This is a genomic window from Tangfeifania sp. (assembly GCF_055108615.1).
Map to the genome: position 1 here is coordinate 1 of NZ_JBSQIC010000001.1, position 115,343 is coordinate 115,343.

105 protein-coding genes and 1 tRNA gene (1 of these 106 running past the window's edge) are annotated in these 115,343 nt (G+C 42.8%); 51 read left to right on the forward strand and 55 right to left on the reverse strand.

The window, feature by feature from the left end; genetic code table 11:
- The 3 genes from rsmG to ACTCNA_RS00015 form a co-directional block, all read right to left on the reverse strand.
- The coding region (rsmG, locus tag ACTCNA_RS00005; RefSeq protein ID WP_462945831.1) for a 16S rRNA (guanine(527)-N(7))-methyltransferase RsmG at positions 1-470 on the reverse strand (470 nt) is incomplete at its 3' end.
- An 8-nt stretch (positions 471-478) separates the two neighbouring features.
- Positions 479-1,087, reverse strand: a complete 609-nt coding sequence (locus ACTCNA_RS00010) for an RNA polymerase sigma factor (protein ID WP_462945832.1) — start codon at positions 1,085-1,087, stop codon at positions 479-481.
- Complete coding sequence (locus tag ACTCNA_RS00015) at positions 1,069-2,220, reverse strand: glycosyltransferase family 2 protein (protein WP_462945833.1); 1,152 nt, start codon at positions 2,218-2,220, stop codon at positions 1,069-1,071. Before ACTCNA_RS00015 ends, ACTCNA_RS00010 begins: the two co-directional genes overlap by 19 nt.
- A 192-nt stretch (positions 2,221-2,412) precedes the next feature.
- Here ACTCNA_RS00015 and tgt point away from each other — a divergent pair, with 192 nt between their 5' ends.
- From tgt to ACTCNA_RS00050, 7 genes are all read left to right on the forward strand, one after another.
- Positions 2,413-3,540, forward strand: a complete 1,128-nt coding sequence (gene tgt, locus ACTCNA_RS00020) for a tRNA guanosine(34) transglycosylase Tgt (RefSeq protein ID WP_462945834.1) — start codon at positions 2,413-2,415, stop codon at positions 3,538-3,540.
- A 6-nt stretch (positions 3,541-3,546) separates the two neighbouring features.
- On the forward strand, positions 3,547-4,632 hold the full coding sequence (locus ACTCNA_RS00025) for an LptF/LptG family permease (protein ID WP_462945835.1): 1,086 nt from the start codon (positions 3,547-3,549) through the stop codon (positions 4,630-4,632).
- A gap of 253 nt (positions 4,633-4,885) precedes the next feature.
- A complete protein-coding gene (locus ACTCNA_RS00030) occupies positions 4,886-5,359 on the forward strand; it encodes a hypothetical protein (protein WP_462945836.1) in 474 nt (157 codons plus the stop codon).
- A 395-nt stretch (positions 5,360-5,754) separates the two neighbouring features.
- Entirely contained in the window at positions 5,755-7,233 is a 1,479-nt protein-coding gene (locus ACTCNA_RS00035; protein ID WP_462945837.1) for a S8 family serine peptidase, read from the forward strand.
- A gap of 21 nt (positions 7,234-7,254) precedes the next feature.
- Positions 7,255-8,511, forward strand: a complete 1,257-nt coding sequence (locus ACTCNA_RS00040) for a hypothetical protein (protein WP_462945838.1) — start codon at positions 7,255-7,257, stop codon at positions 8,509-8,511.
- 315 nt (positions 8,512-8,826) lie between these two features.
- A complete protein-coding gene (locus ACTCNA_RS00045) occupies positions 8,827-10,371 on the forward strand; it encodes an acyl-CoA carboxylase subunit beta (protein ID WP_462945839.1) in 1,545 nt (514 codons plus the stop codon).
- Between the two features lie 17 nt (positions 10,372-10,388).
- Positions 10,389-10,724, forward strand: coding sequence for a biotin/lipoyl-containing protein (locus tag ACTCNA_RS00050; RefSeq protein WP_462945840.1), 336 nt, complete (start codon positions 10,389-10,391; stop codon positions 10,722-10,724).
- Positions 10,725-10,937: 213 nt separating this feature from the next.
- Here the strand turns inward: ACTCNA_RS00050 and ACTCNA_RS00055 are convergent, their stop codons facing one another.
- The 5 genes from ACTCNA_RS00055 to ACTCNA_RS00075 all read right to left on the reverse strand — a co-directional run bounded on the left by ACTCNA_RS00055 (position 10,938) and on the right by ACTCNA_RS00075 (position 16,556).
- Entirely contained in the window at positions 10,938-11,279 is a 342-nt protein-coding gene (locus ACTCNA_RS00055; RefSeq protein ID WP_462945841.1) for a hypothetical protein, read from the reverse strand.
- Positions 11,280-11,429: 150 nt separating this feature from the next.
- Positions 11,430-12,233: a 4-(cytidine 5'-diphospho)-2-C-methyl-D-erythritol kinase gene (gene ispE / locus ACTCNA_RS00060; protein ID WP_462945842.1), complete on the reverse strand. Its 804-nt coding sequence runs from the start codon at positions 12,231-12,233 to the stop codon at positions 11,430-11,432.
- 23 nt (positions 12,234-12,256) lie between these two features.
- The gene (gene gcvP, locus ACTCNA_RS00065) at positions 12,257-15,136 is read right to left on the reverse strand and encodes an aminomethyl-transferring glycine dehydrogenase (protein ID WP_462945843.1); all 2,880 of its coding nucleotides are present in this window, start codon (positions 15,134-15,136) and stop codon (positions 12,257-12,259) included.
- Positions 15,137-15,260: 124 nt separating this feature from the next.
- Positions 15,261-15,899 carry an MBL fold metallo-hydrolase gene (locus tag ACTCNA_RS00070; RefSeq protein WP_462945844.1) on the reverse strand — a complete coding sequence of 213 codons (639 nt, stop codon included), beginning with the start codon at positions 15,897-15,899 and terminating at the stop codon, positions 15,261-15,263.
- A 6-nt stretch (positions 15,900-15,905) separates the two neighbouring features.
- Positions 15,906-16,556 (reverse strand): protein-L-isoaspartate(D-aspartate) O-methyltransferase, encoded by a 651-nt coding sequence (locus ACTCNA_RS00075; protein ID WP_462945845.1) that lies wholly within the window; start codon positions 16,554-16,556, stop codon positions 15,906-15,908.
- A 140-nt stretch (positions 16,557-16,696) separates the two neighbouring features.
- Between ACTCNA_RS00075 and ACTCNA_RS00080 the strand changes: the two genes are divergently transcribed.
- Positions 16,697-17,572 (forward strand): hypothetical protein, encoded by an 876-nt coding sequence (locus tag ACTCNA_RS00080; RefSeq protein WP_462945846.1) that lies wholly within the window; start codon positions 16,697-16,699, stop codon positions 17,570-17,572.
- A gap of 95 nt (positions 17,573-17,667) precedes the next feature.
- Positions 17,668-19,083, forward strand: a complete 1,416-nt coding sequence (locus tag ACTCNA_RS00085) for a sugar transferase (protein ID WP_462945847.1) — start codon at positions 17,668-17,670, stop codon at positions 19,081-19,083.
- A gap of 231 nt (positions 19,084-19,314) precedes the next feature.
- Here the strand turns inward: ACTCNA_RS00085 and thpR are convergent, their stop codons facing one another.
- Positions 19,315-19,890 (reverse strand): RNA 2',3'-cyclic phosphodiesterase, encoded by a 576-nt coding sequence (thpR, locus tag ACTCNA_RS00090; protein ID WP_462945848.1) that lies wholly within the window; start codon positions 19,888-19,890, stop codon positions 19,315-19,317.
- Positions 19,891-19,897: 7 nt separating this feature from the next.
- Positions 19,898-20,497, reverse strand: a complete 600-nt coding sequence (locus ACTCNA_RS00095; protein WP_462945849.1) for a DUF4294 domain-containing protein — start codon at positions 20,495-20,497, stop codon at positions 19,898-19,900.
- Between the two features lie 89 nt (positions 20,498-20,586).
- Here ACTCNA_RS00095 and ACTCNA_RS00100 point away from each other — a divergent pair, with 89 nt between their 5' ends.
- The 3 genes from ACTCNA_RS00100 to ACTCNA_RS00110 are packed head-to-tail and all read left to right on the forward strand — an operon-like array spanning position 20,587 to position 23,740.
- Positions 20,587-21,846, forward strand: a complete 1,260-nt coding sequence (locus ACTCNA_RS00100) for an arginine deiminase (RefSeq protein ID WP_462945850.1) — start codon at positions 20,587-20,589, stop codon at positions 21,844-21,846.
- 41 nt (positions 21,847-21,887) lie between these two features.
- Positions 21,888-22,439 (forward strand): RNA methyltransferase, encoded by a 552-nt coding sequence (locus ACTCNA_RS00105; RefSeq protein WP_462945851.1) that lies wholly within the window; start codon positions 21,888-21,890, stop codon positions 22,437-22,439.
- Between the two features lie 5 nt (positions 22,440-22,444).
- The gene (locus tag ACTCNA_RS00110; protein ID WP_462945852.1) at positions 22,445-23,740 is read left to right on the forward strand and encodes a DUF2851 family protein; all 1,296 of its coding nucleotides are present in this window, start codon (positions 22,445-22,447) and stop codon (positions 23,738-23,740) included.
- 5 nt (positions 23,741-23,745) lie between these two features.
- On the opposite strand, the gene ACTCNA_RS00115 is transcribed toward ACTCNA_RS00110, so the two are convergent.
- From ACTCNA_RS00115 to ACTCNA_RS00130, 4 genes are all read right to left on the reverse strand, one after another.
- A complete protein-coding gene (locus tag ACTCNA_RS00115) occupies positions 23,746-24,600 on the reverse strand; it encodes an NAD-binding protein (RefSeq protein WP_462945853.1) in 855 nt (284 codons plus the stop codon).
- Positions 24,564-24,983: a cation:proton antiporter domain-containing protein gene (locus ACTCNA_RS00120; protein ID WP_462945854.1), complete on the reverse strand. Its 420-nt coding sequence runs from the start codon at positions 24,981-24,983 to the stop codon at positions 24,564-24,566. Before ACTCNA_RS00120 ends, ACTCNA_RS00115 begins: the two co-directional genes overlap by 37 nt.
- A complete protein-coding gene (locus ACTCNA_RS00125) occupies positions 24,943-25,245 on the reverse strand; it encodes a cation:proton antiporter domain-containing protein (protein WP_462945855.1) in 303 nt (100 codons plus the stop codon). The genes ACTCNA_RS00120 and ACTCNA_RS00125 overlap by 41 nt, the downstream gene beginning before the upstream one ends.
- 142 nt (positions 25,246-25,387) lie before the next feature.
- Complete coding sequence (locus tag ACTCNA_RS00130; protein WP_462945856.1) at positions 25,388-26,119, reverse strand: NigD1/NigD2 family lipoprotein; 732 nt, start codon at positions 26,117-26,119, stop codon at positions 25,388-25,390.
- Positions 26,120-26,316: 197 nt separating this feature from the next.
- On the opposite strand from ACTCNA_RS00130, the gene ACTCNA_RS00135 reads away from it, so the two are divergent.
- The 3 genes from ACTCNA_RS00135 to ACTCNA_RS00145 are packed head-to-tail and all read left to right on the forward strand — an operon-like array spanning position 26,317 to position 27,763.
- Entirely contained in the window at positions 26,317-26,907 is a 591-nt protein-coding gene (locus ACTCNA_RS00135) for a thioredoxin family protein (RefSeq protein WP_462945857.1), read from the forward strand.
- 13 nt (positions 26,908-26,920) lie between these two features.
- Positions 26,921-27,445 (forward strand): thioredoxin family protein, encoded by a 525-nt coding sequence (locus ACTCNA_RS00140; protein WP_462945858.1) that lies wholly within the window; start codon positions 26,921-26,923, stop codon positions 27,443-27,445.
- Between the two features lie 30 nt (positions 27,446-27,475).
- Positions 27,476-27,763 carry a GroES family chaperonin gene (locus ACTCNA_RS00145; RefSeq protein WP_462945859.1) on the forward strand — a complete coding sequence of 96 codons (288 nt, stop codon included), beginning with the start codon at positions 27,476-27,478 and terminating at the stop codon, positions 27,761-27,763.
- A 139-nt stretch (positions 27,764-27,902) separates the two neighbouring features.
- Here the strand turns inward: ACTCNA_RS00145 and hutH are convergent, their stop codons facing one another.
- Positions 27,903-29,417, reverse strand: coding sequence for a histidine ammonia-lyase (gene hutH / locus ACTCNA_RS00150; protein WP_462945860.1), 1,515 nt, complete (start codon positions 29,415-29,417; stop codon positions 27,903-27,905).
- A gap of 39 nt (positions 29,418-29,456) precedes the next feature.
- Complete coding sequence (gene hisS, locus ACTCNA_RS00155) at positions 29,457-30,818, reverse strand: histidine--tRNA ligase (protein WP_462945861.1); 1,362 nt, start codon at positions 30,816-30,818, stop codon at positions 29,457-29,459.
- A gap of 129 nt (positions 30,819-30,947) precedes the next feature.
- Between hisS and ACTCNA_RS00160 the strand changes: the two genes are divergently transcribed.
- Entirely contained in the window at positions 30,948-31,157 is a 210-nt protein-coding gene (locus ACTCNA_RS00160) for a type II toxin-antitoxin system HicB family antitoxin (protein WP_462945862.1), read from the forward strand.
- Here ACTCNA_RS00160 and ACTCNA_RS00165 read toward each other — a convergent pair.
- The gene (locus tag ACTCNA_RS00165) at positions 31,138-31,506 is read right to left on the reverse strand and encodes a DUF4870 domain-containing protein (protein ID WP_462945864.1); all 369 of its coding nucleotides are present in this window, start codon (positions 31,504-31,506) and stop codon (positions 31,138-31,140) included. The two genes, ACTCNA_RS00160 and ACTCNA_RS00165, sit on opposite strands and share 20 nt — an antisense overlap.
- A 74-nt stretch (positions 31,507-31,580) precedes the next feature.
- On the opposite strand from ACTCNA_RS00165, the gene ACTCNA_RS00170 reads away from it, so the two are divergent.
- The 3 genes from ACTCNA_RS00170 to ACTCNA_RS00180 all read left to right on the forward strand — a co-directional run bounded on the left by ACTCNA_RS00170 (position 31,581) and on the right by ACTCNA_RS00180 (position 34,147).
- A complete protein-coding gene (locus ACTCNA_RS00170) occupies positions 31,581-32,042 on the forward strand; it encodes a GAF domain-containing protein (RefSeq protein WP_462945865.1) in 462 nt (153 codons plus the stop codon).
- Positions 32,043-32,080: 38 nt separating this feature from the next.
- Complete coding sequence (locus ACTCNA_RS00175; RefSeq protein ID WP_462945867.1) at positions 32,081-32,467, forward strand: DUF6122 family protein; 387 nt, start codon at positions 32,081-32,083, stop codon at positions 32,465-32,467.
- A gap of 219 nt (positions 32,468-32,686) precedes the next feature.
- Positions 32,687-34,147 carry a tryptophanase gene (locus ACTCNA_RS00180; RefSeq protein WP_462945868.1) on the forward strand — a complete coding sequence of 487 codons (1,461 nt, stop codon included), beginning with the start codon at positions 32,687-32,689 and terminating at the stop codon, positions 34,145-34,147.
- 159 nt (positions 34,148-34,306) lie between these two features.
- Here ACTCNA_RS00180 and ACTCNA_RS00185 read toward each other — a convergent pair whose 3' ends face one another.
- The gene (locus ACTCNA_RS00185) at positions 34,307-34,519 is read right to left on the reverse strand and encodes a type II toxin-antitoxin system HicA family toxin (RefSeq protein WP_462945869.1); all 213 of its coding nucleotides are present in this window, start codon (positions 34,517-34,519) and stop codon (positions 34,307-34,309) included.
- Positions 34,516-34,749 carry a type II toxin-antitoxin system HicB family antitoxin gene (locus ACTCNA_RS00190; RefSeq protein WP_462945870.1) on the reverse strand — a complete coding sequence of 78 codons (234 nt, stop codon included), beginning with the start codon at positions 34,747-34,749 and terminating at the stop codon, positions 34,516-34,518. Before ACTCNA_RS00190 ends, ACTCNA_RS00185 begins: the two co-directional genes overlap by 4 nt.
- A gap of 150 nt (positions 34,750-34,899) precedes the next feature.
- Here ACTCNA_RS00190 and ACTCNA_RS00195 point away from each other — a divergent pair, with 150 nt between their 5' ends.
- From ACTCNA_RS00195 to ACTCNA_RS00205, 3 genes are all read left to right on the forward strand, one after another.
- Positions 34,900-35,544 carry a ferredoxin--NADP reductase gene (locus tag ACTCNA_RS00195; RefSeq protein WP_462945871.1) on the forward strand — a complete coding sequence of 215 codons (645 nt, stop codon included), beginning with the start codon at positions 34,900-34,902 and terminating at the stop codon, positions 35,542-35,544.
- 5 nt (positions 35,545-35,549) lie between these two features.
- Positions 35,550-36,890 (forward strand): tRNA (N6-isopentenyl adenosine(37)-C2)-methylthiotransferase MiaB, encoded by a 1,341-nt coding sequence (gene miaB, locus ACTCNA_RS00200; protein ID WP_462945872.1) that lies wholly within the window; start codon positions 35,550-35,552, stop codon positions 36,888-36,890.
- Between the two features lie 179 nt (positions 36,891-37,069).
- On the forward strand, positions 37,070-37,492 hold the full coding sequence (locus ACTCNA_RS00205; RefSeq protein ID WP_462945873.1) for a sll1863 family stress response protein: 423 nt from the start codon (positions 37,070-37,072) through the stop codon (positions 37,490-37,492).
- Here the strand turns inward: ACTCNA_RS00205 and ACTCNA_RS00210 are convergent.
- The 3 genes from ACTCNA_RS00210 to ACTCNA_RS00220 form a co-directional block, all read right to left on the reverse strand.
- Positions 37,400-38,161: a class I SAM-dependent DNA methyltransferase gene (locus ACTCNA_RS00210; protein ID WP_462945874.1), complete on the reverse strand. Its 762-nt coding sequence runs from the start codon at positions 38,159-38,161 to the stop codon at positions 37,400-37,402. The two genes, ACTCNA_RS00205 and ACTCNA_RS00210, sit on opposite strands and share 93 nt — an antisense overlap.
- Positions 38,162-38,645: 484 nt before the next feature.
- Positions 38,646-39,056 carry a hypothetical protein gene (locus ACTCNA_RS00215; protein WP_462945875.1) on the reverse strand — a complete coding sequence of 137 codons (411 nt, stop codon included), beginning with the start codon at positions 39,054-39,056 and terminating at the stop codon, positions 38,646-38,648.
- A gap of 194 nt (positions 39,057-39,250) precedes the next feature.
- Positions 39,251-39,323 (reverse strand) — tRNA-Thr (locus ACTCNA_RS00220).
- 108 nt (positions 39,324-39,431) lie between these two features.
- On the opposite strand from ACTCNA_RS00220, the gene ACTCNA_RS00225 reads away from it, so the two are divergent.
- From ACTCNA_RS00225 to ACTCNA_RS00235, 3 genes are all read left to right on the forward strand, one after another.
- Entirely contained in the window at positions 39,432-39,869 is a 438-nt protein-coding gene (locus ACTCNA_RS00225) for a peptidylprolyl isomerase (RefSeq protein ID WP_462945876.1), read from the forward strand.
- A gap of 236 nt (positions 39,870-40,105) precedes the next feature.
- The gene (locus ACTCNA_RS00230) at positions 40,106-40,372 is read left to right on the forward strand and encodes a hypothetical protein (protein WP_462945877.1); all 267 of its coding nucleotides are present in this window, start codon (positions 40,106-40,108) and stop codon (positions 40,370-40,372) included.
- A gap of 160 nt (positions 40,373-40,532) precedes the next feature.
- Positions 40,533-40,877 (forward strand): hypothetical protein, encoded by a 345-nt coding sequence (locus ACTCNA_RS00235; protein ID WP_462945878.1) that lies wholly within the window; start codon positions 40,533-40,535, stop codon positions 40,875-40,877.
- 367 nt (positions 40,878-41,244) lie between these two features.
- Here the strand turns inward: ACTCNA_RS00235 and ACTCNA_RS00240 are convergent, their stop codons facing one another.
- From ACTCNA_RS00240 to ACTCNA_RS00310, 15 genes are read right to left on the reverse strand one after another with little or no spacing between them, the layout of a single operon-like run.
- Positions 41,245-41,694, reverse strand: coding sequence for a GatB/YqeY domain-containing protein (locus ACTCNA_RS00240; protein ID WP_462945879.1), 450 nt, complete (start codon positions 41,692-41,694; stop codon positions 41,245-41,247).
- Between the two features lie 19 nt (positions 41,695-41,713).
- Positions 41,714-43,117, reverse strand: coding sequence for a cell division protein FtsZ (ftsZ, locus tag ACTCNA_RS00245; protein ID WP_462945880.1), 1,404 nt, complete (start codon positions 43,115-43,117; stop codon positions 41,714-41,716).
- Positions 43,118-43,146: 29 nt separating this feature from the next.
- A complete protein-coding gene (gene ftsZ / locus ACTCNA_RS00250; protein WP_462945881.1) occupies positions 43,147-44,481 on the reverse strand; it encodes a cell division protein FtsZ in 1,335 nt (444 codons plus the stop codon).
- An 11-nt stretch (positions 44,482-44,492) separates the two neighbouring features.
- Positions 44,493-45,776, reverse strand: a complete 1,284-nt coding sequence (ftsA, locus tag ACTCNA_RS00255) for a cell division protein FtsA (protein ID WP_462945882.1) — start codon at positions 45,774-45,776, stop codon at positions 44,493-44,495.
- Between the two features lies 1 nt (position 45,777).
- Entirely contained in the window at positions 45,778-46,527 is a 750-nt protein-coding gene (locus tag ACTCNA_RS00260; RefSeq protein WP_462945883.1) for a cell division protein FtsQ/DivIB, read from the reverse strand.
- A complete protein-coding gene (gene murC, locus ACTCNA_RS00265; RefSeq protein ID WP_462945884.1) occupies positions 46,517-47,911 on the reverse strand; it encodes a UDP-N-acetylmuramate--L-alanine ligase in 1,395 nt (464 codons plus the stop codon). The genes ACTCNA_RS00260 and murC overlap by 11 nt, the downstream gene beginning before the upstream one ends.
- Positions 47,908-49,011 (reverse strand): undecaprenyldiphospho-muramoylpentapeptide beta-N-acetylglucosaminyltransferase, encoded by a 1,104-nt coding sequence (murG, locus tag ACTCNA_RS00270; protein WP_462945885.1) that lies wholly within the window; start codon positions 49,009-49,011, stop codon positions 47,908-47,910. The genes murC and murG overlap by 4 nt, the downstream gene beginning before the upstream one ends.
- Positions 49,001-50,221, reverse strand: a complete 1,221-nt coding sequence (locus tag ACTCNA_RS00275; RefSeq protein ID WP_462945886.1) for an FtsW/RodA/SpoVE family cell cycle protein — start codon at positions 50,219-50,221, stop codon at positions 49,001-49,003. Before ACTCNA_RS00275 ends, murG begins: the two co-directional genes overlap by 11 nt.
- A 6-nt stretch (positions 50,222-50,227) precedes the next feature.
- Complete coding sequence (gene murD / locus ACTCNA_RS00280; protein WP_462945887.1) at positions 50,228-51,565, reverse strand: UDP-N-acetylmuramoyl-L-alanine--D-glutamate ligase; 1,338 nt, start codon at positions 51,563-51,565, stop codon at positions 50,228-50,230.
- 1 nt (position 51,566) lies between these two features.
- Positions 51,567-52,817, reverse strand: coding sequence for a phospho-N-acetylmuramoyl-pentapeptide-transferase (gene mraY / locus ACTCNA_RS00285; protein ID WP_462945888.1), 1,251 nt, complete (start codon positions 52,815-52,817; stop codon positions 51,567-51,569).
- Positions 52,818-52,829: 12 nt separating this feature from the next.
- Entirely contained in the window at positions 52,830-54,287 is a 1,458-nt protein-coding gene (locus tag ACTCNA_RS00290; RefSeq protein ID WP_462945889.1) for a UDP-N-acetylmuramoyl-L-alanyl-D-glutamate--2,6-diaminopimelate ligase, read from the reverse strand.
- A 2-nt stretch (positions 54,288-54,289) separates the two neighbouring features.
- Positions 54,290-56,413, reverse strand: coding sequence for a penicillin-binding protein (locus ACTCNA_RS00295; RefSeq protein WP_462945890.1), 2,124 nt, complete (start codon positions 56,411-56,413; stop codon positions 54,290-54,292).
- A gap of 3 nt (positions 56,414-56,416) precedes the next feature.
- Positions 56,417-56,764 carry an FtsL-like putative cell division protein gene (locus tag ACTCNA_RS00300; RefSeq protein WP_462945891.1) on the reverse strand — a complete coding sequence of 116 codons (348 nt, stop codon included), beginning with the start codon at positions 56,762-56,764 and terminating at the stop codon, positions 56,417-56,419.
- Between the two features lies 1 nt (position 56,765).
- Complete coding sequence (rsmH, locus tag ACTCNA_RS00305) at positions 56,766-57,668, reverse strand: 16S rRNA (cytosine(1402)-N(4))-methyltransferase RsmH (RefSeq protein ID WP_462945892.1); 903 nt, start codon at positions 57,666-57,668, stop codon at positions 56,766-56,768.
- Positions 57,665-58,126 carry a division/cell wall cluster transcriptional repressor MraZ gene (locus tag ACTCNA_RS00310; RefSeq protein ID WP_462945893.1) on the reverse strand — a complete coding sequence of 154 codons (462 nt, stop codon included), beginning with the start codon at positions 58,124-58,126 and terminating at the stop codon, positions 57,665-57,667. The genes rsmH and ACTCNA_RS00310 overlap by 4 nt, the downstream gene beginning before the upstream one ends.
- A gap of 359 nt (positions 58,127-58,485) precedes the next feature.
- On the opposite strand from ACTCNA_RS00310, the gene ACTCNA_RS00315 reads away from it, so the two are divergent.
- The gene (locus ACTCNA_RS00315) at positions 58,486-59,337 is read left to right on the forward strand and encodes a 1-acyl-sn-glycerol-3-phosphate acyltransferase (RefSeq protein ID WP_462945894.1); all 852 of its coding nucleotides are present in this window, start codon (positions 58,486-58,488) and stop codon (positions 59,335-59,337) included.
- Positions 59,338-59,407: 70 nt separating this feature from the next.
- Positions 59,408-60,367, forward strand: a complete 960-nt coding sequence (locus tag ACTCNA_RS00320; RefSeq protein ID WP_462945895.1) for a GNAT family N-acetyltransferase — start codon at positions 59,408-59,410, stop codon at positions 60,365-60,367.
- Between the two features lie 14 nt (positions 60,368-60,381).
- Here ACTCNA_RS00320 and ACTCNA_RS00325 read toward each other — a convergent pair whose 3' ends face one another.
- From ACTCNA_RS00325 to ACTCNA_RS00345, 5 genes are all read right to left on the reverse strand, one after another.
- Complete coding sequence (locus ACTCNA_RS00325; RefSeq protein WP_462945896.1) at positions 60,382-61,545, reverse strand: sigma-54-dependent transcriptional regulator; 1,164 nt, start codon at positions 61,543-61,545, stop codon at positions 60,382-60,384.
- Between the two features lie 182 nt (positions 61,546-61,727).
- Positions 61,728-61,898 (reverse strand): hypothetical protein, encoded by a 171-nt coding sequence (locus ACTCNA_RS00330; protein ID WP_462945897.1) that lies wholly within the window; start codon positions 61,896-61,898, stop codon positions 61,728-61,730.
- Complete coding sequence (locus ACTCNA_RS00335) at positions 61,898-63,889, reverse strand: cation:proton antiporter domain-containing protein (protein WP_462945898.1); 1,992 nt, start codon at positions 63,887-63,889, stop codon at positions 61,898-61,900. Before ACTCNA_RS00335 ends, ACTCNA_RS00330 begins: the two co-directional genes overlap by 1 nt.
- 324 nt (positions 63,890-64,213) lie before the next feature.
- Positions 64,214-64,471 carry a hypothetical protein gene (locus ACTCNA_RS00340; protein ID WP_462945899.1) on the reverse strand — a complete coding sequence of 86 codons (258 nt, stop codon included), beginning with the start codon at positions 64,469-64,471 and terminating at the stop codon, positions 64,214-64,216.
- Positions 64,472-64,497: 26 nt separating this feature from the next.
- Positions 64,498-65,940, reverse strand: a complete 1,443-nt coding sequence (locus tag ACTCNA_RS00345) for a TrkH family potassium uptake protein (protein ID WP_462945900.1) — start codon at positions 65,938-65,940, stop codon at positions 64,498-64,500.
- 448 nt (positions 65,941-66,388) lie between these two features.
- Here ACTCNA_RS00345 and ACTCNA_RS00350 point away from each other — a divergent pair, with 448 nt between their 5' ends.
- The 6 genes from ACTCNA_RS00350 (at position 66,389) to ACTCNA_RS00375 (ending at position 72,681) form a co-directional block, all read left to right on the forward strand.
- Positions 66,389-67,552, forward strand: a complete 1,164-nt coding sequence (locus ACTCNA_RS00350) for a GNAT family N-acetyltransferase (protein WP_462945901.1) — start codon at positions 66,389-66,391, stop codon at positions 67,550-67,552.
- Positions 67,553-67,606: 54 nt separating this feature from the next.
- The gene (locus ACTCNA_RS00355; protein ID WP_462945902.1) at positions 67,607-68,800 is read left to right on the forward strand and encodes a GNAT family N-acetyltransferase; all 1,194 of its coding nucleotides are present in this window, start codon (positions 67,607-67,609) and stop codon (positions 68,798-68,800) included.
- A gap of 135 nt (positions 68,801-68,935) precedes the next feature.
- Positions 68,936-69,199, forward strand: coding sequence for a type B 50S ribosomal protein L31 (locus ACTCNA_RS00360; RefSeq protein WP_462945903.1), 264 nt, complete (start codon positions 68,936-68,938; stop codon positions 69,197-69,199).
- A 267-nt stretch (positions 69,200-69,466) separates the two neighbouring features.
- Positions 69,467-71,917: an endopeptidase La gene (lon, locus tag ACTCNA_RS00365; protein WP_462945904.1), complete on the forward strand. Its 2,451-nt coding sequence runs from the start codon at positions 69,467-69,469 to the stop codon at positions 71,915-71,917.
- Positions 71,918-71,957: 40 nt separating this feature from the next.
- The gene (locus ACTCNA_RS00370) at positions 71,958-72,281 is read left to right on the forward strand and encodes a heavy-metal-associated domain-containing protein (RefSeq protein ID WP_462945905.1); all 324 of its coding nucleotides are present in this window, start codon (positions 71,958-71,960) and stop codon (positions 72,279-72,281) included.
- A gap of 199 nt (positions 72,282-72,480) precedes the next feature.
- On the forward strand, positions 72,481-72,681 hold the full coding sequence (locus tag ACTCNA_RS00375; RefSeq protein ID WP_462945906.1) for a hypothetical protein: 201 nt from the start codon (positions 72,481-72,483) through the stop codon (positions 72,679-72,681).
- A 176-nt stretch (positions 72,682-72,857) separates the two neighbouring features.
- On the opposite strand, the gene bglX is transcribed toward ACTCNA_RS00375, so the two are convergent.
- From bglX to ACTCNA_RS00415, 8 genes are all read right to left on the reverse strand, one after another.
- The gene (bglX, locus tag ACTCNA_RS00380) at positions 72,858-75,134 is read right to left on the reverse strand and encodes a beta-glucosidase BglX (protein ID WP_462945907.1); all 2,277 of its coding nucleotides are present in this window, start codon (positions 75,132-75,134) and stop codon (positions 72,858-72,860) included.
- A gap of 145 nt (positions 75,135-75,279) precedes the next feature.
- Positions 75,280-77,079, reverse strand: a complete 1,800-nt coding sequence (locus ACTCNA_RS00385) for a family 43 glycosylhydrolase (protein ID WP_462945908.1) — start codon at positions 77,077-77,079, stop codon at positions 75,280-75,282.
- Positions 77,080-77,083: 4 nt separating this feature from the next.
- Positions 77,084-79,498: a glucoamylase family protein gene (locus ACTCNA_RS00390; RefSeq protein ID WP_462945909.1), complete on the reverse strand. Its 2,415-nt coding sequence runs from the start codon at positions 79,496-79,498 to the stop codon at positions 77,084-77,086.
- 98 nt (positions 79,499-79,596) lie between these two features.
- Entirely contained in the window at positions 79,597-80,349 is a 753-nt protein-coding gene (locus tag ACTCNA_RS00395; RefSeq protein ID WP_462945910.1) for a 3-keto-disaccharide hydrolase, read from the reverse strand.
- A 10-nt stretch (positions 80,350-80,359) separates the two neighbouring features.
- Positions 80,360-81,778 (reverse strand): glucoamylase family protein, encoded by a 1,419-nt coding sequence (locus tag ACTCNA_RS00400; RefSeq protein ID WP_462945911.1) that lies wholly within the window; start codon positions 81,776-81,778, stop codon positions 80,360-80,362.
- 100 nt (positions 81,779-81,878) lie between these two features.
- Complete coding sequence (locus ACTCNA_RS00405) at positions 81,879-83,627, reverse strand: LamG-like jellyroll fold domain-containing protein (RefSeq protein WP_462945912.1); 1,749 nt, start codon at positions 83,625-83,627, stop codon at positions 81,879-81,881.
- A 115-nt stretch (positions 83,628-83,742) separates the two neighbouring features.
- On the reverse strand, positions 83,743-85,275 hold the full coding sequence (locus tag ACTCNA_RS00410; RefSeq protein WP_462945913.1) for a RagB/SusD family nutrient uptake outer membrane protein: 1,533 nt from the start codon (positions 85,273-85,275) through the stop codon (positions 83,743-83,745).
- Between the two features lie 11 nt (positions 85,276-85,286).
- Positions 85,287-86,891, reverse strand: coding sequence for a SusC/RagA family TonB-linked outer membrane protein (locus tag ACTCNA_RS00415; protein WP_462945914.1), 1,605 nt, complete (start codon positions 86,889-86,891; stop codon positions 85,287-85,289).
- Positions 86,892-86,928: 37 nt separating this feature from the next.
- Here ACTCNA_RS00415 and ACTCNA_RS00420 point away from each other — a divergent pair, with 37 nt between their 5' ends.
- Entirely contained in the window at positions 86,929-89,664 is a 2,736-nt protein-coding gene (locus ACTCNA_RS00420; RefSeq protein WP_462945915.1) for a triple tyrosine motif-containing protein, read from the forward strand.
- A gap of 4 nt (positions 89,665-89,668) precedes the next feature.
- Here the strand turns inward: ACTCNA_RS00420 and ACTCNA_RS00425 are convergent, their stop codons facing one another.
- From ACTCNA_RS00425 to rimP, 4 genes are all read right to left on the reverse strand, one after another.
- Positions 89,669-92,461 (reverse strand): hypothetical protein, encoded by a 2,793-nt coding sequence (locus ACTCNA_RS00425; RefSeq protein ID WP_462945916.1) that lies wholly within the window; start codon positions 92,459-92,461, stop codon positions 89,669-89,671.
- Between the two features lie 15 nt (positions 92,462-92,476).
- On the reverse strand, positions 92,477-95,488 hold the full coding sequence (infB, locus tag ACTCNA_RS00430; protein WP_462945917.1) for a translation initiation factor IF-2: 3,012 nt from the start codon (positions 95,486-95,488) through the stop codon (positions 92,477-92,479).
- A gap of 101 nt (positions 95,489-95,589) precedes the next feature.
- On the reverse strand, positions 95,590-96,825 hold the full coding sequence (gene nusA / locus ACTCNA_RS00435) for a transcription termination factor NusA (RefSeq protein ID WP_462945918.1): 1,236 nt from the start codon (positions 96,823-96,825) through the stop codon (positions 95,590-95,592).
- A 2-nt stretch (positions 96,826-96,827) separates the two neighbouring features.
- Positions 96,828-97,301 (reverse strand): ribosome assembly cofactor RimP, encoded by a 474-nt coding sequence (gene rimP, locus ACTCNA_RS00440; RefSeq protein WP_462945919.1) that lies wholly within the window; start codon positions 97,299-97,301, stop codon positions 96,828-96,830.
- Positions 97,302-97,577: 276 nt separating this feature from the next.
- On the opposite strand from rimP, the gene ACTCNA_RS00445 reads away from it, so the two are divergent.
- The 4 genes from ACTCNA_RS00445 to lpxA are packed head-to-tail and all read left to right on the forward strand — an operon-like array spanning position 97,578 to position 102,124.
- The gene (locus tag ACTCNA_RS00445; RefSeq protein ID WP_462945920.1) at positions 97,578-98,831 is read left to right on the forward strand and encodes an HD domain-containing protein; all 1,254 of its coding nucleotides are present in this window, start codon (positions 97,578-97,580) and stop codon (positions 98,829-98,831) included.
- A 36-nt stretch (positions 98,832-98,867) separates the two neighbouring features.
- On the forward strand, positions 98,868-99,926 hold the full coding sequence (lpxD, locus tag ACTCNA_RS00450) for a UDP-3-O-(3-hydroxymyristoyl)glucosamine N-acyltransferase (protein ID WP_462945921.1): 1,059 nt from the start codon (positions 98,868-98,870) through the stop codon (positions 99,924-99,926).
- Positions 99,927-99,935: 9 nt separating this feature from the next.
- Entirely contained in the window at positions 99,936-101,324 is a 1,389-nt protein-coding gene (locus ACTCNA_RS00455; RefSeq protein WP_462945922.1) for a bifunctional UDP-3-O-[3-hydroxymyristoyl] N-acetylglucosamine deacetylase/3-hydroxyacyl-ACP dehydratase, read from the forward strand.
- 17 nt (positions 101,325-101,341) lie between these two features.
- Positions 101,342-102,124 carry an acyl-ACP--UDP-N-acetylglucosamine O-acyltransferase gene (gene lpxA / locus ACTCNA_RS00460; RefSeq protein WP_462945923.1) on the forward strand — a complete coding sequence of 261 codons (783 nt, stop codon included), beginning with the start codon at positions 101,342-101,344 and terminating at the stop codon, positions 102,122-102,124.
- A 76-nt stretch (positions 102,125-102,200) separates the two neighbouring features.
- Here lpxA and thiL read toward each other — a convergent pair whose 3' ends face one another.
- A complete protein-coding gene (gene thiL, locus ACTCNA_RS00465) occupies positions 102,201-103,238 on the reverse strand; it encodes a thiamine-phosphate kinase (RefSeq protein WP_462945924.1) in 1,038 nt (345 codons plus the stop codon).
- A 133-nt stretch (positions 103,239-103,371) separates the two neighbouring features.
- Between thiL and sufB the strand changes: the two genes are divergently transcribed.
- The 13 genes from sufB to ACTCNA_RS00530 form a co-directional block, all read left to right on the forward strand.
- The gene (gene sufB / locus ACTCNA_RS00470) at positions 103,372-104,817 is read left to right on the forward strand and encodes a Fe-S cluster assembly protein SufB (RefSeq protein ID WP_462945925.1); all 1,446 of its coding nucleotides are present in this window, start codon (positions 103,372-103,374) and stop codon (positions 104,815-104,817) included.
- Between the two features lie 36 nt (positions 104,818-104,853).
- Positions 104,854-105,711, forward strand: coding sequence for a Fe-S cluster assembly ATPase SufC (gene sufC, locus ACTCNA_RS00475; protein WP_462945926.1), 858 nt, complete (start codon positions 104,854-104,856; stop codon positions 105,709-105,711).
- Between the two features lies 1 nt (position 105,712).
- The gene (gene sufD / locus ACTCNA_RS00480; RefSeq protein ID WP_462945927.1) at positions 105,713-107,080 is read left to right on the forward strand and encodes a Fe-S cluster assembly protein SufD; all 1,368 of its coding nucleotides are present in this window, start codon (positions 105,713-105,715) and stop codon (positions 107,078-107,080) included.
- A gap of 119 nt (positions 107,081-107,199) precedes the next feature.
- A complete protein-coding gene (locus ACTCNA_RS00485; protein ID WP_462945928.1) occupies positions 107,200-108,420 on the forward strand; it encodes an aminotransferase class V-fold PLP-dependent enzyme in 1,221 nt (406 codons plus the stop codon).
- Positions 108,421-108,652: 232 nt separating this feature from the next.
- Positions 108,653-109,096: a SufE family protein gene (locus ACTCNA_RS00490; protein WP_462945929.1), complete on the forward strand. Its 444-nt coding sequence runs from the start codon at positions 108,653-108,655 to the stop codon at positions 109,094-109,096.
- Positions 109,089-109,394, forward strand: a complete 306-nt coding sequence (locus tag ACTCNA_RS00495) for an SUF system Fe-S cluster assembly protein (protein ID WP_462945930.1) — start codon at positions 109,089-109,091, stop codon at positions 109,392-109,394. Before ACTCNA_RS00490 ends, ACTCNA_RS00495 begins: the two co-directional genes overlap by 8 nt.
- A gap of 45 nt (positions 109,395-109,439) precedes the next feature.
- Positions 109,440-110,384 (forward strand): tRNA epoxyqueuosine(34) reductase QueG, encoded by a 945-nt coding sequence (queG, locus tag ACTCNA_RS00500; protein WP_462945931.1) that lies wholly within the window; start codon positions 109,440-109,442, stop codon positions 110,382-110,384.
- A 62-nt stretch (positions 110,385-110,446) separates the two neighbouring features.
- Complete coding sequence (locus ACTCNA_RS00505; RefSeq protein ID WP_462945932.1) at positions 110,447-110,605, forward strand: hypothetical protein; 159 nt, start codon at positions 110,447-110,449, stop codon at positions 110,603-110,605.
- A gap of 95 nt (positions 110,606-110,700) precedes the next feature.
- Positions 110,701-111,090: a hypothetical protein gene (locus tag ACTCNA_RS00510; protein ID WP_462945933.1), complete on the forward strand. Its 390-nt coding sequence runs from the start codon at positions 110,701-110,703 to the stop codon at positions 111,088-111,090.
- 439 nt (positions 111,091-111,529) lie between these two features.
- Positions 111,530-112,480, forward strand: coding sequence for a nitrilase family protein (locus tag ACTCNA_RS00515; protein ID WP_462945934.1), 951 nt, complete (start codon positions 111,530-111,532; stop codon positions 112,478-112,480).
- Positions 112,481-112,628: 148 nt separating this feature from the next.
- A complete protein-coding gene (locus tag ACTCNA_RS00520) occupies positions 112,629-112,862 on the forward strand; it encodes a DUF433 domain-containing protein (protein WP_462945935.1) in 234 nt (77 codons plus the stop codon).
- The gene (locus ACTCNA_RS00525; protein WP_462945936.1) at positions 112,859-113,149 is read left to right on the forward strand and encodes a DUF5615 family PIN-like protein; all 291 of its coding nucleotides are present in this window, start codon (positions 112,859-112,861) and stop codon (positions 113,147-113,149) included. The genes ACTCNA_RS00520 and ACTCNA_RS00525 overlap by 4 nt, the downstream gene beginning before the upstream one ends.
- Positions 113,150-113,254: 105 nt before the next feature.
- Positions 113,255-115,343: the 5' portion of a penicillin-binding protein 1A gene (locus ACTCNA_RS00530; protein ID WP_462945937.1), read on the forward strand. Its footprint extends 311 nt past the window's final position; only the first 2,089 of its 2,400 coding nucleotides appear in the window; the start codon lies at positions 113,255-113,257; the stop codon falls past the right edge of the window.

Genomic DNA, 115,343 nt, shown 5'->3' on the forward strand with positions numbered 1-115,343 from the left:
TTTTGCTGTTTCAGTGAAATGTTGCTGCGCACCCAGTTTACAAATTCGGGCAAGCGGGTAACCGCGCGGCTCACTACAAAATCGTATTTGGTTTTTAGCTGCTCCACGCGGATTTGTTCGGCAGTGACATTTTCCAAACCGAGACTTTCAGAAACGGCTTTCACCACTTTAATTTTTTTGCCGATGGAATCGACCAGGTGAAATTTTACGTAAGGGAAGAAAATGGCCAGCGGAATTCCGGGAAATCCGCCGCCGGTGCCTACATCCAAAATTTCGGAACCGGGCGTAAAATGAATAAATTTGGCAATGGCCAGCGAATGCATCACGTGGCGCTCGTAAAATTCAGAAAAATCTTTCCGCGAAATCACATTTATTTTGGAGTTCCAGTCGGCGTAAAGCGGTTCAAGTTGTCTGAACAGTTCAATTTGTTCCGGGTTTAAATCGGGGAAATACTTCAGAATAATATCCATTTTATTTGTCATGCATTCCGGCTTATCTCCGTATTTTCAATTAATTTAAACAACATTTCGCGCGCCCTGAAAAGCTGGGCTTTTACGGTGCCCAATGGAAGATCCAGTTCTTTGGCGATTTCTTCGTATGAATATTCGCGAAAATAACGCAGCTCAACTAGCATCCGGTAGCGCGGTTTGAGGTGCCTTACTACACGATGCAGCAGAATAGCTTTTTGCTGCCTGATGAGTTTTTCCTCGGGGTCGGGCTCTTTCGATTTCAACCTGACGGCCTCGTTATTCTGACCGGATTCATTATTTTCTATGGTAACATAAGTTCCCTTCTTGCGGCGCAAAAAATCGATGCAGTTGTTTGATGCAATTTTAAAAAGCCAGGTGCTAAAAGCATAGGTAGGCGAATACTGATGAATATTCTTGAATGCTTTGCCAAATGCCTCAAGTGTGAGATCCTCCGCATCGTTGCGGTTATTCACCATTTTCAGCAACATAAAATAAATGGCATCTTTATAGCGGGCAAGCAACCGTGTAAAGGCTTTCTCGTCGCCATCAAGTGCTCTTTGCACTAGTTCGTAGTCGTGAAGTGCCTTTTCTGACAAATTTATTTTTGGTTCTTCCATTTTTGGCTGCTTCGGTTTAAAAATAAATAACCACTGTAACCCAACTTTAAATATGGCATAAATAACGCATACACTAACGAAGATAAGAATAATTTACGTTCATTCAAACGTTTTAGGATTATTTTTATGATAAACGAAAATACAATAATATAAATCAACAGAAGTGCTGAAATCAAGGGCCATAATTCAATAAAAAATAAGTAGAGAATTACTGCAAAAGGCAAAAAAGCCAGGGTAAAAATTTTTTCAAGCCAAATAACCAGCCTTATACCCAAAGGTAAATAAGTTCGAATTCGCCTTTCTTTTATCAACAACTCGGCGAAATGCCTGCGCTTAACTGTCATCTCTTTTCTAATTGCAGTTTGGTGAGTAAAATTAATTTCAACAGAACTCTTCTTAATAAATGTATTGATGACCAGCTCCAGGTTAGCAAAAGGTTCTTTTACTTTTTGGCCAAAACCACCAGCCTCAAAATACATTGATTTACGAAAAGCAACATTCTCTTCGAAATTGATATAAGGAAGGCCGTTTAAAATAAAGCCGCAACTTTTCAGTTGCTGAAAAAAACTTTCGGATCGGTACAAGCAGTTAAAAAATTTACCGGTGGAAATAATATTGGAGTAGTTCACCACAACATTTTTGGCTTCTCCGGTCTGCGATGAAACGAATTTCGCCCATTTCTCTCCCGTGAATGAAATCCCGGGCGGAATTACCGCTACCCATTCATTCCGGGCTGCTTTCAGGGCAATATTCCGGGCCATTTTTTCTGAATAGCGTGTTTCCTGGGGCAGCGAAGAAATCCGGAGGTTTTTATAGTTTGCTTTTAAAACGCCTAATACCGAAAGCGAATTGTCCTGCGAAAAATCATCAACGGCTACAATTTCAGAATCCGGTTTGACCAATGCAAACAGCGGTGGCAAATTCTTTTTCAGGTTCAGGTCCTCATTTCTGAAAGCCAGCAGCAATGAAACAGGAGAATAGCCAACGCGTTCAGGTTCTTTCAGAAACAAAACCCTGCCTGTGAATAAAAAAAGATAAATTATCTTCAACAGATAAATAACCAAAAATGTATCAATTATCACCCATTCATAAACTTGCAAACGGGCAAAAGCAGCCAACAACGATTCAATCATCAGATAGTAATAACAGAATAAAAATAACCCGCACCAAAAATGGTAACATTCGTTTCAATTTCAAAATATTTTATTCGTGAAAAGCCACAAATCATTTCTGTTCCGAATTAGGATTAATTAACACCTTCAACCCAATTGTTTTCAGGTGCAATTCGGGCAGAATGGCTATATTTGCCACCGCTAAAAAAGGTTATGGAGTTTAAGGTTACAGCAACAACAAGCAATTCAAGAGCAAGGGCAGGTGTTATTACCACTGGCCACGGCACTATTGAAACACCTATTTTCATGCCTGTGGGCACAGCGGGCTCGGTAAAAGGAATCCACACCCGCGATTTGCAGGAAGACATTAAAGCACAAATAATTTTAGGCAATACGTACCACCTCTACCTCCGCCCCGGGATTGATGTAATTGAAAAAGCCGGGGGACTGCATAAATTCAACAGGTGGGACGGTCCCATTTTAACCGACAGCGGCGGCTACCAGGTTTTTTCGCTGGGCGACATCCGCAAACTCACCGAAGAAGGAGCGCGGTTTCAGTCGCACATCGACGGATCGTACCACATTTTCACACCCGAAAATGTAATCGATATACAACGCTCAATCGGAGCCGACATTATGATGGCTTTCGATGAGTGCACACCCGGTGATGCCGATTATGCTTATGCAAAAAAATCACTTGAGCTAACTCAGCGCTGGCTCGGCCGCTGTATTAACCAGTTTGACAACACTCAACCCAAATACGGTTACAGTCAAACGCTTTTCCCCATTGTTCAGGGAAATACTTTTACTGATTTGCGGCAGAAAGCCGTTGCTCATGTTAAATCGTATAATGCCGACGGCTATGCCATCGGTGGCCTTTCGGTTGGAGAACCCGAAGAAGCCATGTACGAAATGACCGAAGTTTGCACGGCCGACCTTCCGGAAGACAAACCCAGGTACTTGATGGGCGTGGGAACTCCCGTAAATATTCTGGAAGGAATTGACAGGGGTATTGACATGTTCGATTGCGTTATGCCAACACGCAACGGCCGCAACGGGATGCTTTTTACATCGAGTGGAATCATAAACATACGAAATAAAAAATGGCAAAACGACCACTCGCCTGTCGATGAAAATGGCACTTCCTTTGTTGATCAATATTCAAAAGCTTATTTAAGGCACCTGATTATTTCAAACGAAATGCTCGGGGCACAAATAGCCAGCCAACACAACCTTGCATTCTACTTGTGGCTGGTGAAAACGGCCCGTCAAAAAATTACAGAAGGCGGTTTTAAAAGCTGGAAAGAAGAAATGACAGAACGACTAAAAGAAAGATTGTAGGAGGTAATGAAATTTTATAAAACCATCGACATATACATAACCAAAAAGTTTTTGGGAACTTTTTTTTATGCTATTACTTTAATACTTAGCATTGCGGTGGTTTTCGACATGTCAGAAAACCTGGATGAATTTTTGTCGAAAGATATTCCCTGGTCAACCATTATTACAGAATATTACCTGAGCTTTATCCCCTATTTCGCCAACCTGTTTAGTCCGCTGTTTACATTTATTGCAGTAATATATTTCACATCGAAAATGGCGTACAACACCGAAATTATTGCCATTTTAAGCAACGGTGTTTCTTACCGGCGGTTAATGCGGCCCTACATGGTTTCTGCATTAATTCTTGCCGCTTTTTCATTTACACTCGGCAATTATATAATTCCACCCGCCAACCGGACAATGAATGAATTCCGGCAGTTTTACATCGATAACAACAGGCAAAGCGTTTCAAACGAACGGAATATCCACCGCCAGATTGAACCCGGCGTTTTTATTTACATGCAGAGTTTTAATGCAAACAACGTGGGATACCGGTTTACTCTCGAACGTTTTGAGGATTCCAAACTGGTAGAAAAAATAACGGCAGACAACATCAGATGGGATGAAGAGTCGGGCAAATGGATTATTAACAACTGGTGGAAAAGAACCATTTACGATGACCATGAAGAGTTTGAAAAGGGCTACCGGCTCGACACCACACTAAACATGACTCCTGAAGATTACAAAGTGATGAAAAACGAAATGGAAAATTTCACTACCCCGGCACTGAAAAAAGAAATTTCAAAAATGAAACTGAGGGGAGTGAATACAGTGGAATGGGAAATTGAAAGGCACAAACGAATAGCCGGTCCTTTTTCTGCATTTATACTTACAATAATTGGTGCCGGGCTTGCCTCACGTAAAATAAAAGGCGGACTCGGGTTACACCTTGGACTCGGGCTGCTGCTCAGTTTCTCCTATATTTTATTTTTACAGGTTTCCACAGTTTTTGCAATAAGCGGAAGCACCTCTCCTTTCGTTGCCGTTTGGATTCCCAACCTGGGTTACAGTGTTATTGCGTTCTTCGTATTCCGCTGGGCAGCAAGATAAAATAATTAGATATTCCGAACAAACACCCCATTTTTATTTAATCTGCTGTAAAACAGAAAAAAAATTTACAAAAATTGAAAGGAGGTCAAAATTTGTCCTCCTGAAGATTTATTTTTAAATGGAATATTTTAAAAATGAATATTTTACACTGTTTTTACGTAATATAAACGTATTTATTTATATGGCCTGATTGCCGACGGCAACCAGGTAGATATGTAACGTATGATTTTAACGGAATAGGAGGAAATGAATTATGAAAAAGTTATTAAAGTTTTTATTGGTTGGGGTTGCTTGTACAACTCTTTACGCAGGGTGTAACAACATGGTAAATAATGATATAATAGTAAATTACCCAATAGATGTGGACGTAAGTGATTTTAGCTTAACGGAAACTGCCTGTAATTGGAGTTGGCAAACAATAAAGGAAGATACAGTCTATGTTATTAATTCGGCAGAACAGTTTCTTATGTTTATTACTTGTCAGAAAGATGAGACTCCTGCAGTTGATTTCGAAAAACATTCATTGCTTCTTACCAAGGGTGGAACTACAAGTGGCGTTCATAAAATCGACCGGAATTTACAGCAAACTTCAATCAATGAATACAAACTAACGGTTGATATAACGCTGGAAATGACGACAGTGGCGCAGGGATGGATGATAGCGGTACTCACTCCGAAACTTTTAAGCAGTACTACAATTGAATTAGATGTTAAACAACATTATTAATTACCCCATTATGAAACAACAATATAAATATATCATTTTGCTAATATCTGTTCTTTTCTGTTTATTAGCCAAAGGTCAACCAACAACATTTTATTATTATCAGGGAGAAAAATTTTATTTGGGGATCGACTATTCCCGGATATCGGTAGTATCGGAAGGGGAAATCCCTTTGGATAAAATAAAAAAACAGAGTTGTTACATCCAATTTTATCATTAAAAATCAACAGAAAAGTTTTACTATACAAAATATAATTTCTATTAATAAACAAGACATAGATATTTTCACGACTGAAATAGAATTTCCGGATAAAATCGATAATGAAGAATATCTTTCTATAATTCAGAACCTTCAAAATGAAGAAAGTATATTAAAAGTATCTCCAACTTATACCATTATGGATAAGAAGCTGGGTCTTTCCAATAACTTTTATGTAAAGCTTTATAGGACAGACGATGCAAAGATTCTTTATGACATGGCAAAAAATTATTCAATACAAATTTTGGGTTATAACGAATTCATGCCATTATGGTTTACGTTGTCTTGCACAAAAGAAACTTCTTACAACGTGATAGAGGCGGCGAATGTCTTTTTCGAGTCCGGATTATTTGAAAGCTCAGAACCTGAATTTTTGTATCATGATCTTGTAATATCAAACGATCCATATTTTACTAGTCAATGGGGATTAAAAAATACTGGTCAATACGGTGGAACACCCGGTATTGATATTAATGCAGAAGAAGCATGGAATATAACGACCGGTTCTTCGAACATTCGGGTTGCAGTATTTGACCATGGTTTTGAAATGAATCATCCGGATCTTCAAAATAATGTGTTTGGAACTGGATACGACGCTACAACAGGTACAAGTCCTGCATGGGTTCGAGGAGACCATGGTACAGCTTGTGCTGGAATTGTTGGTGCTCAACAGAACAATTCCATAGGAGTTAGTGGGGTAGCTCCTTCTATCAGGTTAATGTCAATAAGTATTAATCTTCTTTTTTCAGACACTCCTCAGCAATTAGCCAACGGTTTTAATTGGGCTTGGCAAAATGGAGCAGATGTTATAAGTAATTCATGGGGAGGTTATACTCCCTCTTCTATAATTGATGATGCAATTACTAACACTTTAAATAATGGACGAAACAATAAAGGAACGATAGTTGTTTTTGCCGCGGGGAATGAAAATAATACAAATATAAGATATCCGGGGAATAGCAATCCGGATATATTGGTAGTTGGAGCAATAAGTCCTTGCGGTGAAAGGAAAAGTTATACTTCCTGTGATGGGGAATGGAGATGGGGTAGTTGTTACGGCACACAGTTAGATATAGTAGCACCAGGTGTACTAGTTCCTACAACTGACAGGCAGGGAACAGCTGGTTATAATCCCAATGTTCCTTTACACGTAAATAGTGGAGGAAACAAGATAACTACTGACTTTGCAAATGAAGATTATACTGTCTGGTTTAATGGCACTTCGTCAGCATGCCCTCATGTTGCAGGTACCGTTGCTTTGGTTTTAAGTGTGAATCCTTCTTTAACAGTACAGCAAGTTAATAATATCATTGAATCCACTGCTCAAAAAGTAGGCGGTTACAATTATCAAACAACGCCCGGCCGTCCGAACGGCACATGGCATCAGGAAATGGGATACGGGCTGATAGATGCCTTTGCTGCTGTTCAGGCGGCAGATTGTCCGATAATTGTTGTAAGTGGCATTATTTCAACTGATATTACGTATTCCGATTGTATAATTGAAGTGGTTAATGCAACCATTCAGAACAATGCGGATGTAGTATTCGATGCAGAAGAATACACCCTCATAAACGGGACTTTTGAAGTTGAAACAGGTTCAATATTAGAAGTGAAATAATTGTAAAAAAGCCATAAAATCATGAAAGCAAAAATTTTTACCTTTCTTGCATTGGGTTTATTTCTGGGTCTCGCTTCCTGCAACATCACAGGCGATCCTGTGGAACAACCGGTAACAAAAGAAACGTTTAGCGGTTACGTGCAGAAATGGCCGTTTATCAGTGGCTCTTCGGTAGTCCTATCGGAACTGGATACAGAATTAAACCAGACCGGTCGCAGTTATTTCACCACCGTAACCGGCAACTCGGGCAGTTTCGAGCAAAAACAGGTGGAACTCATCTCTAACTACGTGCAACTGAAAGCGGACGGTTATTATTTTAACGAAGTGAGCGGAAAGTCGTCGCCGGGGCAGCTGACCCTGTATGCTACGGCAGATATTTCACAGGTCAGTTCGGCCAATGTGAATGCGCTGACGCACCTGGAAAGAAGCCGGGTGGAATACCTGGTGCAGCAACAGGGGCTTTCGTTTGATGCAGCCAAAGCGCAGGCGCAGCAGGAAGTGCTGGCTCTGTTCGAGCTGGAGCTGCCCGGGGATGCAACTCCCGAATCGTTAAACCTGACCAATAACGGTATCTTGCTGGCTGTTTCGTGCATTTTACAAGGACAATTGTCCACCGCCGGCATGTCGGAATTAATGTCGGGAATTATATCCGATATTAAAACTGACGGAACACTGGATAATCCTTCGCTGGGTTCGCAGTTGATTGATAACGCACGCCTTGTGAGTAAGGCAGCCATCCGCCAAAACCTGGAGGAGAAATATAGCGAACCGGGCATGGGAAACGTGGATATTTCGGATTTTGAAAGCTATGTGCAGCAATTTATGGATGAAACAGCTTACGAACCGAAAACCTTTATCACCTATCCCGAAACCGGTAGTCATGGATTAAATATCCTGGCTGAAGATGTTACTGTGATAAAAGCCTATAACGGTCACAGCACAAAGAATAATTTTTATTCCATGAAAGCGGAGCTGCCTGAAGGTACAAGCTTAAAAGTTGTACTGAAAGAAGGCTTGTGGTACTACCGTAGCCTTCCCGCTCCCGAAAACTGGACGGTTGGTAGTTATGATGAAGCAACCCGTTCACAGGTTTTTACCGTTGCCCAAAGCGGTGTCCCGAACGACCTGAGGATTACCGTAGTAGCAGGTGAGATTACCGTGGAATATTACGAAAACGGGGCTAACGTCCCTACACGGGTAAAACAATTAACAGCAGAGACTGAGATTATTACACCGCCCGACTCTACTAATATAAAAAGTGGATCATACCTACCCTAATCTGTAAGCAAGGCCAGTGTTATGTCAAATATAAATTACCTGAATGTCTCCCGTTGATATTGTCGATATATACAAAAATTATCAGCGGGAATCTGCGAAATTGTACGAAGGACTCCAAGTTCTTCCAACAATCCCCCCTTCCACCATTCAAATAAAAAATATAATTATTCGATGCAGTTGAATCAAACTGGATTAAATTCCGTAACCTAAAACAGGAATTCAAGGCTGCCGACTGAAAAAATTTATAATTTTGCCACGATTAGTAAAGAAACGCCCTGTTGAAAAAAGGGAATTTTAAATTTAAAATCAAACTTTATGTCATTAAGAAGTAACGTTCTTGATCTTCGGAAAAGAAAAAGGGAAGTTCAAAAAGGCGGTGGCGACAAAGCCATCGAGAAACAGGCCAAAATGGGTAAATTAACTGCCCGTGAACGTATCCTGGCCCTTTTGGATAAAAACTCCTTTCACGAATACGACCTGTTTGTAGAACACAGCGCCAAAGATTTCGGCATGGAATCGAAAGTACTACATGGCGATGGTGTGATTATCGGTACAGGAACAATTTACAACAAACCAGTGTGTATTTTCGCCCAGGATTTCACCGTGGCCGGTGGCTCGCTGGGAATGATGCACGCCCGGAAAATTACCAAAATAATGGATCACGCACTGAAAATGCGCGTCCCGTTGATTGGAATTAACGATTCGGGAGGTGCCCGTATCCAGGAAGGTGTAAATTCGCTTGCCGGATACGGTGAAATTTTCTTCCGCAACACCCTGGCTTCCGGTGTAATTCCGCAAATTTCAGTAATTCTCGGCCCCTGTGCAGGCGGGGCGGTATATTCACCCGCACTTACCGATTTTGTTTTTGTGGTTGAAAACATTTCAAAAATGTTTATTACCGGACCAAGTGTTATTAAATCGGTTCTGGGCGAAGAAATCACGATGGAAGAACTTGGCGGTGCCCGCGTTCATGCCGAACTTACCGGCAATGCCCATTTCTTTTCAACCAGCGAACTGGAATGTTTCGAGCAGATTAAAAAACTAATCAGCTACATTCCGCGAAACAACGGAACAAAAGCATTGCCTTTTCCGCCAAAACCACCTAAAAAAGGGAAGAAAATTGAAGATATTGTTCCGGGAGACCCACGCATTCCCTACGATGTTCGTGACATCATAAAAAGTGTTACCGACAGTTCTGATTTTTTTGAAATTATGGAAAGCTTCGCCCCGAACATTGTAATTGGTTTTGGCCGTATGGAAGGCGATACCGTTGGGTTTGTGGCCAACCAGCCAATGGTCCTGGCCGGAGTGCTTGACACCGACAGTTCTGACAAAGCAGGCCGGTTTATTCGTTATTGCGACGCGTTTAACATTCCTATTGTTACTTTTGAAGATTTGCCAGGCTACCTGCCAGGTGTCGATCAGGAACATGCAGGTGTAATCAGGCACGGGGCAAAAATTCTTTACGCTTACAGCGAAGCTACCGTTCCAAAAATTACTGTTATTTTAAGGAAAGCTTACGGAGGTGGTTACATCGCTATGAACTCCAGACACTTGCGCGCCGACTTTGTTTTTGCCTGGCCAACCGCTGAAATTGCAGTAATGGGCCCCGAAGGGGCTGCAAATATTGTTTTCCGGAAAGAAATTTCGGAAGCTGAAAATCCGGAAGAGGTACGGCAGGAAAAAATTCAGGAATACAAGAAAAAATTTGCCAATCCTTATGTAGCAGCAGCCCAGGGATACATCGACGAGGTTATTGAACCGAAAGAGACAAGGGGAAGAATTTTGCATGCGATGAAAGTTTCGGAAAACAAAAGTATTGCCCTGCCTAATAAAAAGCATGGTATTCCTCCATTTTAAACCAAAAAATTACTGGCATGACAGAAAAAAACAAAAAATTAAAAAGTTTAGTGGTCCAGGGAACGGTTTATCAAACCAACTTAACATGGAAATTCGAAAACAGGGTGAAATGGGAAACACCAAATCCCAACTACATTTATTCGTTCATACCCGGTACAGTTATTGACATTTTTGTGAAACCGAAAGAGAAAGTCAAAGAAGGTGAAACCCTTTTACTCCTCGAAGCAATGAAAATGCAAAACCAGGTACGGATGCCTTTTGACGGACAAATTGTAAAAATCCACATAAAGAAAGACCAGGTAATACCTAAAAAATACCTGATGCTTGAAATTAAACCACTAAGATTAAAGTAGTTTAAAAATACAATTACGCGAATAATTCAAAACCGTGCAAATCATTTTGTGCGGTTTTTTATTTTTAAAAATGCACTTTCATTTTTTCCTTTGCTTAAATATAAGTCAAATTAAACGACAAGAAACCTGAAAAAGCATTAAAAAAAGGCTGTTGTTGCCAACAGCCTTTAAAAATCTAAACTTAAACTAATCGCGTAATTTATTCTCCTTTTCTCAGTTCCAATATACTTCGTTGGTCATCCAGTTTTCAAGCATCAAATCTTGTTCTGTTTCGGTTAACGGATACTCAAAATTGCTCAGTCCCCAAGTGTTTTCATTTAACATCCAGTTCTGAAGTTCAAGACTTTCTTCCTGGAATTCAGTGGCATAATAAGTTTCAAACTCATTCCACTTGCTTTCATTAACCATCCAGTCTTCCAGCTCCAAATCAGTTTCAACAATGTTTTCAAGGCCTGAGACAACTACTACTCCTGTTTCTTTCGCATCAACATTTCCTGCAATTATAATTGTAAAAAGAAATGTTGCTAAAATAATTTGTGTTAATCGTGTTTTCATTGTTTTCTGTTTTTCTTGTTTAATTGTCTTGTTTTCTAAAAATTGTTTTCAGTTATATAGACTAATAACTGGTGCAAAGGTTACATCTCTTTTTGTTAAAAAGAATAAAAAACAAGTTAATGGGAAAGAAAACTCGGCGAATGCCGAATTTCAACGGTAAATATAAATACCTCGAGGTATGAAATTATCGAAATCTGCCGGTAAATGTCGAAAGATACCAAAAACAGCCGAGCCGCTTCCGGTCATTGAGGCGTAAATAGCCCCCTGTTGGCAAAGGATTTCCCTACATTTTTTTATTTCAGGGTAGGCCGAAAAAACACTTTTCTCAAAATCGTTGATGACCGCTTCTTTCCACTTTTCAACAGGCAATTTAGCCAGCTCAGCCAGGTTGAAATCCGTGTGGCCCGGAACAATATTTCTGTAGGCTTCCCGCGTACTTACTGAAAAACCGGGTTTGAGTATTACGATTTGAAATCCAGAAAGGTCAATATCAACCGGAGAAAGCTCATTGCCAATTCCTGCAGCAAAAGCAGGTTTATTATCGATAAAAAACGGGCAGTCGGCCCCGAGCGTCGATGCATACTTTTTCAAATTTTCTGAGCTAATTTGCAGAGAGAAAAAATCATTCAGAATTTTTAACGTGAATGCGGCATCGGCAGAGCCACCACCGAGGCCAGCGCCAAAAGGAATATTTTTATGCAGGTAAAAGTGCACAGGGGGCAAATCAAAATCTTTACTGAGCAAATGCCACGCTTTCAGCACGAAGTTTTTTTCCGGAGGGCCATCCACCTCAATTCCCGATGTGGTCAGTTTCGTTTCCCGCGATTCTACCATTTCAAGGGCATCAAAAAGTTGCACGGGGTAAAAAACCGTTTCCAGGTTATGGTAACCATCGGGTCGTTTGGAAACCACATGCAGGCCAATATTAATTTTTGCATTCGGAAAAACTATCATAACCAAAAAATTGGCAGTAAATTTTATTCTCCGTCAAAAAGCTCATACTCTTTGGGAGAGCCGCAGGTACAAATCAGGTTCCTGTCGCCCCAGGCATTGTCAACCCTGCCAACCGGCACCCAGAATTTGTGCTCTTTCAACCAATTGCGCGGCCATGCAGCTTTTTCTCTTGAATAGCTGTGTTCCCATGCATCAGCGCTTACTGTTCCGGCAGTGTGAGGAGCGTTTTTCAACACGTTATCCTCCTTGTCGGCCATTCCGTTTTCAATTTCTTTAATTTCGTTGTAAATAGTATTTAAAGCATCGATAAACCGGTCAATCTCTTCTTTCGATTCGCTCTCGGTGGGTTCAACCATAAGTGTTCCGTGAACCGGGAACGAAAGCGTGGGCGCATGAAAACCGAAATCCATCAGGCGTTTGGCAATGTCCTCTTCGGTAATTCCCGCACTGTTCCTGAAATGCCTGCATTCCAAAATAAGTTCGTGGGCTACCCGGCCATTCTTGCCTTTGTACAAAACCCCATAATTGTTTTCAAGCCTTTTGGCAATGTAGTTGGCATTTAAAATGGCCAGTGCAGTTGCTTTTTTAAGCCCCTCAGCACCCATCATTTTTATGTACCCGTAAGTTATTGGCAACACCGATGCACTTCCCCAGGGTGCCCCGGCAACGGCATTAATTCCAATGTGCCCGTTGTTCATAATCGGGTGTGAAGGTAAAAACTCAACAAGGTGTTCGGCCACGGCAATTGGGCCAACTCCCGGACCTCCCCCTCCATGCGGAATTGCAAATGTTTTATGCAGGTTTAAATGACAAACATCGGCCCCGATTATGCCGGGTGTAGTCAAACCTACCTGGGCATTCATGTTGGCCCCGTCGAGGTAAACCTGGCCTCCGTTATCATGAATAATCCGGCACATTTCTTTTATTGACGACTCAAAAACCCCGTGCGTTGACGGGTAAGTAATCATTATTGCAGCCAGTGAATCTTTGTGTTCCGAGGTTTTGCTCCTTAGCTGCTCCAGGTCAATATTCCCGTTTTCATCGCAGTCAACAACAACTACTTTCATGCCGGCCATTACCCCGCTGGCGGGGTTTGTACCATGGGCAGAAGCGGGGATTAGCACAACATCCCGCTGACCTTCTCCCCGGTTTTTATGGTATTCGCGAATAACCATCAGTCCGGTATATTCTCCGGCAGCTCCGGAGTTGGGCATCAGGCTCACATCGGCCATTCCGGTTATTTCGGCCAAATCGCGTCGCAGCTCTTCCATCATTTCGTGATAACCGCGGGCCTGATTTTTTGGCACAAACGGGTGCAGGCCGTTAAATTCAATCCAGCTTAGTGGCAACATTTCGGTGGCAGCATTCAGTTTCATGGTACACGATCCCAACGAAATCATTGAATGCGTAAGCGAAATATCTTTGTGCTCGAGCCTTTTTATGTACCTCACCATTTCGGTTTCCGACCGGTATTTGTTAAACACCTCCTGGGCCATGAATTCCGATTTACGCGCAAAGGCATCGTCAATTGTAAATCCATTTGGGTACTCATGAACAGTTAGCCATTTTTTGTTGGCAGCTTTTGCAAAAACTTCCAGTATCCAGGTCATGTCCTGGCGGTTGGTGGTTTCATCAATACTAATTCCCACATCACCATTTTCAAAATACCTGAAATTCATTTCCAACTCAAGCGATAACCACTCAATATCCTCGCGTTTCACATGTTTGGGCAGTTTAAACCTGATGGTATCGAAAAAGTTTTTATTGATCTGCCTGTAGCCGAGTTTCTCAATTTCGGTTGCCAGGAATGCCGCAATGTTATGAATGCGCTCTGCAATCATTTTTATGCCTTCGGGCCCGTGATAAACGCCAAAAAAACCGGCCATGGTAGCCAAAAGTGCCTGCGCCGTACAGATGTTTGATGTTGCTTTTTCGCGTTTAATATGTTGCTCGCGGGTTTGCAGCGCCATACGAAGGGCGCGGTTCCCGTGTTTGTCTTTGGTAACACCAATAATGCGGCCGGGCATATTACGTTTGAAAGCTTCTCGTGCAGCAAAGAATGCGGCATGCGGGCCACCGTAGCCCATTGGAACACCAAAACGCTGACTGTTGCCAAAAACAATGTCGGCACCCCACTCGCCCGGAGGTGTTAAAAGAGCCAGTGAAAGCAAATCGGTTGCCACAGCCACTTTAATGTCTTTTTCGTGGGCTTGTTCTGTTATGGTTGAATAATCCAAAATCTCCCCGTCAGCATTGGGATATTGAAGGATGACTCCAAAAACCTCATCGGTAAAATCAAACGATTCTTTGGACTGAATCCTGAGTTCGATGCCCAGCGGATTGGCCCTTGTTTGCAGCACATCGAGGGTTTGAGGCCAGATTTTTTCATCAACCATTACAGTTTTCACGCCGGCTTTTGCCATTTTCCGCGGCCGCTGGTTAAACATCATAATCATGGCTTCGGCAGCTGCCGTTGATTCGTCGAGCAACGATGCATTGGCAATATCCATGGCAGTGAGTTCGCAAACCATTGTCTGGAAATTCAATAATGCCTCCAGTCGTCCCTGCGAAATTTCAGCCTGATAGGGCGTGTACGATGTGTACCACACCGGATTTTCCAACACGTTACGCAATATTACAGCAGGAGTGATTGTATCGTAATACCCCATCCCAATATAAGTATTGAATACTTTATTTTTTTCGCCCAGGCTTAAAATTCTTCTGAAATAACGCCGCTCGGTCAGTCCTTCCTGCAATTTCAGCGGTTCTTTCAACCTGATATCGTCCGGAATAGTTTCATCAATCAACTCATCGATTGACGAAACCCCAACCGTTTGGAGCATTTCTTTTATTTCGTTCTCGCGCGGGCCTATATGCCGGTTAACAAATCGGTCGTGAAACATAATCTTATTGTTTTGGATGAATATATTGCAATTATAAAATTTAACAGGAATGGAAAAAATGATTTTAAACCAGTTCCTTTATTTTGGATGAATCATTTTTCAAACACCCTGATTATTTCTATTCTCAGGTTAGAAACGGATTAGATGATTTTTCAAAGCCGAGCGTTGTTTCGGGCCCGTGCCCGCAATACACTTTGGTTTCGTCGGGCAGATTGAAAAGCTTGTTTTTGATTCCTGAAATCAATGTGTTGTAGTCGCCACCCGGAAGGTCTGTACGGCCAATACTGCCATGAAAAAGCACGTCGCCTGCAATCAATTCCTTGTTGGTTGCTGCATAAAAAACTACGTGCCCTGGTGAGTGCCCCGGAACATGGATGATTTTAAATTCAGCATCTCCAAACTTCAGCGGTTTGTTTTCAGCATAAAAGGAATCAATCGGATTGACTGGCTCCATTTCAAACCCGAACATTTCTGCCTGTTCGATGGATTTTTCAACCCAAAAAGCATCCTCCTCGTGAGCGTAGAAAGGAATTGAATATTCTTCCCTTAAAAATTCCACTCCCATTATATGGTCGAAATGACAATGGGTGTTGGCAATCATGACCGGGGTTAACCGGTTTTCCGAAATAAAATTTTTTAGTTCCTCTTTCTCCACATCGAAGTAAAAACCCGGATCTACAAAAATACATTGCCCGGTTTCGTCAGAAATTACATACGAATTCTCCTGCAACGGATTTACAACAAACTTTTTAACTTTAATCATACACAATTAATTTACCGTTCCTTTTAACAACGGGACAAATACAAATCCCCCGTGTTTTTCTGTTTTATAATCATCTTCTGAAATTCGTTCTACCACCAACATTTCCTGATGATTTTGATGCCCAACGGGAATAACCATTCGCCCGCCAATTTTGAGCTGTTCTTTCAGTTCCGGCGGAATTGACGAAGCTCCGGCAGTGACCAAAATTTTATCGAAAGGTGCAAAACCGGGAAGGCCTTTGTAACCGTCGCCAAAAAAGCAGGCAGGGTGGTAGCCAATTTCAGGCAAAAAAGATTGCACTTTCAGAAAAAGTTCCTTTTGCCGCTCGATGGTAAAAACTTTCGCCCCCATTTCGAGCAATACCGCTGCCTGGTAACCAGAGCCGGTTCCAACTTCCAGAATTTTATCATTTTTTTCAACCTCCAGCAGTTCGGTTTGAAACGCCACCGTGTAGGGTTGTGAAATGGTTTGGCCGGCCCCAATTGGGAAAGCCTGATCTTTATAGGCAAAATGAATGAATGAACTTTCCATAAACAAATGGCGCGGCACTTTCCGGATAGCCTCCAGCACATCAGGGTTTCTGATTCCTTTCACCTTCAATCCGTCAGCCAGTTTTTTACGCATCCCTTTATGGCGCAAATCGTCCTTCTCTGTCATGTTCAACTAAATTATGCTGTAAAAATAAGGGTTTCCAACCGATTTAAACATCTACCCTCTTCTACAATATTAACATTTAAAGTTGATAAAATAATGGATATTTATTAAAAAGGGAAGCCCCTGAACTCTATATTTGTTAAATGCTGAAACTGGGTTTAATAGGAGACATCAAACAACTGGAGCCTTACGCGAAAAAACTGGAAAAACAGGAGGACATCCACATTACCGGAAAATCGTCGGCAGGAACAAATACCGACACCGGAAATTTTCATTTTTCCATCCCGGAGTTTAACCGGATAGAATTAATCGAACGCGCTGATGCCCTGCTAATCAACCGTTTTTCGTTGCTTCCGTTTGATTTACTAAGCACCATTGTAAAAAAAAGGAAACACATTTTTGCGGCAGAGTACCCTGGGTTACCTGTTGAAAAATGCAGGCAAATTGCCAACCTGGCCACAGAAGCCCAAACAGTAATACAGATTATTAACCCGTTTTATTACCTGCCAGCGGTACAATGGTTAAACCACAACCTGAAAAAACCTGCTTTTATTGATATTTCCTATTTTAATAACGAGCCTGAAATTTCCCAACCGCTGCTCGCCCTTCTTTTAATGCTTAAAGACATTACAGGCACATTGCCAAAAAAAATCGGGGCAGTCTCTTTTCATTCAGCCGAAAATAAAACAGATTTCAAAAATGTACGGCTCGAATTTGGAGATGCATCCGCAGTGAACCTTAATTTTGGAAGTGCAAATACTGCCAGTGAATTTAAACTTAAGGCATGGACTGCCGGACAGGTTATTTCTTTTGATTTTGACACCCGGCATTACGCCTGTAATAATTCCAGCATTGAAACAAGCCCTTTTAAAAACATCAGCGAAACAGGAAGTTTTGCGAAGGGAATTAGCAACATAAACCGGAACCTGACCGGCATTGAAGACTATTTGTCAGTATTACAGGCTGTTGAAAAAATCAACCTGAAATTAGACCAGTTTTCAATTTCTCAAACCCGCTAAAAAGTTACTTTTGCCGCAATATTTTTCAGGCTGGGGCGTTACATGTACGAAGTTGCAAAGAGCAACAATTCCGGACTGAACTTAACCGGCTTGTAATGAACAGAAAGTGGCAGATTGCCAAATATTTAGTTTTTGATTTTTTTGCTGCAGCAATAAGTTGGACTGCCTTCTTTATTTACCGAAAAGCAGTTATCGAACCTCAACTTTTAGGTATCGAAGTTCCCATTGAATTTACCCACCGCTATTACATGGGGCTGGCAGTAATTCCTGTTCTTTGGCTCCTGTTTTACTATATAACCGGGTTTTACGATAACATTTACAGGCGATCGCGGTTGCTGGAACTCGGACAAACTTTTTTCACTTCATTAACCGGGGTAATTGTCATCTTTTTTGCCCTCATACTTGATGACTTTATTGGTTCCTATAAACATTATTACAACCTTTTTTTCACCCTTCTCGGACTTCATTTTTCCCTTACCTATTTTTTCAGGCTGATTTTAACAACCCAAACCATTCACCGAATTCATAAGCGAAAAATCGGATTCAATACCCTTTTGATTGGCAGCAACGAGAAAGCAGAAAAAGTGTACAAAGAAATGTCGAGCCAGAAACGGCCGGCCGGAAATCTTTTTACAGGTTTTGTGGGAGTTGAAAACAACGACGACAGGATACTCGGAAAATACCTGCCCCAACTGGGCAAAATTAATCAGCTAAATGAAATAATTGAAAGGCACAATATTGAGGAGGTAATTATTGCCACTGAAACCCGTGAACACGAAAAATTAAACGGAATTTTAACCGTACTTGAAAACCGGCAGGTAACCATCTGGGGGATCCCCGATTTGTACGATTTCCTTTCGGGCACTGTTAAATCAAACGCAATTTATGGTAGCCCGCTCATAAAAATATCAAACGGGCTGATGCCCGCCTGGCAGGAAAGAACCAAACGTTTGCTGGATATTGGGTTGTCAATGATTGCAATCGTTGTTTTTTTGCCTGTTTTCCTGGTTCTTGCAACCATTATAAAAACGACTTCAAAAGGGCCGGTAATATACAAACAGGAAAGAATAGGGAGGTTTGGCAAACCATTTAAAATCCTCAAGCTTCGCAGTATGGTTCATGGAGCAGAAAACGGCAGACCGGCGCTTTCGAGCGAAAACGACGAACGCATTACAAAAATCGGCCGGTTTTTGCGCAAGACACACCTCGATGAAATTCCACAATTTTTTAACGTGATAAAAGGCGACATGTCGCTGGTCGGCCCCCGGCCCGAAAGAAAGTTCTATATTGAACAAATTGTGAAACAGGCACCACATTACACCCACCTGCATAAACTCAGGCCGGGTATCACCTCATGGGGGCAGGTAAAATACGGCTACGCTTCCAACGTGGAAGAAATGCTCGAACGACTGCCTTATGATATGGTGTATCTGAAGAACATTTCGCTTTACATCGACTTTAAAATACTCATTTACACACTCATGGTAGCTTTTAAGGCGAACGGGAAGTAAAATGTTCCACGAATACAAAATTGCATGAATTTCACAGTTCTTCGGGGGGGTAACCGGATGTACTGCAATTAACGGAAATAAAAAAAGGAGAGCCGCCACAAGGAGGCAGGCACTCCCGTAAACGGGATTACGGGTTTCTGATGTTTTCCCAGCCTTGATGCCCCAGCTTAATAGCCTCTATACTGGTACTCAGGTCAGTGGTCGAACTCTCCGTTCAGTAAAGTTACAACATTAAAATGAATTTAAATCAATTTTTGCAATAGATCTGTATTCGGGCCCGTGAGGCCTCAAAACACTCCGGTAAAAAATAATTTCATTGATTTTTGCAGTTTGCATGAATGTGTCCCTGTATTTTTCCACCGCCTCGTAAAACGCTTTTTTGTTTTTCAGGTATTTTATCCGGGCCAGCGTAAGGTGAGGTTTGAAAGGTCGTCTTTCAGCTTGAAACCCCAGTGTTGTCAACCGGTTATCTATTTCAGCCGCCAGCTGTTGCAATATTTCGCCTTCATTAACAGGTACAAATAAAACACGCGGCATTCCCCTGTTCTTGAAAAAACCCAGCCCTTCAAGCCGAAAAGTGAAAGCAGAAAACATTTTAGCTGCCTGATTGAGTTCCTCGCCAATTTCATCCACCTGCGACGGGAGTGTATCGCCCAAAAATTTCAGGGTGAGGTGCAGGTTATTAGGCTCCCCCCATTTCACCTGTTCTCCGGCAAGTTTTTGCTTCAGGTCTTTTATTGTTTCCTGCAAAACAGGTGAAGGCTCAACTTTTACGGCAACAAATGTTCGCAAAAAATCTGTCATCATATTAAATTTAAAGGTAGCCCACTTCAACAAGGGTTACAATCTCTTCCAAAACACGGTCTTCGCCCTCAGGGTCGTACTCCGATTTTAAATCGCTGCCAAACAGCCGCGCAATTCCCTGCCAGAAAAAGGCACTGAACCCGCCCCTGAATTCTTTGATAAGCGTATATGAAGTGCGCTCAGCTTCACGGTCAATTAATTTGAGCAAAATCCTGCCTTCAGAAATACTCATGCGTTTCATTTCGTCTTTGTACTGATCGAGGAGCTGCTGTTCCAGGTCTTTCATCAATTTTTTCTTTTCCCTTTCACTTTCCAGTTCATTGTAAATTGGTTCATATTGCTGAAGCATTTCGCCCGCAAGTTTGGCATACGGAAGCACCTTTTTAACTTTACGAACCAGCCTGTTGTACCGTCGCCTCTCCCTCCGGGATTCAAACTTCCGCTCAGGGATAACCCATATTTCCTGTATATTTTTATGGATAATTGTATCGCCGTCTTTAATCATCCCCATCATAATATCGGAAGTATCTTTGACCTGTGCCTGTGCAACAAGCCCGAAAAACAGTGAAACGACAATTAAGAAACTTTTATATTTAAAAATTTTCTTCATTTTTAATCTTAACGAAGATATCTGTTTTCAATTATTACACGTGCAAAGTTTATATCTTTGAACCGTTTTTACAACTATAAATTTACAGAATGCAAACGAATATAAATTCAGAAATTGGCAAACTGGAGGGAGTCATTATTCACCCGCCGGGCTCTGAAGTGGAAAACATGACACCGGAAAATGCGGAACGGGCACTTTACAGCGACATCCTGAATCTTTCCATTGCCTCGCAGGAATATGCGCAGCTCGCACAGGTTCTGAAAAAAATTTCAAAAGTTTTTACCATAAAAGAACTGCTGGCAGATATTCTTGATAACAACGCAGCAAAGGATGAGTTGCTCCAACGAATTTGCAACCATGAATGCGTTACCGGAATGGAAGAAAAACTTGCCCGGAACAGTTCGGAAACACTTGCCAATCTGTTAATTGAAGGCGTTTTGCTTGAACGAAATAATTTAACCAATTACCTGAGCAACGAAAAATTCCTGATGCGCCCGCTGCACAACCTTTTTTTCACCCGCGACTCAGCCATGGGGATGAACGGTAATATGCTCATCGGCCGCATGGCCAACCCCGTTCGCGAGCGCGAAGCTATGATCTCGGAGGCCATTTTTAATTACCACCCACTTTTTGAAACCACCACGCTCAATCCGCTAAAACCACAAAACGGAATTCCTTTCGACAACAAAGCAACGCTTGAAGGCGGCGATTTTCAGGTCATCCGCGACGACATTTATGTTATTGGAACAGGCATGCGCACCACTACACAGGGAATTGATTTTGTGATTGAAAATATCAAACAACACCAAAAAGGAATCCACCATCTAATTGTTCAGGAGCTTCCCTCCCAACCCGAATCGTTTATTCACCTCGACATGGTTTTCACCAACCTGAACACCGATGAATGCATGGTTTACGAACCAGTGGTTTACGGGTTGAGCCGCTATAAAACCATTTATATTCAAATTGATAACGGGAAGGTTAAAATCAGTGAAAAACCCAATATTCCAGAAGCGCTGAAACAACTGGGAATTGATTTAAAACCCATTACCTGCGGGGGCAAAAAAGATCCCTGGACGCAGGAACGCGAGCAATGGCACAGCGGAGCCAATTTTCTGACATTTGCCCCCGGCAAAATTATCGGGTACGAACGGAATGTTAACACGCTGGAAGAACTAAACGACAACGGTTACGAAATTATTAAGGCAGTTGATTTGATTGCAGGAAAAGTAGATGTGGATGAGTACAACAAATACGTGGTAACCATTGCCGGTTCTGAGCTGGCCCGTGGCGGTGGCGGTGCCCGCTGTATGACCATGCCGTTTAAACGCGCTGCCGTGAACTGGTAGGAAAACGCAGTTTGAAATTGTAAAAAACAAGCCAGATAAAAATGCGAAAACTCAAAATAAACGAACTCAACCGGCTTTCGACCGAAGAATTCAAACAAACCCAAAAAACGCCGCTGGTAGTTGTACTCGACAATGTTCGCAGTTGCAACAACATCGGTTCGGTATTTCGCACCTCCGACGCTCTTTTGGTAGAAAAAATTTACCTCTGCGGAATTACCGCAACCCCGCCCAACAAAGAAATCCACAAAACGGCCCTCGATGCCGAAAAAACAGTAGAATGGCAATATTTTGAAAAAACCGAAGATGCCTTAAAAAAACTGCACGAAAACGGGTATAAAATATACGCAGTGGAACAGGTTGAAAACAGTATTTTGCTACCCGATTTCGGACCGTCACCGGATGAAAAAGTGGCACTGGTATTTGGAAACGAAGTTAAAGGAGTTCAGCAAAAAGTGGTGGATTTATGCGATGGAGCCATTGAAATTCCGCAGCATGGCACCAAACACTCTTTCAATATTTCGGTAAGCGCGGGAATTGTTTTGTGGGATATTTTTCAGAAAATGCGTATTTTTATTCCTGAATTGAAAAACTGATTAGCATGAATTCCCCGAAAACTGTTCCGGAAGAGTTTATCCATTTTATTTGGGAAAACCGGCTTTTTCATAACAAATCGTTGAAAACCGTGTCGGGCGAAATGGTTGAAATTGTAAAAACCGGCCGCCGAAACACCAACGCCGGTCCCGATTTCTTCAATGCTCAGGTAAAAATTGACGACACACTTTGGGCAGGAAATATTGAAATCCATAAAAAAGCCTCCGACTGGGAAAAGCACAATCACACCAGCAACAAAGCCTACGAGAATGTAATTTTACATGTAGTTGAAGAAGCCGACAAATCTACATTCCGGATGAACGGCACCGAAATTCCAACCCTCGAAATTACCTGGCCCGAACAATTTACCCGCAATTACCGGAAACTGCTCGACTCCAAATCGTGGATTGCCTGCCAGGAGCAATTTCACCAGGTAGATCCGGTTTTGCTGAAGCTCGGATTCAACCGGCTGATGATTGAGCGGCTGGAAAATAAAACCGGCGAAATTGAAAAACGCCTTATTGAAAACAAAAACAACTGGAACGAAACTTTTTACCAGATGCTGGCCCGCATGTTTGGTTTTAAAGTGAATGCCGTTCCGTTTGAATTGTTGGCCAAAGCGGTGCCCATGCATATCCTGACCAAACACAAAAGCAACCTTTTCCAACTGGAAGCCCTGCTGTTCGGGACTTCCGGGTTGCTGAACGAAGAGCTCATTGGCGATGAATATTTTATCAGGTTACGCGAGGAATTTTCATTTCTCTACAAAAAATACAACCTGAAAACCGTTGAACCCCACCTCTGGAAATTCATGCGATTGCGGCCGGTAAACTTCCCCACCATCCGTATTGCCCAGCTTGCCCAACTGATACGAAAATCACAGGGCCTTTTTTCAAAAATCATTGAAACCGATGATCTGCCCGGGCTGAAAAATTTATTTGAAGTAAAAGCATCAGCATACTGGGATTCGCACTACCGGTTTAACAAAAACACCACTCGCAGCCAGCCAAAGGAACTGGGCGAAACGTCAATAAACACGCTCATAATAAATGTTGTTGCGCCATTTCTGTTTGTTTACGGTGAAAAACAAAACCAGGAACACCTTAAAAACCGTGCGCTCGATTTCCTTGAGCAATTGCCTGCCGAAAAAAATTCTATCGTAAAAAACTGGGAAAGCCTGGGAATTCAGCCACGCTCGGCCTTTGAAACACAGGCTTTAATAGAATTAAAAACCCGTTATTGTGAACAAAAAAAATGTTTGAACTGCCAAATTGGGAACAAGCTGGTAAAAACCTCTCCATGAAAATATCAGGATGAAAACAATTCCCCAGCCAGGTTCGCCTGCTCAGGGTTTCCCAGCACATAAATAACATCATCTTTCAAAAACCTGGTTTTCAGCGTTGGGTGTTCAATAACTTCTGCGCCTCTTTTAACTGCCAGCAATGTAACGCCTGTTTTCTTTCTCAAATCACTTTCGCCCAGTGTTTTCCCTTCCGCAACAGAACCCTCTTCTACTTTAATTGCTGAAATATTTACATTGGGTAGTTCATCGAGAATGGAAGTCCGCTTCACCATATCTTTTTCGCTGAATGCCCCCAGGTTCATATTTCGTATGTGAGCCAGCATCCGGTTTATCTCTTTCTGCGGGTAAAGTTTCTTCATCAACACGCGGTTGAAAAAGTCGATGGCAATCTCAAATTTTTCGGGAAAAACATGGTCGGCACCAAGCTCATAAAGTTGTTGTACATTTTCAATGTGACTGGCGCGGACAATAACAAAAGCATTACTGTTCAACTTTTTTACTTTTTCAATAATGGCCATTGAAGGAATAATATCAGCAATAGAAATCACTACCTCTTCGGCTTTGTCAACATGCGCTTTCAGCAAAACAGGTTCATTCACCGCATCGCCGTAAACCACATTATCGCCGGCATTCATTTTCTCTTTTGCCACAGTGGGGTCGAAAACCACCGAAACATGTTTAATATTGTAATGTTTTGCCATTATGGAAAGTTTCAGCGCACTGGGATCTTTGCCGATAATTACCAAATGATTTTTAAAATCGGGAATATCAACCTCTTTTAGTGGAAACAACCCGTTAACCAAAAATCCGGGGAGTGGCATTTTTAAAAACATATTGGCCACAGGCAGCGAAACCCCCATAAAAAAGGTGTTATTGCCATTGTTATAACTGTAACCGCCAAAAACAACTGGTAAGAAAATTCTGAAAGAATATTGTAGCTAAAACCCACTTTGGCCAGAATAAAAGAGAACTCACCTACCTGACTGAGTGCAAGCCCAATAAGAACAATTCCCCGAAAAGTGTGCCCCAGCACAAAACCCGTGATTGACGCAATTATTGATTTCAGAAAAATAACGAGCAAAACACTTCCGGCTACCAGTAAAATATTGTCGGTTACAAACGACAGGTTGAGCAGCATGCCAATGGAAACAAAAAAGAAACTTGTAAACGTATCTTTAAACGGTAACAAGTTTCCAAAAGCATTATGACTGTATTCCGATTCTGAAATCATTAACCCTGCCAAAAAACACAATTCTTCGGATGCGCAAAAGGTGTTTCAGCGAAAACTCCAGCCCTATGGTAAACAACAGAAATACGACACCAATTTCAGCGAGAATTTCAATATTGTGCTGTTCATGAACAAGTGCCAAAAGATGAGGCCCCGCAATAATTCCGGTAAGCAGGTAACCCACAACGGTGGGAATTTTCAACCGTGTAAACAAGAGGTTCACAAAAGTTGAAAGGGCGAAAATGATAACAATGTCCCGTAAAATTGTCAGCTCCATACTTTTATTTGGTATTATCAACACAAGATAATTCATTTTAACAAAAGTTGGACGGCTATAATAAAAAAAAGGTGCCTGTTACCGACACCTTTTTTAATCCCCGATTAATTCAGGTTAAGCATTACGGACTCATTCTTCTTGTTCAATTGTTTTCATCGTAACGGAAAACGCCGTTGTATTCAAACAGTTCTCCGTCGTAATCTGTACTGGTTACCCTGAATTGCACTGAATCGAGTCCATTGATTTTCAATGCATCCAGGTTGAAAGAGACATAAGCCGTGTAAGGAATATCTTCCAGATCGCCATTATCGTTATGGCGCAGCTCAAGTTCAATAGGTTGTCCCGTTCCGATTAAAAGCTCGCCCCGTTGCTTAACCAGGTTAATGTAATGCACTTCGTAACGGCCCCAGTACCTGATTTCAAAATTCAGAAGGCTGTCGGTCATCCAGCATTCTTTTACTATAAGCGGATCGTTTCCAATGCTGTCCTGGTTTTCTCCGGTAATATCGAGAATTCCTTTTAACAAAACTTTATCCACGGCATTTACTTTTACAAGATATTGCTCCACATTTCCATCAGCATCTGTATCATCATCGAGTATGGTGTAGTTGAGCAGAATCCTGTCGCCCGTTTTCAGCCGCGATTCCGGATCGTCAGTTCCCTGGTAATACCATGGCCGCGAGTAACCGGATGCTACAGGAACGAGTACATCTCCGTTGTCCATGTTAATTTTGTAATCAACCGGATCTGTGCTCACCTGTTCAACTATTCCAAATCCTACATACATATCATTCAGGGAATACCCGTCATCATCGAGGCATCCTGATACCAGGACTGTCAGTCCAATTAAAATTGCAAAAATTCGCTTCCTCATCACATTTAATTTTTTTGTTTTCAATGACTTCTTTTTTCAATACAATTACAAGATTCAACAGCAGTTTTAAAAGTTGCGTGGAAAATGCAAAAAATTTTATTTTTTTTGAATAACTGCCAAAATGAGAGAAAACCAGTTTGGCACAACAATTGTTATTTATGTTTTTACATATATAAATAACTATATATTTTGAAAAAATGAAGACAATATCTAACTTTAGCGGATTAAAAAACGAAATTGAGTCGAACGAAAATGTTTGGCTGCTGTTATATAAAAACGGGTCGTCCCAGAGCGATTGTGCCCTGGAAAACTTTGAAAAAGCAGAAGCAAAAGTTCTTGAAAAAGGAAAAAACGATGTTCTTTGCAGTGCTGATGTAAATGAAGTGAGGGATATTCATCCTGAATATAAAATTACAAGTGTACCCACGTTGCTGCATTTTGAAAAGGGAAAACTAAAAAATACAGTAAAAGGGTGCCACCAGCCTGAACAGTTTAATGCTGTTTTTGAGAAAGCGGCATTTGTTGTTTCGACTAACGGCGATGAAACCCCCCGCAAAAATGTAACCGTTTACACCACTCCCACCTGCACCTGGTGTAACACCATAAAACGCCATCTGCAGGAAAACAGGATTCAGTTTCGCGAAATAAATGTTGCGGCCAACCAGCAGGCAGCTGAAGAAATGGTACGCAAAAGCGGACAACAGGGCGTTCCGCAAACCGATATAAACGGAGAAATAATTGTAGGATTTGACAAACCGAGAATTGACAGATTATTAGGAATAAATTAAATTTCAATATTTTATGAAAAAGTTAGGATTCATTCTGGCTATTGCAGTTTTTTCGTTGCAAAGCTGTAGCGCAGGCCAGGCAAATAACAACAGCGACGAAAAAGCGGAAAAGCAAACAGCTCCGGTACAAACTGTTTCCCAGTCGGGTGACAGCGAAGGTGGTTCTGTAAAACTCACCAAGGATGTTTTCCTGGAAAAAGTGTGGGATTATGAAAACTCACCCCAGGAATGGAAATTTAAAGGCGACCAACCGGCAATTATCGACTTTTATGCCGACTGGTGCGGACCGTGTAAAATTGCCTCACCCATTTTGGAAGAAATTTCAGTGGAATACGCCGACAAAATTACCGTTTATAAAATCGACACGGAAGTTGAGCGCGAACTCGCTTCAGTATTTGGGGTAAGCAGCATTCCTGCATTTTTATACATTCCTGAAAACGGGAAACCGGTAATGATGTCAGGAATTGCACGCACCAAAGAAGACACTAAAAAGATGTTTAAAGTCAACATCAACAAATATTTGTTAACTTCAAATTAGTGTTAAACGTTAAATTAAAGAATGGAAAAAATGAAAGAATTACAGCCAATTAACCAAAATGTTCTGTTGGAACTGAAAGAAGAAACCGCAGAACAGAAGACTGCTGCAGGAATTATTATTCCTGATTCTGCACAAGAAAAGCAAGAAGTTGCAACAGTTGTTGCCATCAGCAACATCGAAAATGCAGAAATTGCACCTGGAGACGAAGTGCTCTACAAAAAGTTCTCAGGAACTGAAATCGATTTCGACGGCAAAAAGTACCTTTTGGTACCCTATGCTGACGTGTTATCGAAAGTTGTGGAAACGGAATCCATTTAAGGTGTACAGCAACTGAGGCTGCCAATTCAGTATTTTACCATTCTGCCAAAAACGTTTCAAAAATCGACATAAAAAGCCGGAAGTTTACTTCCGGTTTTTTTAATGCAAACATACAAATTGAAAACTGGACAAAGACTGATTAATTTGAATTGTTTAAGTTGTTGAATTTTGTCCGGTTCAAAAACTCCACCGATTTATTCATCCTTTCGTACATTACTACATCGTGGGTGACAAACGCCACAATTTCCCGGTATTCTTTTAGAAATTTTTCGAGGAAGGGGGATGTTTTGGTGGGTCGCCTGAAATCCATTGCCTGGGCGGCATTGTACAATTCCACGGCCAGAATTTTTTCTGTGTTCAGCACCACTTTCAATCCTTTTGTGGCGGCGTTGGCACCCATGCTCACGTGGTCTTCCTGCTCGTTGGATGAGGGAATGGAATCAACCGATGCCGGGGTGGAAAGTTGCTTATTCTGGCTCACAATGGATGCTGCTGCATATTGCGGAATCATAAAACCGCTGTTCAGTCCGGGGTTGGCCACCAAAAACTCGGGAAGGCCACGCTCCCCGGAAATCAACCGGTAAGTGCGCCGCTCGGAAATGCTTCCAAGTTCGCTCATTGCCATGGCCAGAAAATCGAGCGCCAGTGCCAGGGGTTCGCCATGAAAGTTGCCGCCGGAAATAATCTCATCATCATCCGGAAAAACCGTCGGATTGTCAGTCACCGAATTCATTTCGGTTTCGAATACTCCCGCCACATAATTCACAGCATCGCGCACCGCACCGTGCACCTGCGGAATGCACCGGAAAGAATAGGGATCCTGGATGTGTTTTTTCTTTCGGTCCTGCATTTCACTGTCCTGTAAAATATACCGAAAATTGGCAGCCGTTTTCGCCTGTCCGTTGTGCGGCCGTATTTTTTGAATATTCTCCGAAAAAGGTTCAATCAGCCCGTCAAATGCATCGAGCGAAAGTGCGCCGATAATATCCGCCTGATCGACAATCCGGAAGGTTTTCAGCAAGGTATAAACCCCGTGGGCAACCATAAACTGGGTGCCGTTGAGCAAAGCCAGTCCTTCTTTGGCCTCCAGTTTAATAGGTTGCCACCCCAGTTGGCCGAGTACTTTTTGGGCTTCGGTCTTTTTCCCTTCATAATAAACTTCCCCCATACCGAGCAGCGGAAGAAAAAGCATGGCCAGCGGAGCTAAATCGCCACTGGCTCCCAGCGAACCCTGCTCGCAAACCACCGGCAAAATGTTGTGGTTAAATAAATCGATAATTCGCTGAACCGTTTTTAACTGCACCGCTGAATTTCCTTTTGCAAGGGCATGTGCTTTCAGTAAAAGCATCAGTTTTACCACATCGGCGGGAACTTCGGGGCCAACATTGCAGGCATGGGAGAGAATCAGGTTTTCCTGCAGTTTGCTCAGTTCAGCTTTCGAAATTTCAATATCGCAAAGTGCCCCAAAGCCGGTATTAATACCATAAAGTGGCTTATCTGATTCCTCCAGTTTTTTATCGAGATACCGCTTGCTTTTTTCAATTCGTCTTACTGATTCCTCAGAAAGTTCAAACTGTGTGTTGTTTTCGAGAATATTCTGAATATCGTTGTATGTTAGATTTTTGGGGGTAATTTGAAATATTTTAATATTCATCGCTTCAATTTTTGAAGCAATTTCGGATTTGCGTTTTCCCTATGAAAGGATTTTTATCAGGTCTTCAGACGTAACCAAAGTTTGCTCGCCGCGCTCCATGTTTTTCAGGGTAAATTTTTGAGCTGCCATTTCCGATTCGCCGGCCAGTACAACAAAAGGAATATCCTTTTTATTGGCGTAGTTCATCTGTTTTTTCATTTTGGTACTGTCGGGGTAAATTTCCGCATTTATTCCGCTGGCTCTTAATTTGGAAAGCACGGGCAAACAATAGGCTTCTTCTTTTTCACCAAAATTGACAAACAGAACTTTGGTGGTCTCAGCAGATTCTTTGGGGAAAAGGTTGAGTTGAGTCAGCACATCGTAAATGCGCTCGGCACCAAATGAAACACCAACTCCTGAAACATCTTTCAACCCAAAAATACCGGTTAAATCGTCGTATCGTCCGCCGCCGCAAATACTGCCCATCTCCACGTCTTTGGCTTTTACTTCAATGATGGCACCGGTGTAATAATTCAGTCCGCGGGCCAACGTCAGGTCGAGTTCAAAATCCGTTGCCAGATTCAGCTTTTCAAGGTAACCGAACAACGTTTTCATCTCCACAATCCCCTGAATTCCAATTTCGGAAGTAGAAATTACTTCTTCGAGCTGATCGAGTTTGGAGGCAGTGTCGCCTTCCAACCCCAAAATGGGTTGCAACTTCTGAATGGCCTCATCCGAAACTCCTTTTGCCGAAAGTTCTTCGTTCACTTTTTCCAGCCCGATTTTCTCCAGCTTATCGATGGCGACTGTAATATCCGTAATTCGCTCCTTCTCACCAATGGTTTCGGCAATTCCGGCCAGAATTTTCCGGTTGTTGATTTTGACAACGGTTTCAATTTTCAGACGCTTAAAAACTTCGTCGATGATTTGAATTAGTTCAGCTTCATTCAGCAAACTGTCGCTTCCAATCACATCCACATCACATTGGTAAAACTCACGGTAACGGCCTTTTTGCGGGCGATCGGCACGCCACACCGGCTGAATCTGGTAACGTTTAAAAGGAAATGTAATTTCATTTTGATGTTGCACCACAAACCGGGCAAATGGCACGGTTAAATCGTAGCGCAACCCTTTTCCCGAAATCTGTGAAGTGAGCTTAACCGAATCTTTTTCGTTGTAAATATCATCGGAAACCTTGGACACAAAATCTCCTGAATTCAAAATCTTAAACAGCAGTTTATCACCTTCTTCACCGTATTTACCCATCAAAGTAGAAAGATTTTCCATGGCCGGTGTTTCAATCGGCTGGAATCCATACAACCGGAAAACATCTTTAATGGTATCTAAAATATAATTGCGACGCACCATTTCGGAAGGTAAAAAATCACGGGTTCCTTTCGGGATAGAAGGTTTTTGTGCCATTTTTATTCTGTTTTTATTTAAGGTGTGCAAAAATAATGAATATAATGAGGAAGGTCAACCTTTTCCCATGTAATTAAGCAATACCATACTTGCTTAAAATAGCTATATTTGTAAATAAAAGTACAATATATGATTTACAACTTTTCAGCAGAAATTATCTGGGACGAGGAAATTCGACAGTATGTAGGGATTGTTCCCGGGTTGCCGGGGGCGCACACTCAGGCCAATACTATTGACGAACTTTATAAAAATCTTCAGGATGTCGTTCGGCTGTGCCTGGAAGAATTAACGGATGAAGAGAAAGCTGAATTACCATACTTTATTCTACTTCCCTACTAATAAATTTAATCGTCAGCGGATATTTGTAGCTTTCCCCGTTATTGGCGGCTACACTGCCCAAAATCACCAAAACCAGCCAGGCAATTCCAAATCCAATCAGCATTAAAATTCCAATACCAACAATTATCATTACGGCTGAAATGATAAAAATGAAGGACCAGGTAATTTGGAAATTTAAGACTTCTTTCCCCTGTTCGGCAACAAATTCATATTCATCTTTTTTAATGAGATAAATTACAAGTGGCCCAATGACATTCCCGAAAGGAATTCCCACAAAAATTGAAAATGCCAGCAGGTGGGTCAGCATTCCCCACATTCTTTCATTCGGATTAGTAACAAGGCGTTGCATATTTTTCAAATTTTATTCAACTAAATTACACATTTTTTGTTCTTTCGCAGATAGAAATCAGCAGGTAAATTGAAATGGACAAAAACAAAAAAGAAGGCAGATATTCCCGATTATACAAACAACTAAGCGAACTTGCTCAGAAAAGTAACAGTCCTACTGCCCGCATGGCAACTATTATTGCGGTTTTGCACCACAAAATGGGCACTTTTTTCTGGACAGGCATTTACCGGATTGAAAACGGGCTGATGACGGTTTTTATGTACCAGGGACCGGTGGCTTGCCAAATCCTTGAAAAAAACAAAGGCGTTTGCTGGGCAGCTTTTAATAAAAAAGAAACGGTGGTGGTGGAAGATGTGCATCAATTCCCCGGGCACATTGCCTGCGACTCGCGCTCCAATTCGGAAATTGTTGTTCCGCTGAAAAATGCAAACGGTGAGATAATTGGTGTGCTGGACGTGGATAGCAACCAAAAAGCAGCTTTTGATGAAACTGATGCCAAATGGCTGGAAGAAATTCTGAAGCTAATTTACATTTGAACGGAAAAAGCAATAAAAACTTTATATAAACTGAACTGATGCAACAATTTGTTCATTACTTTCTGCACCTTGTTTTTCCTTTTTTCATTGCCTTTATATTCTTCAGAAAAGATTGGAAAAAAGTTTATATCATTTTGCTGGCCACTATGCTGGTTGATTTAGACCATCTGCTGGCGACCCCCATTCTTGAAGCCAACCGGTGCAGCATTAATTTCCATCCGTTGCATACTTACTACGCTATGGTTGTGTATGCCATCCTGCTTTTTTTCAAAAAACCTTATAACATAATAGGAATCGGGTTGCTTTTCCACATGCTCACCGATTTGATTGATTGTTTGTGGATGTACGCAAATTGCAAATCGTGTTTTGCCGATTCACCAGCGATAGAATTGTTAAGCTGCATCTCCCGGCTATTGGGGATTTAACGCTGCGCTTTTTATAAAACCCCCACTTTCAAATTACTTTTTCTGCGTTCCGGCTTGCCCCTGATTTATATAACTTTTAAAAAATCAGTTTCACTTTATTATTTTGATTGAATATAAATACGAGCAGACAGTAAAACATCTGCAGAAAATATACCGATTTTTAAATCGAAGAAATTACTTTTGAATTTTTTAAAATTCGAAACAATAAACCATAGAAAAATGACAAATCAAAACAACGTCATTAGATTTTACAGTGGCGAGTCAATTCCAGTTGAACTTCACAAAGTTAGAATTGTGCAAAAACTCTTTCTGAAACCAATTGAAGAAAGAAAAGCTGCCATGGAAGAGGCCGGGTTCAACACTTTTTTACTGAGTACCAAAGATGTTTTTCTGGATATGCTTACCGACTCGGGCACCAACGCCATGAGTGACAACCAGGTTTCGTCGATGTTGCAGGCCGACGATGCGTATGCCGGTTCGCAGAGTTTTTACCGCATGGAAAAGGCATTGCACGAAGTGTTTGGAAAGCACTATGTTTTGCCTGCCCACCAGGGACGCGCCGCCGAAAATATTGTTTCGCAGGCCTTCATTAAAAAAGGCGAAGTAATTCCCATGAACTACCATTTTACCACTACAAAAGAACACATGGAACTGAACGGTGGGAAAGTGCTCGAAATTTATGCCGACGATGCCCTGCAAATAAAAAGCGATAAACCATTCAAGGGAAATATCGACATTGATAAACTGAAAAATGTTTTCAGTACCTACGGGAAAGAAAAAGTGGCCTTTGTTCGCATGGAAGCATCGACCAACCTCATTGGCGGGCAGCCATTTTCGATGCAAAATATGCGCGATGTGAAAGCAATTTGCGATGAAAACGAAACCATGATGGTGTTGGATGCGAGTTTGATTGGAGAAAATGCCTGGTTCATCAAGCAACGCGAAGAAGAATTTAAGAATGCCGAAATAAAAGACATTTTGCTGGAAATGTGCAGTTATGCTGATTTGGTATATTTCTCGAGCCGGAAAGTGAGTTCTACACGGGGTGGTGGAATTGTTACCAACAGCAAAGATCTGTACATGAAAATGCGCGATTTACTGGTACTTTACGAAGGATTTCTCACTTACGGTGGCATGTCGGTTCGCGAAATTGAGGCCATGGCGGTTGGGCTCATTGAAACGTGCGACGAAACCGTAATCAGCCAGTCGCCTTCGTTTATTGCTTACGCCGTGAACGAACTCGACGCTGCCGGGGTTCCGGTAATAACACCACCAGGCGCACTTGGTTGCCACATCGATGCAATGGGATTTTTGCCCCACGTTCCGCAAACTGATTATCCGGCAGGTGCACTGGCAACAGCACTTTTTATTATTTCAGGGATCAGAGGAATGGAAAGGGGAACCATCTCCAGCGTACGCGACGAAAACGGCGACGACATTCCGGCTGATGTGGAGCTGCTCCGTCTGGCTTTCCCGCGCCGCGTGTTTACGCTTTCGCAAACCAAATTTGTAATCGACCGCGTGAAATGGCTTTTCGAGAACCGCGAACTGGTTGGCGGGCTTGAGTGGACAGAAGAACCACAGCTGCTGCGGTTTTTTATGGGCCGCCTGAAAGCAAAAGGCGACTGGCCCGAAAAACTGATGGCTAAATTCAGGGAAGATTTTGGGGAGTCACTTTGATAAGATGGAAAACGGAAGAAGAAAGCCCGAAGATGGAAGTTGAAAGTCCGAATACCGAAGATGACGATCCCGGAAGACAATAGATTTTTAATGAATAGGTGAATAGTGAGAGGGGCCGGAAACGGTTCCCTTTTTATTTTAACCACCTATTGATGTGTATTATATTTCATTTTTATCAATTCCGGCTTGTTTGAGTATAGCATGAAGTGTTCCAATTGGCAAATCTTTTTTATGCATCGGAACAACTACACGTTTCCCATCTTTTTTATTTAACCAAACCTGATGACTTCCTTTGACACGATCTAAATTGAATCCATTTTTTGAAAGAATCCTTGCCAATTCTTTAGGTGTTAAGGATGGGGTGGTACTCATACCGCTGCATTAAGGGTTAAAGCGTATTCTAAAGTCTTCGATTCATCGGGCACCATTTCGTTATTGGCCACCATACTCTCGATATACACTTTAATGGCTTCCTTTGCCATCTCAATGGCATGATCTATATTTTCGCCCCAGGTAATACATCCGGGCAGGGCTGGTACTGTTACAGTATATCCCCCTTCCGGTTCCGGGTTCAAAAGCAGCCTGTATGTTAATTGTTTCATTACTTTCCTATTATTTAGAATTTCTCTTCAAAGATAAAAAATGCAAAGAAATTAACCACCATGATGAAAGGTTTAAAACACCACACTCATAATAATAAAAGATATTTTTGTACTTTTGTCTCCTTATTTCAGAAAACTAAAACAGAAAATTTGAAGTTACATCAAATAACAGCAGTAAGGCAACTCACTGATTCCACTTTCGTGTTACAAATGGAGCGTAAAGAATTGCCATTCCATACCGGGCAATTTGTAATTTTACGCCGCCCGGGTACCATCGAGCAGCGCGAATACACGGTTTACAACGGCGAGAATGACAATTTTCTGGAAGTACTGGTACGCGAAGTAACCGAGGGGAAAGTGACACCCCGACTGAAAAAAATGCAGCCCGGCGACCAGTTGGAAGTGGATGGCCCGTTTGGTTTTTTCCGGTTTAAACCAACAATGTTTCCCTCTCAAAAATTCCTGTTTGTGGCCACCGGAACAGGCATCAGTCCGTTTCACAGTTTCGTGAAAACTTATTCCGACCTTGACTACCATCTGATTCACGGCGTAAGATTTGGGGAGGAGGCTTATGAACACAACGATTTCAATAAACAAAACATTACACTTTGCACCACGGGCGATAAAACCGGCGACTTTCACGGCAGGGTAACGCACTACCTTGCCACACAAAAATTGGACAGCGATACCCAGTGTTTCTTATGTGGGAACAGCGAAATGATACAGGAAGCTTATGATATTCTTATAGAAAAAGGGGTGGCAGTTCAAAATATTTATACCGAAGTTTATTTTTAGAAGATATGAAATACCATTTAATAACACTGGGATGCCAGATGAACCTGTCGGACAGCGAACGGGTAATCTCTGTACTTGACAAAGCCGGTTACACCTGGACCGACAATGAGGAAGAAGCCGGTCTGATTGGAATCCTGGCTTGCTCGGTGCGGCAAAAAGCTATTGATAAAGTTTATTCGCGGATTCACAAATGGAACAAGTGGAAAAACCACAAAAACCTCATCACATTTATTTCAGGGTGCATTTTGCCCAACGACCATGAAAAATTCCTGAAACTTTTCGATATCACGTTTCAGATGAAGGACCTGCCCCAACTTCCTGAAATGATTAGCCGGTACGGGGTAACCACTTCCACTCACCTGAAAACCGGCATCGACCCGCACAATGAAAATATCGAACAGTTTTGGGATGTTAAACCCTCGTACCAATCGGGTTTTGAGGCCTTCATTCCCATTCAGAACGGCTGCGACAAATTCTGTACTTTTTGTGCTGTGCCTTACACCCGCGGGAGAGAAATTTCAAGGCCATCAAAAGATATCCTGGCAGAATTGGCACTGCTAATTTCGCAGGGTTACAAATCCATTACACTGCTCGGTCAGAATGTCAATTCGTATGGACTCGATAAAAAAGGCGAAGAAATTACTTTCCCCGAATTACTCAGGCAGGTTGGGGAACTCGGAACCCGCATGAAAAAAGAATTCTGGGTTTATTTTACGTCGCCCCACCCGCGTGACATGACCGACGAGGTGATTGAAGTAATTGCCGGCAACCCGGTGCTGGCCAAACAAATCCACCTGCCCATGCAAAGTGGCGACGATAAAGTCCTCATAAAAATGAACCGCAAGCACAACATGAAAAAATACCGGGAAATTGTGCATTCCATCCGTCGCTTGATTCCGGAAGCAACGCTGTTTACCGATATCATTGTCGGTTTCACAGGCGAGACGGAAGAGCAGTTTGAAAATACACGGCTTGCCATGGAGGAGTTCAAATTCAACATGTCTTATACCGCAATTTACTCTCCGCGACCGGGAGCCACCAGTCACCGCTGGGACGACGATGTGCCGCTGGAGGAGAAAAAACGCCGGCTGCATATTCTTACTGAAGAACTGCGAAAACACAACCGGGTTTACAACCGGCAACTCGAAGGCAAAACGTTGCGTGTGCTGGTGCGCGGTGCCGACCGAAAAAAAGGTTATCTGACATCACTAACTGAAGGAAAGCTCATCGTACGTTTTCCATCGGACGACAAAAGTTTAACCGGGCAGTTTGCCGATGTGAAAATCACTGGCTCCTCCGATTTTTCGATGGAAGGAGAATTGGTGAATATCGAGGCATATGCATAGAAAAATTTATTCCCTGTTTTAACTGGCACCGTGGTTAATGTTAAAAACCATTAAATTTCTTGCAAATTAGCTCCCCTGTTTATAATTCCTGTTGCATTTTTCATATTTTTTGGAAAATAGTATAACAATCAAAAATTTAAACCGTAATAATTGTAAATTACAAAAACAAAAAAATGATTATGATGTCAAAGATTACCAAAATTTTAGCAGCAGTATTTATTAGCATAAGTGCTTTTACATTTTCAGCCTGCAACTCCGGGCAGCAAAATAAAAACGATGAATCAAACAGCACAGAGGAAACAATTAGTGCCAAATTCATGGAAATGCAAAACGATTTGAAAAGTTTGGTAAGCGAGGAATTTTCAGCCATTAACGATAAAGTTCGCGAGCTGAATGCATTGATTGAAGAAAAAGGCGAAGGACTTACAGATGAACAAGAAAAGTTACTGGATGAAATTCAGGAAAAACGTGTTGAAGTGAACGAACGGTTAAATGAAATTGAAAATACCTCAGAAGAAGAATGGGATGATTTCAGGGCCAGCTTTGAGGAAGACCTCAAAGAAATTAATACAAAACTGGATAGCGTTTTGAAGGACTTTTAATTTCTGCTTAAAAGAAATTTTAATTAACAAAAGGGTTTGGCAGCATGCTGAACCCTTTTTTACGAAAATTAAGTATTCAATCTGCGACTTTTTGTAAAATTCATTGATAAAATCGTAGTACGCCAGAAAGAATCCACCCGTTCCACAGGCAGGATCCGCCATAGTTCTCAGGGGTTCTGGTTGCACGCATCCTACCATAGCCTGTATAAGCGGTCGTGGAGTGAAATATTGCCCGGCACCGCTCTTGGTGTCTTCTGCATTTTTTTGGAGTAGTCCTTCATATATATCTCCCTTCACATCACTTCCCAGGGTAATCCAGGTTTCTCCGTCAATCATCTGTACCAGCTTATGCAATTTTGCAGGGTCCGAAATCTCATTTCGCGATTTGAAGAATATCTGTCCCAGCATTCCTTTCCGTTTGCCCAGCTCAGTTAGCGTTACCACGTAATGGGCTTCCAGTTCTGCGCCCGATTTATTGCATAGCGAATTCCAATTATATTCTTCCGGAATTCCAATATCCTTTTTATACGGCGGTTTCGAGAATTCATCTGCCATTTTCAGGAAAAGCAGGTAGGTGAGTTGCGTTAAGTAGTCGCCGTAGCTTACGCCGTCGTCACGCAGGATGTGGCAGTAATTCCAGACTTTTTGTACGATTTGAGATGTTGTCATATTTTATTTACTATTTTTTTTCGTTTTACATCAAACTGTATATAGGATAGCTTTATTTTTATCAATGAGTTGAGGTGTTTTAAATATGTAATAAAATCCTTATTCGGTTCAATATCAGAAACCAATACTAACTCGGTTGCATTATTCTCTGATGGATAAAAGCAGTATTCGAACAACTGTCCAATTGCAACTCTTAAACTTGTCAGAAGTTGCTTGTAAGTCTTTACTTCGTAAAAAATAAACTCATCATTAATTTTTCTTACGATATCGATCTTGTTAAATCCCCAGGCTCTGCATTCCCTTTTTACATTCTGTTTTCCATATTCGTTCTGCAAATATTTAAGAAATGAATCCTGAAGGATCGCGTGATTCGGCAAAATTTCAATTTCTGCTTAGTTAACGCTGTCAAGTCTGTAGACGTTGACAGGTTAAAGGCGCTGCAGACTTGTCGGCGTGCGAAACTCCCGACAACGTCAAACTGAATTTAGTTGTAAATAGACCGGTGGCATTCATCGATGATAATAAAATCGAAATGTTCCACCGGTACGGCAGGATTATACACCACCTCTTTGGGTTTGTCGTCTTTCAGTTTCACTTTATTCAACGACAATTCATCAGAAATTACGTTCCACTTTAATTTGCTCGTGGCATAGCGATGGGTTTGATCCTCAACGTTGGTTAATATGGTACCATCCTTCTTTGCTTCAATTACGCCTGCCGGATTTCGGTCAACAAATAAAATATAATCAGCCGGACCTGTGCTGGTGGGGTATTCCCGCACAGCCACTCCCAAAGCAGCGCCAGTATTTATGTCTTTTAAATCCTGTACCTGCCAGCCGGCTTGTACGAGCATCTGGTCTATTTGCTTTCTGGCTATTTGCTCAGGAGAGGTCATTGTTGAATAGTTTTGAAGGATAAATTTAGATATATTTTATTGTAAAACAAAACCCAACAACAAAAAGCAGCGAGAACTGAATTTAATCCTGCCTCAGAATATATTTTATTGTCAGGCAAATAAGAATCCCTGAACTAATGAATACCTTCGTCAGTATCCTGTTTCATTCAACATCCTTTCCGATTTAAGCAGAGAGCCACTCACGGGACTCGAACCCGCGACCTGCTCATTACGAGTGAGCTGCTCTTCCAACTGAGCTAAAGTGGCTTTTGTATTTGTTTCTAAAGATATTAATAAGCTGCCGATGAAACAACGGCAAATTTAGAAATCAGTTTATTTTCTTACATTTGCGCCCGAATGTTAAAACAATTTTAAATGACAAAAGCAGCAATACATACTGCCAAAGGAGTAATGAAGGTCGATTTTTACGATGATGATGCACCCGCAACAGTTGAAAATTTCGTGAAACTGTCCGAATCGGGATTTTACAACGGGCTTACTTTCCACAGGGTAATTCCCGGTTTTGTAATCCAGGGCGGATGCCCCGACGGAACCGGTGCCGGCGGCCCGGGTTACACCATTAAATGTGAAACCGACGGCGGCAACCAGTACCACGACCGCGGCGTACTTTCCATGGCTCATGCCGGGAAAGACACCGGAGGCTCACAATTTTTTATTTGCCACAACCGCGAAAACACCAAACACCTCGACGGACATCATACCTGTTTTGGTAAAGTAACCGAAGGGCTCGAGGTTATTGACAAAATCCGCCCGGGCGACGTGATTGAAAAAATTGAAATTACCGAAAAATAATAAAAACAAACTGCACTATTTTAAAAGAGGATTTACCTGCGTATTTCCTCTTTTTTTATACCTTTTTTTCAACTCCCGCAAACACGAATTACAAGATCAATTCCCGGATTCAATTTCTTTTTTGCTACTTTGCAAACCGGTTAAAATTAATTGGATCAGAAATGTCAACTGTTATAAAAAACTACACTTTCTCTTTTGAAGAACTTCAAATACAACCCTGAGAAATTGAAGAACTAATGGGTTTTGACCCGGGAAAGTCACCCGATCTGTTTTCGCCGGGATATTGCAACTGGAGCATGGCCGAACAGCAAAAGCTTTTCTCGCTTTTGCCTCCCGGTTTTTGCGGTATTCAGCTTTCCCCCTCCTCACTAATGCATCCCATCAAATCGGTGAGCGGAATAATCGGCATCGGAACCAGCTGTAAACAAAAAGGTTACCAGTGCGAGTGGTGCAACGACAAGGATTGCATTTACGGGAGAATCCGCAGGCAAAAAAAGCGCTAAAAAAAATCACTTATCTATTGTATATATCAAATCTAACACATTTATTTGTTGGTATGATTTACAACGATTTTAACAACTTCACGATTGGTTAGAATCGATAAACAAAAATGTATTGAACGTTTTCTGATTTCTGAATATTAATAAAATAGCACAAACGATTATGGCACCTGACAAACCAAGAGTTATCAAGGATTACAATAAACTCGACAAAGATTTACAGGAACAAATTAAGTTTGTTTACGCGGATGGATTTGCCGAAAACCTCATCCATTTTTTCGATAAAAACGGGGTGAAAGTCACCGCACTCCCTTTTGAAACCGAAGACAAATATTACATGCTCCGGATGACTGAAAATGAAGCGGTTCAGATTGTGGACGAGGACGACGACTTCGACGATGACGGTTTTCTGAAAGACGACGTGAAACAGGATTACGAAGACAAATATGCCGACCTTGACCACGTAGCCGATCAGATTGAGGATGAAGGTGAAGAAGAAGACGACTAATGTTATTTCAACTTTGAAATGCCATTTCGAATCTGCCAAATGTCTCAGAGAAATCAGCGAAAATAGTGAGACTTCTCACCTTCATACCTTAGATTACCAATAACAGATTTGTATAACTTCATGATTATAAGCAAAACACCAAATAACAAAAAAACAAATCACAAATAAGCACCAAAAAAACAAATTTCAAAACAAGATAAATTTGAGAATTTTGGAGTTTAAAAATATTTGAAAATTGGAACTTATTTGTGATTTGTGATTTGCATTTTGGAATTTCACTGTCACCCTCTCATAATGCCCAATAAAATTGTGTAAAAAACTCGAAATGACAGTGCTGTTCAATTTATGTTTGACTATTACATATTTTTCACTGCAGCAAGGATTTCACCTTTACTGCAATTTCTTTGCCGTCAGCTTTTCCCGCCAGCTCTTTGGAAGCTAATCCCATTACTTTCCCCATATCTTTCATAGAGGAAGCACCGGTTTTTTCGATAATTCCTTTTACTGCCGCTGTCAATTCTTCGTCGCTCATTTTGGCCGGCAGGTAGTTTTCAAAAACTTTTACCTGTGCCATTTCCTGCTCTGCCAAATCTTCGCGGTTTTGCTTTTTGTAAATTTCAGCAGAATCGGTGCCCTGCTTGGCCAGTTTCGAAATTATTTTAAGCGATTCTTCCTCGCTTAATTCCGAGCCGGCACCTTTGGCTGCCCGGGCTTCGAGCATCACTTTTTTAATGTTGCGAAGTGCCTCCAGTTTTGCTTTATCGCGGGCCTTCATGGCCGCTTTCATGTCGTTATTAATCTGATCGAAAAGTGACATAATTTTTTGTTTTTCTGTGTTAATCTACCTGTCCGTGAAGGTACGAATTTTTATCGGTTAGTTTATTTTCGTTATTCACAGAATAGTCTGACAGTTTTTTCTTGTATTTCGGATCATTCATGCGCATTTGCCGGCGTTTGTAAGCCGGAATATTTTCGAGTTCATCCAAATCTTCATCCGAAGCCGAAGAAAAATCCATTTTGGCGTTTTCAATATTCTTCCGGGCTTTATTGGTTTTCGGATAAAGTACCTCAAATTCCAGGTCATCTTCAGCAGTCTCGTCTGGCGACTCATCCTTCCCGTTAAAATTTAATATTTTCTGGTCGGGAACAGAAGTTGATTTTTTCCCGGAAGCCTTTTTTAAAGATTTCGGGTTTTCGGGTTCAGTTTCTTCTTTTAAATGGTGTGTTTCTTTTTCCGGTTTCCTGTCGCCGGTGATTTCCGGGATAGAACTGTTCCCAAAACCTGTAGCGATTAAAGTAACCGAAATATCGTCACCCAAAGTTTCATCTTTTCCGTTTCCCCAAATCAAATCGGCATCAAAACCGGCCATATTTTGCAGGTAATCGGTAATCTGCCCTACTTCGTCCATGGTAACTTCTTTTGTACCTGAAGTAATATTGAGCAGAATATTTCTTGCCCCGCGGATGTCGTTGTTATTCAGCAGCGGAGAGTTCAGGGCTAATTCAACGGCCTCGGTTGCCCGCTTATCACCGCTTGCCACACCTGTACCCATGATGGCCAAACCGCTTTTGCGCATTACGGTTTCCACATCGGCAAAATCAACATTGATATAGCCCGGAACAGTAATAATTTCTGCAATTCCTTTGGCTGCTGTGGCCAAAATATTGTCGGCTTTCGAAAAAGCTTCCGAAATGCCAAAATCGCCAAACATTTCACGAATGCGCTCATTGTTAATCACCAGCAAAGCATCCACATGACCTTCCAGTTCGGCAATTCCATCAATGGCCTGTTTAATGCGCCGTTTCCCTTCGTTCCGGAAAGGAATGGTAACAATGCCAACGGTGAGATATCCTTCGGCACTGCAGGCTTCGGCAATTACGGGAGCCCCGCCTGTGCCTGTTCCGCCACCCATTCCGGCGGTTACAAAAACCATTTTGGTATTTTCTGAAAGCGCATGTTTCACATCTTCGATGTTTTCGATGGCGGCCTGCTTGCCCACTTCGGGTTTGTTACCTGCACCACGGCCTTCGGTAAGCGATGCCCCCAGTTGGACTTTGGCAGGCACCGGACTGGCATCGAGCGCCTGCGCATCGGTATTGCATATTACAAAATCAACATCTCTGATTCCCTGCTTAAACATATGATTTAAGGCATTTCCGCCGCCACCGCCAACGCCAATTACTTTAATTTCGGCACCTGGATTTGTCGGTAATGTGAAATTTGCCATATTTTCTGTCATTTTACTGTCTTTTTAAGGTTAAACTGAAATTATTCATCCAACGACTGGTCGTCGTCTTCGAACAATTTTCCTAATCCAAAATTCTTATAAAACCAATTGTCAATATTGCTCTGTGCAACCGGTTCATCGGCTTTCTGTTTCTTCTTTTTTCGGTTTTTTCGTTTGGTTGAAAATAAAGACCTGTCAGATAATGTTTTGGGCGTTTTTTTCTTTTCTTCCCGAACATCCATTTTCCCTTCATCCTCATTCGTTCCAGCTTCACTCAGGGTTTTCCTGAAATCTGTTTCTGCCTCAAACTCAACGGGTTTTTCTTCCATCTCCCGGGATTCATTATTTTCCTCTCCCAGGTTATATTTTTCAGGCTCTTTTTTAGTTTGCAGCAACTGGTTCGGGTTGGTTACAAATCCGGTTGCCAGAATCGTTACGCTGATTTCTTCCCCCAGCGATTCATCGTAGCCGTTCCCCCAAATGATATCCGCATCCTGGCCGGCTTTTTCCTGCAACACTTCTATTATTTCACCTATTTCGCCAATTGTAATTTCATCTTTGCCCGAAATAATGTTGAGCAGAATATTTTGCGTTCCGTAAATATCGTTGCTGTCGAGCAGCGGCGATTCAAGCGCCTCGTTTACAGCCTTCATGGCACGTCCCTCGCCTGAAGAAACACCTGTCCCCATAATAAAGACACTACTGTTGTGCATCACGGTGTAAACATCGGTATAATCAATGTTCACATTCCCATGCAGGGTAATAATTTCGGCGACCCCTTTTACTGCTGTAGCCACAATATTGTCGGCCATTTTAAAGGCCTGCCTGGCAGGTAAATCGCCAAAAATATTGTGCAACCGCTGGTTGCTTACTACCAGCATGCTGTCCACAAACTCACCCAGCTTTTCAATACCCTCCATGGCCTGGCCAAAACGCTTCTTGCCTTCGGCCGGCGAGGGAACAGTAACCACAGCAATGGTGAGGATGTCGAGTTCGCGGGCCAACCGGGCAATTACCGGGGCTGCCCCCGTACCAGTGCCACCTCCCATACCTGCGGTAATGAACAACATTTTGGTGTTCTCTTTCAGTACATTTTTCAGGTCCCCGTAATTTTCGCGTGCTGCTTCCTCGCCCATTTGCGGTTGGTTGCCGGCACCGCGGCCTTCGGTTAAAGTAACACCAAGTTGAATTTTTACCGGCACCGGGCTGTTCTCCATTGCCTGGCCGTCGGTATTACAAATAATGAAATCGACACCGGCAATTCCTTCTTCGAACATATGACTGACCGCGTTGCAGCCACCTCCACCTACTCCAATAACTTTAATAATGGAGGAGGATGAAGTCCGCGGAAATTGGAAATTTACTAATTCGGTCATATCATTAATTTTTAATTCAATGCAACATCATCATCGTCGTCAACATAATCGAGCACTCCCTGCACTACGTTTTTCAGCCAGGGAGAGATGCCGGAATCTTTCTTCTTCTTTTTTGGTTTCCGCTTTTTCTCCTTTGACAGCGGATCAACTTTTTCGAGCGCCATTTTCATGAGCCCCAGCGCTGTATGGAAATCAGGTTTCTCAATAATTTCAGCTTTTGAAGAAGCACGAACAACGGAGAAAGCCAACCGGGTATCCATTCCGGTGCGAAATTTAACCAGCGATATCAGGTTATTCAGCGAGGCAGTTCCGCCTGCGAGGACAATCCCGGAGCCCAGTTGTTCGGCAATACCCGATTTTTCAACCTGGTAGAAAGCGCTGTCGATAATCTCTTCCATCCGGGCCTGAATGATAAAAGCCAGGCTTTTAAATGAAATCTCTTTAGGTTCCCATCCGCTGTGGCCCGGGATGGTGACCACTTTCTGCTCATCGGCAAAATCGCCAAGCGCCTGACCGTATTGAGTTTTAAGCTGCTCTGCCCATTTCGGGAGAATTGAACAACCCTCTTTAATATCGTTGGTTAACACATCTCCGGCAAATGGAATTACTGCGATGTGAATCATTGTTCCCTCGTTAAAAACAGCCAGCTTGGTGGTTCCGGCACCCATATCGAGCAAAATGGTGCCCAGTTCTTTTTCGTCTTCAGTTAAAACGGCTTCGCTGGTTGCCATTGGCGATAACACAACTTCCCCCAGTTCAACCCCAACTTTATCGAGCACCCGCTCAAAATTGGTAATGTGAATTTCGGGTACGGCTATTAATTTGTAGGTGGCTTCAATGTTCTGCCCGGTAATCCCCACGGGGCTGAGTTCCACCGGTTCGTTATCGATAACAAACGACTGCGGAATAACGTGAAGGAGTTTAAAATCCTGTTCTACCTTTAATTTCCTGGCTTCATTGAGTAATTCATTTACATCGTTTTCAGTCACCACCCCGTCGCCCGAAGTCAGGCGGGTTCCTTTGTGTTCGTATATTTTCATGGGCTGCCCGGCATAGGCAATGTCAACCTTTTTGATTTTGCCCCCCACCTGATCCAGCAAATCGTTTAACAGGTACTTAAGCGAAATGGCGGCTTCTTCGATATTAAAGACCACCCCGCGTTTTATGCCTTTTGAAGGAAAACTTGAAGCGCCCAGAATTTCCATCCTCCCTTCGCTGTCTTTTTGTCCGGCAAGAGCAGTCATTTTTGATGTTCCAATATCAACAACAACCGAACGATCTATTTTTGAAGCCATATTATCTTTTTTTTGCGATTACCTGATTTTTGTATTTTACACTTACCTTTTGGTACTTATTCCAGTTGTTCCCGGCCATTATCTGCTGATAAAAAGCTTTCATATTGCGCAGCTTTCGCGGATAATCTTCAAGCGACCCCATTTCAATTATGTGGTCTCCAACGAGTGGAGTCAGCAAAACATCGCCGTTTTGCTCCACATGCACCTGTTCCACCTGCGCCTTCCAAAAAGGATTTTCTTCGATGAACAACACAAACGGGAGCAGCTGCATTTTGGCAAACTGCTCAGAAAAATACCCGGTGGCAACCAAAACATTGGCCGTATAATTGGCCGAAATGGGTATTACCTCGCCATTCCGGTCGAGGTAATACCTTCCTTCTGATGACATAATCCGTACTACTGGTTCCCTGTGCTTAATTTTAACACCAAGTGTGCCACGGTAACCCACGCTGTCTTTCGTAATTACCTTAAAAATTTCAGCCTTTTGAATGGCCTGGTGTTTTTCCACTGCTCTTTCCAAAGAATCGGTATTAATAAGCTGCAGGTTTTTGCCAACAAGCTGGTCATCGGCCGATCTGACCAACCGGGTAATTTCGTCTTTACTTATTTTTATGAGCTCATTTTCCTGTAATTCAATTTCAATATTGCCACAGGTTACGTCCCTTGTTTCTCTTGCAGAAAAGGACAATGTAACCACCAAAAAGGCGATTAGCACGAGGAAACCCGTCAGTTTTAATAACTTAAGCAACATTCTGTTTATTTTTAAGCACTTCAATTATTTGTGGCCCAATTCCGTCAATATCCCCGGCGCCCATTGTAAGCACCACATCGGTTTCTCTTTCGGCAAGAAGTTGTGCCACATCTTCCTTCTCTGCCATTATTTTATTTTCATTCTTCATCTTTTCAAAAATTATCGCTGAACTCACCCCTTCGACAGGTTCTTCGCGAGCCGGATAGATGGGAATAAGGATTATTTCGTCCAGCAAATCGAGACTGGCGGCAAACTCAGCTGAAAAATCGCGGGTACGTGAGTAAAGATGCGGTTGAAAAATGCCTGTGATTTTCCGGCTGGGGTACAATGCTTTTACCGATGAAATTACCGCTTTAAGCTCAGCCGGATGGTGGGCGTAATCATCGATATAAATCTGGCTGTCGCTTTTGTAACACACATCGAAACGGCGCAGCACTCCCTGGTAATCTTCCAGACCGCTTTTAATTTCGTCGGCCGAAACACCTGCCAAAAAGGCCAGTGCCGCAGCTGCCACAGCGTTTTCCACATTTATCAATCCCGGATAATTGAGCCGGCAATTGGCAATTATCCCGTCCGGAGTTTTCAAATCGAACTGGTAAAAACCACCTTCGCTGCTCAATTTTAAATTCACCGTATTGAAATCCGCATTTTCTTTCAATGCATAAGAAAACACCCGGGCTGATGTTTTTCGGGTATCCAGCTCTACTCCTTTTCTCATTAATAATTTCCCGCCCGGTTTTATCTGTGAAATGAATTTCTCAAACGATTCAACAATTTTTTCTTTCTCCCCGTAAATATCGAGGTGATCGGCATCGAGTGATGTAACCAGTGCCAGCATTGGTTGCAGGTGCAAAAACGAGCGATCGAATTCGTCGGCTTCGGCTACAATCCATGGTGAATCTTCGTTGGGCAGCAACAAATTACTCCCGAAATTTTTGGAAATTCCGCCCAAAAAAGCACCGCAACCTGTTTTAGTTTTATCAAGAATGTTGGCCGTCATTGTGCTCACGGTAGTTTTCCCGTGGGTGCCGGCAACTGCAATTCCGTTTTTCTCGTTACAAATCAAACCCAGTACTTTGGCACGTTTCAACAAACCAATCGGTTTCCCCCTAAACCACGAGAGTTCGCTGTGGTCATCGGGAAGCGCTGGAGTAAAAACAGCCAGTGTTTCGCCAGGGTTCCACCGGGAGGGAATGTTCCGGATATCGTCATCGTAATGCACATCAATTCCCTCTTGCTGAAGGGCATCGGTAAGAGCGGTTTGTGTACGGTCGTAGCCCGCCACATTCCGTCCGGTAAATTTAAAATACCGGGCCAGGGCACTCATCCCAATCCCCCCGATACCGAGGAAATAAACATTCTTTATATTTTGAAGGTAACTCATTGTTTCAATAGTTTTTCGGTTTCATCAACAATATGACGTGTTGCGTCAGGTTTGGCCAGCGTTTTTATTTTTTCCGACAACCGGTTGCACTCCTCCGGGTTGTTAATTAACCGGATGGATTCGGGCAGCAATTGTTCATCAATCTTGTGATCAGGAATCATTATGGCAGCATTCTTTTCGGCCAGCGCCAATGCATTTTTTGTTTGATGATCTTCTGCCACGTTGGGCGAAGGCACCAAAATAGACGGTTTCCCCACCAGGCAAAGCTCCGAAATAGTTCCGGCACCCGCCCTCGAAATAACCACTCCGGAAGCGGCATACGCCAAATCCATGCGCGAAAGGAATTCATGAATATGCAAATTGTCAGGTGTGGTGTCTTCCATCTTCTCTGTGATTTCGCGATAATAAATTGACCCGGTTTGCCAGATGAACTGCACACCTGATTTGGCCATGACATCCACATTCTTCAGCATGGCGCTATTTATGGAACGTGCCCCAAGACTGCCCCCGATAACCAAAACCACTTTATCTTCTTCCTTCAACCCAAAAAAGGAAAGTGCCTCATTCCGGTCATCAATTTTTTTAAGCAGGTTTTCGCGCACCGGATTCCCGGTAAACACAATTTTTCCTGCCGGGAAATAGCGTTCCATTTTATCGTATGCCACGCAAATTGCCCCGGCTTTTTTCCCCAGCAACCTGTTGGTTATTCCGGCATAGGAGTTTTGTTCCTGAATAAGTGTGGGAATTTGTTTTTTTGCAGCAGCCCTTAAAAGCGGACCGCTTGCAAAGCCGCCTACCCCGATTGCAATTTGCGGATTAAATTCGTTTATAATTTTTTTGGCCAGGCGATTACTTTTGAGCAGGCTGGTCACAAATTTCAGCATTTTAAGTCCTGGTTTGCGGGGAAAACCCATTACCGGCAGGCCTATGATTTTATATCCAGCGGCAGGCACACGTTCCATTTCCATGCGGCCCAAAGCGCCCACAAACAAAATTTCAGCATCCGGGAAACGGTTTCCAATTTCGCCTGCAATGGCCAGGGCGGGAAAAATGTGACCTCCGGTACCACCACCACTTATTATTACGCGTTCAATTTTCATTCTTTTTTTCTTGTCCCATTTCATAATCCTCGTCGGGTACATTTACCTGCACAGCAGGCTTTTGAATTTTTCGGTTTACCTGATTTTGGTAACTCACACTTAATATACACCCGAAAGCCACCGATGTGAAAATCAATGATGTTCCCCCGAGGCTTACCCACGGCAACGGCTGCCCGGTAACAGGCAGCAACCCCGTGGAAACCCCAATATTAATCATGGCCTGGAAAACCAGCACCAAAGAAAGCCCTGTAACCAGAAATGCCGGGAAGGTTCGGGTAGCTCGCCGCACAATGACCACACTCCTGAAAAAGAAAATCAGGTACAGAAACATTACCATTGTACCGATAATCAGACCGTATTCTTCAATAATAATGGCAAAAATAAAATCGTTGTAAGCAGCTGCCATGTAGTTACTCACATCCGAATGCCCCGGGCCTTTTCCCAGCAACCCGCCTTCGTAAATGGCAAGCTTGGCATAATCGGCCTGGGTAATTCCTTTTTCAGCATCGGGGTCTCCAAAAATAAACCTGTCGATACGCCCTTTTACAGTATGTACCCTTGCCGGGGCACTGGGAAACTGATCGGCGAGAAAGTAAATAGCAGTCACCAGTACAATTCCGGTTCCTATTACCAAAAACAAGTATTTAAACGGGATGCGCCCCACAAACATCATGGTAAGAATGGCAGCAAAAAGCAAAGCTGCAGTGGAAAAGTCGGAGACGAAAATCAAACCGCAAACAAGTACTGAGTGGATAATTATTTTCAGGAATGCTTTTTTAAGATCACCTTTGGTTTTCTGATTTTTGGCCAGCACTTTTGCGGTGTACATTATCAGGGCAATTTTTGCCAGTTCAGCCGGTTGAAAGGAGATAAATCCCAAATCGAGAGTACGGCCACTGCCTTCGAGCATTCCTGCAAAATTTAGCGCAACTGTTGTAAGCAGAAGTCCAATGCTCAGGTAAATCAGCAGGTTGGCAACGATGGAATATATTTTAACCGACAGGAAATTGACCATTACCAGCATGAGGCCCAAACCAGCCCCAATAAAAAACAGCTGCCGCACCAGAAAATATAACGTATTTCCTCCGGCCTGGCGGTAAGCCAATGCACCGGTGGAACTGTAAACGATTAACAGCGATAACAGCGACAACAGCAACAGCAAAACCCAGATAACACGATCGCCCTTGAATATTTTCGATTGTGCAACCATATTCTTTTACAAATTTCTTACTTCGTTTTTAAACTGATCTCCCCGGTCTTCATAGTTTTCAAACAGATCGAAACTGGCACAAGCCGGCGATAACAAAACGGTGTCGCCATTGCGGGCAAGGTAGTAGGCTGCTTTTACAGCTTCTTCCATACTCGCCGCATCCACCACATTTTTTGCAATGCCGTCAAAAGCCGCATGTAGTTTTGAGTTATCTTTTCCGAGACAAACAATGGCTTTTACTTTTTCTTTTACCAGCGCGTGCAACATGCTGTAATCGTTGCCTTTGTCGATCCCTCCCGCAATCCAGACAATAGGTTGCCGAATACTCTCCAGCGCGTACCAGGTGGAATTCACATTTGTGGCCTTGGAGTCGTTCACAAATTCAATTCCGTGCACTTTTAAAAAGTGTTCCAGGCGGTGTTCAACTCCTTTAAAATCGGAAAGGCTCTCCCTGAGCTGGTCGTTGCGGATTTCCAAAACCATGCTCGCAATGCCTGCTGCCATGGAATTATAAATATTGTGTTTCCCCTGTAATGATAAATCCAGAATAGACATACTGAATTGATTTTGGTTAATATTAATAATCATCTTATCGCTTGCAATGCCTGCCCCCGGCAACTTTGGTCCTGAAAACCCAAAAGGAACCGCAACAGGTCTTATCTCTCGTTTTTTTATTTCTTTTTGAATGATTTCATCATCGTCACAGAAAATGAAATAATCGTTTGCTCTTTGATTTTGAATAATCCTGAATTTGGAATCGGTGTAGTTTTGCATCGAGTTCCCGTACCGGTCGAGATGATCGGGAGTAATGTTCAGCAAAACAGCCACATCGGCCCTGAAATTGTACATTCCGTCGAGCTGAAAACTGCTGAGCTCAATCACATAAATATCATGCTGTTTTTCAGCCACCTGCCAGGCAAAGCTTTGTCCCACATTTCCGGCCAGCCCCACGTTTAACCCCGCATTTTTCAGAATGTGAAATGTAAGCAGTGATGTTGTTGTTTTCCCGTTGCTGCCGGTAATGCAGATGGTTTTGGCGTTTGTAAATTTTCCGGCAAATTCAATTTCAGAAATCACCGGAACCTGCCTGTTTTTCAATTTTTGAATGAGTGGGGCCGTTTCCGGTATCCCGGGGCTTTTCACCACTGTTTCCGCATCCAGAATCCTGGCCACGGAGTGACTGCCTTCTTCAAAATCAATTTTTTTCTGTGAAAGAACGTTTTTATATTTCTCTTTAATTTTTCCCAGGTCGGAAACAAAAACGGCATACCCCTGTTTTTGCGCGAGAATGGCTGCCCCCACCCCGCTTTCACCGGCTCCGAGTATGACAATTTTGTTTTTCAACTTACCTGATTTTTAATGTTACAATTGTTAAAACCGCCAACAGGATTCCTACAATCCAGAAGCGCGTTGTTATTTTCGGTTCCGGAATTCCTTTCTTCTGGTAATGGTGATGAATAGGGCTCATCAAAAACACCCGGCGACCTTCGCCATATTTCTTTTTGGTATATTTAAACCACGACACCTGAATCACAACCGACAGGTTTTCTATGAGGAAAATTCCACACAGCAGCGGAATTAAAATTTCCTTGCGGATAATAACCGAAAAAACAGCCAGAATCCCTCCTAGCGCCAGGCTACCTGTATCGCCCATAAACACTTGTGCAGGGAATGAATTGTACCACAAAAAACCAACAGTTGCCCCAATGAAAGCAGCAATAAAAACAGTTAACTCGCCAATACTGGGTATGTACATGATATTCAGGTAATCGGCATAAATGATGTTACCACTCACATAAGCCAGCACACCAAGCGTAACGCCACTAATTGCCGATGTGCCGGCTGCCAGCCCGTCAATGCCGTCAGTGAGGTTGGTAGCATTTGAAACTGCAGTGATTATTAAAATAATGGCCAGTGCATAAACAATCCATTTCAGCCATGAACTCGCGCTGCCCGCAAATGCCACAAGCCATTGGTAATCAAATTCATTTCTTTTGAAAAACGGAATGGTTGTTTTTGTTGATTTCACATCTTCGGTTACAAATTTTGTGGTACGCTCGCCCGTAACCGGATCTGTAATGACCTGTGTTAAATCCGTGCCACTGGCGCTCTGCACATGTTGGCGAACTTTAACTTCATCGCTCAGGAAAAGAGTTGCAACCACAAAAAGGCCCAGGCTCACCTGCCCCAGAATTTTAAATTTCCCGGCCAGACCTTCTTTATTTTTCAGGAATACTTTTATGTAGTCGTCGATAAAACCAATGAGGCCAAGAAAAGCAGTGGTTATGAGCATCAGCAGGATGTAAATATTATCTAACCGGGCAAAAAGCAATGTGGGGATAATTATGGCTGCAAGAATTATCAACCCGCCCATTGTTGGAGTCCCTTTCTTTTGCAGTTGCCCCTCGAGACCAAGGTCGCGCACTTCTTCACCAATTTGTTTGCGCTGCAGCAGGCGAATCATTTTTTTACCAAAGGCAAGTGTAATCACCAGTGATAAAATAATGGCTGCCCCCGACCGAAAGGAGAGGTATGGAAACATCCCCAACCCGGGAATATCGTATTCAGCCAGTAATTCATATAAATAATAGAGCATAGCTTTTTGCCTTTATTCGCTTATACCAAAACAATTTTTCAACTCTTCCACATCATCAAAATGGTGCCTCACACCGTTAACTTCCTGGTAACTTTCGTGGCCTTTTCCGGCTACCAGAATTATATCACCGGGTTGTGCTATCAGCGTTGCTGTTTTTATAGCTTCCCGCCGGTTTTCAATAGAAATCACTTTGTTTTTGTCGGCCACCCCAATTCCGGTTTCCATATCGCGGATAATTTGTGCCGGATCTTCGGTGCGCGGGTTATCGGAAGTCAGGATTACTTTATCACTTCCGGCAATGGCTTCCTGCGTCATTTCGGGGCGCTTTGTTTTATCGCGGTCGCCACCTGCACCAATCACGGTAATTACCTGTTCGTTTCCCGAGCGAATTCCTGAGATGGCCGTCAAAACATTCTTCAATGCATCGGGCGTGTGGGCATAATCCACAATCCCCATTTTCCCATCGTTGCTGCGAACAGTTTCAAAACGCCCTTTTACCGGTTCAAGGTTGCTGAGGTGTGTCAGTACTTCATCTTCATCCTGATTCAGATTTACCGCAACCGCAAAAACAGCGAGCAGGTTCGAAGCGTTAAATTTCCCCACAAACCGTGTCCACACTTCGCGTCCGGCCAGGTTGAGCATCATTCCGTTAAAATGGGTTTCAATCACTTTGCAGTGGTAATCGGCCAGTGCCCGATTGGAATAGGTTATTACCCTGGCTTTTGTATTTTGCACCATCACCCGTCCGTTTTTATCGTCGATGTTGGTGAGTGCAAATGCCGTAGCCGGAAGATTATCAAAAAACTGTTGTTTGGCTTTAATGTAAGCCGCAAAAGTTTTATGGTAATCGAGATGATCGTGTGTGATATTTGTAAAGACCCCGCCGGCAAAATCAATTCCTTCAATACGTTGCTGCTGCACCGCGTGCGAACTTACTTCCATAAAGCAATATTCGCAGCCGGCCTCAACCATTTGCGCCATTAATTGCTGAATACGCAACGCATCGGGTGTAGTATGCGTGGCGGTGGCTTCTTTATCGTTTACCAGATAAGCGATGGTGGAAATTAAACCGGATTTATGTCCCAGCTGAATAAAAAGCCGGTAAAGCAAAGTAACAATGCTGGTTTTGCCGTTTGTTCCGGTTACACCCACCACTTTCATTTTTTGTGAAGGAAAACCATAAAAAGCTGCGGCCAGTTTTCCCAAAACCAAACCGGAATTTTTTACTGAAACAAACGTAACAGCGGCAGGTAATTCTTTCGGAAATTCTTCACAAAAAACTACTGCAGCGCCATTTTCAAGTGCTGCAGGAATAAACCGGTGCCCGTCGGCATGCAATCCGGGCTGGGCCACAAAAGCCGAACCTTTTTTAATTTTGCGTGAATCGAATTCAACACCTTCAATTTCACGGTCAGTTTTTCCGTGCACTTCCAAAAAATCAATATGTTCCAGTAGTTTTCTTAAATTCATTTTCATCCCAGTGTTATATAAACAATATCGCCACGGTTGGCTCTTGTACCTGGTTTCAGCGATTGCCGAACAACTTTCCCCATGCCTTTCAGGCGTACCTGCAACCCGGCATTTTCCAGTAAAAAAATGGCTTCGCTGGCTCCCATCCCTGTCACATCGGGCACAGAACCAACTGTTGTTTCATTTTCATCCAGAATAATCCGATTATCAACTTTTTTCACTTTTACAAGCCCTGAAACAGATTTGCTTTCCAGGTTTTCAATGCTTAATTCTTCTGCCAGCCGAAAAATATTTTCAGGATTCCCGTTTTTAATTTCGGGCAATTGCGGTTCGGAGGGCAACGTTTTCTCTTCGGGCGCATCATCGAACAGGATACGCGCCGCATACACTTTTTCGGCAATTTCTTTAAACACAGGCCCTGCAACCGAGCCGCCGTAATAGGTCCCGCCCCTCGGGTTGTTTACTGTCACTATTAATGAATATTTCGGGTCATCAGCCGGGAAATAACCTGCGAAAGAGGCCAGGTACATTCCTTTTTTGTAACCTCCCTGGCTTGTTGCCACCTGCGCCGTACCGGTTTTACCGGCTATTTTAAACCACGGGTTCTGAAGCGAACGCCCCGTGCCGTTTTCACAAACCCCCTCAAGCAGTTTTTGAGCTTTCCCAAGGGTCTCCTTAGTTGTAATCATCGGGTTCAGCACCTCGGTTTTAAATTGCTTGACCTGCATCCCGTTGTTCCTGATTTCTTTAACCAGCCGGGGTTTTACCATACGCCCGTTGTTGGCTACTGCATTGTAAAATGTGAGCAACTGCAGCGGGGTCATTTTTGATTCGTAACCATACGACATCCACGCCAGCGTGGTGCCCCACCAGTCGGAGTCGCCCGGGTATTTAAAAAACGGCTGGGCTTCGCCTTTAATCTCCATTCCGAGAGGCTTATTCAACCCGAAATTGAAAATCCGGTCCACAAAATCTTCCGGATTGTTTTCATAACACGATGTGATTATTTTCGCGACACCTACGTTGGAAGATTTCTCAAATATTTGTTTGACAGTCATTTTCCCATGACCGCCGTAACGGTAGTCGCTGTCGTAAATCGTTTGTCCTTTGTATTTCCAAACGCCGCTGCCGGTATCAAAAACATCGCTCGTATCGATTAATCCATCTTCCATTGCAACCACCAGCGAAACCAGTTTGAAGGTTGAACCGGGCTCGTAATTCCCGGCATGTCCCATGGCATAATTGTAATTTTCAAAATAGTCGCCGTTTTCTCTTCCGAGGTTCGAAATGGCTTTTATTTCACCGGTTTCAACTTCCATTAAAATAGCTGTCCCCCAGTCGGCTTTCATTTTTTTCAACTGACGGTAAAGTGCACTCTCAGTAATATCCTGTAATTTAATATTGATGGTAGTTATCAGATCCATGCCATCGCGGGGTTCAATTTCAGTCCGGGTAACCCAGCGGCCCGAAAGGTTTTCTTTGTAGCTGATACCTTCCTCGCCTTTCAGGTATTGTTCGTATGCCCCCTCAAGTCCGGTGTAACCAATATTGCCGTGCACCCCGCCATAGGCTCCTTTGTTCAAATCGCCAATAGTGCGGAGTGCCAGCGATCCCAGCGGATTTAACCTTTTGTTTTCCTGTTCGATAATCATTCCCCCGCCAAAACGCCCCCTGCGCAAAATAGGGAATTTCTTGATTTGCTGAAGTTCATGGTAGTCCACTTTCCGGAGAGTGAGCATATATCCGCGATCGCCTTTCCGGTAGGCTGCATTCAGCCTTCTTGCATATTCATTTTTCGAAGCATCTTTAAAAAAGGCAGAAAGTGCATAAGCCAGCGAGTCGCTTTGGTTGTTAAACACCCGTTTTACCCCTTCGGCAGCAAGGTCAATTCTGACAAAATACCCGGGAACTGAAGTGGCCAAAACACTGCCATCGTCGGCACAAATATTCCCGCGATTGGGTTGCACACGAAGCGTGTTCTCTTCCAGATTTTTAGCAATTTGCTGCCACCGTTCATTTTTAATTTGCTGAACAGAAACCATTTTAAAAATTACCGCTATTCCAAACAACAGCAGTATGAAATAAATAATGGCTATGCGCGATACTATTGACTTTCTGATATCCACCTTTTACTTCTTTTGAACTTTAATTTTCCGGGGAGGCCGGGTAGGCTCCTCCAAACCAATTCCCGACTCCTTAACTTTCTCCACCACTTCCGACGGCCTGCTGACATCCATCAGTTTGGCCGAAAGTGTAATCGACTCGGACCGTAATTCTTCGAGCGTGTCCTGCAATACTTCAATTTGCCTGATGGTGCGTTCCGACCAGTTTCGGTTGGTAATTAACACCAGGGCAAAAAAGGCAAGAAGGAACAAAAACGGTAGCTGACGGGTTACCCGTTCATCGGTTAGGATTGTTCCCCCGAGGAACGGTTTCATTCCGCTTTTCTTTTTACTGTTTTTAATTTTTTTTGCCATATCAAATTTTTTCTGCTATCCTTAATTTTGCGCTGCGCGAGCGCGGGTTTTTCTCCACTTCTTCGGTGCCGGGAACAATCACCTTTCTGTTTACCAAACGAAAAGGAGTAACCTGGTTCCCGTAAAAGTCTTTTTCAATTTTGCCCTCGAAATTGCCTGCTTTCATAAAATTTTTACACAGGCGATCTTCCAGGCTGTGGTAAGTAATAACAGCCAATCTGCCACCCGGCTTAAGTACCTCGAGCGATGCCTGCAAAAATTCTTTCAGGGCTTCCATTTCGTCGTTCACTTCAATGCGCAAAGCCTGAAAAACCTGCGCCAGGTATTTATTTTGAATCGCCCTCGGGGCACAATGCAACGCCACTTCTTTTAGCTGTCCGGTTGTTTTTAAAGGTTCATTGCTTCGTTCCCTGGTTATTTCCGCTGCCAGCCTTTTGGCATTTTTAATTTCGCCATACATTTTGAAAACAAAAATCAACTGCTCTTCAGGGTAATTGTTAACCACTCCGGCAGCATCTGTGGTTGCGTCACGGTTCATCCGCATATCGAGTTTCTCGTCAAAACGAAACGAAAAACCACGGCCGGCTTCATCAAAATCGTGTGACGAAACGCCCAGGTCGGCAAAAACTGCATCTACACTTTCAACTCCGTGGTAGCGCAGGAAATTTTTCAGGTACCTGAAATTATGCCGGATAAAAAAAAGCCGGTCATCGTGAATCACATTGCCGGCAGTATCCTCATCCTGGTCGAAGGCAAAAAGCCTCCCATCCCCCAGTTCATTAAGGATGAGCCGTGAATGGCCTCCGCCACCGTAAGTGGCATCCACCACAACAGCTCCGGGAAAAAGGTTTAACCCCTCAACAGACTCCCCGGGCAAAACCGGTATGTGATATTCATTTGTCATTGCCCTTGCTGTTTTTTCTTTCTTTTTTCCTGAAAACGTTTGGCAAATGTGGATTTATCCATTCGTCCGGCTTCATATTCTGCCGAATCCCACATCCGGATAGAACGCCCCATTCCGATTAGCCTCACGCTCTTTGTCAGTTTCCCGTAACCGAGATATTCGCCGGGCACATTTATGCGCCCATTGGCTGCCATTCCCACCTTGATAAAGTTCTCATAAAAAAACTGCAGGAATGCATCATCTTCCTCATCGAAGGGATCGAGCGTACTTTTAAAAGCCTCTACCCTGTCTTTCCAAAACGCTTCGGGGTAAATATCGAGACAGTTTTTGAACAAATTCCGCTCAATAACGAGTGGCTCCAGGGCCATTTCACCCATCTCTTTTTTAAAGGCCGAAGGCAAAACAAAACGGCCTTTATCGTCGATGGTTGCATGATATGTCCCTGTAAATTCTGTCATTTTTCAGAAAATAGATTTTCGTAGTGTAAAAGTAAAAATTTCTTCCATAATATTCCATTTTCTTCCACATTATTCCACTTTGCACTAACCTGTTACACCTGCAATTTTGTTGAAAAACTGTTAATTAGATGTTGGAAACATAAATAAAACGCCAGGTCAAAAAAAGCCAAATACTCATATAATCAATGTTTTACAACTCATCACACAAAATTATCAACAGCCGTTGATAACTCCTGTTTTAAATTTTATTTTCCTGTAAGCACATTATTTTTGCGTAATACTCCGGGTAGCTCTTAGCCTAAAATATTGCCAGTTCTTTCAATTCAATTAATTTAGTGGCCTGTTTTATAAAGAGTATAATGGCAAAAGAAGTAACAACAGAAGCTTTAAAGCCCATTGACATGAAGGAGGTCATTGCTTCCAAAAGTCCCGGGCTGGCCAAAATGATTCCCGGTTTTGTTTACCGGTACCTCAGGCGCATTATGCACATTGATTTTATTAACAATTTACTGGAAAGGTACGGCCACCTCAGAGGCATTGACTTCATCGACCAGGTAGTTACCGAGTTCAATGTAAAAGAACATTTATACGGCCTTGAAAACGTACCGGAATCGGGCCGGTATATTTTTGCAAGCAACCACCCATTAGGTGGATTCGATGCCATGTTGCTGATGAAAACCGTTGACAAAAAACTGGGAGAATTACGATTTCTTACCAATGATATTTTACTGAATATCCCACAGATGAAATCGGTTTTCGTGCCCGTAAACAAACACGGCGGGCACAGTCGCGATGCGGCCATGTTGCTGAGGGAAGCTTATGAATCTGACATGCAAATCTTAATTTTCCCATCGGGACTGGCATCACGAAAAATAAAAGGGAAAATTGTTGACCTGGAATGGAAAAAACATTTTATCTCGAAAGCGATTCAATACAAGCGCGATGTAATCCCTGTTTTTATTGGCGGCCGAAATTCGAACCGGTTTTACCGGCTGGCCAAACTGCGTAAATTTTTCAGAATTAAATGGAACCTTGAGATGTTTTTTCTGCCCGATGAAACCATGCGCCACCGCAACTCCGATGTCCGCATTTACTTCGGAAAACCCATTCCATACACCTCGTTCGATCGGTATAAAACCCACCGGGAATGGGCAACAATTGTTAAAGAAAAAGTATATCAGTTACCAGTAAACACAAGCGATGCAAATTAAAACAGGACTGCTTTAATATTCTAATTGTTATTTGTTAATTTTGTATTCAGTTTTGATAAAAAGATTACGAATGAAAGATATAGTAGCGCCACTACCAAAAGATCAAATTATTGCCGAACTCACCCCGGAAAAAATGTTGCGTAAAACCAACAAGGGCGGCAATGAAATTTACGTGGTAACCCATAAAGATTCACCGGACATTATGCATGAAATAGGCAGGTTGCGCGAAATTACTTTTCGCGATGCAGGTGGCGGCACCGGTAAAGAAACCGATATTGATGATTACGATATTGCCGATTTCCCTTACAAACAGCTAATTGTTTGGGATCCCGAAGCCCGCGAAATCCTAGGCGGGTACCGGTACATGAACTGTTCTGAAACCCCCAAAAACGAAGACGGGGAAGCAATGATGGCCACTGCGCACCTTTTTCATTTATCGGAAAAATTTACTGAAGAATATTTGCCGCACACGCTCGAACTGGGACGTTCATTTGTTCAGCCCAGTTATCAATCGAGCAAAGCCGGGGCAAAAGCACTTTTTGCACTGGATAACCTGTGGGACGGATTGGGTGCACTCACAGTCGATTATCCGGAAATTGAGTATTTTTTCGGGAAAGTCACCATGTATCAACACTTTCACAATGAAGCGCGGAACCTGATCCAGTATTTTTTTAAAAAATATTTCCGCGACAAAGAGAATTTGGTATATCCGAAAAAACCGGTGGAATTTGACTACGACGAGGAGGAGATGAAAGCAGTATTTACCGGCAAAGACTACAGTAAAGACTACAAAATTCTTGTGCAGACAGTAAGATCTTACGGCGAAAACGTGCCGCCGCTTATTAATGCATATATGAATATTTCTCCCTCGATGAAAACATTTGGAACGGCACTTAACAAAGATTTTGGCGGGGCGTTGGAAACAGGCATTATTGTTACCATAAAAGACATTTACCAGGTAAAATACGATCGCCATATTGAAACCTACATCCAGGACAAGGGAAACAGCGAATGGGAAGATCCTGAATAAAGGTTATTAAACGTTTATTTTATGGGCATGGCAAAGCGGACAACATCGTCGCCGGTTATTTGTTTGTCGCACAAAATAATCAGCCGCTCAATTACATTGCGGAATTCCCTGATGTTACCGGTCCAGTTAATTTTTTGAAGCTCTTTTATAGCATCTTCAGTTATCGCTTTTTCAGGCATTCCATATTCGTTGCAAATCTGGTTGATGAAATAACCAGCCAGAAGTGGGATATCTTCCAGTCGTTCGTTCAAACCCGGCACATGGATCAAAATTACACTCAGCCGGTGGTATAAATCTTCGCGAAACCGATTTGCGTCAATTTCTTCTGAAATATTTTTGTTGGTAGCTGCCACAACGCGCACATCAACCTTAATGTGTTTGTCGCCGCCAACCCGTGAAATCACGCTCTCCTGCAATGCCCGCAAAACTTTGGACTGGGCCGGGAGGCTCATATCGCCAATTTCGTCGAGAAACAGCGTGCCACCAGTTGCCTGCTCAAATTTCCCTTTGCGCTGTTTTACTGCCGAAGTAAAAGCGCCTTTTTCGTGCCCAAACAATTCACTTTCAATCAACTCCGAGGGAATGGCAGCGCAGTTCACTTCCACAAAAGGCCCCGATGACCGACTGCTCTGGTCGTGAATACGCCGGGCCACCAGCTCTTTGCCTGTTCCGTTGGCACCTGTAATTAATACCCGGGCATCGGTAGGTGCCACGCGGTCGGCCATTTCAATCACTTTTTTAATGGCAGGTGATTCGCCAATTATTTCAAATTTTTTGCTGACTTTATTTTTCAGAATTTTGGTTTCGTTCACCAGGGTCGATTTATCCATTCCATTACGGATAGTTATCAGCAAACGATTGAGGTCGAGTGGTTTTTCAATAAAATCGTACGCTCCTTTTTTTATCGATTCAACTGCTGTATCAATATTTCCGTGTCCTGAAATCATTATCACAGGTGTATCGGGCGTTAATTTCTGAAGTTGCTCCAAAACTTCTATGCCATCGAGGCCGGGCATTTTAATGTCGCAAAGCACAATATCATATTCGACATTTTTTACCATTCCCAGTGCTTTTTTGCCATCCTCTGCCAAATCCACTTCGTATTTTTCGTACTCGAGAATATCTTTCAATGTATTACGAATACTGCGTTCGTCGTCGATAACAAGAATTTTTGACATAATCAGTGGTTCATTTTTAATGAATAACAAAGTTAATCTTCCGATGTTAAAAGAAAACAGAAAATCCGGGAAAATTATCCAATTTAGGCTATCAATTTCTTTTTTCATTGCAGATACCATGGGTTTAGAAAAAATCTGCTATTTGAAGTGATTATGTACAGTCACCTCAGCAGGCAGGTTTTTTAGAAAAATCCAGCCATTTGAGCTACTTTAATCAGCGCTTCGTAGGGAACTCTCCATGAACTGATAACAGGAATACCCTCTGCATTCACGTATTTTTTGTAGAAACTGTCGAGTTCAAGTTCGCCAGGTGGTTGGCTTACTTTATTTTCCTGTGAAAAGGTTTGTGGCATTATTGCTCGGGATAAATAATTACTATATTATTCTTATCAAACCTGGCAATTCTGTTATTCATTACATGTTCGAATGTTTTATTATAAGATATCGTTTTTTTCCTTGAATGAACGAAAACAAGCAACTCGGTTGAGGAGTTTCTGATGTTTTCATTTAATTGCAGGATTTCTTCATTTTGTTGGATATTAAAATATTTAAGGGTTCCGTTTTTGGAAACATACTGTTTAATGGCTTCGATGGTTTGTGCTGAACTGCATTCAACATTCACCTTTAGCTGCAATTTTTTTATAAGAAAGCTAATTGTCTCAAGCCAAAGGTGAAACCCTTTTTCATATTGGGCATTTTCGGGGCACCAAAGGTCTATTTTTTTTACACCACGGAAGCTGGATGGTGTTTTGAGTACCATCACCATGCGTTCTGTTTTATTAAGTAAGTTATTGAGCACATTGCCGAACAGAATATGAAAAGGAGTTTTGTTTTTATTCCATCCCATAACAATTGTGGTGGCAACTACCTCCTCGGCTGCCCTGACGATACCATCGGTTACATTATTGTCGATTCGCGAACTGGTTTCAAATATAACATCTGAATGCAAGGCCTTAATAGCCTGGGCAATTTCCTCATGGTTTTTATCAATTTTATCTCTTACCTCGCTTCGGTTGGTAAAAATTGTAAGTGGATAAACAGGTAGATTATTATCTTCTTTTTTTATGAGGCTGGCAAACTCAAGCAGGTTTGCCATATTGGAAGGGTTGGCCAAAGGAACAAGAATTTTTTGTTTTTCTTTATTATTCTCGCTTATTGTTTCTTCTTCAAATAATAATTTTTTTCCTGCCTTTTGAGTAATATAGGAACTGCTTATGCTGGTGACCAGGATTAAAATTACGGTATTATTGAGCACTGTCTCCGAAATAATTCCCATATTAAATCCAATCAGAATAATTGCAATGGCAGATGCTGCTCTTGAAACACTCAGACCGAATATCAGGTTTTTTTCGGTGTTGGTAAATTTTAAAAACACTTTGGAAAGCCACGCTGCCAGGTATTTGCTGGCAAAAGCAGTTAAAATTAAAATCAGGGTAATACCAATTTGCTTGGGATCGTTGATGTAAATTTTAAAATTTGCCAGCAGGCCGATTGAAATTATAAAAAACGGAATAAACAGATTATTCCCAATAAATTCAATCCTTTTGTAGAGTGGTGAGTTTTTGAAAATTAACCGGTTAAGAACCAATCCGCTAAAAAAGGCACCGATAATGGGCTCAATATTCAGGATTAATGCCACGAATGCCGATAAAAACAGAATAACCAGTACAAAAATATATTGTAACCCAAGCTCTCCTTCATATTTATTTAAGAATATCCTCGAAATTTTTGGAAAAATGAATAACACGACAATAAAAAACAAAATAAAATTTAACCCCAAATGGAGCATATCATACCAATTGAATCCCTTTTCAGCAAAGTTTGTTATCAGTTCCATCCCCACCAGAGCCAGTACATCGGCAATAATGGTTGCTCCTACACCTATTGTTACAATTGACTTGTTAATGATTCCAAGTCGCCCCAGCACAGGGTATGAGATGAGTGTATGTGATGCCAGCATTGCGCCAATCAGCCAGGAAGCATATACCGAAAAATTGAGCAGGTGCCTCGAAATAAGAAATCCCAGGGAAAAGGGTAAAATAAATGATGCAAGACCTGTAAAAATGCTTTTCCATTTATTGTTAATGAAATCGATTATATCAATCTCGAGCCCTGCTAAGAACATCAGGTACAACAATCCAATTGTGCCCAACAGGCTAAATTCGAGATCGGGTGGCAGGAGGTTAAAACCATTCGGGCCAATTAAAGCGCCACTGATTAGTAATCCAACTATTGACGGAATGCGCAAACGTTCAAAAATAACCGGTGATAAAAGTAATATAACAAGTATTAATGTTATTATAATTACGGGTTCAGTAAATGGTATATTGAAAAGTAGCCTCATTTATTAGCGCATTAATTTTCAGTTTAACTCTCAAATACAAACTTCCAGGCTGTGGGCTGAAAGGTTTTATGAACATCTAATACCAATTTTGAAAATAGTTAAGTTCTTTTTTAACCGTTTTCAAATTGGGATAATGCCGATAACTTGCCTGACGGCAGTCTGGTTGAAAAACACAGACATTTGGAGTAAGCGAACCAATAGCTCAATGTCTTTCATAACCGGTATAAATATAGGTATTGAATTTTTAATGGAGAAATGAAAGATGCAACCTGCTTTTCTTAAAAAGTATCTTCCTGTTATTGAGCCTTTTTTTATAAACATCTTTCAGCTACCGGCCCAGTTAATATTGTCAACTTGCAGGTCTGGCGTTTCTTCAAAGGCCTCCAGTTTTTCAATTATATGAAGCTGGCCTGCTGCCGAATCCACGCTCTGACCTTGTGCAACAATAAATTTGGCCCCGTTGTCCAAAGCTTTTATGATGTCTTCTTCCGAATCGCGTACCGAAAGGATGATGACCGCTTTCTGATACCATTCCCGCAGTTTTTTTAATATTTTCTGACTGAGGACACTAAATTTTATCAAATGTAATTATAGCAACCGTTAATTTGTTATTCTCTCCAAAAATTCGGGGTAAATAAAATGAGTACGGTATAAATTTCCAGTCGCCCCAAAATCATCAGGAATGTCATCGTTAATTTTGCAATACCCGTTAAATGGGCAAAATTGGCTGCTGGCCCCACTGTTCCAATTCCCGGCCCAATACCCGCCATGGCGGTTGCTGCAGAGCTTGCTGCAGTTGCCCCGTCAAGGCCTGTTAAGGCAAGCGCAGCGGCTCCAATTGCAAAAACACCAAGGTAGGTGAATAAAAAAGACTGAATGTTTTGATTGGTTGATTCGTTAATCACATTTCCATTCAGTTTTAGTGGAATAACTGCGCGCGGGTAGGCCGATTCCCGGAAAAATCGCCGGATGTTTTTAAAAAACAACAGGTGACGTGCTATTTTAATACCGCCGGCTGTTGATCCTGTACTCCCGCCCAGAAACATGGCAAAAAAGATGATTAACCAGGCAAACTGCGGCCAAAGCAGATAATCGGCTGTGGCATATCCTGTACAGGTTACTATGGAAATAACCTGGAAAAACGATTCGCGAAATGATTCTTCAAGCGGTTTACCGGTTTTAAAAAACAGCGAGAGGGCGATGAAAATGCCAAGGCCAAATACTACCAGAAGAAAAAACCTGATCTCTTCGTTCTCTTTAATTTTTTTGAATTCCCGTTTCACCAAATAATAGTGGATAACGAAATTCGTACCTCCCAGGAGCATAAAAAGCATAACCACATACTGAATGTATGGACTATAGCCGCCAATGCTGGTGTTTTTGGGTGAAAATCCGCCGGTGGCTACTGTCCCAAAAGCATGACAAACGCTTTCAAACAGGTTCATTCCGCCAACAAGCAGCAAAACAGTTTCTGCAGCGGTCAGGATCACATAAATGTACAGAAGCCGTTGTCCCACCGATTTTATTTTAGGCTGGATTTTTTCCTGGAAAGAAGATTCAAGTGTGAACAAATGGTAGCCCCCTTCGTGAAGCGAGGGCATAACAACTATAAACAACACCACAATACCGATGCCACCAATCCAATGTGTTAAACTACGCCAGAAAAGAATTGATTTTGGCAGCGATTCTATATCGGTCAGAATAGACGACCCGGTAGTGGTAAAGCCGGAAACCGATTCAAACAGCGCATTAACAAAAGAAGGGATGGCTCCTGAAAACAGATAGGGAAGACTTCCTGCCAAAGCAATGAAAAACCAAGAAAAAGTAACTGACAAATAGGCCTCACGTTTTCCTAATTCAACAGAACTTTGAAATTTTTGTGAAAGAAATTGAAAACAAACACCCATGATTGTGGTAATTGCCATTGCATATATAAACGGCCAGGTATTTTCCTGATATATCAGGGCAATTCCAATACAAACGAATAATGATACAGTTGCAATAAAAAGGTTTCGGCTGATGACTTTAAAAACAATTCCCAGGTTTACCATTTTGTAATTAACTCTTTCAAATATTTATAATTTTTGTTAACACGCACATAAGGCCTTTATTTTCCTGCCTTAAGAAAGGTTTATTAAACAAAGATATATAATGATGAGAATAATTATGCTTGTTTAGACAAATAACCTATAGTAAAATGTTTTGCTATTTGTATTATTAACATTTTCTTTTTTTAGTTATTTTTGTTTAAAGATTAATGGCTAAAGCCTCTATTTGACACGGGTTTATAGCCCCCAGCTTAAGCTGGGGGTTTTGAAGAAAGAAAAATTGGCTTTAGTCTTTATTAATAAGCAATTCATTTTCAATGGAAAACTTTTTCTTGAATAAAATTTAACCGTACAACAATGTTCTTTTATATTGTGATTTTACTTACTAGCCAGTTTTGGGTATTTTTGTTCAATATATTATTTTCGACACATGATTAAACAGGATTGAATTATGAACGTAGTTCAGGTTACCGGGAAAAAATTAATAAATCAGTTTCATGAGGTGCCGCAAACCATTTTTAAAAATGATCCAAATTACACCCCGCAACTGAGACCAATGATTGAAAATGCTTTTAATCCCAGGAAAAACGATAAGTTTAAGAAAGGTGATGCCTGCAGGTGGTTGGTGAAAAAACAGGGAAAATTTGTTGGTAGAATTGCGGCTTTCTACGATTCTGATTATTACGAAGGTTACAGTCAGCCAACCGGTTGCATTGGTTTTTTTGAATGTGTTAACGATAAAGAAGCTGCATTTTTGCTTTTCGATACGGCCCGAAAATGGTTGTACGAAAATGGCATGGAAGCCATGGATGGCCCGGTGAATTTTGGTGAAAACTTTTTTTACTGGGGGCTGCTTCTCGATGGTTTTCAGCCGCAAACGTTTGGCATGCAGTATCATCCGCCATACTATCGCGAATTGTTTGAAGATTACGGGTTTAAAATTTTTTACAAACAACTGAGCTATTCAATGGATGTTACCAACCCTGATTTGCCCGACAGGTTCTGGAAAATTGCAGAATGGGTTGCCAAAAAAAAGGAATATTCGTTCGAGCATTTCACATTCAGGAATCAGGAGAAATTTATACACGATTTTATTGAAATTCACCGACAGGCCTGGTCGGATCACGGGAATTACAAACCGGTAAGGTTTTCCCAGCTACAAAATATGGTTCAGGATGCCCGCCTTATCCTGGATGAAGAGTTTATATGGTTTGTTTACCATAACAATAAACCCATTGCCTTTTTGATGATGATCCCGGATTTGAACCAGATTATCCGAAAACTGAAAACAGGGAAAATCAATATTATAAACCTGTTGAAATTGCTTTATTACCGTAAGAACAAAACAATTACGCGTTGCAGGGTAATTGTTTTGGGCGTTGTGCCAAAGTTCCAGCGTCTGGGAATTGAATCAGGTATTTTCTATCACTTAAAAAAAGTGATGCTCCGGAAAAGTTGGTATAACGACATGGAAATGAGTTGGGTTGGAGACTTTAATCTAAAAATGAATGCGCTTTTTAAATCGTTTGGCGCACAACAAACACTAACTCATGCTACTATGCGTTATTTATTTAATCGTGAAAAAGAATTCGAAAGGGCTCCTGTTATTAACTAATCATCATTTACCTTTGTAAAAACAACCTAATCAAGGTTAACTTAAATTATAAAAATGCAACTCATTGAAGTAACCGATAAAAAGTCAAAAAAACTTTTTCATAAAATTCCGCATCTCATTTATCGTGATGATCCGAACTGGGCTTGTCCGCTCGAAGGGATGGTAGAAAATATTTTTGACCCCAAAAAAAATCCATCTTTCAAAAACGGCGAAGCCAAAAGATGGGTTTTAAAAAATAACAGCGGGGAGTTGGTGGGCAGAATCGCTGCTTTTTACAATCTCGACAAAGCCAAAATTTTTGAGCAGCCTACCGGAGGGTGCGGTTTTTTTGAATGTGTAGATAACCAGGAAGCTGCCAACCTGCTTTTCGACGCTGCACGCGACTGGCTGAAAACAAAAGGAATGGAAGCCATGGATGGGCCGGTTAACTTTGGTGAAAATTACATGAACTGGGGAGTACTGGCCGACGGGTTTATGCCCCAGGGTTTTGGAATGCCCTACAATCCTCCGTACTACGTGAAATTGTTTGAGAATTACGGTTTTAAAGTTTATTTTGAACAATACAGTTATCACCTCGATACCACCTTGCCCGAGCTGCCCGATCGGTTTTGGAAAGTGGCCGAGTGGGTAGCAAAAAAACCACAATACAGCTTCAGGCACTTTTCGTGGAAAGAAAAAGAAAAGTTTATTGACGATTTTGCGCAAATTTACGATAATGCCTGGCGGTTTCACGAGCATTTCAAACCCATCGACAAGGATGATTTGAATGAGTTTATTTTCAGTGCAAAATTTTTAATTGAAGAAGATTTAATATGGTTTGCCTATCACGAGGGAGACCCCATTGCACTTTTTGTTGCCGTACCCGACTTTAACCAGATACTGGCCAAACTGAACGGCCGGATTACAACCTGGAATTTCCCGAAATTATTGTGGCTGAGATGGCGGAAAACCATGACACGCACACGCAGCCTCATAATTGGAATTGTTCCAAAATTTCAGCGCTCCGGAATCGATGCCGCCATTTTCTGGCATCTTCGTCCTGCAATGTACCGCAAACCCTGGTACACCGAAATGGAACTTTCCTGGGCCGGCGATTTCAATCCCAAAATTGTAGCCCTTTACGAATCGGTTGGTGGCAAGCGGGCAAAAACGCATTATACTATGCGCTATTTGTTCGATCGGAACAAACCTTTCACCAGGGCACCCATTATTACCCCTGAACCGGGTAAAGAAAAAAGCCGTTCATGAAAAATGAAATTAAAAATCGTTTTGGTTTCTTGAATACAATATTTATCTTTGCAGGCCTTTAAAAAGTTAAAAATGAATTAGGAATGGATTGCAGTGAAAAATGTAACCATTCAAAAACAATTAAAAGAATAAGCAATGAAAAAGGGAATTCATCCAACAGATTACAGACTGGTTGCCTTCAAAGATATGTCGAACGGGCATACCTTTATCACCCGCTCAACAGTTGAAACAAAAGAAACAGTTGAAGTTGAAGGAACAGAGTACCCGTTGTACAAATTAGAGATTTCAAATACTTCGCATCCTTTCTATACAGGTAAAGTTAAACTGGTTGACTCCGCAGGACGAGTTGATAAGTTTATGAGCCGCTATGGAAAACACATGGAAAAAAAGAAAAAGTAATCAATTTTACTGATAATTGAAAAGCTCCGTATTGCGGGGCTTTTTTTATGGAAAATAGTTTATAATTCTTCAAAATCAGGTAACATAGAAAAAGCTCCCGGTAAAACTCAAATGCCAGGCACCTGAAAAAATGTCGGTAAAGAAGTAGTATTTCTATGAACATACGGCATTTATTATTCGTTTCGGGGAGTGGCATGGCTATTGACAGTTACCACTGTTGTATTTTTGCGGATTCAGTTCCGTCAGTTTGACATTAATTAATTGATTATGGGTAAAATAAAAAATTCAGGATTACAAGATATATTATTGAACGGTTCGATGGAAAGTGACTCGGATTATATACCGATTATTGCCGACGGAGATGATAATGAACTTAAAAATACAGACATACCCGATGTGTTACCTATTCTGCCCCTGCGAAACACAGTATTGTTTCCCGGAGTAGTGCTTCCCATTACAGTAGGGCGTAAAAAATCCTTGCAGTTAATACAGGATGTTTACAAAGGTAGCCGGCTTCTGGGCGCATTGGCCCAGCGCGATTATACCATTGACGATCCCAAAAAAGAGGATTTGTTTTCAATAGGTACTGTGGCCGAAATTCTGAAAATACTGGAGATGCCCGATGGTTCAACATCGATAATTATACAGGGGAAAAGGCGTTTTTCTGCCATGGAATTTATTGCCGACGAACCATACTACAAAGCATCTGTTCAACCACTTAGCGATTTAACATCGAAAAACGATTCAGAATTCAATGCTATTGTAGGCTCTTTAAAAGATTTGTCAATTAAAATCGCACAGTTCTCAGCCAATGTTCCGCCCGAGGCTACTTTTGCTGTAAAAAACATTGAAAACTCCACTTTCCTTATCAACTTCATTTGTTCAAATACCGATATCAATGTTAAAAACAAACAGACGTTGCTCGAGATCGACAGTTTAAAAGATCGGGGCGTGCAGGCTATCAGTTACCTTGTAAAAGAGGTTCAAATGCTGGAGCTGAAACAGGATATCCAGAAAAAGGTGAAAACCGACATGGATAAGCAGCAACGCGAATTCATGCTCAATCAGCAAATGAAAACCATTCAGGACGAGTTGGGTGGTAATCCGGTGGAACAGGAAATTAATGAGTTAAAAGAAAAGGGCAAAAACAAAAAGTGGAGCAAAGAGGTGGCACGTTTTTATGAAAAAGAAGTGGAAAAACTTCACCGGTTAAACCCGGCTGCCGGGGAATACTCGGTGCAGTACACTTTCTGTCAAACGTTGGCCGAACTTCCGTGGAATGAATTCACCGAAGATAATTTCGATTTGAAAAATGCCCGCAAAGTGCTGGATGAAGATCATTATGGTCTTGAAAAGGTGAAGGAAAGAATACTGGAACACCTGGCCGTGCTTAAACTAAAAAACGATATGAAAGCCCCGATTCTTTGCCTTTACGGTCCTCCCGGGGTTGGTAAAACTTCGCTCGGAAAATCAGTTGCACGTGCGCTCGACCGCAAATACGTGCGAATGAGCCTTGGCGGCCTTAGCGATGAATCGGAAATTCGCGGGCACCGCAAAACCTATATTGGTGCCATGCCCGGACGAATTATCCAAAATATTAAGAAAGTCAAAACATCGAACCCGGTATTTATTCTTGATGAAATCGACAAGGTTTCCAAGCATTTTTACGGCGATCCGGCTTCAGCACTGCTCGAAGTGCTCGACCCGGAGCAAAATTCGGAATTTCACGACAATTACGTGGAAATGGACTACGACCTTTCAAAAGTAATGTTTATTGCAACTGCCAATACGTTAAGCACAATTGCCCCGCCACTGCGCGACAGGCTCGAGTTGATTGAAGTGAGCGGTTATCTGGTGGAAGAGAAGATAGAAATTGCCAAACGGCACCTCATTCCCAAACAGCTGGAAAATCATGGCTTGAAAAAGAGCGAAGTCACTTTCCCGAAAAAAACTATCGAACTGATAATTGATGGGTACACCCGTGAGTCCGGTGTCAGGGAACTGGATAAAAAAATTGCTAAAATCATTCGGCGCGTCGCCAAAAAAATAGCATTCGAAGAGCCTTACAACAAAAAACTCACAAAAGACGACGTGCGTGAATATTTAGGGGTGACAGAATATTCCAAAGAACGCTACCAGGGAAATGAGTTTGCCGGGGTGGTAACCGGGCTTGCCTGGACTGCTGTTGGTGGCGAAATCCTGTTCGTGGAAACAAGCCTGAGCAAGGGAAAAGGTACACTCACACTTACCGGAAACCTGGGCGATGTGATGAAAGAATCGGCAATGCTGGCGCATGAGTATTTAAAATCGCACGCAGATGATTTGAGGCTAAACCCTGAAATTTTCAGTAACTGGAATGTGCATGTTCACGTACCAGAAGGTGCCATACCAAAAGATGGACCTTCGGCAGGAGTAACAATGGTTACTTCGCTGGCATCGGCATTTACACAGCAGAAAGTGAAAAAGAACCTTGCCATGACCGGCGAAATTACACTTCGGGGCAAAGTGCTGCCGGTTGGTGGCATTAAAGAAAAAATACTGGCTGCCAAAAGAGCCGGGATAACTGAAATAATCCTTTCGGAAGAGAACAAAAAGAATTTGGAGGAGATCAAGGATGAGTACCTGAAGGGATTGAATTTTCACTTTGTGAAAACAATTATGGATGTTCTCGATTTTGCTTTGCTGAAAACAAAAGTTAACAGGCCCGTAAAATTGTAATGCCAATCGCTGCAATACATTAACCAGTAATTAATTAGCGATGTCAAAATTTATTTTAGTTGTTTTTTTAGCCCTGTTTTTCGGATGCCAGTCGGGCAGCAAAAAGCAATCTGCTGGCGAAGGCCAGAAAAACAGTACAGCTGCCGTAGTTGAAAAAACCATTAGCATTGGCGGAATGCATTGCGATATGTGCATGGCTTCAATCGAAAAAGGAATTAATCAACTTGAAGGGATTGAGTCGGTTACAGCCTGCTTGAACGACTCAATTGCTGTTGTGGTTTTTGATGAATCGAAAGCCAGTCTCAATCAAATTGAAACAGAAATTGAGAAAAGAGGCTACAAGGTTAAAGCGGTATCTGAATAAGAGCTTTTCGGGAAATTAATTTTTGTTTTTTTATTTTTTTCAAAATTTGACGCTTTCTTACTTATGTTATTTCTACTTTACTAAAATAGAATACGTTTAATTATTAGTTTATATGCCTGATTATTAGTATATTTAAGTCATTATTAATCATCTCTGATCATTTTGACAATGAAGCCAAAACGAGCAGAGAAAAAAAAATATGTTGATACGTGCACGTGGAGGAGCGATTAAAATCAAATTTTATCGCATTAAAAACGACCCCACAATTGCCGAAAAACAAAAAGAATTTCTCAAAGAAAAACAGCGGATTGCCAAGGCAGCCGTTAAGTTGATTGATGATGGCGACACCATTGTACTGGATTCAGGATCAACAACCTATTGGCCCCGTCTCAAATATTGACATGGTTATCACAGATTCAGGGATAAAAGAAGAAGAAAAAACCAGGCTTGAGAAAAATGAAGTGAAAGTGATAGTAGTTTAATATTTTTTCAAACCTCTGTTCCGTATAGCAACATCCGAAGTTTCCCGGGATTTCATCTGTTCTTTCCAGATGAAATCCCTTACTCGAAAACATCTTATTCCCAAACGAACGAAGCTTCTTTCACCTCGTCGCTGCTGCTGCCGATAAACAGGTTGAAATCACCCGGTTCGGCCACAAAATCCAGGTCGTAATTGTAAAATTTCAAATCTTCTTCGGAAAGGGTAAAACTGACTTCTCGCGATTCTCCGGCTTCCAAATGTATTTTTTGAAACCTTTTGAGTTCCTTCACCGGGGGAGTAATACTTCTGACCACATCGCGAATGTAAAGCTGCACCACTTCTTCCCCATCGTGATCACCTGTATTTGTAACGTTTACGGTTGCCTCCAGCGTTTCTTTTTCTGATATTTTTGATTTATCCAGGGAGATATCGCTGTAATCGAATGTTGTATAGCTCAATCCATAACCAAACGGGAAAAGCGGCGAATTGGGTGAATCAAGATAATTGCTGCGGAATTTCTGGAATTCATCACCATCCTGCGGCCTTCCGGTCGTCCGGTGACGGTAGTAGATGGGAATCTGTCCCACGTTTCGCGGGAAAGTCATGGTCAGTTTTCCCGAGGGATTGTATTCACCGAACAACACATCGGCAATGGCATTTCCGGCTTCCACGCCCGGGTGCCAGACTTGCAGAATGGCATCAGCCAGTTCATTTTCTTCTTCCAGCGTTAACGGGCGGCCGCTCATTATCACCAGCACCAGCGGTTTCCCGGTTTCGGCCAGGGCACGGATGAGTTTTTTCTGGTTTTCAGGCACATCCAGGTTTGTCCGGCTACCCGATTCGCCGCTCATTTCAGAAGCTTCGCCCACAACAGCGACTATCACGTCCGCACGGCGTGCAGTATTAACTGCTTCGCGCAGCATCACTTCTGGCGGGCGTTCGTCAATGTCGATACGTGTTCCAAAAACATTCACTTTTTCAGCAAAAACCGGGTCGTCGGAAATGTTGGCTCCTTTGGCATACGAAACAGTTACCTCATCACCTGCAACATTTTTTATTCCCTCCAAAACCGGCACCGAAAGCTGCGGATCGCCGGTGGGCGCCCAGGTTCCGAGCATATTATTTTTATCATTGGCCAGTGGGCCAATCAGGGCAATTGTACCGGATTTCTTAAGCGGCAACACCTGATTATTATTTTTCAGCAACACAAAAGAACGGGCGGCTGCCTCCCGCGCAAACTGCCGGTTTTCTTCGGTTAAAATATCCCGTTCGGGGCGGGCATCGTCGAAGTAAAGATAGGGATCGTCGAACAGACCCAGTTTGTATTTCGCCTCCAAAACCCGACGGCAGGCCAGGTCAATGTCCGCTTCCGTCACTTTTCCTTCTTCCAGCGATTTTTCCAGAGTGGTTAAAAAACCTTCGCCCACCATGTCCATGTCGAGCCCGGCTTTCAGCGCCAGTGCCGAAACGGCCTGCAAGTCGCCCAGTCCGTGGGCAATCATTTCGTTTACTGAAGTGTAGTCAGAAACCACAAATCCATTGAATCCCCACTTTTCGCGCAGAACATCTGTTAACAGCCATTTATTTCCAGAAGCTGGCACACCGTCAACATCATTAAATGACGACATGACACAACCTGCCCCTGCTTCGACTCCCGCCTTGTAGGGAGGCAAATATTCGTTGAACATCCGCATCCGGCTCATATCCACAGTATTGTAATCGCGCCCAGCTTCCGAAGCGCCATAAAGCGCTAAATGTTTTACGGTGGCCATCATGGTGTTTTCCCGTTTCAAATCATCTTGCTGATATCCGCGCACCATAGCTTTGGCGACTTCCGAACCGAGGTACGGATCTTCCCCGGCACCTTCGGCCACACGGCCCCACCGGGGATCGCGGGCAATGTCAACCATTGGCGAGAAGTTCCAGAAAATACCGTCGGCAGTGGCTTCGGTAGCAGCTACACGGGCAGTTTTTTCAATCAGTTCCATGTCCCAGCTGCACGATAAACCCAACGGAATGGGAAATGTGGTTTTGTACCCGTGAATCACGTCGGCACCAAAAATCATGGGAATTCCCAGCGCGCTTTCTTCCACAGCCATTTGTTGTGCCTGCCGCAGTTTATCCGGTCCGTAAATGCCGAAAATTCCACCTACCTTCCCGGCTTTCACTTTTGATTCCACATCGGTGCTCACCACCGACCCGGTGGGAATTCCCCCTCCGGGTGTTATCAGGTTCAATTGACCAATTTTTTCCTGAATGGTCATCTGGCTCATCAAATCGCTGATAAATCCATCCATTTCAGATTTTTCTTCCTGCTGTCCGCACGATATGAATAGTACAAAAGCAACTGCCCACAACATTAACTTCTTCATAATTATCTGATTTTTATTTAATTCCTTCAAATTTTTTTAAACCAATATTTCAACACGCCGAAAATCATTTTTTTACCCTGCCCCCAAGAAAGTGGTGAAAATGATTTTCTTTTTTGCCATTATAGTAAAAATAACCTGTTCATCTTCATTCAATTTCTATAGTTTCCGTTTTTTCTGATATACCGTTTTCGTTAAACGCCTCGATGGTAAAATAATAAGTTGTGTTTTTATCCAGATTGCGCATCAGCAATTCGGTGTCATCGTAAATTAGCCACGAAAGGTAAAGCTTATCGGGAGCAATTCCCCAGCGGATGTTGTAGCCCTGCGCTCCTTTAACCGGACTCCACGAAAAAGTAGCATTTCTGCGGTCGGTTTCACGATTTACCGTAAAGCCTTTAACCTGTGCCGGTTTTTTGTCGAAACCCAATCCAAACACCCTGATTTCGGACATGGCCAGATTAGGACCCGGCACTTCAACATTTTTATACCTTACAAATTTGCCCTCCACCGGCTGGCTGAGCGCAATGTATGCATTTGGCGAATCTTTCCAGCTGTTGCTCCGGTCAACCACCGTTTGCCAGGTTTCGCCATCTTCTGAAACTTCGATGGTGAACCTGTGCCGCAAGCCATCAACGCGCGTATATATTCCAGATTCATGATCATGAAAATTCAACTGAAGCGCATAAATCTTTCCAGGGGTCAGCATTTCAATCTCCACCCACTGCTTATCGTCGTTGGCTTCTGCCACCCAGTAGGATTTAGGACTTTCGTCGGTCAGCAACTCCGAAGTAATTTCACCTTCACTGTTCCTCACCAGCGGCATCTCAGTAATATCGTAATCATCATCGGTTGAAGTACTTTTTCGAATCTGCATTTGCGAAGATGAAACCGTGGTTTTTCCTTTGTAAGAGAGCAGCATCCAACCGTTATGCTGTCCGGCTTTTGTGGGATGGCTGGGTACAAACCGCGGATAATCGCCGTAATGCGTATCGGAGTGCATCAGTCCTTCTTCATCAAAATAAGTCGGAAACATACACAAGCGGCGCTCCCAGTGCGAGTTGGAGGCCAGGGCCATTGTTGCAAAATGCCAGTACTGTCCGTTGGTTTGTTTCACTGTTACCCCGTGCCCGGCACCGTTGGTAAAACCTCCCGGTTTAAAACTCATCGGGTTGTTTTTCATGTAGGTAAACGGGCCAAGCGGCGATTCTCCAATGTAAACACCATCGGCATACACATTGAATTGCGTACCGGGCGCGGCATACTGCAAATAGTATTTCCCATCGTGTTTCGTCATCGATGCGCCTTCCATGTAACCTTCCTTTAAAGTAGGATGGAAATTGTTTTCGCCAAAACGTTCCCAGCCATGTTCTTCTTCCACCAGGTTAATCAAATCTTTTTTCACCCCGGTTTCCAAAAACCGATCGTCTTTGTTCAGCTCCTTAACCCGAATGGGATGTACATTCGACGACCCCCAGTACAACCAGGTTTTGCCGTCGTCGTCAATGAACAGTTCAGAATCCTGGATATTATTAGTGATGGAAGCGGTGGGCATCCATTTCCCGCTTTTCGGATCATCGGTATAAAGAATACTCCCGTAACCGGCCGGATCGCCGGCAAAGTAAACCACCGAATCTTTGTAATTGAATGCCGTTGGCGCGTTGCTTCCTTCGAAAAACCATTGTTCCGGTTTAATAAACTGCCAGTTGACCAAATCAGTTGAGTGCCAGTATCCGAAAGAGCGGGTGACAAACATGTAGTATTCACCCCGGAACTCAACAACTGCCGGATCGGCTCCCGAACGATATGAAATATTCCGGTTCGAATTGTAAACCATGTAGGTGTAATCAATATCGAGCGGGTTGCAGTAGGTTTGCGGAATTAGCTCCTGCCCGAAAGCAGAAATACCTGTGATTAAAAATAATGCTGCAAAAATTCTTTCCATCATTTATTTAGTGTTGAATCAGCAGTTTTGTGTTGAAAATAGTATCTCCGTCGGTGAGTTCAACAATATAAAACCCGGAGCCAATTCCCGAACAATCTACTTTAAATTCCTTAGCAGGCCAGGCAAATTCTTTTGTAAATATAGGCTTCCCGTCGAGACCTGTTATTCTTACGGTAATTTTTTTCTTCTGAAAAGTTGAATTCAAACTGATATAAAAATAATCCTTAGCAGGGTTCGGATAGACATTAATTTGATTATTATCCAAAATACTATTTACACTTGTTGGATCTTTGTACTCAAACCCCAGTTTATCGAGGCCGGCTTGCACATCGGAATCTTTCATCACGGCATTCCAGAGCAAACCGGTGCGGTGGTTTTCCAGCATCACCACAATAGGCCCCTGGTCGATTCCGAGGTAGGATTCAGCAACCCAGTTGAAATTATCGTTAAACGCATCGTAAAATCCATATTTTCCAAATAAATCGGTGCCCCGTTCGCGGTAAAAATATTTCAGGGCTTTCATTGTTTCTTCGGGCGTGTAGGGCATGCTGGACAGCGCAGCCGTCGGGCTGATGGTCCCGTTGTCGTTGTGCATCGGCTGGTGGGCTGTGTATCCGTAAGGATCGTCGCTGGAGGTGAGTCCCCAGTTTTTATCGCTGTAATTAGTGTGCCCTCCCGGATTTTCCACCGCATACGCGTGATGAATTTTTGCCGTGTTCACGTGTTCCTGCCAGTAGTCGGCATATTTGTCGGATAAACCATGCGGATTGATGCCGAGGTGTGAATAGTGAATCCAAAACAGCGGGCCACCCCAGTCGGGCGACAACCGGATTTCATGGCCGTAAAATGTACGCGGGTTTACCATGGCACCGTTGCCCGCCCAACCCTGATCGTAAACCACTTTGGGTATTTCGTGTGTGGGCGATGAAGCGGCCATTACATAAGTTACCAGGCACTCGTTCCAGCCGGTTACTTTCATGTTTTTCTGAAAGTTGATGTTGGGCGACCAGTGCCAGAAAAGCACATTTTGCCCGTTGCGGTACCAGTCCCAGTCGATTTCTTTCCAAAGTGCATCGGCGGTTTCCCGTATCTGCACCGATTTTTCATCCGTTCCGGTGAAGTGATTTTTTAAGGCAATCAATCCGGCAGCCACGTATGACGTTTCCACAATATCGCCACCATCATCGTCTTCTGTAAACGGCTGTGTTTGGTAGGTATCGGCATTGTACCAGTGCGACCATGCACCGTGGTGGCGTTCGCAATTTTCCAGAAACTCCAGAATTTTCAGGATTCGGTCTTTGATTTCTTCCTGCGGTTTATATTCCCGTTCGTGGGCGACAATCATTGCCATCAGCCCCATTCCGGTTGCCCCCGAAGCGGCAGTGCGGCCATTCCCGTTGGAGCGTTCCAGTGCCATGCCGGTGGCCTGGTGTGCCCCTTCCCAAAAGTAGTGGAAGGAGTAACGCTGCACCATTTCCAACAACTCGCCGTCGGAAAAATCCCGGATTTCAGCAGAAGTTTCCACCGCCTCCGATTCCATTCCCTGGAACAGCGTGGCTACCCGGTAGGTTACGGTGCTGTTCCGTGCATTCTGCGGCACAAAATCGAGGTAAAAATTTTCAGACGTTTCGGCGCGGAGTTCAAAATTCGCTTCGCTATCAAACGAGGCGTAAATCCGGTATGCCAAATCTTCCACGGGTGAATCCCAACTCAATTCGGCGTGGCTGTCGTAGCCGGTGGCAGTTAAATTTTCCACTGCAGGAATTTCGGCCATACTTTTGTAAGCCGAAATTTCATCAATCAGAATCAATCGCGATGTTCCGTTGCTTTCCGACTGGTTAAAAATGATGCCTTTTACTTTGGTAAAATCGAGGTCGCTGCTTTCGCTGTCGGTAAAAAGTACGGAAAGCGGAAATTTTACTTTTATCCACTCATTTGCGGGGATATTTTCGTTGTAATTTTCAAGCGAAAAAAGCTGCGAGTTTACATCGCCCGATCCACTTTGATTTACTGCCCGGAAACCAAGCAAAGGCATTGCTGAGGCAGAAAATTCATTTTCAGAAAAAACATAAAAGGCCAGTGAATCCAAACCGGAAATGTCGGCAGTTGACCAGCCGGACCGGTAAATAGTTACCCGCCAGTTGCCGTTTTCAGCCGAAGTGTAGTTGAATTTCAGTGAAGTGGAACCTTTGTAAGCGGTTGTCGAGCAGGGCACTTTATCGTTGTATTGCGGCAGGCCAGGGGGATAAGTGAACTCAAATGTACTTTCACCCAAATTACTTTTATCTACCACACCCTGGTCATAAAACGTATTGTTTGTCCCTTCGGTGAAAAAAAATACTTCCTGGCTCTGGCCTGCAACAGCAAAAAGCAATAAAAAGACCAGGGGGAAAAACCACTTCTTTTTTTTTATATTCAACATTTTCGCTTTCTTTTAATAAAAAATCTGCAAAATCAGGCCAGATTCTGAAACAAGATCAGAATGACTTTTTCAATAAGTATTCAGAGAGTAAACATGACTTACAACTCCTTAATCCAAATGTTACGAAACTGCACCAGGCTTGAAGCGCCCCTGAGTTTTCCGGTTTCAGGGTTTATTCCGCCATGGTGCTGCAATCCTAAAGGACCTGCAACATCCAAACCGGGATAGAGAGCGTTGTCAATCACTACAATTCCGTTATTTATCACCGTAATGCGGTTTCCTTTCACCGTAATATCGAAGGCATTCCACTGACCTACCGGTTTGTCGGCATTTTCAAGCGGCACGGCACCGGCGCGTACTTCAGCGGGAAGTGACCGGTCGTTTCGCACCGACCACAACTCACCGGAGCCCACCGACCAGCACCAAAGGTTTGTCTGTCCCACACCTTTCAGAAGGATGCCGGAATCGGAATTCGGGCCTAACGGCTCGATAATATCACCATTCTTATCGCGCAAATACTCGCCGTTCGGCAGAATAGTCGGCAGCGGGAAAAGATGATCGCCGTAACCTTTAAAGCGCCATTCCACGTGCAGTTTGAAATCCTTGTATTCCTTTTCGGTCCACAGATTTTTATCTTCTTCTGCTTCCGATTGCGCATCGTAATCAATCACCCCGTCGATAACCGACCAGTGACCGTTATCCCCTTCCGGGATTTTCCAGCCGTCGAGATTTTCGCCGTTGAATAAGCACGTGTAACCTTCCGTTTCAAAATAACTTTCGTTCTGTGCGAAGGAAATTCCTGAAATACTCATCAGGAAACAAATTGTCAAAAGAAAATTTAATTTTTTCATCGTATTGAGTTTAATCGAAATGCGGACTATTGAATCCGAGTTTTTTCAACCCATTTTGTACATCTTCATTCTGCATAAACAAATCCCACAACAATCCGGAGCGGTGGTTTTCAATCATCACGGGTACCGGTCCCTGATCGATGGCCAGGTAGCGTTTCGGGTACCATTCGTACTCTTCGCTGAATGCATCGTAAAATCCGTACTTGCCAAGGATTTTATCTCCCAAATCCTCGTAAAAATGGCGGATGACCGGCATCACCTCATCCGGTGCATACGGATAGGATGAAAGCGCTGCTGTTGGTGAAATAACGCCCAAATCGAACGACGGGCGGTGACCGGCATATCCTGTTTGATCGGAATTTCCTGGTTCGGGTTTTTCATCGGTTTGCCCCCTGAAATACTGCGCTGCGCCCGGGACAGAATAACTGGAAGTAAGCCCCCAGCAGTTTTCGCCATAACCTTTGTAACCGTTTGGATTTTCGATGCAATGCTGCCGGTTAATCAGGGTATGTGCCACATTGTGTTCCCAGTAATCGGCATACTGGTCGGTTAAACCGCGCGGGTCGAGCCCCAGATAAGAATAATGTGCCCAAAACAGCGGCCCGCCTTTTTCCGGGTCGGCATGGTGTTTCAAACGCAGCGTATGCCCCCAGGTGGTGTTTTCCACAGAAATAGCACCGTTTTGCGCCCATCCTTGGTGGTAAACCTCGGACTTAACGGGGTGCGTTGGAGAGGATGCCGCCAGGATGTAGGTAATCAGGCATTCATTGTAACCTGTAATTTTGTGGTTCATTTCCCAGCCCACGTTTGGCGACCAGTGCCAGTAAAGCGCGTTTTCGCCACGGGTGTACCATTTCCACTCCACTTCGCACCAAAGTTGGTCGATTTTAGCTGCCAGTTGCTGTTCTTCGGTATTTCCATCTTTAAAATATTCTTTTACCGCCAGCAACCCCTGAATGAGGAATGAAGTTTCCACCAGGTCGCCGCCGTCATCATTTTTGCTGAAAGGTTTCACCTTTCCGGTTTCGCCGTCGAGCCAGTGAGGCCAAACCCCGTGAAAGCGGTCGGCTTTTTCAAGAAAATTTACAATTTGCTGAAAGCGTTCAAAACCCTGTTGCCGGGTAATAAAACCGCGTTCAATACCCACCAGGATGGCCATGAGGCCAAAGCCGGTTCCGCCAGTGGTTACAATGTGTTTATCGTTTTGCGGGTAAACCCCATCGGCATGAAACCGTTCGCGGGCCAGGCCGGAGTTTGGTTCGGTGCCATCCCAAAAATACTGAAAGTAACGGTACTGAACAGAGTCGAGCAGTTGCTCGTCAGTTAAAGAAACTGCACTTTTTTCCTCTTCCCCGCTTTTGTTTTGTTTTGATTGCCCACAACTTGCTGCCAAAAAAAGTAGTAAACCAACAAATATTATATTCTTCATAATTTCTTCTAAAAAATAAAAAACTGCCCGACATTTGCCAGACAGTTTTTCAAAACTATTAATGAAACTAAACTACCCTGGCCATTTTCCGCAATAAATCTTAATTCTCTGCATCAATAATGGCCTGTATCTCTGTTTGCGAGAGTGCTTTGTTAAACAATCGGAGTTCGTCAATCAGGCTTAAATCTGACAAGTGGCCCCATTCGGAAAACCGCGGAGCACCCGAACCGATGGAAAGAATATCACAACCGGTCCAGTCAATCCCACCAAAATCACCTTCGCTAACCACTTCCCCATCGATATAAACGGTGGCATGGTCAGGTGCAATAGAGAAGGCGAAATGAACCCACTCGGCTGTTGAGGGGTCAACATCGGCATTTTCGCCGCCATCGAACCAGGATTCACCATCGCCGGTACCAACATTTAGCTTGAACCTTTGATTTCCTGCCGCATCTTCACGGAAGAACCGGAATCCTTTGGTACGGTCGTTTTGCATTTCCGGATAATCCGGATGGTCGGTGTGTTCCGGTCCGGCAGTGAGAATTCCTGCGCGGTCGGGTTCTGCATTAATTTTCATCCAGAATACGGCGCTGAATTCTTCACTTGTCAACCCGTCGGTGGGGAATGTAAGGTAAGATTCGGCGGCACCGGCATAAGCCTGCCCTATTTTCCCTTCAGCAAAACCGGGTGAACCAACTACTGAGGCCTCTGAGTCGGATACCAGGTCTTTGTTATTTCCTTCAAACGGCATATAGAAAACTTCCCCGTCGTACTTGGGTTCGTAAGGCATATCATCAAAAATGATCTGCTGAATTTCGGAGACGGAAAGCGCACGGTTATAAAAGCGCAGTTCATCAATAAAACTTAAATCTGACAGGTGATCCCAGTAACTGAAGGTTTCACCTCCTGCGCCAATGGTAATATCATCGCAGCCGGTCCAGTCAACCGGAGCTTCCATGGCAGCCGTTCTCACAGGTACCCCGTCAAAATACATCACATTTTCAGTTGGAGTAATAGTGATAGTAACATGCACCCATTCACCAGCTGTTGCATCGAGGAATCCGCCGTCGTTCCAGCTTTCGCCCGAACCATAACCAACATTCAGTTTCAATTGCTGACTTTCAGCGCCGCCCTCGCGGAACAAACGGAATCCCTGCTGACGGTTTTCGGGCTCAGCGCCAATGCTTAAAATACCTGCACGGTCGGGTGAAGGATCGACTTTGTACCAGAATGTGGCACTGAACTCATCACCTTTCAGGTCTTCAAACGGGAACGTGAGGTAAGAATCGGTTGCGCCCTGATAGGCGTTTCCACCCAGAACGCCTTCGCCTGCAAAACCGGGATTGCCCACTTTCGCAGCTGTCTGGAAACTTATCAACTCCATGTAATCGCCGTCGAATGGCATATAGAATGTTTCGCCCGCGTATTTCGGAGTGTAAGGTGAAACTTTTTCAAAATTAATTGAAGCGGTGGTGCTTTTGCCATCCAAATCGGTGGCGGTAATTTCCAGCACATGGGCCCCGTTGGTTACATTGTCGTAAACCAGTTCATCCACCAGCCGGCGGTAGTCTGTAAAATCGGTATATTTCTGAATTTCAGTGCCGTTTATTTTTACTGAAACCGTACTTAGTTCAATATCGTCGGAAGCTTCAAAACTGATGGTAACAGGAGCAACCGCCTCAGGTACTTTTATCTGGTACCCTTCGGCCGGCGAATTGATTGTAACTACCGGTGCATTTTCATCAGGTCCCGGTTCTACTTTCGATAAATCATCGATATAATTCTGATCGCATGCACTTATAACAATAAGCGCCAGTGCAAAAACTATAATTTTATTTAAGGTTTTCATCTCATTAAAATTGTTTATTTCATTTGTATTCGATGTAACTCTCAATGAATTTTAATTCTTCTTGTTTATGAATTTGAAGAATGAAAATTCATGTTCGTTTCATATCTTATCTTTTTTAGTCAATTCCTTCTTCCAGTTGTGGTAACTCAGCAATTTGATCTGCCGGAAATGGGAAATAAGCTTTGTCCATTGTAAATGTTTTGCCTTCGTGGCTCAATTCAGCAGTGTTTTCAGTCCTTACCATATCGTAATATCGAATACCCCATTCTGTAGCGAGTTCGGCAAATTTTTCGTCGAGCACATCCTTTGTTGATACGTTGGACAAATTTGTAAGTCCGGCCCTTGCCCGCACCAAGTTCACTGCCTGATCTGCTGTTAAAGACGCACTACCTGATGCCCCTCTGGTCAGCGCTTCGGCATACATCAGCAGCATTTCGGAATAGCGGATAACGATGAGGTTTTTGTTGCTTCCGAAACCTGTCCTTCCGGGAATAAGTTCAGTGGAAGGCTGAATAAATTTACCGCTTGCAAAATTCAAACGGGCATTGTTGTTGAATACATCGCCTTCGCGGTTGGTGTTGGTTATCCACTCCGGTATGTCTCCGTATTCATTTTGCACTTGTGTAATGCCATCGGGAGTAAACACCACGGTGGTTTCGAGGCGTACGGTTTCACCGCGGTCAAGCATAAATTCGATGTACTTCATGGTTGGTTCATAAAAACCCCAACCTGCTCCGGCCCCTTCTACTTTGGGAGTCCATCCGCCAATTCCAAAAGGAGCAAAAAGGTGGTTGAAACTATCGCCTTCCCCCTGGCCAAAGTCAGAAAACTGAAATTCAAGAATGATTTCATCATCCAGTTTCCCGGCTTTTTTAAAGAGGTGGTAAAAATCATCTGCCAGTTGATATTCACCAGAACTGATGATTTCGGAGGTTGCGTCGGCCACTCCCTGGTAATCTTCCAACTCCTGATAGGCCAACGCCTGAAGCGCATAGGCTGTATAGCTGGTAATTCCACCAGGTATGTCAGGACGTTTGTTTGGGTTTATATCCGGCAGATTGGGAATTACTTCGTCCATTTCTCCCACAATGTATTGCATTACTTCCGCTTTGGTGCTCAACGGAGTATTCTGAATATTGTCCAGTTCATCAATTACAATACAACCTCCGAAAGCCCGCGCCAGGTTCAGATACAAATAAGATCGGATTACCCTGCATTCAGCCAGATATTGATCTGCCAGTGCATCGTTGTTTGCAGCCGGCCTGTACTTTTCAATTTCATCCATTGCTGTAAAAACATTCACAATGTCGTTGTAATGCCCCTGCCACAGTGTATTTAGGTTCCACTGGCTGGGGAAATATTTGAATTCATCCTGTTCCTGCATGGGAACCTGATTGCCGGCGGCATTTACATCATCACCGCGGATTCCGAGGGTTAAGGGTTCTTCCCAGCCGCGGGTATATAATCCATGATAAGCCCCGAGTAAAGGAAGGACCATATTTTCGCCATTTGAATAATCGACATCACTTGTAAATGTTTCATCTTCAAAAGGTGTATCCAGCTTTTCGGTACATCCAAAAACCGTTGCCATTAAAAGCGCTGCAATAATTACAGGCAAATTATATTTGAAACTATTTTTTACTTTCATCTTTTTCAATTTTAGAATTTAAGATTAAGTCCTAACGTATAAACTGCGGGTACCGGATAAAACTGACGATCGATTCCATTTGGAACCTCCGGGTTGAAGCCGTTATATTTGAACAGCGTCAGCGGCCTTTCGGCGGTAAAATAAATTCTTGCATCCGGCATGCCCTCACCAATCAGTTCTGCTCCTTTAAGGTTATAACCTAACTGCACATTCTGAATTCTGAAAAAAGCGCCATCTTCCAAAAGGTAATCGCTGAAATTCTGGTTCCAGCCCCTGCGCAGCCCGGAAGCTGAAGGGTATTTATTGGAAGTGCCTTCGCCATTCCACAAACCATCGGCCAAGTCGGCATCGATGTTTGTATCGTTGGTCCAGATAATTTCTCCACGTTTCCGGTTCAGGATTTTATTCCCGGCCTGCCCCATGATGTTCATGGAAAAATCAATGTTTTTGTAGGTCAGCCCCAAAGAACCTCCGTAGTTGAAAGTGGGAATGTATGAACCCAGAAATACTTTGTCGTCATCATTCAGCTCGTCGTTATTATCCTGATCCCTGAATTTGAAATCGCCGGGAACAAGGCCGTTTGCAGAGGCAATGGGATCGTTGTCAATTTCGGACTGATTCTGATAAATTCCTTCTACCTCGTAGCCGTAGAATGACATTAGCGGTTCGCCCACCTGTGACCTTTGGCGGAACTCCGCTGAACCTCCATTGATATAGGATTGCCCGTAAAGGTCGAGTACCTCATTTTTTAAAGTTGAAAAATTGGTGCCAATGGTGTAGGAAAAATCATTGGAAATTTCTCCATTCCAGTTCAACACCATTTCAAGCCCCTGGTTACGGATGGTTCCTACATTTCTTAACACACTACCTGCCTGAAGTTTGAGGCTTACCGGGATGGCAGCGTTTTCAGTGTCGCGAACGTAGTAGTCCGATTCAATACTCAAACGGCCATCGAACATTTCAGCGGTTAAACCTACATTGGTACCTGTTACAGTTTCCCAGCCGAGGTAGCCGAAAGTGCTGGTAGTAACCGAACCGTTCACCTGGGTATCGTCGATAGCCAGATAAACCGGGTTGGTTGTGTTGGCACCGTCCTGCCGGGCAATTTTATCGTTTCCTAATTGTCCCCATCCACCGCGCAGCTTCAGGTAATCAATTAAATCAACGCCCTGAAAGAAGTCTTCCTCAGAAACCACCCAGCCCAGACCAAATGCCGGGAAAGTACCCCATTTTTCCTGGTATTTTGAAGTACCTTCCTGGCGGAGGGTAACATAAGCAATGTACCTGTTCTTAAAATTGTAGGAAACCCTTCCGAAATAGGAAATCCCATAAAGTCTTTCTGCATTATCGTCAGCTGTTTTGGATGACTGGGCCCGGGACTGGCCGATGTACCAGGAATTTTCATTCAGCGGGATATCTTCAGCATAACCGCTTAAGTAATCGTACCATTCATCGCGGTATGAAGTACCAGCCATGGCCGTTAAATTATGGTCGCCAAAACTATCGGTGTAAGTAAGTGTATTGTCCAGAAACTGATTTACAATAGTAGTACGGGAAGATGAGATTGTAGAAAGCGTCCTGTTTGTAGAATTTGTAATATAATATGGTATTCCCACATTCCGGCCTTTAATAAACGTTAGGGAAACATTGTAATTGGTTTTAAATTTCAGCAAAAAAGAGTACCAGGCAGCCAACCAAAACTGGTCGGTTGATGCCAGCCCCAACGGATTTATGTATTTTGCCAACCATTCCGGCCTGCTCGAATTTGATGGCACAAGCTGGGTACTTTACCGTTTGCCTAACCAAACCATTCTCCGGTCAGTACGTGTTTTCAACGACAGCACAATTTTTACCGGCGGCTATCGCGAAATTGGCTACTGGCAGGCCGACCGGAATGGAAAGCTGAATTACACCTCTCTTAACCACCTGGCCAGGGAATATATGGGCAACAACGATGAATTCTGGAATATCAGCTTTTTAAATGATGCTGTATATTTTCATTATTTCACCAAAATTTTAAAGTACCAAAACAATAAAATTACTCCCGTTGAGCTGCCCGGTTTTGTAACCTCAATGAACCGCGTGGAGGGTAAAATTCTAATTGGGGCCAGAGACAAGGGCGTTTACACCATTTCAGACGAAAAAACGGAACCGTTTATTACCGATCCTCAACTTGAAAACGCAATTATCCGGTTTATCATTCCCTACCCAAACGAGCAAATTCTTATCGGTACTTCATCAGATGGGATTTTCCTTTGGGATGGACAGCAACTGAAGGAATGGAATCAGCAATGGAGTGATTATTTCAAAAGAAATGAAGTGAACCGGGCACATATCAACAAAAACGGGCATCTGATTATCGGAACTATTATTGACGGAATTGTTGTTTTCGATGAAAACGGACAACAAATTTCGGGCTATAATACCTCCAACGGATTTCAGAACAATACCATTCTGGATATTGCTACCGATATATATGGAAATGACTGGTTTGCCCTGGACAGCGGGATTGATTTTATCTCTTACGAAACAGGAAGTGGCATTGAATATGAAACCATTCCGGGAATTGGCAGTATTTACGATTTAGCTGTTTTTGAAGACAAAATTTACCTGGGAACCAACCGCGGATTATTTCACAAAAAATTACAGAACGACAGAGACAATTACACTCTTGCTCCTGAAACGAGCGGGCAGGTTTGGGATATCAGCGACATCGACAACCAGTTATTTGTAGGTTTTAACCAAGGGGTGCTGGGCATTAAAAACAACGAAATCAACCTGATTTCCAGCCAGGCGGGTGGTTTTTCAATAACCGAAGATCCCTTAAAACCAGGCAGGTTAATTCAATCGACCTACTCGAGCCTGGTAATTTTCGACAAAGTTAATTCTAACTACAGGCAAACGGGCACCATCAACGGTTTTTATGATCTTATCCGGTATATAGAATTCGACCATCGCGGGAATTTGTGGGCCAGCCACATGCACCGCGGAGTATACAAGCTTCAGTTAAACAGTTCGCGCGACAGTGTTGTAAGTATTCAATATTACGGGAAAAATTCAGCTTTTGAAAAAGACCATTCCATCCATGTTTTTAAAGTTGAAAACCGCATTGTATTCACTACCGAAGAACAACTTTTCACCTATAATGATTTAAATGACTCCATAGTTCCCTACCACTTATTGAATGAAAAACTCGGGGAATTTACAGCGGCACACCGGATTGTTCCGGCTCCCAATCATCATTACTGGTTTATTACCAAAGAAAAAATCGGGCTGTTTCTAATCCGTGAAAATGAAGCAGAACTGCTAAAATCTATTCCCAAACAAGTTTTTGCCCCCTACGAGATGATTGATGGTTTTGAAAACATTGTACCATTGACAGCCACTAAAGCAATCATTTGTTTCGAGAATTGCATAGCCTGGTTCGATTTATCCCAGACCGATTCGCTGACTGAAATAGAAAATTATGCTCCGCAACTACGGGAAATTACACTGACCGATAACCAGGGAAAACAACGAACAGAAAGCATCAAATCCAGCCTGGAAGTTAAATTCAGATTTAACAACATACAAGTAAAATATGCTTTCCCGCATTTCACACACCGGCCTATCCGGTTCCTGGCATTTTTAAAAGGAATTGACCAAACATGGTCGGAGGAAAAAGAAGTTCCGGTTTTCAGTTTCGACAGGCTGCCTGCCGGCGAATACCAACTGCTGGTTAAAGCTGTTGATTCGTGGGGAAATGAAAGCATGCAGCACAGCATAAATATAAATATTCTTCCTCCCTGGTATTTAAGCAACTACGCAAGAGCGGGTTATATTTTGGCATTCATATTCCTGGTGCTCGGGCTACAGGTTTGGGGAATCAGGCGGACACGCAAAAAAGAACGCCGGCGGCTTGAAAAAAGAGAACAGGAATTGATAAAACTCCGTAACGAGAAACTCCGTAACGAGGTGGAACACAAAAGCAAAGAGCTGGCCAACTCCACAATGGCTATTGTGAAAAAGAACGAGTTCCTGTTAAAACTGAAACAGTCTGTGACCAACCAGAAAGAACAACTGGGAACGCGGTATCCCGACAAATACTATTTGCATCTCATAAAAAAAATCGACGATAATATTTCAAGTCACGAAGACTGGCATCTTTTTGAAACTAACTTTGAACGTGCGCACGAACAGTTTCTGCATAAAATAAAGGAGAAGTTCCCTGAATTAACTTCCAAAGATTTACGGCTTTGCGCTTTTCTGCGTATGAACCTGACTTCGAAAGAAATTGCCCCGCTTTTGGGCATTTCGGTGCGCGGAGTTGAAAACCACCGCTACCGGCTACGCAAAAAAATGGGACTGGAACACGATGACAGCCTGATTGATATGATACTGGAATTGTAGTTTTTCAATTCAATGAATAATTGTACAATTTGCCACCTTCGCTACCCACAATCAGGCTCAGCCCGGTGTCGTTATCCGATAGTTTGCCAATACTAAACTCTGTATTTCCCTGAAGCGGGAATCCCTCGTGCTGCTTTCCGTCAGTATCAAAAAGATGAATCCTGTTGGCAGCGGCTTCCACAACACCCACTTTTTTAAGGTCAGGGCCAAACGTGTAAATATTAGGCGGATAATTTAGCGGATTATCAAATTTTTTTGAAAACTGTTTTTTACCGTTTTCATCCATCACAACGAGCTGGTTGCCATCAACAAAAACAAAATCAGGAACAGTGTTTCCATCCAGGTCGTCCACAATAAAAAAGTGCTCTTCGCCAAAACTGTCCGTTTTCTTTTCTTCGTGCTGCCCGTTAAAATAAATATAATGCACCTGTCCGGTAACATCAGTAGTAACAATTTTAGGTGTTCCGTTTAAATCCAGGTAAAGCGGGTTTTTTGAGTTCTCGAACCAGGCCGAAGTTTCAACCCGCGTTTCGCCGCGGCGGTTCTGGATGTACACTTTCGTTTCATCTTTAAAAACAATGTAGTCCCTGTTATCGATCCTGAAATACTGAACAGGAGTTGTTACTGTGCTTTCGGTTGTTTCAAAAACCCAGCCCGATAAAGCACTTGCCGTTTTATCGTACGCTACCACTTTCCTGTTTGCGTGGGCGATAAAATAGCGGTAGTCGCGGTTATTGTAATAATCGAACACATTTACGCCATTGGTGGCCGGCGATTTAAACTCAACCGGGAAATGCGCCACGTTGTTTCCTTCCCTGTCAACCAGGTACAGTTTTTCTTTGGTATTGAAAAGGTATTGCAGCTTCCCGTTTTCGTAATAATCAACCTGGTGAATTTCGCCCAAAACAGGCCCCGAAAGCGGAATGCTCCATCGGATCCTTCCTTCGCCGGTTAGCTGGAACAAATTGTTTTGTTCGTCCTGAAAAGCTATTTCACGATTGGCAACATCGTTATGATTGGTAACCAACCGGGGTTTTAACCTGATATTGTGCCCAATTGTACTTTGCCATACCGTTTGCGCCTGGTCTCTTGCATTGGGGTTGTAATCAATAACTACTGAATTGGCAAACAACTCTTTATCCTGTTTTATCTGCCAGCTCACAAATCCAAATTTCCGCAGGCTTTCGTTCTTTTCTTCCAGGGTCTCCAACATTTTATCGGAAAGTAATTCGTTTCCCAAACCAAAAGCCCGGTTTAAATCCACATACACATTAATGTTTGCCCGGCTTGAGCTTTTTTGCTTAAACCGCTGAAAAGTAGTATTATTTGTTAACCCTGCACCAAGTTCCATACTGCGCAAATACTCCCTCAGGCCACGTTCAGTATTGCTGAAAACCATGAAATTACCGTAGAATGCAACGTAGTTTGCGTTGGCAATCCCAAACGGGCTCCCCAGCCAAATGCCCGGGAATGACGGATACGGGAACCGGTAAACAGGATAACTGATTTCTTCATTCACTGAATATTCCATTTTCATTTCTGCCGGCTCAATATTGTTGCGCGTTGCGTAATTGGTCAGTAATTTATTTAGCTGCTCTTCTGCAGCCTGCTGGTTTTCAGTTTGAAGTATAAAATAAACCGTTTTGTTTTCCGGATCAACCGGGATTGTGGTAGTGGCTACAACTATTTCATTTTTGACCATGTCCTGCAATTCATTTTTAAAAACAGAGCGGGTTCCCCTGTCGAATCGTTTCATGCGCTCTTCGCGGGTGTAATAAAAATCGGAATAGCTAAAATAATTGTCGAGGCGTTTGAAAAACTCATCTTTATCAGAAAACGCATAGCTGCAAAAAAAGGAAGTATTTTGAGGAAGCGCGTTTTCGGCCTGAAACCGCACAGTTTGCTGGTCGTTAAAAACCGAAAGGAAATGCCCCAGTGAATCATCGGCTGCTGCGGTGCCACTTAGTAGTATGTGATCGTCACTGAATTGAAAATCAAATTCGGTCCACTCCGCAAAATTTTTAAACGCTTCCAGCCGGTGGCGTATGTTTTTGCGCTGGGTTTCACCAAATTCATCTACCTCTGTTTTGGTTCTCCCATTGAGCAGCTGGCCTGCATAATCAGAAAAATACTGATGATTAATGTACAAAGCAACATCGGCCTGCGATCCGGCAAATTTATTTACTGCCCGAAAATACCGGCTTTTAAAAATTCCATCGGTAACCAGTTGCCTTATGGACTGTTCAACTGAAATTGACTTTGTGCCAATCAAAAAAACATCGCCTGCAAATGAATAGAATAAGGGCTCATTCTCAATTGCACTTCCGATTTCAGTAATGGTATGTTTCCCGTATTTTTTTTCTGAATAAGAAAATTTTCCTGAAGGATATAAATGATGTATGAGATTTTCGAATGCTTTTTTGCGGTTATTTCCTTTTGCCCCGGTAATAATCAAAGGTACCAAATCATTTCTTCCGGCAAATGGAAATGAGAGGACAAAAGATGTGTTTCGCAGATTAGCGGGAAAATTGTCGCTGTTTTGAATGAGCGTGTCTAAGTTTTGAGTAAGCTGAAAAAAACGGGGCCAGATTTCTGCTTCTTCAAGTTCGTCAATTGCCGGATTCCCGAAAGGGACAGATTTAAGCGAATTAAACTCCAGAAAAAAAGGTGAAGTAACCGGTACGGCTTTATACAGCGAGGTGTCTTTCGGAAAAATTATTTCTTCTCTCGAAAAGTACAGGAATCCTGCAGCTATAGCCAAAATAACAATTACGACAATTAATAAACCTTTCTTCATTCTAATTTGTGAAAATTACAAATGCTTGGCCACTTCAACTTCCTGGAAGGTTTCCACATGGTCGCCCACTTTAATATCGTTGAAATTTTCAATGTTCAATCCACATTCGTAACCGTTCTTCACTTCCTTCGCATCATCTTTAAAGCGTTTCAACGAACCAAGGGTTCCGGTATAAATCACAATGCCATCGCGAATAACTCTTACTTTTGAATTGCGGTTTATTTTGCCGTCGCGCACAATACAGCCGGCTACAGTACCAACTTTTGTAATTTTGAATACTTCCATTACTTCGGCTGTTCCGGTAATTTCCTCTTTTATATCGGGCGAAAGCATGCCTTCCATGGCTGTCCTGATTTCGTTAATTGCATCGTAAATAATAGAGTACAAACGAATATCGATTTGTTCGCGCTCTGCAAGTTTGCGTGCACTAAGCGACGGCCTTACCTGGAAACCAATAACAATGGCTTCGGAAGCTGCTGCCAGCAAAATGTCTGATTCTGAAATCTGGCCAACGGCTTTGTGTTTCACGTTTACCTGGATCTCTTCGGTGGAAAGTTTAATCAATGAATCGGAAAGTGCTTCAACCGAACCGTCCACGTCACCTTTAATAATCAGGTTCAATTCCTGGAAATTACCAATGGCAATTCTGCGGCCAATCTCGTCGAGCGTAATATGTTTCTGTGAGCGCAGCCCCTGTTCGCGTGCAAGCTGTTCGCGTTTATTGGCAATGGCCCGGGCATCGCGTTCATTTTCCATCACATGGAAATTATCGCCTGCCTGCGGTGCTCCGTCGAGTCCCAGAATAATTGCCGGTTGAGCCGGCCCGGCCTCTTCAATCTTTTGGTTACGCTCATTAAACATAGCTTTAATATGACCAAAATACTGCCCCGCCAGCACAATATCGCCTGATTTAAGTGTGCCCGACTGAACCAGTACAGTAGCCACATAACCACGTCCGCGGTCAAGTGAAGATTCAATAACGGTTCCGGATGCTCTTTTCTTCGGATTGGCAGTCAGTTCAAGCATTTCGGCTTCCAGCAGTACTTTCTCAAGTAAATCTTTAATTCCCTTGCCCTGCTTGGCCGAAATATCGTGCGACTGGTATTTACCACCCCATTCTTCAACAAGGTAGTTCATATTGGCCAGCTCTTCCTTAATTCTTTCGGGATTGGCGCCTGGTTTGTCAATTTTATTAATAGCAAATACAATTGGCACTCCAGCTGCTGATGCATGGTTAATTGCTTCAACTGTTTGCGGCATCACGTTATCGTCAGCAGCAACAATAATAATTGCAATATCAGTAACCTGTGCACCCCGGGCACGCATTGCCGTAAAAGCCTCGTGTCCCGGAGTATCCAGAAACGTAATGTCTTTGCCTTCATCGAGTGTTACATGGTAAGCACCAATATGTTGTGTAATTCCTCCGGCTTCACCGGCAATAACGTTGGTACTCCTGATATAGTCGAGCAGCGAAGTTTTACCGTGGTCAACGTGCCCCATTACGGTAACAATGGGCGAACGCGGAACAAGATTTTCTTCTGAATCTTCTTCATCGGCATCATCAATCGACTCCTGTATATCAGCGCTTACAAATTCAACTTTATATCCAAACTCATCGGCTACCACAGTAAGGGTTTCTGCATCGAGCCGCTGGTTTATGGAAACAAACAAGCCCAGGCTCATACATGTGGAAATAACTTCATTTACATTTACATCCATCATGTTGGCCAGTTCGCTCACCGATACGAATTCGGTAGCTTTCAATATTTTCTTGGCCTGGTTTGATTTTTCCAGGTCGGCCTGTTTCTTTTCACTAACGGCAGCTCTTTTATCGCGGCGGTGTTTTGAACCTTTCGATTTACCTTTTGAAGTTAAGCGGGCCAGGGTGTTTTTAATTTGCTTTTGTACTTCTTCCTCGTCAACCTCTTTTTTAAGTTGTGGTTTTTTCTTTTTGGCGCCCTGTTTGGTAAGCTTCTGCCCGGTTCTTTTTCTTCCTTCCTGCGGCTTATCTTCAAACCGTATTTTTCCCGGATCTTTAATCCTTTTGCGGCGTTTCTTCCGCGAAGAACCTTCAGAAGAATCTTTCTGTTTTTTCGCTTTCTTTTCAGGAAGATCGATTTTACCAACTACAGTAGGCCCATTCAGTTTGTTCCTTTGTGCCTTTATAGTTTCGTCTTTTTCTTCTTCCTGTTCCGTTGTTCCTTTTTTCTGTTCGCGGGCTTTTCCACGGGCGGCCTCTTTCTGTTGCCTTCTTTCTTCCCGTTCTTTTTCTCTCTCTTTTTTCGATTTTTTCGAAGGCCTTGTTTTCTGATTTAAGGCTTCGAGATTTATGCGGCCAACAACTTTAACGTCGTCAACATGTGTTTTTTTCTCCTCTTTTTCCACTTCCTTTTCAACCTTTTTTTCAGGTATTTCAGGCTGAGGTTGTTTTTTTTCCGCTTTTATTTCTTCTGGCTGTTCCTCTTTTTGTGGCTCGGTTTTTTCTTCGGCTTTAGGTTTCTCTTTCGATTCAGCTTTTTTCTCTTTCTCCGATTCTGTTGCTTCTTTTTCAGCTTTCTTAGCTGCTTTTTTTGAAGCATCCAAATCAATTTTTCCTACAACCTTTATTTTATCCTCGTGAGCCGGTTTTTCAACAGGTGCTTCTTCCTCTTTTTCTTTTTCAGCTTCTGAGGGTTCAGGCTTACCTGGTTTTTCAGGGGTTTTATCTTCAGTTTTTTCTTCAACCTCTTCTTCTTCAATCTCCTCTTCTTCCTCTTCTTCTTCGAGCTCTTCTTCTTCGTTGTCAATAGAAATAACTTCCTGCTTCGGACGATGACTTTTAAGAATAATTTTTTCTGATTCTTTTTTCAGGTTTAAATCAATCTTATATTCTTTTTCAAGAAGTTCGACCGCTTCTGCAGAAACTTTAGTATTAGGATTTGAATCATAATCAAATCCTTTTTTGTGCAGAAATTCCACAATGGTGTGAATCCCCACATTGAATTCTCTTGCAAGTTTACTAAGCCTTATTGTCTTGCCTGCTGTCATATAAATTTTTTATTTTCTTTTCGTATCCCTAAAGCTAAAGTACTCTGCAAGTTTAAACAAAAGCTTTTACAGTAGTTTTAAATTTAGCTTATTTTTTAAAATCACTCAAATTCCGACTTGAGGATATTCAGCACATTGTCGATGGTTTCTTCCTCGAGGTCGGTGCGTTTAATTAAATCGCTGCGCGAAATATTGAGCACATTTTTAGCTGTATCACAACCAATGGCTTTCAATGCGTCGATAACCCAATCTTCAATTTCATCGGTAAATTCATCGAGGTTCACATCTTCGTCATCCTCCTCTGTTTCGCGGAACACATCAATTTCGTAACCAGTAAGCTGACTTGCCAGCCTGATGTTCAGGCCACCTTTCCCGATAGCAAGTGATACTTCTTCGGGTTTCAGGTACACTTCAGCTCTTTTATCTTCCTCGTTTATTTTAATATCGAGAATTTTTGCCGGATTCAGTGCCCGTTTAATGTAGAGCTGCGTGTTGGCAGAATAGTTGATTACATCAATGTTTTCGTTACGCAACTCGCGCACAATGCCGTGTATGCGTGAACCTTTCATTCCCACACAGGCCCCAACCGGGTCAACACGCTCGTCGTACGATTCTACGGCAACTTTGGCTCGCTCGCCCGGCACTCTCACAATATTTTTAATGGTAATGAGGCCATCAAAAATTTCGGGTATTTCCAATTCAAACAAACGCTCGAGAAAAACCGGTGCAGTGCGCGACAAAATAATAAGCGGGTTGTTGTTTCGCAATTCAACCTTATACACAATTGCCCTGACGGTATCTCCTTTACGGAAGTAATCGGATGGAATCTGTTCCGACTTGGGCAGAATCAATTCATTGCCTTCATCGTCAAGAATCAGGATTTCTTTTTTCCACACCTGGTAAACTTCGCCGGTAACAATGTCGCCAATTTTGTCTTTATATTTTCCGTAAATGTGATCTTTTTCAAGTTCCAGAATTTTACTGGCCAGGTTCTGCCGCAGGGTTAAAATGGCTCGGCGGCCAAAGTCAATTAACTTCACCTCATCGGTTACCTCTTCGCCCACCTCGTAGTCACTGTCAATTTTTTGGGCATCAGTCAATGTGATTTGCAGGTTTGGATCTTCCAGCTCGCCATCTTCAACCACTTCGCGGTTTCTCCAAATTTCAAAGTCACCTTTATCAATATTGATAATTACATCAAAATTTTCATCGGTACCATACTGCCTAATCAGCACACTGCGAAAAACATCTTCGAGTACACTCATCATGGTTACCCGGTCGATGTTCTTCAATTCTTTGAATTCGGCAAAAGTATCTATCAGATTAATATTTTCCATCTTTAATTCGCTTTTTTAAATGAAACAACAACTTTTGCGCTTTTTATTTCGCCATACTTTAACTGATGTTCTTTTACTATTAACTGCTTTTTTTTATGCCCTTCTACCCGTTCGCGTTTGGCCGTTTTCAATAAAATTCCTTCGTCGCCTGCATCCAGTAACTCGCCTTCGAGTTTGACACCTTCGGTAGTTACAATTTCAACATCGTGTCCAACATTTTTCAGGTATTGTTCTTTTACCCTGAAGGGCTCTGAAAGGCCGGGAGAAGAAACCTGCAGCTCAAAGTCTTCTTTATCGCGATCAAGATTTTGTTCGAGCTCGCGACTAATTTGCACGCACTGGTCGATTGTCAACCCATCGAAACTATCGATAAAAACTTTTATCACATTCGAAGCATTCACAGTCACCTCTACCAGGAACATGCTTTCATCCAGTTGCTCCTTTACAAACGCTGTTATTTTCTTTTTATCTACCATTAATAACCAGTAACAAAATAGGGAACCGGCGGTCCCCTATTTCAGGCTTTTCTAAAAAATCTCCGCAAAAATAGTAATTTCTTCCTTAAAACACAAAAAAAGAAAGCGTATAAACCACTGATTTTAAAGAATAAAAAATGTTTTACTATTTTCCACAGCCAAAACAGCGGTTTCATCAATAAAAAGCCCAAACAGCAAAAAATTTACAAAGATGATAAATGCCTTATAACGAATTAATTAAAGTTTTGTAGTTTTGCCCTTTCAAAAAAAACAATTGTGGATCAAAACAATAATAAGAAAAAAATCATCAACGATCCGGTTTTCGGTTTCATCACCATACAATCGGAACTGATTTTTGATTTGCTGGAACACCCCTACATGCAGCGGCTGCGAAGGATCAAGCAACTGGGGTTTTCTTTTCTGGTTTACCCCGGTGCCAATCATTCGCGTTTTGAACATGCACTGGGCGCAAGCCATTTAATGGGTCAGGCCATAACGGTTTTGAGGCTGAAAGGCCATGAAATTACGGAGGAAGAAGCCGACGCGGTTACCATTGCCATTTTGTTGCACGACATTGGCCACGCTCCGTTTTCGCACGTGCTCGAAAACTCACTGGTTGAAGTAGCCCACGAAGAGTTGTCTTTGCTTTTAATGAACGAACTGAACCGGCAGTTTAACAGCCGCCTGGCCCTGGCCATCGAAATTTTTCAGAACAAGTACAAAAAGAAATTTTTACACCAGCTGGTAGCAGGGCAACTCGACATGGACCGGCTGGATTACCTGAGCCGCGACAGCTTTTTTACAGGCGTTGCAGAGGGAGTGGTTGGAATTGACCGAATCATAAAAATGCTTAACGTTTGGGACGACCAACTGGCTGTTGATTTAAAAGGAATTTACTCCATCGAAAAATTCCTGATTGCACGGCGCCTCATGTACTGGCAGGTGTACCTTCACAAAACGGTTGTTTCGGCCGAATTCCTGCTCATAGGTATTTTAAAAAGGGCAAAAGATTTGTTTTCGGCAGGACACCAGCTGTTTGCAACCCCTACGCTTGAGGTTTTCCTGAAAAACAACTTTACTTCTCAAAACTTTTGGGACAACCTGAATGTTGAAGGAAAGACTGTTTTGGAATGGTTTGCCCAACTCGACGATAACGACATCATTTCGTCGGTTAAGGAGTGGCAGTTTCATAGTGATCCTGTTCTTTCTTCGCTATCTAAAAGTCTTATACAAAGAAGATTATTCAAAGTAAAATTGAAAAAGAAACCCGTTTCAAAAAAATGGGAAGAAAAAATGCTACAACACATTACCGGTGAAATAACCGGCGACCCGGAACTGGCCAAATATTTCCTGATGACAGGGGAAATTACCAACAATGCCTACAACCGAAATACTGAGAATATTAAAATACTTTTCAAAAACGGAAAAGTAAAAGATATGGAAAAAGCGTCGGATATTAACCTGGCAGCTTTCACCAAAACCGTGCGAAAATTTTTCGCCTGTTATCCAAAAGAATTGGACATTAATTAGTTTAAAACTATATTTGCACCGCTTAAAAAAAGTTGAATGGAATTTAAAGCTACAGACATTGCTGCATTTCTGAAAGGAGAAGTTGTTGGTGACAACAATGTTGTTGTTACAAATGTATCGAAAATTGAAGATGGAAAACCCGGCACGCTTTCTTTTTTTGCCAATGCTAAATACGAAAGTTACGTTTACAATACAAATGCTTCAATTGTGCTGGTGAATAAAAGCTTCGAACCCAAATCAGAAGTTAATGCCACACTTATAAAAGTTGATGATGCCTACCAGGCATTTTCCTCGTTACTCGATCTGTACCAGCTCACCAAAAAAGACACCAGGAAGGGGATAGAACAGCCCAGTTTTTTTGATGAAACGGCTGCCACCGGCGAAAATTTTTACCTCGGGGCGTTTGGGTACGTGGGTAAAAACGTTAAAATCGGCAATAATGTAAAACTGTTTCCACAGGTACATATTGGCAACAATGTGACTATTGGCGATAATTGCATTTTTTATGCCGGAGCCAAAGTTTACGACGACTGTGTAATAGGTAACAATTGTATTATCCATGCCGGTGCGGTTATCGGTGCCGATGGTTTTGGCTTTGCACCGCAACCCGACGGCACCTACAAAAAAATTCCGCAAATCGGAAATGTTATTCTCGAAGATAATGTGGATATTGGTGCCAATACTACTATCGACTGTGGGACTTTTGAGTCAACTATTATCCGTAAAGGAGTCAAAATTGACAACCTGGTACAGGTAGCGCACAATTGCGAAGTTGGCGAAAACACAGTTATTGCAGCGCAAACAGGGCTGGCCGGCACAACCAAAGTGGGTAAAAACTGCAAATTTGGAGGACAGGTTGGCCTGGCAGGACACTTAACAATTGGCGATAATGTAAATATTGGGGCACAATCAGGTGTTTCCAATTCAATAAAAGATAACGAAACAGTTCTTCTTACACCGGCTCACAATATAAAAGATGCTGTCCGTACAGCCATTGTTTTCAAAAACCTGCCCAAGCTCAGAGATGAAGTTATTCAACTTCGGAAAGATGTAAAATCACTTCAAAACGGCACCTCTACTGCTTCGAAGAAATAACATAAGCATATGGTTGTAAAGCAAAAAACATTAGCAAATTCATTTAAAATTGAAGGAAAAGGCCTGCATACAGGAGTTGATGTAATCATGAACTTTTTGCCGGCCCCCGAAAACCACGGGTTTAAATTTAAAAGGGTTGACCTTGAAGAACAAACGATAATAGATGCCGACGTTGATTTGGTTGTGGACACTTCGAGAGGCACCCTGCTTGAAAAAGACGGAGCCCGGATTGGAACAATCGAACATGCACTGGCAGCTCTCATTGGAATGGACCTCGACAATGTGCTGATAGAAGTCAACAACGAAGAAGCTCCCATTATGGATGGGAGTTCAAAATATTTTGTTGAAGCCATAGAAAATGCCGGAATTGTTGAGCAAGATGCAGAAAGAGAATATTTCGAGATAAAAGAAAAAATTGAAATATTCGATGAGAAATCAGGGGCAGAAATTATTGCACTACCCGACGACGACTATCATATAAATGTAATGATATCGTTTAAATCGAGCGTGCTGAACAACCAGTATGCAACCCTTGAATCGATAAGTAATTTTAAAGAAGAAATAGCCAACTGCCGCACATTTGTATTTTTGCACGAGCTGGAATTGTTGCTCAACAACAACCTTATTAAAGGAGGCGAACTAAATAATGCAATCGTTATTATCGACAAAGAAGTTACGCAGGAAGAACTGGATCGCCTCGCCGATCTGTTTCACCACGACAGGGTAGAAGTAAAGCCCCAGGGCATTTTAAACAACCTCGACCTGCATTTCGACAACGAATGCGCACGGCATAAACTGCTCGATGTAATTGGCGACCTGGCCCTTTGCGGCAAACACATAAAAGGCCGCATAATTGCCTCAAAACCAGGGCATCGCCCCAATACACTTTTTGCACAGGCACTGAAAGATGCCTGGAGGCAACAGCAGGCAGGCCCTCCTGAATATGACCCCAACGCGAAGCCGTTGCTCGATGTGAATCAAATAAAAACATACCTGCCCCACAGGTACCCACTTTTAATGGTCGATAAGGTTTTATCAATTACCGAAAAAGAGGTAGTGGGTGTGAAAAGCGTAACTGCCAACGAGCCATTTTTCCAGGGGCATTTCCCCAACGAACCCGTAATGCCGGGAGTTTTACTCATTGAAGCTATGGCACAAACCGGTGGGTTGTTGGTACTATGCGGACTGGAGGGAAAATATTCAACCTATTTTATCCGGATTAACAATGTTAAGTTCCGGAAAAAAGTTGTGCCGGGAGACACCCTGATTTTTAAAATAAACTTAATTTCGCCAATCCGCAGAGGAATTGCAATCATGAAAGGCGTTACCTACGTGGGCGATAAAATTGTTGCCGAAGGCGAATTCATGGCACAAATAATAAAGCAAACTGAAGAATAATAGAATTAGAAAAAAATATGAAACAACCACTGGCTTACGTACATCCTGAAGCAAAAGTTGCTGAAAATGTAGTGATAGAACCTTTTGTATCTATTGATAAAGATGTGGTAATAGGAGAAGGAACACATATCGGTTCCAGCGTAACTATTTTATCGGGAACCCGAATCGGAAAAAACTGCAATATCTTTCCGGGAGCTGTTATCGGAGCTATTCCCCAGGATATGAAATTTAAAGGGGAATATACAACCGTTGAAATTGGCGACAATAACGTTATCCGCGAATATGTAACCATCAACCGCGGAACAGCCTCGAAAGGAAAAACCTCCCTGGGCAACAATAATTTATTGATGGCCTACGTACACATAGCACACGATTGCACCCTGGGAAATCATGTCATTCTTGGCAACAACACCCAGCTTGCCGGCGAAGTTGTGGTTGACGACTGGGCAATTATTTCGGGGATGACCGGTGTTCACCAGTTTTGTCGTGTAGGCTCGCATGTAATGATTGGCGGCGGTTCACTGGTGCGGAAAGATGTACCTCCGTTTATTAAAGCCGGTCGCGAACCGCTTTCGTATGTGGGAATTAACTCCATTGGTTTGCGTCGCAGAAATTACTCCAATGAAAAAATCAGGGAAGTGCAGGAAATTTACCGGTACATTTACCAAAAAGGACTGAACACTGCACAAGCTATCGATATTATTGAAACCGAAATGCCGGCTACCCAGGAACGCGACGAAGTGTTACTTTTTGTAAAAGACTCAAAACGCGGAATAATCAGAGGGTATTACCCGGATTAATTTCAACTTAAAATATTGTAAACGATTTGAATGGCAGTGTATTTACATTGCCATTTTTGTTTAAGGTTTTATAAAATTATTCCTGATGGTTCCAGCCCTGCGCCTGTAAAGGAATTTCAGAGCCACCGGCTGCAATAAGATGTACTCCTGCCGATTCATTCACCATCTCACCTATCGCGGTAAAATCGGGATCGTTTTTCAGTTTTTCGTAATCTTTGGGAGAAACGGTAAAAAGCAATTCGTAATCTTCGCCGCCGTTCAGCGCAGCAACCAAGGGATTGATGTTCAGCTCTTCGGCCATTTTTTTGGTTTGGTTGTCCATTGGTACTTTTGCTTCATCCAACCTGCAACCCACTTTTGAATCTTTGCACAGGTGCATGATTTCAGAAGAAAGTCCGTCTGAAATATCAATCATCGATGTGGGTTTGATGCCAATTTTTTTGAAGGCCGCAATTACATCAGGCCGTGTTTCAGGTTTCAGCTGCCGTTCCAGGATGTAATCATAACCTTCGAGTTGAGGTTGCATTTTATCGTTTACCTTGAAAACTTCATTTTCGCGCTCGAGCAGTTGAAGTCCCATGTAGGCACCTCCCAAATCGCCTGAAACGCATAGGATATCGCCCTCTTTTGCCCCGCTCCGGTAAACGAGGTCTTCCTTGGCCGCTCCGCCCAGCACACTCACACTAATGGTTAAACCGGTGAGCGAGCTGGTGGTGTCTCCTCCTACCAAATCAATTCCATATTTTTCGCAGGCCAGATGAATGCCCGAGTACAATTCTTCAACCGCTTCCACCGAAAATTTATTCGACAAAGCTATGTTCACTGTAATTTGCCGTGGCTGGGCATTCATAGCAAAAATATCGGAAAGATTCACCACCACCGATTTGTACCCGAGGTGCTTCAGCGGAACATACATCAGGTTAAAATGGATGCCTTCGGTGAGCAGATCGGTGGAAAACACCACACACTTATCGCCATAATTTAAAACTGCGGCATCGTCGCCAACGCCTTTTAAGGTACTCTCATTTTTTAACTGTATATCTTTGGTCAGCCTGTCTATCAAACCAAATTCTCCCAGTTCCAAAATCCGTGTATGTTTTTTTTCTTTACTCATTGTTAATTAAAGACAAATTGGTATGGAATAATCAATCCAAACCACAAAAATACCTATACTTTTATATCTTTGCAATTGTATTAGTTAAACAGTCTAAATAAAGGATTGTTAATTCAAAAAAATGAATTAAAATATGACAGACCAGGACAAAATATTATCTGAAGTAACGCAGAGTGAATATAAATACGGATTTTTCTCCGATATTGAAACCGATATCATAGATAAAGGATTGAATGAGAATGTAATCCGTACAATTTGGGAGAAGAAAAACGAGCCCGATTTCATGCTTGAATTCCGGTTGGAGGCATTCAGGAAATGGGAAAAAATGAAAATGCCCAACTGGGCCTACCTGAAAGTTCCGCCCATTGATTATCAGAATATCAGCTACTATGCGGCTCCGAAGAAAAAACCGCAGTATGAAAGCCTGGATGAAGTGGATCCGGAATTGCTCGAAACATTTAACAAGCTGGGAATTCCGCTCGAAGAACAAAAACATTTGGCGGGAGTAGCCGTGGATGCTGTAATGGACAGCGTTTCAGTAAAAACAACTTTTAAAGAAACGCTCGCAGAACAAGGCATTATATTTTGTTCGTTCAGCGAAGCATTGCAGGAGCATCCTGATTTGGTGCGCAAATACATCGGTCAATCGGTACCGGTGAACGACAACTTTTTTGCAGCGCTGAATTCAGCAGTTTTCAGCGATGGGTCGTTCTGTTATATTCCAAAAGGCGTGAAATGCCCGATGGAATTATCGACCTACTTCCGGATTAATTCTGCCAACACCGGCCAGTTTGAACGGACACTTATTGTAGCCGACGACGACAGCTACGTGAGTTACCTCGAAGGCTGTACCGCCCCGCAACGCGACGAAAACCAACTGCACGCCGCGGTAGTTGAAATTATTGCGCTCGACCGTGCAGAAGTGAAATATTCCACGGTACAAAACTGGTTCCCCGGCGACAAAAACGGAAAGGGCGGGGTTTACAATTTTGTAACCAAACGCGGAATTTGCCGCGGCGAATCGTCCAAAATCAGCTGGACACAAGTGGAAACCGGTTCGGCAGTGACCTGGAAATACCCGAGCTGCATTCTGCTTGGCGATAATTCCATTGGCGAATTCAACTCGGTAGCTGTTACCAACAACCACCAGCAGGCCGACACCGGCTCGAAAATGATTCACATTGGTAAAAACACCAAAAGCACCATTATTTCAAAAGGGATTTCGGCAGGTAAAAGCGACAATTCCTACCGTGGTTTGGTGAAAGTTTTGCCCGGTGCAAAAAATTCGCGAAATTTCTCACAGTGCGACTCGCTGCTGCTGAACGATACCTGCGGCGCACATACTTTCCCCTACATTGAAGTGGGAAACAAATCATCGATTGTGGAACACGAGGCAACTACCTCAAAAATTGGCGAAGACCAGATTTTCTACTGCAACCAGCGGGGAATCGACACCGAAAAAGCAATCGGCATGATTGTGAACGGTTACGCCAAAGAGGTACTCAACAAACTGCCGATGGAGTTTGCTGTTGAAGCACAAAAACTGCTTGAAATCAGCCTCGAAGGAAGCGTGGGGTAGCGCCCCCTTTTATTCCCCCAAAGGGGGAAGATAAGAATGGAAAAATACAGAAATGAAAATAAATTAATAATAATACATGCTCCTGTTCCTCCCCGCCAGCTGGCGGGGGAGTCAGAGGGGGTTTTTGAGGACAATTATATTATGCTAACAATTAAAGACTTATATGTTTCCGTAGAAGGAAAGGAAATCCTGAAAGGAATCAACCTTGAAGTGAAACCCGGCGAAATTCACGCCATAATGGGACCCAACGGTTCAGGGAAAAGCACGCTGGCAAATGTGCTGGCAGGGAAAGAAGAATTTGAAGTTACTTCAGGTGAAATCATTTACGAAGGGGAAGATTTACTGGAGCTGGAGCCTGAAGATCGTGCCAAAAAAGGAATTTTCCTCAGCTTCCAGTACCCGGTAGAAATTCCCGGTGTACCGATGGTTAATTTCCTGAAAACTGCTGTGAACGAACACCGCAAATTCCTCGGAGAAAAAGAATATACAGCAGGAGAATTCCTGAAAATGATGCACCAAAAAGAACAATTGCTCGACATGAACGCGCACCTGACCAACCGTTCTGTTAATGAAGGATTCTCCGGTGGAGAGAAGAAAAAGAATGAAATTTTTCAGATGGCGCTGCTCCAACCCAAACTGGGTATTTTGGATGAAACCGATTCAGGCCTCGACATCGATGCGCTGAAAACCGTTGCTCACGGGGTAAATGCACTGCGCACTCCTGAAAATGCAACAATTGTGATTACCCACTATCAGCGTCTGCTCGAGTACATCGTTCCCGACCATGTGCACGTATTGTACAATGGCAAAATTGTAAAATCATCGGGAAAAGAACTGGCACTGGAACTGGAAGAAAAAGGCTACGATTGGATTAAACAAGAAAACGGAGTTTAACATGAGTGTATTGGTAGAAAAAGCAGATTTATCACTAAAATATACAGGGCACTACAACGATGTAAAGGATCTTCTGACGGAAGGTTCTTCTGCTATTCTGAACAGCAAAAGGAACAAAGCTTTTCAGGATTTTGTAATGCAGGGAATTCCCACACGTAAGAACGAAAATTACAAATACACCAACCTGCAGCCACAGTTTTCGCCCGATTATAAATTTATCCATCAGCGGGAAAAAACCGAATTGGATTTGAACCAGGCTTTCCGGTGCGACGTTCCGCAGCTGGATACCCACCTGGCATTTATTTTTAACGGCTGGTATTACGAAGATAACCGTTCGGTGGGTCAGCTACCCGAAGGTGTAATTCTTGAAAGCCTTGAAAAAATTGCCAATGAAAAGCCGGAGCTGCTCGAAAAATATGCACAGCTGGCAAATACCGAAGAAGACCCTTTGGTTGCTTTAAACACAGCATTTGCCAAAGACGGCTATTTTTTATATGTACCCAAAAACACAAAAATAGAGAAACCCATTCAGCTGATTAATTTCCTGCAGGCTGGCAAAGATGCATTTTCAACACAGCGCAACTTTATCTATATTGAAGAAGGTGCCGATGTGAAAATGATTATGTGTGATCACACCCTGAATCTGAATTCATACCTGAGCAATTCAGTGACTGAAATCTTTTTGGGAGCCAATGCGCACCTGGAATACTACTCCCTGCAAAACCAGCACAACAAAACCACAAGTTTAAATTCAGTTTTCATTCACCAGGAAAAAGATTCAACAGCCACAACGCTAAATTCTTCGCTTCACTGTGGATTGATCAGAAACAACCTGAAATTTATCCTTAATGGTGAAAATGCTGAAGCCAATTTGTTTGGAATGGCTTTTATCGATCGCAAGCAGCATGTCGATAATTTCACACAGGTTATCCACGCCAAACCGAACTGCATGAGCAACCAGGTATATAAAAATGTGCTCGACGATGAATCCACCGGAGCATTTGCCGGCCTTATCCACGTTGTTCGCGATGCACAAAAAACCAATGCTTTTCAGCGAAACAATAATTTGCTTCTGACCGATAAGGCCTACATGCAAACAAAACCGCAGTTGATTATTGATGCGGATGATGTAAAATGCAGTCACGGTGCCACAGTGGGGCAAATTGACGAGGAAGCGCTGTTCTATTTGCGGGCTCGCGGAATTGACGAAAAGAAAGCACGACTGATGATGATGAACGCATTTGCGCACGAAGTCATTCAGCAAATAAAAGTAGAGCCACTGCGCGACCGTATTGAAGAGCTCGTGGACAAACGACTGAAAGGTGAAGTGGCACGCTGCCACGAATGCGCCTATAACTGCGAATGCTGAAGTCCTGCGCCGCGCTGAAAACAGTAGCCCGCAGCTTCCTTTATACCACATCGGAAATTGCGGGTTTCTTTTTTTAAAGATGGTTTTTCTACCTTTAAGCCCAGTTAAATTTTTAAAAGATGAACTACGACATCAACAAAATAAGAAACTACTTCCCGGTTTTAAAACAGCAGGTTTACAACAAACCGCTGGTGTATCTGGATAATGCAGCTACTACCCAAAAACCGGTTAAAGTGTTAATGGCCCAGGAAAAACTTCATAACGATTATTACGGGAACATTCACCGGGCAGCACACTACATGGCCGACAAATCAACAGCCGATTTTGAGGAGACACGCGACAAAGTGCAAAAATTCATCAATGCCGGGGCAAGGGAAGAAATCATTTTCACGAAAGGTACCACCGAAAGCGTAAACCTGGTGGCCACATCGTTTTGCGAACAGTTTATCAAATCAGGTGACGAAATAATTGTTTCCGAAATGGAGCATCACTCCAATATTGTCCCCTGGCAAATTCAGGCCATAAACAGAGGTGCCAAAATTGTTAAACTGCCTTTCTCCGATTCCGGCATACTGCAATCGGGTGCCCTTCAGAATTTAATATCCTCTAAAACAAAACTGGTGGCTGTAACACATGTTTCCAATGTTTTGGGCACCATCAACCCGGTGAAACAAATTATTGAAACCGCCCACAGCAAAAACATCCCGGTTTTTATTGACGGCGCTCAGGCAGTGCAGCACATCCCGGTTGACGTGCAGGAACTCGATGCCGATTTCTACGCTTTTTCGGCCCATAAAATGTATGGCCCAAACGGGGTGGGCATCCTTTACGGGAAACGGAAATGGCTCACCGAAATGCCCCCCTACCAGGGAGGCGGCGAAATGATAGCCGAAGTTTCTTTCGACAAAACAACTTTCAGTGAAATTCCTTTTAAGTTTGAAGCCGGAACGCCCAACATAACAAGTGTCATCGCTTTTGGGGCTTCCATCGACATGTTTCAGGATATCGGACTTGTAAACATTTGGGAATGGGAGCACGAATTACTGGAATATGCCACCAGCGGACTTAATGAAATTGAGGGGATGAAAATTTACGGCGAAGCACCCGAAAAATCAAGCGTTATTTCCTTTAACATAGAGGGAATTCATTCTTTTGACCTCGGAACAATACTCGATAAAATGGGAATTGCTGTTCGCACCGGTCACCACTGTGCCGACCCGGTGATGCAGCATTACAATATCCCCGGAACTGTGCGGGCTTCATTTGGGCTGTACAACACCAAAGAAGAAATTGACCGGTTTCTACAGGCCTTGAAAAAAGTGGTGCAAATGTTTGCTTAATGAAACCAACCTCGAAATATTCTGGATGGGACTTTTTCTGACCAGGCTATTATAATTTACCACAGTTTTCAGTTGTTTTACATTAGCGTACTCGCACGAAAAATTTCAAAACAACCCTGACGCTGAATAAATTAAAACACCGGTAACAATTCCGGCAAAATGCGGCATAAATTTGTACGGACACAAAAATTTCCGACATTTGTATCCTTAATTTCACATTTTTATTTAAAATATGACAATTGAAAAAGTTCAACAAGAGATAATTGAAGAATTTTCGGTTTACGAAGACTGGATGGATAAATATTCGTACCTCATCGAACTGGGGAACGAACTGGAAGACCTTCCCCCGGAAGAAAAAAATGATCAGAACCTGATAAAAGGATGCCAGTCGAGAGTTTGGCTCGTGGCCGAAAAAAAAGACGGAAAAATTTACTTCAGGGGCGAGAGTGATGCTGTTATTGTAAAGGGATTGGTAGCGCTGCTTTTACGAGTTGTTTCAGGCCGGAAACCCAAAGAGATTATTGAAAACGAATTGCATTTTATCGACGATCTTGGATTGAAGCAACACCTGTCGCCCACCCGCTCTAACGGGCTGCTGGCCATGGTAAAACAAATCCGGTTGTACGCTGTTGCTTATGACAGGATGGAAAAAGAAGGAGGAACCCAAAATGGATAAAAGAATAGATCAGATAATAGAAAACCTGAAAGAAGTTTATGACCCCGAGATACCCGTAAATATTTATGATTTAGGGCTGGTTTACAACGTGGATGTGGATGAAAAAAACCATGCCCAGATTGTGATGACCCTTACCGCGCCCGGCTGCCCGGTTGTGGATATTTTAATGGACGATGTTACCAAAGCCGTTCGTTCAGTTGAAGGAATTGAAGATGTAAATGTAGATTTGACTTTCGATCCGCCTTGGGACAAATCGATGATGAGCGAGGAAGCCCGGTTGGAATTGGGGTTCTTTTAAAAAAATCCCTAAGGGAACTGCGTAACCCTTAGGGATGTAAAGAAGATGCAAAATTCAAAAAACATAGCAGAAAAAATAAAATCGAAAGTAAAAGAGCTGGGATTTCTCGATTGTGGCATCCTCCCGGCCACTGAGCTCACTGAAGAAAAAGGGCATTTTCAGAACTGGCTCGATGCCGGCATGAATGGCGAAATGGGCTACATGGAACGCAACAAAGAGAAACGTCTCGACCCGCGACTGCTTTATGAGAATGCGAAAACCATTCTGATTGTTCTTCAAAATTACCATACCCGCGAAACACAGAAAGACCCCGATGCCCCGGTGATTTCGAAATACGCTTACGGCACCGATTACCATTTTGTGATGAAAGACAAACTGAAAAGTTTGCTGCAATTTATAAACGATGAATTTGGCCCCTGCAACGGGCAGCCGTTTGTGGACTCGGCACCGGTGCTGGAACGCGCCTGGGCACGGCGTGCAGGCCTCGGGTGGGTTGGAAAAAACAACAACCTTATTTCGGTGGAACACGGCAGTTTCTTTTTCATCGGCGAACTCATTCTCGACATCGAACTCCCGTTTGACCAGCCCAAAATTGTCAGCGACCACTGTGGAAACTGCACGCGTTGCATCGATGCCTGTCCAACAAATGCCATCGTGGACAACCGCGTAATCGATTCCCGAAAATGCATTTCGTACCAAACCATTGAACTGAAAGACGAACCGGACAAAAACCTGAAAGGGAAGTTTGAAAATCGGGTGTTTGGTTGCGACATCTGCCAGGATGTTTGCCCCTGGAACCTCAAGCCGGAGCCACACGATGAGGCTCACTTAAAACCTTCCCAAAAATTACTTGAACTCACCCGCGAAGAGTGGTACAAAATGGGAAAACCGCTTTTCAATCAGGTTTTCAAAAAATCGGCAGTAAAACGTGCCGGTTTTAAAGGCCTGAAAAGAAATCTTGATTTTATTCAAACAAATACAGATGGGTAAGAAATCAGGAAAAAACCGACCTTAAACTTTTACTCACTTCAATTCAGGGAAAAAACCAACTGGTGCTGTTAATCGATTCCGAACTAAACGGCTTCGCAGGCCCATCAGCAGATTATTTTACCGATGCCGGCTTACCCTCCGAAGCAAAACTCGGGTTGCTGATGCTCACAAACGGCTGGAGCAGCTATTTCTGGAACAACGTGCCTCCCCTTGAAGTTTAAACAAACTGCCGGAATCGACCTGAAAGGAGTGGCCACAGATAACATTACCGGGCAACCGATCGAAGATGGCAAAATTTCACTTGTTATTAAAAAAGATGCAGAAATGGCTTTCCTTACGGATACAACCGGCAAAACGGGAGAATTCACTTTTCCCGGACTGGTTTTTAACGACACTGCAAAAGTGCTCGTTCAGGCAAAAAACGAAAAAGGCCGATCATGTGGTACAGGTTCCCAAAAACGAGGCATCGTCGGGCAATATTCTGGATTTTCTCTCGGGGAAAGTGGCCGGGCTCGACATTAACAGCGAACAGGTTAGCATCAGGGGAACCAGCAATTTCGACGGAAATTCCACCCCGCTGTTTCTGATTGACGGCGTTCCTTTGTTAACAGGAAATAATACAATCAGAACGGGGCCTGGAAGCAATGCGGGAAAAGGTGAAGCTTGCCTGGGCAAGGCTCAGTTTGTTGTTGAAGGACAGGAGTAGCTTCATATCAATTTTGAAATGTCATTTCGAGTGCTCACCCAATTTTATTGGGCAATGAGAAGATGGCAATAAAATTTCAATAAGCAAATAAATTCCAATTATCCAATGACTTTAAATTTCAAAAAAATCTACTTTGACTTGTTTCGAATTTTGATTCTTGTTTTTTGGAGTTTATTTGAAATTTGATTTTTGTCATTTGGCTTTTTGCTTACATACAACACGTTACAAAAATCGGTCATTGGCACTTTAGAGAGAAACCTGCTGTGATATTTGAGATTTCTCATCTTCATGCCTCAGATTCTTCCATTGGAATCGCTTCACGGGAAATGACAGCACTTGACAATTTATGTTTGACATGGCATTAGAAATGCAGTGGTTGATATTCCCGGCTGAATAAAATATGTAAATTAGTCCCTGAAAATTCAATAATCTATTCAAAATGGAGAAACTAAAAATTTCCACTGCCCAGTTCGAAAATAAAAGCGGAGATAAAAAGTATAACCTTTCAGTAATTGAATCACTTACCGAAAAAGCATCAGCCGAAGGTTCGAAGGTTATTGCTTTTCACGAGTGTTCCATCACCGGCTATACTTTTGCGCAGCGCCTTTCCAAAAATCAGATGCTCGATTTGGCAGAACCGGTTCCCGAGGGCGAAAGCATTACTGAGCTTACCCGGATTGCCCAAAAATACGATATGGCCATTCTTGCCGGTCTTTTTGAGAAAAATGAAAACGACAATATCTTAAAAGCCTACGTGTGTGTCGATAAAAACGGGCTGGTGGCCAAATACCATAAACTGCACCCTTTTATTAATCCACACATTACGCCCGGAAACGAGTATTGCGTTTTTGACCTGTTTGGCTGGAAATGCGGAATTTTAATTTGTTACGACAATAACATTATTGAAAATGTGCGGGCGACCAAACTGCTGGGTGCCGATATAATCTTCATGCCACACGTTACCATGTGTACCCCGTCGCCACGACCCGGTGCAGGATTTTGCGACCCCAAACTTTGGGAGAACCGCGAAAACGATCCCACTTCGCTGCGGCTGGAATTTGACGGCATGAAAGGACGCGAATGGTTGATGAAGTGGCTCCCGGCAAGAGCTTACGACAATGCCATTTATGCCGTGTTTGCCAACCCCATTGGCATGGACGACGACCAGTTGAAAAACGGATGTTCCATGATTATCGATCCTTTTGGTGATGTAATTGCCGAGTGCCGCGAACTGGGCAACGATGTGGTTACAACAACAATAACACCTGATAAACTGGGAAACGCCGGCGGCAGCCGTTACATCAAAGCCAGGAGACCGGATTTGTACAGGGAAATTCTGGGACAGGCCAACCAACCGGAACAAAATGTGGCGTGGAAGAATAAAAAATGAATCACTTTAGTGCCTGCTCAATACCATCCCTCAAACCCTGCACGTTTTCAGTGCTTTCCGAGACACGCAACAACAAGTTACAGAAACCGGCAGCCTGATATTTCTTATTCAATTTTCAAAAGAATTCCTTCTTTTTGAAAAAAAAGAAATGGAAAGTTTATTAAACAGAATTACCATTGACCCGGAAATTTGTCATGGGAAGCCAACAATCCGCGGCTTGAGGTATCCGGTTGAAAATATGCTCGAACTATTAGCTTCCGGAATGACGATTGAAGAATTACTCAACGACTACACCGATTTGGAGAGGGAAGATTTTTTGGCCTGCCTTGAATATGCTCCAAAACTGACCAACATTAAAAGCATCCATAAAATTGCCTCGTGAAATTTATAATTAATACACAATTACCGAAAGCATTATCCGATTTCCTGATTCAACGAGGATATAATTCTGTGCATACTTTGGAACTCCCTGATAAAAACAAAACCAAAGACAAACAGATTATCCAAAAGGCGATAGAAGAAAATAGAATTGTGGTAAGCAAAGACAGTATTTTTTTGGACTCGTTCCTGTTGAGGTCGTTACCACCAAAACTTATTATGGTAAAAACCGGAAATGTATCCAACACAAAATTAATTCAAATTTTTGGAGATAATTTAGAAAAAAAGTAAATTACTGAAGACCAACCACCCATTCACCTTTCAAAAAACAATAACACAAAACATCAGCACTATTTATCCGTTATAATGTATAATTTTGCCTTTTATTCAAAAAACATGGCAACACAGAAAACAAAAAATAAATCCGCTGTAAAAAAAACTCCGGCAAAAAAGAGAAGAAAAAAACAGAAGAAAAGTACCGGAAGACGCATTTTCATAGTTACCCTGAAAGCAGCAGTAGTCGGGATCATCCTTTTCTTTCTCTTTTTTCTGCTGGTTTATCTTGGCTTTACCGGGCACGTGCCCTCCACACGCCAGCTCAACGAAATTATAAATCCACAAGCCTCTGAAGTTTTTTCTGAAGAAGGCAAGCTGCTTGGCCGATACTATGTTGAAAACCGAAGTAATGTAAGCTTCGATGAAATTTCGCCCAATGTAATAAACGCACTTATTGCAACTGAAGATGCACGATTTTACGAACACCGCGGGATTGATGAAATTGCGCTGCTCAGGGTGCTGGTAAAAACCATTTTGCTGCAAGACCGCAGTTCGGGCGGAGGAAGTACGCTAAGCCAGCAAGTGTCGAAAAACCTGTTCCCCCGCAACGATGTGGGAATACTCTCTTTGCCGGTAAACAAACTGCGCGAGGCCATTATCGCTTATCGGCTGGAACGCATTTACAGTAAAGAAGAAATTTTAACACTCTATTTGAACACAGTGCCTTTTGGCGAAAATATTTATGGAATTGAGGTGGCGGCCGAACGGTATTTTAACAAGGTACCCGGCAAATTGACAGTTGATGAAGCAGCTGTCCTGGTTGGAATGTTAAAGGCAAACAACAGGTACAATCCGCGTATCAACCCCGAAAAATCAAAACAGCGCCGCAACGTGGTTATCGCCCAAATGGTGAAAAACGAATACCTTTCGGAAGCTGCCGGAGACTCATTAATGGCACTCCCCCTGGAAATTAACTACAGGCGGATTTCTTATAACGAAGGGCCTGCACCCTATTTTATTGAAATGCTGAAACCTGAATTGCTGGAATGGTGCGCCAACAATGTAAAAGAAAACGGGAAACCGTATAACCTTTATACCGATGGGCTGAAAATACAAACAACCATCAACTACGATTACCAGTATTTTGCCCGGCAATCGGTTACCGAATACATGCAAAACCTGCAAAATGTTTTCGACAACCACTGGAAAAATGCAGATCCCTGGCGTGGAAATCCGCACATTCTTGAACGGGCCATCCGGCGTTCGGACCGGTATAAAAGTTTGGTTGCAGCCGGTTATTCCGATGAACAAATTGATGCTGCCTTCAACCAAAAAATTAACACCCGCCTGTTTACATGGGATGGCCTGAAGGAAGTTGAAACCACACCACTCGATTCAATAAAACATTACCTGCGTTTTCTCAATGCCGGGTTTCTGGCCCTCGAACCTTCCTCGGGCGCTTTAAAAGCATGGGTGGGAGGAATCGATTTTCGATTCTTTAAATACGACCATGTGCTTTCTGAACGTCAGACCGGTTCCACATTTAAACCATTTGTTTACCTCGCCGCCCTCGAAAATGGAGTCAGCCCGTTTGAGTATATTCCCAACGAGAAAAAAGTTTACGAGGAATACGATAACTGGTCGCCATCCAACTCCCACGGCGAATACACCGGTTTTTACACCATGGAAGGGGCGCTTTCTGAATCGGTAAATACTATTGCAGTAGATGTGTTAATGCAGACCGGGATTAACAACGTGATTGAAACCGTCCGCGACCTGGGCATAAAATCCGACCTTCCGCAGGTTCCCTCGCTGGCTTTGGGTGTTGCTTCAATCAGCCTGAAAGATTTACTGTTGGCATACGCTACAATTGTGAACCGCGGAATGCAGGTTGAACCCTATTACCTTGTTTCCATTTCGAACAGTAATAACGAATTGCTTGAAGAGTTTAAGCGCCCTGCCGGCAAGCTAACCGATATTAATCCGGTGAACTGCCGGTTAGTTACACACATGATGGAATCGGCGGTAAACGAAGGAACCGGCACAAAAATCAGGACGGTTTACAAAATCCCCGGCGATTTTGCAGGAAAAACCGGGACCACACAAAACCACTCCGACGGCTGGTTTGTGGGCTTAACACCGCATTTGGTTACAGGATGCTGGGTTGGCGGCGAAGAGCCCGGCATTCACTTCCGTACCATTACCTACG

Coding starts and splice junctions, on each gene's coding strand:
- rsmH (WP_462945892.1), bottom strand. CDS start 57,668: ATGACAAATGAATATCACATACCGGTTTTGCCCGGGGAGTCTGTTGAG.
- ACTCNA_RS00310 (WP_462945893.1), bottom strand. CDS start 58,126: ATGACAGAATTTACAGGGACATATCATGCAACCATCGACGATAAAGGC.
- lpxA (WP_462945923.1), top strand. CDS start 101,342: ATGAAACAACCACTGGCTTACGTACATCCTGAAGCAAAAGTTGCTGAA.
- hisS (WP_462945861.1), bottom strand. CDS start 30,818: ATGGCACAAAAACCTTCTATCCCGAAAGGAACCCGTGATTTTTTACCT.
- ACTCNA_RS00080 (WP_462945846.1), top strand. CDS start 16,697: ATGCTGAAACTGGGTTTAATAGGAGACATCAAACAACTGGAGCCTTAC.
- ACTCNA_RS00050 (WP_462945840.1), top strand. CDS start 10,389: ATGACAGAAAAAAACAAAAAATTAAAAAGTTTAGTGGTCCAGGGAACG.
- ACTCNA_RS00115 (WP_462945853.1), bottom strand. CDS start 24,600: ATGGGGGTTTCGCTGCCTGTGGCCAATATGTTTTTAAAAATGCCACTC.
- sufB (WP_462945925.1), top strand. CDS start 103,372: ATGACAGACCAGGACAAAATATTATCTGAAGTAACGCAGAGTGAATAT.
- ACTCNA_RS00260 (WP_462945883.1), bottom strand. CDS start 46,527: ATGTTGCTTAAGTTATTAAAACTGACGGGTTTCCTCGTGCTAATCGCC.
- lon (WP_462945904.1), top strand. CDS start 69,467: ATGGGTAAAATAAAAAATTCAGGATTACAAGATATATTATTGAACGGT.
- ACTCNA_RS00105 (WP_462945851.1), top strand. CDS start 21,888: ATGCGAAAACTCAAAATAAACGAACTCAACCGGCTTTCGACCGAAGAA.
- ACTCNA_RS00110 (WP_462945852.1), top strand. CDS start 22,445: ATGAATTCCCCGAAAACTGTTCCGGAAGAGTTTATCCATTTTATTTGG.
- ACTCNA_RS00025 (WP_462945835.1), top strand. CDS start 3,547: ATGAAATTTTATAAAACCATCGACATATACATAACCAAAAAGTTTTTG.
- ACTCNA_RS00205 (WP_462945873.1), top strand. CDS start 37,070: ATGATGTCAAAGATTACCAAAATTTTAGCAGCAGTATTTATTAGCATA.
- ACTCNA_RS00515 (WP_462945934.1), top strand. CDS start 111,530: ATGGAGAAACTAAAAATTTCCACTGCCCAGTTCGAAAATAAAAGCGGA.
- ACTCNA_RS00400 (WP_462945911.1), bottom strand. CDS start 81,778: ATGAAGAATATAATATTTGTTGGTTTACTACTTTTTTTGGCAGCAAGT.
- ACTCNA_RS00350 (WP_462945901.1), top strand. CDS start 66,389: ATGAACGTAGTTCAGGTTACCGGGAAAAAATTAATAAATCAGTTTCAT.
- ACTCNA_RS00425 (WP_462945916.1), bottom strand. CDS start 92,461: ATGAAGAAAGGTTTATTAATTGTCGTAATTGTTATTTTGGCTATAGCT.
- ACTCNA_RS00405 (WP_462945912.1), bottom strand. CDS start 83,627: ATGAAAACCTTAAATAAAATTATAGTTTTTGCACTGGCGCTTATTGTT.
- miaB (WP_462945872.1), top strand. CDS start 35,550: ATGAAATACCATTTAATAACACTGGGATGCCAGATGAACCTGTCGGAC.
- ACTCNA_RS00180 (WP_462945868.1), top strand. CDS start 32,687: ATGACAAATCAAAACAACGTCATTAGATTTTACAGTGGCGAGTCAATT.
- ACTCNA_RS00190 (WP_462945870.1), bottom strand. CDS start 34,749: ATGAAACAATTAACATACAGGCTGCTTTTGAACCCGGAACCGGAAGGG.
- ACTCNA_RS00040 (WP_462945838.1), top strand. CDS start 7,255: ATGAAAGCAAAAATTTTTACCTTTCTTGCATTGGGTTTATTTCTGGGT.
- ACTCNA_RS00085 (WP_462945847.1), top strand. CDS start 17,668: ATGAACAGAAAGTGGCAGATTGCCAAATATTTAGTTTTTGATTTTTTT.
- ACTCNA_RS00070 (WP_462945844.1), bottom strand. CDS start 15,899: ATGATTAAAGTTAAAAAGTTTGTTGTAAATCCGTTGCAGGAGAATTCG.
- ACTCNA_RS00130 (WP_462945856.1), bottom strand. CDS start 26,119: ATGAGGAAGCGAATTTTTGCAATTTTAATTGGACTGACAGTCCTGGTA.
- ACTCNA_RS00140 (WP_462945858.1), top strand. CDS start 26,921: ATGAAAAAGTTAGGATTCATTCTGGCTATTGCAGTTTTTTCGTTGCAA.
- rimP (WP_462945919.1), bottom strand. CDS start 97,301: ATGGTAGATAAAAAGAAAATAACAGCGTTTGTAAAGGAGCAACTGGAT.
- ACTCNA_RS00330 (WP_462945897.1), bottom strand. CDS start 61,898: ATGCCACAAACCTTTTCACAGGAAAATAAAGTAAGCCAACCACCTGGC.
- ACTCNA_RS00235 (WP_462945878.1), top strand. CDS start 40,533: ATGGCACCTGACAAACCAAGAGTTATCAAGGATTACAATAAACTCGAC.
- ACTCNA_RS00370 (WP_462945905.1), top strand. CDS start 71,958: ATGTCAAAATTTATTTTAGTTGTTTTTTTAGCCCTGTTTTTCGGATGC.
- ACTCNA_RS00410 (WP_462945913.1), bottom strand. CDS start 85,275: ATGAAAGTAAAAAATAGTTTCAAATATAATTTGCCTGTAATTATTGCA.
- ACTCNA_RS00185 (WP_462945869.1), bottom strand. CDS start 34,519: ATGAGTACCACCCCATCCTTAACACCTAAAGAATTGGCAAGGATTCTT.
- ACTCNA_RS00355 (WP_462945902.1), top strand. CDS start 67,607: ATGCAACTCATTGAAGTAACCGATAAAAAGTCAAAAAAACTTTTTCAT.
- ACTCNA_RS00385 (WP_462945908.1), bottom strand. CDS start 77,079: ATGATGGAAAGAATTTTTGCAGCATTATTTTTAATCACAGGTATTTCT.
- bglX (WP_462945907.1), bottom strand. CDS start 75,134: ATGAAGAAGTTAATGTTGTGGGCAGTTGCTTTTGTACTATTCATATCG.
- ACTCNA_RS00075 (WP_462945845.1), bottom strand. CDS start 16,556: ATGACAGAGAAGGACGATTTGCGCCATAAAGGGATGCGTAAAAAACTG.
- ACTCNA_RS00035 (WP_462945837.1), top strand. CDS start 5,755: ATGGATAAGAAGCTGGGTCTTTCCAATAACTTTTATGTAAAGCTTTAT.
- sufC (WP_462945926.1), top strand. CDS start 104,854: ATGGAAAAATACAGAAATGAAAATAAATTAATAATAATACATGCTCCT.
- ACTCNA_RS00490 (WP_462945929.1), top strand. CDS start 108,653: ATGACAATTGAAAAAGTTCAACAAGAGATAATTGAAGAATTTTCGGTT.
- tgt (WP_462945834.1), top strand. CDS start 2,413: ATGGAGTTTAAGGTTACAGCAACAACAAGCAATTCAAGAGCAAGGGCA.
- ACTCNA_RS00455 (WP_462945922.1), top strand. CDS start 99,936: ATGGTTGTAAAGCAAAAAACATTAGCAAATTCATTTAAAATTGAAGGA.
- ACTCNA_RS00055 (WP_462945841.1), bottom strand. CDS start 11,279: ATGAAAACACGATTAACACAAATTATTTTAGCAACATTTCTTTTTACA.
- ftsZ (WP_462945880.1), bottom strand. CDS start 43,117: ATGACAGAAAATATGGCAAATTTCACATTACCGACAAATCCAGGTGCC.
- ACTCNA_RS00520 (WP_462945935.1), top strand. CDS start 112,629: ATGGAAAGTTTATTAAACAGAATTACCATTGACCCGGAAATTTGTCAT.
- ACTCNA_RS00510 (WP_462945933.1), top strand. CDS start 110,701: ATGCAGAAATGGCTTTCCTTACGGATACAACCGGCAAAACGGGAGAAT.
- murC (WP_462945884.1), bottom strand. CDS start 47,911: ATGAGTTACCTTCAAAATATAAAGAATGTTTATTTCCTCGGTATCGGG.
- ACTCNA_RS00290 (WP_462945889.1), bottom strand. CDS start 54,287: ATGAATTTAAGAAAACTACTGGAACATATTGATTTTTTGGAAGTGCAC.
- ACTCNA_RS00210 (WP_462945874.1), bottom strand. CDS start 38,161: ATGACAACATCTCAAATCGTACAAAAAGTCTGGAATTACTGCCACATC.
- ACTCNA_RS00240 (WP_462945879.1), bottom strand. CDS start 41,694: ATGTCACTTTTCGATCAGATTAATAACGACATGAAAGCGGCCATGAAG.
- ACTCNA_RS00015 (WP_462945833.1), bottom strand. CDS start 2,220: ATGATTGAATCGTTGTTGGCTGCTTTTGCCCGTTTGCAAGTTTATGAA.
- ftsZ (WP_462945881.1), bottom strand. CDS start 44,481: ATGACCGAATTAGTAAATTTCCAATTTCCGCGGACTTCATCCTCCTCC.
- ACTCNA_RS00300 (WP_462945891.1), bottom strand. CDS start 56,764: ATGGCAAAAAAAATTAAAAACAGTAAAAAGAAAAGCGGAATGAAACCG.
- infB (WP_462945917.1), bottom strand. CDS start 95,488: ATGACAGCAGGCAAGACAATAAGGCTTAGTAAACTTGCAAGAGAATTC.
- ACTCNA_RS00230 (WP_462945877.1), top strand. CDS start 40,106: ATGGGTTTTGACCCGGGAAAGTCACCCGATCTGTTTTCGCCGGGATAT.
- ACTCNA_RS00145 (WP_462945859.1), top strand. CDS start 27,476: ATGAAAGAATTACAGCCAATTAACCAAAATGTTCTGTTGGAACTGAAA.
- ACTCNA_RS00275 (WP_462945886.1), bottom strand. CDS start 50,221: ATGGTTGCACAATCGAAAATATTCAAGGGCGATCGTGTTATCTGGGTT.
- ACTCNA_RS00225 (WP_462945876.1), top strand. CDS start 39,432: ATGACAAAAGCAGCAATACATACTGCCAAAGGAGTAATGAAGGTCGAT.
- ACTCNA_RS00045 (WP_462945839.1), top strand. CDS start 8,827: ATGTCATTAAGAAGTAACGTTCTTGATCTTCGGAAAAGAAAAAGGGAA.
- ACTCNA_RS00125 (WP_462945855.1), bottom strand. CDS start 25,245: ATGGAGCTGACAATTTTACGGGACATTGTTATCATTTTCGCCCTTTCA.
- murG (WP_462945885.1), bottom strand. CDS start 49,011: ATGAAAATTGAACGCGTAATAATAAGTGGTGGTGGTACCGGAGGTCAC.
- ACTCNA_RS00095 (WP_462945849.1), bottom strand. CDS start 20,497: ATGAAGAAAATTTTTAAATATAAAAGTTTCTTAATTGTCGTTTCACTG.
- ACTCNA_RS00010 (WP_462945832.1), bottom strand. CDS start 1,087: ATGGAAGAACCAAAAATAAATTTGTCAGAAAAGGCACTTCACGACTAC.
- ACTCNA_RS00325 (WP_462945896.1), bottom strand. CDS start 61,545: ATGTCAAAAATTCTTGTTATCGACGACGAACGCAGTATTCGTAATACA.
- ACTCNA_RS00395 (WP_462945910.1), bottom strand. CDS start 80,349: ATGAAAAAATTAAATTTTCTTTTGACAATTTGTTTCCTGATGAGTATT.
- hutH (WP_462945860.1), bottom strand. CDS start 29,417: ATGAATATTAAAATATTTCAAATTACCCCCAAAAATCTAACATACAAC.
- ACTCNA_RS00215 (WP_462945875.1), bottom strand. CDS start 39,056: ATGACCTCTCCTGAGCAAATAGCCAGAAAGCAAATAGACCAGATGCTC.
- ACTCNA_RS00135 (WP_462945857.1), top strand. CDS start 26,317: ATGAAGACAATATCTAACTTTAGCGGATTAAAAAACGAAATTGAGTCG.
- ACTCNA_RS00175 (WP_462945867.1), top strand. CDS start 32,081: ATGCAACAATTTGTTCATTACTTTCTGCACCTTGTTTTTCCTTTTTTC.
- ACTCNA_RS00485 (WP_462945928.1), top strand. CDS start 107,200: ATGAACTACGACATCAACAAAATAAGAAACTACTTCCCGGTTTTAAAA.
- ACTCNA_RS00030 (WP_462945836.1), top strand. CDS start 4,886: ATGAAAAAGTTATTAAAGTTTTTATTGGTTGGGGTTGCTTGTACAACT.
- ftsA (WP_462945882.1), bottom strand. CDS start 45,776: ATGGCTTCAAAAATAGATCGTTCGGTTGTTGTTGATATTGGAACATCA.
- gcvP (WP_462945843.1), bottom strand. CDS start 15,136: ATGTTTCACGACCGATTTGTTAACCGGCATATAGGCCCGCGCGAGAAC.
- ACTCNA_RS00390 (WP_462945909.1), bottom strand. CDS start 79,498: ATGTTGAATATAAAAAAAAAGAAGTGGTTTTTCCCCCTGGTCTTTTTA.
- ACTCNA_RS00315 (WP_462945894.1), top strand. CDS start 58,486: ATGGCAAAAGAAGTAACAACAGAAGCTTTAAAGCCCATTGACATGAAG.
- ACTCNA_RS00165 (WP_462945864.1), bottom strand. CDS start 31,506: ATGCAACGCCTTGTTACTAATCCGAATGAAAGAATGTGGGGAATGCTG.
- ACTCNA_RS00495 (WP_462945930.1), top strand. CDS start 109,089: ATGGATAAAAGAATAGATCAGATAATAGAAAACCTGAAAGAAGTTTAT.
- thpR (WP_462945848.1), bottom strand. CDS start 19,890: ATGATGACAGATTTTTTGCGAACATTTGTTGCCGTAAAAGTTGAGCCT.
- ACTCNA_RS00320 (WP_462945895.1), top strand. CDS start 59,408: ATGAAAGATATAGTAGCGCCACTACCAAAAGATCAAATTATTGCCGAA.
- nusA (WP_462945918.1), bottom strand. CDS start 96,825: ATGGAAAATATTAATCTGATAGATACTTTTGCCGAATTCAAAGAATTG.
- ACTCNA_RS00170 (WP_462945865.1), top strand. CDS start 31,581: ATGGACAAAAACAAAAAAGAAGGCAGATATTCCCGATTATACAAACAA.
- thiL (WP_462945924.1), bottom strand. CDS start 103,238: ATGAGTAAAGAAAAAAAACATACACGGATTTTGGAACTGGGAGAATTT.
- ACTCNA_RS00375 (WP_462945906.1), top strand. CDS start 72,481: ATGTTGATACGTGCACGTGGAGGAGCGATTAAAATCAAATTTTATCGC.
- queG (WP_462945931.1), top strand. CDS start 109,440: ATGCAAAATTCAAAAAACATAGCAGAAAAAATAAAATCGAAAGTAAAA.
- sufD (WP_462945927.1), top strand. CDS start 105,713: ATGAGTGTATTGGTAGAAAAAGCAGATTTATCACTAAAATATACAGGG.
- ACTCNA_RS00360 (WP_462945903.1), top strand. CDS start 68,936: ATGAAAAAGGGAATTCATCCAACAGATTACAGACTGGTTGCCTTCAAA.
- ACTCNA_RS00335 (WP_462945898.1), bottom strand. CDS start 63,889: ATGAGGCTACTTTTCAATATACCATTTACTGAACCCGTAATTATAATA.
- lpxD (WP_462945921.1), top strand. CDS start 98,868: ATGGAATTTAAAGCTACAGACATTGCTGCATTTCTGAAAGGAGAAGTT.
- ACTCNA_RS00160 (WP_462945862.1), top strand. CDS start 30,948: ATGATTTACAACTTTTCAGCAGAAATTATCTGGGACGAGGAAATTCGA.
- ispE (WP_462945842.1), bottom strand. CDS start 12,233: ATGATAGTTTTTCCGAATGCAAAAATTAATATTGGCCTGCATGTGGTT.
- ACTCNA_RS00100 (WP_462945850.1), top strand. CDS start 20,587: ATGCAAACGAATATAAATTCAGAAATTGGCAAACTGGAGGGAGTCATT.
- mraY (WP_462945888.1), bottom strand. CDS start 52,817: ATGCTCTATTATTTATATGAATTACTGGCTGAATACGATATTCCCGGG.
- ACTCNA_RS00345 (WP_462945900.1), bottom strand. CDS start 65,940: ATGGTAAACCTGGGAATTGTTTTTAAAGTCATCAGCCGAAACCTTTTT.